The sequence below is a fragment of the Thermobifida fusca YX genome (assembly GCF_000012405.1).
Lineage (GTDB): Bacteria > Actinomycetota > Actinomycetes > Streptosporangiales > Streptosporangiaceae > Thermobifida > Thermobifida fusca.
Window position 1 is genome coordinate 1,494,491 of the sequence record NC_007333.1, and the last position, 115,343, is coordinate 1,609,833.

At 66.5% G+C, this 115,343-nt stretch carries 96 protein-coding genes, 1 pseudogene and 2 CRISPR repeat arrays (2 of these 99 running past the window's edge); of the genes and pseudogenes, 59 read left to right on the forward strand and 38 right to left on the reverse strand.

Annotation, left to right across the window (positions count from 1 at the left end; all coding sequences use genetic code 11):
• The 10 genes from TFU_RS06415 to TFU_RS06460 form a co-directional block, all read left to right on the forward strand.
• Positions 1-234, forward strand: partial view of an aldehyde dehydrogenase family protein gene (locus TFU_RS06415; protein WP_011291728.1) — the 3' portion only. 1,245 nt of this gene lie to the left of the window's left edge; 234 of the gene's 1,479 nt are visible here — the last part of the coding sequence; its start codon lies beyond the left edge, outside the window; its stop codon occupies positions 232-234.
• 47 nt (positions 235-281) lie between these two features.
• Positions 282-1,511 (forward strand): CaiB/BaiF CoA transferase family protein, encoded by a 1,230-nt coding sequence (locus tag TFU_RS06420; protein WP_011291729.1) that lies wholly within the window; start codon positions 282-284, stop codon positions 1,509-1,511.
• A gap of 121 nt (positions 1,512-1,632) precedes the next feature.
• On the forward strand, positions 1,633-2,394 hold the full coding sequence (locus TFU_RS06425; RefSeq protein ID WP_011291730.1) for a FadR/GntR family transcriptional regulator: 762 nt from the start codon (positions 1,633-1,635) through the stop codon (positions 2,392-2,394).
• Between the two features lie 485 nt (positions 2,395-2,879).
• The gene (locus TFU_RS06430; protein WP_011291731.1) at positions 2,880-4,058 is read left to right on the forward strand and encodes an ABC transporter substrate-binding protein; all 1,179 of its coding nucleotides are present in this window, start codon (positions 2,880-2,882) and stop codon (positions 4,056-4,058) included.
• 101 nt (positions 4,059-4,159) lie between these two features.
• Positions 4,160-5,047 carry a branched-chain amino acid ABC transporter permease gene (locus TFU_RS06435; RefSeq protein WP_011291732.1) on the forward strand — a complete coding sequence of 296 codons (888 nt, stop codon included), beginning with the start codon at positions 4,160-4,162 and terminating at the stop codon, positions 5,045-5,047.
• The gene (locus TFU_RS06440) at positions 5,044-5,988 is read left to right on the forward strand and encodes a branched-chain amino acid ABC transporter permease (protein WP_011291733.1); all 945 of its coding nucleotides are present in this window, start codon (positions 5,044-5,046) and stop codon (positions 5,986-5,988) included. The genes TFU_RS06435 and TFU_RS06440 overlap by 4 nt, the downstream gene beginning before the upstream one ends.
• Positions 5,985-6,761 (forward strand): ABC transporter ATP-binding protein, encoded by a 777-nt coding sequence (locus TFU_RS06445; protein ID WP_011291734.1) that lies wholly within the window; start codon positions 5,985-5,987, stop codon positions 6,759-6,761. Before TFU_RS06440 ends, TFU_RS06445 begins: the two co-directional genes overlap by 4 nt.
• Positions 6,754-7,470 (forward strand): ABC transporter ATP-binding protein, encoded by a 717-nt coding sequence (locus tag TFU_RS06450; RefSeq protein ID WP_011291735.1) that lies wholly within the window; start codon positions 6,754-6,756, stop codon positions 7,468-7,470. Before TFU_RS06445 ends, TFU_RS06450 begins: the two co-directional genes overlap by 8 nt.
• 87 nt (positions 7,471-7,557) lie before the next feature.
• Positions 7,558-9,060: an MFS transporter gene (locus tag TFU_RS06455; protein ID WP_011291736.1), complete on the forward strand. Its 1,503-nt coding sequence runs from the start codon at positions 7,558-7,560 to the stop codon at positions 9,058-9,060.
• Between the two features lie 32 nt (positions 9,061-9,092).
• On the forward strand, positions 9,093-9,590 hold the full coding sequence (locus tag TFU_RS06460) for a nuclear transport factor 2 family protein (RefSeq protein ID WP_011291737.1): 498 nt from the start codon (positions 9,093-9,095) through the stop codon (positions 9,588-9,590).
• Positions 9,591-9,849: 259 nt separating this feature from the next.
• On the opposite strand, the gene TFU_RS06465 is transcribed toward TFU_RS06460, so the two are convergent.
• Entirely contained in the window at positions 9,850-10,638 is a 789-nt protein-coding gene (locus tag TFU_RS06465) for an amidohydrolase family protein (protein WP_011291738.1), read from the reverse strand.
• Between the two features lie 7 nt (positions 10,639-10,645).
• Entirely contained in the window at positions 10,646-11,395 is a 750-nt protein-coding gene (locus TFU_RS06470; protein WP_011291739.1) for an SDR family NAD(P)-dependent oxidoreductase, read from the reverse strand.
• Positions 11,396-11,689: 294 nt separating this feature from the next.
• On the opposite strand from TFU_RS06470, the gene TFU_RS06475 reads away from it, so the two are divergent.
• Both TFU_RS06475 and TFU_RS06480 read left to right on the forward strand, forming a co-directional pair.
• Entirely contained in the window at positions 11,690-12,481 is a 792-nt protein-coding gene (locus tag TFU_RS06475) for an enoyl-CoA hydratase/isomerase family protein (protein WP_016188581.1), read from the forward strand.
• Positions 12,481-14,124 carry an ATP-dependent acyl-CoA ligase gene (locus TFU_RS06480; protein WP_011291741.1) on the forward strand — a complete coding sequence of 548 codons (1,644 nt, stop codon included), beginning with the start codon at positions 12,481-12,483 and terminating at the stop codon, positions 14,122-14,124. The genes TFU_RS06475 and TFU_RS06480 overlap by 1 nt, the downstream gene beginning before the upstream one ends.
• A 226-nt stretch (positions 14,125-14,350) precedes the next feature.
• On the opposite strand, the gene TFU_RS06485 is transcribed toward TFU_RS06480, so the two are convergent.
• Positions 14,351-15,367, reverse strand: a complete 1,017-nt coding sequence (locus tag TFU_RS06485) for an LLM class flavin-dependent oxidoreductase (protein WP_016188582.1) — start codon at positions 15,365-15,367, stop codon at positions 14,351-14,353.
• A gap of 161 nt (positions 15,368-15,528) precedes the next feature.
• Between TFU_RS06485 and TFU_RS06490 the strand changes: the two genes are divergently transcribed.
• The 5 genes from TFU_RS06490 (at position 15,529) to TFU_RS06510 (ending at position 22,769) form a co-directional block, all read left to right on the forward strand.
• A complete protein-coding gene (locus TFU_RS06490) occupies positions 15,529-17,607 on the forward strand; it encodes an acetate--CoA ligase family protein (protein WP_011291743.1) in 2,079 nt (692 codons plus the stop codon).
• Between the two features lie 123 nt (positions 17,608-17,730).
• A complete protein-coding gene (locus tag TFU_RS06495) occupies positions 17,731-19,746 on the forward strand; it encodes an FAD-dependent oxidoreductase (RefSeq protein ID WP_011291744.1) in 2,016 nt (671 codons plus the stop codon).
• A 259-nt stretch (positions 19,747-20,005) separates the two neighbouring features.
• On the forward strand, positions 20,006-21,067 hold the full coding sequence (locus tag TFU_RS06500) for an ABC transporter substrate-binding protein (protein ID WP_227480853.1): 1,062 nt from the start codon (positions 20,006-20,008) through the stop codon (positions 21,065-21,067).
• An 8-nt stretch (positions 21,068-21,075) separates the two neighbouring features.
• On the forward strand, positions 21,076-21,909 hold the full coding sequence (locus TFU_RS06505) for an ABC transporter ATP-binding protein (RefSeq protein ID WP_011291746.1): 834 nt from the start codon (positions 21,076-21,078) through the stop codon (positions 21,907-21,909).
• Complete coding sequence (locus tag TFU_RS06510; protein ID WP_011291747.1) at positions 21,909-22,769, forward strand: ABC transporter permease; 861 nt, start codon at positions 21,909-21,911, stop codon at positions 22,767-22,769. Before TFU_RS06505 ends, TFU_RS06510 begins: the two co-directional genes overlap by 1 nt.
• A gap of 128 nt (positions 22,770-22,897) precedes the next feature.
• Here the strand turns inward: TFU_RS06510 and TFU_RS06515 are convergent, their stop codons facing one another.
• The 5 genes from TFU_RS06515 to TFU_RS06535 all read right to left on the reverse strand — a co-directional run bounded on the left by TFU_RS06515 (position 22,898) and on the right by TFU_RS06535 (position 30,756).
• Positions 22,898-24,634, reverse strand: coding sequence for an ABC transporter permease (locus tag TFU_RS06515; protein WP_011291748.1), 1,737 nt, complete (start codon positions 24,632-24,634; stop codon positions 22,898-22,900).
• A complete protein-coding gene (locus TFU_RS06520) occupies positions 24,627-25,784 on the reverse strand; it encodes an ABC transporter ATP-binding protein (protein WP_011291749.1) in 1,158 nt (385 codons plus the stop codon). The genes TFU_RS06515 and TFU_RS06520 overlap by 8 nt, the downstream gene beginning before the upstream one ends.
• A gap of 23 nt (positions 25,785-25,807) precedes the next feature.
• Complete coding sequence (locus TFU_RS06525) at positions 25,808-26,821, reverse strand: ABC transporter substrate-binding protein (protein ID WP_011291750.1); 1,014 nt, start codon at positions 26,819-26,821, stop codon at positions 25,808-25,810.
• A gap of 576 nt (positions 26,822-27,397) precedes the next feature.
• Entirely contained in the window at positions 27,398-28,039 is a 642-nt protein-coding gene (locus TFU_RS06530; RefSeq protein WP_011291751.1) for a CBS domain-containing protein, read from the reverse strand.
• Between the two features lie 56 nt (positions 28,040-28,095).
• A complete protein-coding gene (locus tag TFU_RS06535; protein WP_011291752.1) occupies positions 28,096-30,756 on the reverse strand; it encodes a bifunctional GNAT family N-acetyltransferase/acetate--CoA ligase family protein in 2,661 nt (886 codons plus the stop codon).
• Positions 30,757-30,990: 234 nt separating this feature from the next.
• Between TFU_RS06535 and TFU_RS06540 the strand changes: the two genes are divergently transcribed.
• The 17 genes from TFU_RS06540 (at position 30,991) to TFU_RS16180 (ending at position 48,849) form a co-directional block, all read left to right on the forward strand.
• Positions 30,991-31,503 carry a MaoC family dehydratase gene (locus TFU_RS06540; protein WP_011291753.1) on the forward strand — a complete coding sequence of 171 codons (513 nt, stop codon included), beginning with the start codon at positions 30,991-30,993 and terminating at the stop codon, positions 31,501-31,503.
• Positions 31,500-32,327, forward strand: a complete 828-nt coding sequence (locus TFU_RS06545; protein WP_011291754.1) for an HpcH/HpaI aldolase/citrate lyase family protein — start codon at positions 31,500-31,502, stop codon at positions 32,325-32,327. The genes TFU_RS06540 and TFU_RS06545 overlap by 4 nt, the downstream gene beginning before the upstream one ends.
• Before the next feature lie 327 nt (positions 32,328-32,654).
• Complete coding sequence (gene folP, locus TFU_RS06550; RefSeq protein WP_011291755.1) at positions 32,655-33,515, forward strand: dihydropteroate synthase; 861 nt, start codon at positions 32,655-32,657, stop codon at positions 33,513-33,515.
• Positions 33,516-33,528: 13 nt separating this feature from the next.
• Entirely contained in the window at positions 33,529-34,170 is a 642-nt protein-coding gene (locus tag TFU_RS06555; RefSeq protein WP_011291756.1) for a hypothetical protein, read from the forward strand.
• A gap of 27 nt (positions 34,171-34,197) precedes the next feature.
• On the forward strand, positions 34,198-34,971 hold the full coding sequence (locus TFU_RS06560; protein ID WP_011291757.1) for a pyrimidine reductase family protein: 774 nt from the start codon (positions 34,198-34,200) through the stop codon (positions 34,969-34,971).
• Positions 34,972-35,101: 130 nt separating this feature from the next.
• Positions 35,102-36,230: direct repeats of the CRISPR family, unit length 28 nt; unit sequence GGTCCATCCCCACGTGCGTGGGGAGCAT.
• A gap of 774 nt (positions 36,231-37,004) precedes the next feature.
• Positions 37,005-37,487 (forward strand): hypothetical protein, encoded by a 483-nt coding sequence (locus TFU_RS16045; protein WP_155983533.1) that lies wholly within the window; start codon positions 37,005-37,007, stop codon positions 37,485-37,487.
• A 624-nt stretch (positions 37,488-38,111) separates the two neighbouring features.
• Entirely contained in the window at positions 38,112-38,444 is a 333-nt protein-coding gene (locus tag TFU_RS06575; RefSeq protein ID WP_155983534.1) for a hypothetical protein, read from the forward strand.
• A 50-nt stretch (positions 38,445-38,494) separates the two neighbouring features.
• Entirely contained in the window at positions 38,495-39,439 is a 945-nt protein-coding gene (locus TFU_RS06580) for a hypothetical protein (protein ID WP_041427936.1), read from the forward strand.
• A 22-nt stretch (positions 39,440-39,461) separates the two neighbouring features.
• Entirely contained in the window at positions 39,462-39,860 is a 399-nt protein-coding gene (gene tnpA / locus TFU_RS06585; protein WP_011291581.1) for an IS200/IS605-like element ISTfu1 family transposase, read from the forward strand.
• Entirely contained in the window at positions 39,861-41,054 is a 1,194-nt protein-coding gene (locus tag TFU_RS06590; protein WP_011291580.1) for an RNA-guided endonuclease InsQ/TnpB family protein, read from the forward strand.
• Between the two features lie 672 nt (positions 41,055-41,726).
• A CRISPR array of direct repeats spans positions 41,727-42,976; the repeat unit is 28 nt; unit sequence GGTCCATCCCCACGTGCGTGGGGAGCAT.
• Between the two features lie 836 nt (positions 42,977-43,812).
• Positions 43,813-44,391 carry an NADPH-dependent FMN reductase gene (locus TFU_RS06600; RefSeq protein ID WP_011291762.1) on the forward strand — a complete coding sequence of 193 codons (579 nt, stop codon included), beginning with the start codon at positions 43,813-43,815 and terminating at the stop codon, positions 44,389-44,391.
• A gap of 395 nt (positions 44,392-44,786) precedes the next feature.
• On the forward strand, positions 44,787-45,080 hold the full coding sequence (locus tag TFU_RS15780; protein WP_081430407.1) for a hypothetical protein: 294 nt from the start codon (positions 44,787-44,789) through the stop codon (positions 45,078-45,080).
• On the forward strand, positions 45,037-46,557 hold the full coding sequence (locus TFU_RS06605; protein ID WP_370492579.1) for a sensor histidine kinase: 1,521 nt from the start codon (positions 45,037-45,039) through the stop codon (positions 46,555-46,557). Before TFU_RS15780 ends, TFU_RS06605 begins: the two co-directional genes overlap by 44 nt.
• Positions 46,542-47,201: a response regulator transcription factor gene (locus TFU_RS06610; RefSeq protein ID WP_011291764.1), complete on the forward strand. Its 660-nt coding sequence runs from the start codon at positions 46,542-46,544 to the stop codon at positions 47,199-47,201. The genes TFU_RS06605 and TFU_RS06610 overlap by 16 nt, the downstream gene beginning before the upstream one ends.
• A 60-nt stretch (positions 47,202-47,261) precedes the next feature.
• Positions 47,262-47,855: a DUF4956 domain-containing protein gene (locus TFU_RS06615; protein WP_370492582.1), complete on the forward strand. Its 594-nt coding sequence runs from the start codon at positions 47,262-47,264 to the stop codon at positions 47,853-47,855.
• Entirely contained in the window at positions 47,852-48,607 is a 756-nt protein-coding gene (locus tag TFU_RS06620) for a polyphosphate polymerase domain-containing protein (protein ID WP_011291766.1), read from the forward strand. Before TFU_RS06615 ends, TFU_RS06620 begins: the two co-directional genes overlap by 4 nt.
• An 83-nt stretch (positions 48,608-48,690) precedes the next feature.
• Entirely contained in the window at positions 48,691-48,849 is a 159-nt protein-coding gene (locus tag TFU_RS16180) for a hypothetical protein (protein WP_169803302.1), read from the forward strand.
• Positions 48,850-48,852: 3 nt separating this feature from the next.
• Here TFU_RS16180 and TFU_RS06625 read toward each other — a convergent pair whose 3' ends face one another.
• The 3 genes from TFU_RS06625 to TFU_RS06635 all read right to left on the reverse strand — a co-directional run bounded on the left by TFU_RS06625 (position 48,853) and on the right by TFU_RS06635 (position 52,024).
• Positions 48,853-49,740 carry an alpha/beta fold hydrolase gene (locus tag TFU_RS06625; protein WP_011291767.1) on the reverse strand — a complete coding sequence of 296 codons (888 nt, stop codon included), beginning with the start codon at positions 49,738-49,740 and terminating at the stop codon, positions 48,853-48,855.
• A gap of 201 nt (positions 49,741-49,941) precedes the next feature.
• A complete protein-coding gene (locus tag TFU_RS06630; RefSeq protein ID WP_104612988.1) occupies positions 49,942-50,775 on the reverse strand; it encodes an RNA polymerase sigma factor SigF in 834 nt (277 codons plus the stop codon).
• Between the two features lie 370 nt (positions 50,776-51,145).
• Positions 51,146-52,024, reverse strand: coding sequence for a sulfotransferase (locus TFU_RS06635; RefSeq protein ID WP_011291769.1), 879 nt, complete (start codon positions 52,022-52,024; stop codon positions 51,146-51,148).
• A gap of 195 nt (positions 52,025-52,219) precedes the next feature.
• Here TFU_RS06635 and TFU_RS06640 point away from each other — a divergent pair, with 195 nt between their 5' ends.
• Entirely contained in the window at positions 52,220-52,990 is a 771-nt protein-coding gene (locus TFU_RS06640; protein ID WP_011291770.1) for an SIR2 family NAD-dependent protein deacylase, read from the forward strand.
• A gap of 297 nt (positions 52,991-53,287) precedes the next feature.
• Here the strand turns inward: TFU_RS06640 and TFU_RS06645 are convergent, their stop codons facing one another.
• Both TFU_RS06645 and TFU_RS06650 read right to left on the reverse strand, forming a co-directional pair.
• Entirely contained in the window at positions 53,288-56,221 is a 2,934-nt protein-coding gene (locus tag TFU_RS06645; RefSeq protein WP_278360479.1) for an AAA family ATPase, read from the reverse strand.
• Between the two features lie 192 nt (positions 56,222-56,413).
• Positions 56,414-59,596 (reverse strand): NACHT domain-containing protein, encoded by a 3,183-nt coding sequence (locus TFU_RS06650; RefSeq protein WP_011291773.1) that lies wholly within the window; start codon positions 59,594-59,596, stop codon positions 56,414-56,416.
• Between the two features lie 126 nt (positions 59,597-59,722).
• Here TFU_RS06650 and TFU_RS06655 point away from each other — a divergent pair, with 126 nt between their 5' ends.
• A complete protein-coding gene (locus TFU_RS06655) occupies positions 59,723-60,085 on the forward strand; it encodes a VOC family protein (RefSeq protein WP_011291774.1) in 363 nt (120 codons plus the stop codon).
• A gap of 222 nt (positions 60,086-60,307) precedes the next feature.
• Here the strand turns inward: TFU_RS06655 and TFU_RS06660 are convergent, their stop codons facing one another.
• Positions 60,308-60,982, reverse strand: coding sequence for a uracil-DNA glycosylase (locus TFU_RS06660; protein ID WP_038043641.1), 675 nt, complete (start codon positions 60,980-60,982; stop codon positions 60,308-60,310).
• A 62-nt stretch (positions 60,983-61,044) separates the two neighbouring features.
• Complete coding sequence (locus TFU_RS06665; RefSeq protein ID WP_011291776.1) at positions 61,045-62,631, reverse strand: serine/threonine-protein kinase; 1,587 nt, start codon at positions 62,629-62,631, stop codon at positions 61,045-61,047.
• Positions 62,632-62,936: 305 nt separating this feature from the next.
• Here TFU_RS06665 and TFU_RS06670 point away from each other — a divergent pair, with 305 nt between their 5' ends.
• A complete protein-coding gene (locus TFU_RS06670; RefSeq protein WP_011291777.1) occupies positions 62,937-64,061 on the forward strand; it encodes an MFS transporter in 1,125 nt (374 codons plus the stop codon).
• Here TFU_RS06670 and TFU_RS06675 read toward each other — a convergent pair.
• The 4 genes from TFU_RS06675 to TFU_RS06690 all read right to left on the reverse strand — a co-directional run bounded on the left by TFU_RS06675 (position 64,058) and on the right by TFU_RS06690 (position 68,494).
• The gene (locus TFU_RS06675) at positions 64,058-64,795 is read right to left on the reverse strand and encodes an MgtC/SapB family protein (RefSeq protein ID WP_011291778.1); all 738 of its coding nucleotides are present in this window, start codon (positions 64,793-64,795) and stop codon (positions 64,058-64,060) included. The two genes, TFU_RS06670 and TFU_RS06675, sit on opposite strands and share 4 nt — an antisense overlap.
• A 35-nt stretch (positions 64,796-64,830) precedes the next feature.
• Positions 64,831-66,642 carry a glycoside hydrolase family 15 protein gene (locus TFU_RS06680; RefSeq protein ID WP_016188599.1) on the reverse strand — a complete coding sequence of 604 codons (1,812 nt, stop codon included), beginning with the start codon at positions 66,640-66,642 and terminating at the stop codon, positions 64,831-64,833.
• 281 nt (positions 66,643-66,923) lie between these two features.
• Positions 66,924-67,598, reverse strand: a complete 675-nt coding sequence (locus TFU_RS06685; RefSeq protein WP_011291780.1) for a YczE/YyaS/YitT family protein — start codon at positions 67,596-67,598, stop codon at positions 66,924-66,926.
• Positions 67,599-67,657: 59 nt separating this feature from the next.
• Positions 67,658-68,494 (reverse strand): alpha/beta hydrolase, encoded by an 837-nt coding sequence (locus TFU_RS06690; RefSeq protein WP_011291781.1) that lies wholly within the window; start codon positions 68,492-68,494, stop codon positions 67,658-67,660.
• Between the two features lie 143 nt (positions 68,495-68,637).
• On the opposite strand from TFU_RS06690, the gene moaA reads away from it, so the two are divergent.
• On the forward strand, positions 68,638-69,627 hold the full coding sequence (gene moaA / locus TFU_RS06695; RefSeq protein WP_011291782.1) for a GTP 3',8-cyclase MoaA: 990 nt from the start codon (positions 68,638-68,640) through the stop codon (positions 69,625-69,627).
• Between the two features lie 137 nt (positions 69,628-69,764).
• Here the strand turns inward: moaA and TFU_RS06700 are convergent, their stop codons facing one another.
• Positions 69,765-71,405 (reverse strand): N-6 DNA methylase, encoded by a 1,641-nt coding sequence (locus TFU_RS06700; RefSeq protein WP_016188603.1) that lies wholly within the window; start codon positions 71,403-71,405, stop codon positions 69,765-69,767.
• Positions 71,406-71,709: 304 nt separating this feature from the next.
• Between TFU_RS06700 and TFU_RS16050 the strand changes: the two genes are divergently transcribed.
• On the forward strand, positions 71,710-72,375 hold the full coding sequence (locus TFU_RS16050; RefSeq protein WP_011291784.1) for a type ISP restriction/modification enzyme: 666 nt from the start codon (positions 71,710-71,712) through the stop codon (positions 72,373-72,375).
• A 5-nt stretch (positions 72,376-72,380) separates the two neighbouring features.
• Here the strand turns inward: TFU_RS16050 and TFU_RS15790 are convergent, their stop codons facing one another.
• Together TFU_RS15790 and TFU_RS06705 are read right to left on the reverse strand one after the other, a co-directional pair.
• Positions 72,381-72,614, reverse strand: a complete 234-nt coding sequence (locus TFU_RS15790; protein ID WP_016188605.1) for a DUF397 domain-containing protein — start codon at positions 72,612-72,614, stop codon at positions 72,381-72,383.
• Entirely contained in the window at positions 72,615-73,469 is an 855-nt protein-coding gene (locus TFU_RS06705) for a helix-turn-helix domain-containing protein (protein ID WP_016188606.1), read from the reverse strand.
• 628 nt (positions 73,470-74,097) lie between these two features.
• On the opposite strand from TFU_RS06705, the gene TFU_RS06710 reads away from it, so the two are divergent.
• The 5 genes from TFU_RS06710 to TFU_RS06730 all read left to right on the forward strand — a co-directional run bounded on the left by TFU_RS06710 (position 74,098) and on the right by TFU_RS06730 (position 81,461).
• Positions 74,098-74,535: an ATP-binding protein gene (locus tag TFU_RS06710; protein ID WP_011291786.1), complete on the forward strand. Its 438-nt coding sequence runs from the start codon at positions 74,098-74,100 to the stop codon at positions 74,533-74,535.
• A 316-nt stretch (positions 74,536-74,851) separates the two neighbouring features.
• Complete coding sequence (locus tag TFU_RS06715) at positions 74,852-76,267, forward strand: sulfatase family protein (RefSeq protein ID WP_011291787.1); 1,416 nt, start codon at positions 74,852-74,854, stop codon at positions 76,265-76,267.
• On the forward strand, positions 76,267-77,103 hold the full coding sequence (locus tag TFU_RS06720) for a bile acid:sodium symporter family protein (protein WP_011291788.1): 837 nt from the start codon (positions 76,267-76,269) through the stop codon (positions 77,101-77,103). The genes TFU_RS06715 and TFU_RS06720 overlap by 1 nt, the downstream gene beginning before the upstream one ends.
• 2,004 nt (positions 77,104-79,107) lie before the next feature.
• Positions 79,108-79,464: an NUDIX domain-containing protein gene (locus TFU_RS06725; RefSeq protein ID WP_011291789.1), complete on the forward strand. Its 357-nt coding sequence runs from the start codon at positions 79,108-79,110 to the stop codon at positions 79,462-79,464.
• A gap of 809 nt (positions 79,465-80,273) precedes the next feature.
• Positions 80,274-81,461 (forward strand): RtcB family protein, encoded by a 1,188-nt coding sequence (locus TFU_RS06730; protein WP_011291791.1) that lies wholly within the window; start codon positions 80,274-80,276, stop codon positions 81,459-81,461.
• 86 nt (positions 81,462-81,547) lie between these two features.
• On the opposite strand, the gene TFU_RS06735 is transcribed toward TFU_RS06730, so the two are convergent.
• The 4 genes from TFU_RS06735 to TFU_RS06750 all read right to left on the reverse strand — a co-directional run bounded on the left by TFU_RS06735 (position 81,548) and on the right by TFU_RS06750 (position 85,352).
• The gene (locus tag TFU_RS06735; protein ID WP_011291792.1) at positions 81,548-82,087 is read right to left on the reverse strand and encodes a hypothetical protein; all 540 of its coding nucleotides are present in this window, start codon (positions 82,085-82,087) and stop codon (positions 81,548-81,550) included.
• Positions 82,088-82,290: 203 nt separating this feature from the next.
• The gene (locus tag TFU_RS06740; RefSeq protein WP_016188610.1) at positions 82,291-82,533 is read right to left on the reverse strand and encodes a hypothetical protein; all 243 of its coding nucleotides are present in this window, start codon (positions 82,531-82,533) and stop codon (positions 82,291-82,293) included.
• 187 nt (positions 82,534-82,720) lie between these two features.
• Complete coding sequence (locus tag TFU_RS06745; protein ID WP_011291794.1) at positions 82,721-83,941, reverse strand: helix-turn-helix domain-containing protein; 1,221 nt, start codon at positions 83,939-83,941, stop codon at positions 82,721-82,723.
• 1,024 nt (positions 83,942-84,965) lie between these two features.
• A complete protein-coding gene (locus TFU_RS06750) occupies positions 84,966-85,352 on the reverse strand; it encodes a hypothetical protein (RefSeq protein WP_011291796.1) in 387 nt (128 codons plus the stop codon).
• An 81-nt stretch (positions 85,353-85,433) separates the two neighbouring features.
• Between TFU_RS06750 and TFU_RS15800 the strand changes: the two are divergent.
• The 3 genes and pseudogenes from TFU_RS15800 to TFU_RS06765 form a co-directional block, all read left to right on the forward strand.
• Positions 85,434-85,544: pseudogene (locus tag TFU_RS15800) on the forward strand (RtcB family protein); the annotation flags it as partial.
• A gap of 293 nt (positions 85,545-85,837) precedes the next feature.
• Positions 85,838-86,437 carry a hypothetical protein gene (locus tag TFU_RS06760; protein ID WP_011291797.1) on the forward strand — a complete coding sequence of 200 codons (600 nt, stop codon included), beginning with the start codon at positions 85,838-85,840 and terminating at the stop codon, positions 86,435-86,437.
• A gap of 32 nt (positions 86,438-86,469) precedes the next feature.
• Complete coding sequence (locus tag TFU_RS06765) at positions 86,470-86,883, forward strand: hypothetical protein (RefSeq protein WP_011291798.1); 414 nt, start codon at positions 86,470-86,472, stop codon at positions 86,881-86,883.
• Between the two features lie 41 nt (positions 86,884-86,924).
• On the opposite strand, the gene TFU_RS06770 is transcribed toward TFU_RS06765, so the two are convergent.
• A complete protein-coding gene (locus tag TFU_RS06770) occupies positions 86,925-87,422 on the reverse strand; it encodes a GNAT family N-acetyltransferase (RefSeq protein ID WP_011291799.1) in 498 nt (165 codons plus the stop codon).
• A 52-nt stretch (positions 87,423-87,474) separates the two neighbouring features.
• Here TFU_RS06770 and TFU_RS06775 point away from each other — a divergent pair, with 52 nt between their 5' ends.
• Positions 87,475-88,032, forward strand: coding sequence for a molybdenum cofactor guanylyltransferase (locus TFU_RS06775; RefSeq protein WP_011291800.1), 558 nt, complete (start codon positions 87,475-87,477; stop codon positions 88,030-88,032).
• 416 nt (positions 88,033-88,448) lie between these two features.
• Here TFU_RS06775 and TFU_RS06780 read toward each other — a convergent pair whose 3' ends face one another.
• The 6 genes from TFU_RS06780 to TFU_RS06805 form a co-directional block, all read right to left on the reverse strand.
• The gene (locus TFU_RS06780; protein ID WP_016188614.1) at positions 88,449-89,852 is read right to left on the reverse strand and encodes a metallopeptidase TldD-related protein; all 1,404 of its coding nucleotides are present in this window, start codon (positions 89,850-89,852) and stop codon (positions 88,449-88,451) included.
• Between the two features lie 32 nt (positions 89,853-89,884).
• Entirely contained in the window at positions 89,885-91,426 is a 1,542-nt protein-coding gene (locus TFU_RS06785) for a TldD/PmbA family protein (protein WP_011291802.1), read from the reverse strand.
• The gene (locus TFU_RS06790; protein WP_011291803.1) at positions 91,423-92,178 is read right to left on the reverse strand and encodes a hypothetical protein; all 756 of its coding nucleotides are present in this window, start codon (positions 92,176-92,178) and stop codon (positions 91,423-91,425) included. The genes TFU_RS06785 and TFU_RS06790 overlap by 4 nt, the downstream gene beginning before the upstream one ends.
• Positions 92,175-92,873, reverse strand: coding sequence for a hypothetical protein (locus tag TFU_RS06795; RefSeq protein ID WP_011291804.1), 699 nt, complete (start codon positions 92,871-92,873; stop codon positions 92,175-92,177). Before TFU_RS06795 ends, TFU_RS06790 begins: the two co-directional genes overlap by 4 nt.
• A 159-nt stretch (positions 92,874-93,032) precedes the next feature.
• Positions 93,033-94,391: an NADP-specific glutamate dehydrogenase gene (gene gdhA, locus TFU_RS06800; RefSeq protein WP_011291805.1), complete on the reverse strand. Its 1,359-nt coding sequence runs from the start codon at positions 94,389-94,391 to the stop codon at positions 93,033-93,035.
• A gap of 182 nt (positions 94,392-94,573) precedes the next feature.
• Positions 94,574-95,998 carry an LCP family protein gene (locus tag TFU_RS06805; RefSeq protein WP_152436240.1) on the reverse strand — a complete coding sequence of 475 codons (1,425 nt, stop codon included), beginning with the start codon at positions 95,996-95,998 and terminating at the stop codon, positions 94,574-94,576.
• Between the two features lie 406 nt (positions 95,999-96,404).
• Here TFU_RS06805 and TFU_RS06810 point away from each other — a divergent pair, with 406 nt between their 5' ends.
• On the forward strand, positions 96,405-97,328 hold the full coding sequence (locus tag TFU_RS06810; protein WP_016188618.1) for an Lrp/AsnC family transcriptional regulator: 924 nt from the start codon (positions 96,405-96,407) through the stop codon (positions 97,326-97,328).
• A 397-nt stretch (positions 97,329-97,725) separates the two neighbouring features.
• On the opposite strand, the gene TFU_RS06815 is transcribed toward TFU_RS06810, so the two are convergent.
• Positions 97,726-98,421, reverse strand: a complete 696-nt coding sequence (locus TFU_RS06815; protein WP_011291808.1) for a FadR/GntR family transcriptional regulator — start codon at positions 98,419-98,421, stop codon at positions 97,726-97,728.
• 129 nt (positions 98,422-98,550) lie between these two features.
• Here TFU_RS06815 and TFU_RS06820 point away from each other — a divergent pair, with 129 nt between their 5' ends.
• Positions 98,551-99,765: a CynX/NimT family MFS transporter gene (locus TFU_RS06820; RefSeq protein ID WP_011291809.1), complete on the forward strand. Its 1,215-nt coding sequence runs from the start codon at positions 98,551-98,553 to the stop codon at positions 99,763-99,765.
• 19 nt (positions 99,766-99,784) lie between these two features.
• Here TFU_RS06820 and TFU_RS06825 read toward each other — a convergent pair whose 3' ends face one another.
• Together TFU_RS06825 and aceA are read right to left on the reverse strand one after the other, a co-directional pair.
• Positions 99,785-100,603 carry a CPBP family intramembrane glutamic endopeptidase gene (locus TFU_RS06825; protein ID WP_049754932.1) on the reverse strand — a complete coding sequence of 273 codons (819 nt, stop codon included), beginning with the start codon at positions 100,601-100,603 and terminating at the stop codon, positions 99,785-99,787.
• A gap of 582 nt (positions 100,604-101,185) precedes the next feature.
• Positions 101,186-102,475 carry an isocitrate lyase gene (gene aceA / locus TFU_RS06830; protein ID WP_011291811.1) on the reverse strand — a complete coding sequence of 430 codons (1,290 nt, stop codon included), beginning with the start codon at positions 102,473-102,475 and terminating at the stop codon, positions 101,186-101,188.
• A gap of 216 nt (positions 102,476-102,691) precedes the next feature.
• Between aceA and TFU_RS06835 the strand changes: the two genes are divergently transcribed.
• Both TFU_RS06835 and TFU_RS06840 read left to right on the forward strand, forming a co-directional pair.
• On the forward strand, positions 102,692-104,128 hold the full coding sequence (locus tag TFU_RS06835; RefSeq protein ID WP_016188622.1) for a helix-turn-helix transcriptional regulator: 1,437 nt from the start codon (positions 102,692-102,694) through the stop codon (positions 104,126-104,128).
• Positions 104,129-104,262: 134 nt separating this feature from the next.
• Positions 104,263-105,492 (forward strand): acyl-CoA dehydrogenase family protein, encoded by a 1,230-nt coding sequence (locus TFU_RS06840; RefSeq protein WP_011291813.1) that lies wholly within the window; start codon positions 104,263-104,265, stop codon positions 105,490-105,492.
• Positions 105,493-106,128: 636 nt separating this feature from the next.
• Here TFU_RS06840 and TFU_RS06845 read toward each other — a convergent pair.
• On the reverse strand, positions 106,129-106,704 hold the full coding sequence (locus tag TFU_RS06845; protein ID WP_011291814.1) for a hypothetical protein: 576 nt from the start codon (positions 106,702-106,704) through the stop codon (positions 106,129-106,131).
• Between the two features lie 585 nt (positions 106,705-107,289).
• Between TFU_RS06845 and TFU_RS06850 the strand changes: the two genes are divergently transcribed.
• The 7 genes from TFU_RS06850 to thyX all read left to right on the forward strand — a co-directional run bounded on the left by TFU_RS06850 (position 107,290) and on the right by thyX (position 114,805).
• Positions 107,290-108,006, forward strand: a complete 717-nt coding sequence (locus TFU_RS06850) for a hypothetical protein (RefSeq protein ID WP_011291815.1) — start codon at positions 107,290-107,292, stop codon at positions 108,004-108,006.
• 90 nt (positions 108,007-108,096) lie between these two features.
• Positions 108,097-109,224, forward strand: coding sequence for an acyltransferase (locus tag TFU_RS06855; protein WP_011291816.1), 1,128 nt, complete (start codon positions 108,097-108,099; stop codon positions 109,222-109,224).
• 4 nt (positions 109,225-109,228) lie between these two features.
• Positions 109,229-109,867, forward strand: a complete 639-nt coding sequence (locus TFU_RS06860) for a TetR family transcriptional regulator (protein ID WP_011291817.1) — start codon at positions 109,229-109,231, stop codon at positions 109,865-109,867.
• Between the two features lie 52 nt (positions 109,868-109,919).
• Positions 109,920-110,318: a MerR family transcriptional regulator gene (locus TFU_RS06865; protein ID WP_011291818.1), complete on the forward strand. Its 399-nt coding sequence runs from the start codon at positions 109,920-109,922 to the stop codon at positions 110,316-110,318.
• A complete protein-coding gene (locus tag TFU_RS06870; RefSeq protein WP_011291819.1) occupies positions 110,318-111,301 on the forward strand; it encodes an aldo/keto reductase in 984 nt (327 codons plus the stop codon). The genes TFU_RS06865 and TFU_RS06870 overlap by 1 nt, the downstream gene beginning before the upstream one ends.
• Positions 111,302-111,625: 324 nt before the next feature.
• A complete protein-coding gene (locus TFU_RS06875) occupies positions 111,626-113,806 on the forward strand; it encodes an anthranilate synthase component I (RefSeq protein WP_011291820.1) in 2,181 nt (726 codons plus the stop codon).
• Positions 113,807-114,007: 201 nt separating this feature from the next.
• Positions 114,008-114,805 carry an FAD-dependent thymidylate synthase gene (gene thyX / locus TFU_RS06880; protein WP_038043668.1) on the forward strand — a complete coding sequence of 266 codons (798 nt, stop codon included), beginning with the start codon at positions 114,008-114,010 and terminating at the stop codon, positions 114,803-114,805.
• A gap of 10 nt (positions 114,806-114,815) precedes the next feature.
• On the opposite strand, the gene TFU_RS06885 is transcribed toward thyX, so the two are convergent.
• On the reverse strand, positions 114,816-115,343 hold the 3' portion of the coding sequence (locus tag TFU_RS06885) for a hypothetical protein (RefSeq protein ID WP_011291822.1). Its footprint extends 282 nt past the window's final position; 528 of the gene's 810 nt are visible here — the last part of the coding sequence; its start codon lies off the right edge, out of view; its stop codon occupies positions 114,816-114,818.

Here is a 115,343-nt window from a genome sequence, read left to right on the forward strand (position 1 = left end):
CTGGCCAACGACACCGCCTACGGCCTGGCTGCCAACGTGTGGGCGCCCACCCTGGAGGAGGGCCGCCGCGTGGCCGAGCAGTTGCGGGCCGGCACCGTGTGGATCAACGGCGGCGGTGCAATGCGTCCCGACGCACCCTTCGGCGGCTCGGGCCGTTCCGGTATCGGCAGGGAGCTCGGTGAGTGGGGCATCCAGGAGTTCCTGGAGCCGCGCCACATCCAGTGGGCTCTGTGATACCCGTTCCAACCCCCTTCGGTACGGCTCTTCGAAAGTAGGCGAACATGACGGAGAACAGGGCCGGAGCAAACGGTCCCCTCGCCGGGGTGCGGGTGCTCGAACTCGGGTCGATGTACGCTGCGCCCACGGCGGGGCGGATGTTGCGGGACTTCGGAGCCCAGGTCATCAAAGTCGAGGATCCGAAGACCGGGGACTATGCCCGGCAGTGGGTGCCGCAGAAGGATGGCCTGTCGCTGGGGTTCTCCCGGCTCAACTCCGGTAAGCGCTCGATCGGCGTCGACCTGCGCAAGCCAGAGGGCCAGCAGCTCGTCCGGCGGCTGGCGGCCCACGTGGACGTGGTCGTCGAGTCGTTCCGGCCGGGACGACTGGAGGAGTGGGGGCTGGACTATGCGGCGCTGAGCGCCGACAATCCCGGCCTGGTGCTGACCCGGGTCTCCGGTTTCGGGCAGACCGGCCCCTACCGGGAACGGCCCGGGTTCGGCACCGTGGCCGAGACCGCCTGCGGGTTCGCCCACATCAACGGGTGGCCCGACACCCCGCCGACCGCGCCGCCCTTCGGGTTCGCCGACTCGATTGCCGGTATTTCCGCGGCCATGGGGACAGCCATGGCGCTGTTCCGCCGGGAGCGGACCGGCAAGGGAGACGTGGTGGACGTGGCCCTGTACGAGCCGTTGATGTTCATCATCGGCGACATGGTGCTACGGTACACGGCGCTGGGTGAGGTGCAGGGCCGGATCGGCAACGACACCGGTGCGGCCTCGCCCCGGGGCATCTACCGGGCGGCCGACGGCAAGTACCTGGCGATTGCCGCGTCGAGCCAGACGATCGCGGCCCGGCTGTTCGCAGCGATGGGGCAGCCCGACCTGATCAAGGACCCGCGGTTCGCGACCAACGCGGCCCGGCTCGCCAACAACGAGCTGGTGCAGAAGCAGGTCTCCGACTGGGTCGGCTCCCTGCCGCGCGACCAGGTGCTGGCCATCCTGGAGGAGCACGAGGTGGTCAGCTCCCCGGTCAACGACGCCAGCGACATCGTGGTCGATCCGCACTTCTTGGAGCGCACGCTTGTGCAGATCACCGGCAACGAGAAGCTGAAGTCGGTGCTGATGCCGGGCCCGGTGCTGCACATGTCCAGCTACGCAGGTCCCGAATACCACGGAGTGCCCGAGATCGGCGAGCACACGCACACGGTGCTGGCCGAAGAGTTCGAATTCTCCGAAGCAGAGCTCGCGGAACTCGCTGATCAAGGTGTGATCAGCGCTCCCGCGAAGCAGTGAGCTGAGGAACCGCGATCCACTCCTCCGCCGGGCTCGCGAAACGGTCGCATTCGGGATTTGGGGTCTGTGCTTTTCCCGGAGATAAACCGTCGTGAAATCGGCGGGGGAGTGGAATAGCGGTATGCTGCCGAACATTATGAGTGGATTTGGGCCATCCGGCGTCACATGGGAACGGCGTAGCGAGAAGGTCTCCGAGATCGTCGCGCGGGAGATCGTGCGCGACATCGCTAAGAGACGCCCCGCTCCGAATTCCGTTTTGGAATCCGAAAGCGCCATGATCAAGCGCTACCAGGTAGCGCGCGGTTCTCTCCGTGAGGCGCTACGCATCCTCGAAGTGCACGGGCTGATCCGGATGAAACCGGGGCCTGGCGGAGGTCCGGTGCTGTCCGAGGTGAGCAGCCGCGACTTCGGTCGGATGGCGACTCTGTTCTTCCAGGTACTCGACATTCGGTTCTGCGAACTTGTTGAGGCCCGGCTCATGCTGGAGCCGTTTATGGCCCGTCTGGCAGCCGAGCGGCACGACCCGAAGGACCACGAGGAACTGCGGGCTATCGTGCAGCAGGGGTTTGCCGCAAAGACCACGGATGCGTGGTTGCAGGCCACCGACGCGTTTCACACCAAAGTCCTGTCGATGTCCGGCAACGGCTTGCTCACGCTCATTGCGTGCGCGTTGAAGGACATTTTCACGGAACGCGCTTCGACTATCTATGTGGCTAATGAGGGCGATCACATCAGGGAGACCCACTCGGAGATCGCAGAAGCGGTCATCGGGGGCGATGCGGAGACCGCGGAGCGCTTGATGCGGGAGCATCTCCAGGAATACGCGGATTTGGTTGCGGAACGCGAACCGACCTTGATGAACGAGGTCGTCGACTGGCGTTGAGCAAGAATCAACCCCGGGAAACCTGCCGGGGCGACAACCGCTGAATTCGGGGACAATCCGCGTCCGGAATCGTTGCTCAGCGCGACGGCTGGACGAGGGCTGGTGACCACAACACCCCGGTCACGGTCGGCTGCAGTGGGCGCGTCGGCCGTGACCGGGGTGTTGTCGTTGGAAGCTCGTGCTCGCGAGGCCTGCGGAATGTGACCTCTGGCACTCACCTGCCTCCTATTGATATTAATAGTTATAATCTCGTGAATCTTTGGTGGTGGACTGTTCTCGAAACCCTACAGAACGTCATAACTGCAGGTTGCAATGGGTGGAGAGAGAGCCTTGTGGCGGGTGGGGCCAGGCTGATGGACCTTGCAGGTTGTGGCCAACGGCTCTAGAGGAGTCCGGACGGACTAGACAGTTGTGACCTGGACCTCTAACGTGACAACCATCACGATAATCATCATGATTACGTGGTCAGCGTGATTGGAGCGTCCATGAACATGCGCAAGAGCTGGTCCCGCACCCTGCTCGCCGCCACCGGAGCCACAGCGCTGCTCGCCGCGGCCGCCTGCGGCACCAACGAGGCGGGAGAAAGCAGCTCCACGGGAGAGGGGCTGCCGGACACCATCAAGATCATGTCCATCAAGGAGATGACCGGCCCCGTCTCCTTCGCAGGTGAGAACAGCACCAAGGGCATCGACCTGGCGGTCGAACAGATCAACGAACAAGGCTTCCTGGGCGACACCAAGCTGGAGATCGACCTCAAGGACGCCTCGGACAGCACCCAGGAGGCTGCCAGCCTCGCCACCCAGGCCGTCTCGGACAAGTCCTACTCCGCGATCCTCGGCCCCGGCCTGAGCAGCCAGGCTTCCGCGATCTCCCCGATCGCAGAAAAAGGCGAGATCCCGGTCATCTACTACCAGGCGGGAAGCGACGGTGTCCTCGTAGGCGACTACACCTACCGCGTGACCGCTCCGGCCGCCTCCTACTACCACATCATCGGCGACTACCTGGCCGAGAAGAAGGTGAAGACCGCCGCCGTCCTCTACACCAGCGGCAACCCCACCCTCACCGAGCTCGGTGAGAAGGCGGTTCCCGGGGTGATCGAGGAGAACGGTGTCACCATCAAGCGCTCCGACACGGTGAGCAACGACACCCAGGACTTCACCGCCGTCACCTCCGAGATCATCAAGGCCGACCCCGACGCTGTCTTCCTCCTGCTGCTCGGCCCGCAGAACCCCCGTGCGGTGAGCCAGCTCAAGCAGAAGGGCTACGACGGCGAGATCATCGGCATGACCACCATGGGCGCCGGCAACCTGGAGACCGCCGGTGAGGACGCCGCAGGCGTGGTGTGGCCCAGCAACTTCAGCGCCCGCAGCGAAGTCCCCTCTACCCAGGAATTCGTCAAGGCCTACGAAGAGAAGTACGGCGAGCTGCCCAACAACTACGCCGCCGAAGGCTACGACGCCGTGTGGCTGCTGGCCCGCGGCATCAAGGAAGCCAACAGCGCCGACCGAGTCGCTATCCGGGAAGGCATCGCCAAGGTTGCCGCTGAAGGCTTCGACGGCGCACAAGGCCCCCTCAGCTTCGAGAACAACGACGTCCGTGTCGAGGGCGTGATCGCCAGCTGGAACGGCTCCGAGGAAGTCGTCGTCACGCTGGGTGATGACTGATCCGGTCCGCGGCTACTGGTGCCTAACCAACCATCCGGAAACACGATGAACAGGCATGACACACGAGTGTGGCAGGAGACGATCGAGAGGAGGGGTCCGCTGTGGAAATCCTGATTAACGCGGTCACCCTCGGATCGCTGTACCTGCTGTTCGCGCTCGGCATGAGCGTGGCGTGGGGAACGATCGGCATCCTCAACTTCGCCCACGGCAGCACCTTCATGTTCTCGGCGATGGTCGCCTACTACACGGTGCAGATGGTGGCCCTGCCGATGTGGGCCATGATCCTGCTCGGGGCCGCAGTGGGCATGGTGCTGTCCGTCCTGACCCAGGCGCTGATCTTCAACTTCATCCTGCGCCGCAACCCCGACCTGCTCAAAGCGGAGATGCAGATCGTGGTGGGCGGTATCGGTGCCGCCAGCGTCCTGCTGGCGATCGCCCAGCACTACACGAAGAGCGTGCCGTTCGGTTTCTCCGCCAGCACGTTCAAGACCACCACCTACCAGCTCGGCGCCATACACATCTCCAATGTGCAACTGGTCATCCTGGTGGCAGCCTTCGGCCTGGCCGGCCTGGCTGCATGGTGGTTGAAGTCCGCCCGGGCCGGGCTGGCGCTGCGAGCAATCGGGGTCAACCCCGAGGTCGCCAGCCTCATGGGGGTGGACCGTGGCCGGATGGCGTTGGGCACCATGGCCGCGGCCGGCGCACTAGCCGGAACCGCGGGCATCCTGCTCACCTACTACCTGGGCTCCATTGCCGCGGAAACCGGCGACAGCTTCCTGATCAGCGCGTTCGCCGCGATCATCCTGGGCGGTATCGGATCGGTCATCGGCGTGGTCGTCGGGTCGATGATCCTGGCGCTCGCCGAGACGCTCGTGGTGACCCAGCTGTCAGGTACCTGGGCCAGCGCGGTGGCTTTCGGGCTCATCTTCGTGGTGCTGCTCTTCCTGCCCCGCGGCATCTTCGGCCGTAAGGAGGTACGGCGGACATGATCGGCTGGTACGAGGCCAACATCGTCCTCATCGAGGCCACCTTCCTCAACTTCCTGCTGGCGCTGAGCATCCAGGTGCCGCTGCGGGTGGGTGTCTTCTCCTTCGCCGGGGTCGGAAGCTACGGGCTCGGCGCCTACACCGCGGCCATCCTCACCATCCGCTACGACGTGCCGGCGTTCGTCGCCATCGGTGCGGCTGTCGTCTTCGCAGCCGTGGTCGGCTACCTGTTCTCCCTGATCGTCGCCCGGCTCAACGGCCTGTACCTGGCCATGGCCACGATCGCGTTCGTGTTGATCATCTCGGTGCTGGCCACCAACGGCGGCGAGCTGACCGGTGGGGCGAACGGGCTGTACGGGGCGCTGAGCGACCTGACCACCGGCGGTGTGGTCGCGGTGTGCGTCGTGGTGGCGTTCCTGCTGGCACTGACCGAACGCGGCCCGCTGCGCCGCCGGATCGAAGCGGTCCGCGAAGACCCGGAACTGTCGATGTCCATGGGGATCGGCGTCGTCACGGTCCGCCAGCTCGCCTTCACCGTCAGCGGTGCGCTCGGCGCCTGCGCCGGAGCGATGAACGCCCTGCTGCGCACCACGGTCTCCCCGGAGGAGATCAACTTCCACCTGATCGTGCTCGCCCTGACGATGGTCATCATCGGCGGGTCGCGCTCCTGGATGGGTGCGTTCATCGGTGCCGTCATCTTCACCTGGCTGCCGAGCATGCTGGCCACCACGGGCCGCTGGCAGGACGTGGTGTACGGCCTGATCATCATCCTCGCGGCGATCTTCATGCCCACCGGGCTGCTCGGGCTGGTGCAGAGCCTGTACCAGAAGCTCCGCGGCCGGTCGCAGACCGCGGCCCCCGCAGAGCCGCCCGCCGAGGAGGCGGTGGAGGAACGCGCGATGCTCCAAGCCCTCAGCGGCGAGTCCAAGGAGGGGGTGCGATGACCACCACCGAGACCGCGGCACCCTACGTCCTCGAAGCCGAGGATGTGGCGGTGCACTACGGCGGGATCAAAGCCGTGGACGGTTTCGGGCTGCGGCTGCCACCCGGAAAGATCTACGGCATCCTGGGCCCCAACGGGTCCGGGAAGAGCACCTTCCTCGCCGCGGTAACGCGGCTGGTGCCGCTGACCCGGGGACGCCTGCTGCTCGACGGCAAGGAGTACCACAGCGAGCCGCCGATGAAGCTGGCCCGCAAAGGCCTGGCCCGCACCTTCCAGACCGTGCGGCTGCTGCCCGAGCTGACCGTCTTGCAGAACGTCCAGCTCGGCGCGGACATCAACGACCCGCGGGGACGGCTGCGGTCCTGGCTGGGACGCGACCGGCCCTCGGAAGCGGTGGAAGAAGCGATCGAGCGGACCGGTCTGGGCGACGTCCGGAACGCCTGGCCGACCGAGCTGTCCTACGGCATGGCCCGGCGGGTAGAGATCGCCCGCGCGCTGGCGGCCCGGCCCCGCCTGCTCTTACTGGACGAGCCCACCGCGGGCATGAACCACTCCGAGCGGCAGGAAGTCTCGGAGCTGATGCAGAAACTGCGGGACGAGGGACTGGCCCAACTGATCGTCGAACACGACGTCCAGATGATGGTCGACACCTGCGACCACCTCGTGGCGATGAACTTCGGCTCCCTGGTGGCGGAAGGCTCGCCGCAGGAGGTCGTCTCCCACCCCGCGGTGCAGGAAGCCTACTTGGGAAAGCGGTGGCGGTCCCATGCTTGAGATCCGCGATCTGCACGTCAGCTACGGAAAGATCGAGGCGGTGCGCGGGGTCAGCGCATCCGCGTCCCCCGGCAGGATCACCCTGGTCCTGGGCGCCAACGGCGCGGGGAAGACCACGACGCTGCGGGCGGCCATGGGGCTCCTTCCCGTCCGCTCCGGTGAGGTGCTGCTGGACGGCAAGCCGATCACCGGCCGGCCCACCCACCGCATCGTCCGCGACGGTCTCGTCCTCGTTCCTGAAGGACGGCAGGTCTTCGCGCCGTTGACCGTGGAGGAGAACCTCATCCTCGGCGGCTACACGGTGTCCAAAGAGAAGGCGGCCGAGACCATGGAACAGGTCTACGAGATGTTCCCCATCCTCAAGGAGCGGCGGAACGGCCCGGCCGGCCTGCTCAGCGGTGGGGAGCAGCAGATGCTCGCCTTCGGGAGGGCGCTCATGTCCTCTCCGCGGGCGATGATGCTCGACGAACCCTCCATGGGGTTGGCGCCCACGATGGTCGAGTCGGTGCTGAGCAGTGTTCGCAGCATCGCCGACTCCGGGATCGCGCTGCTCATGGTGGAGCAGAACGCTGAGATGGGACTGGAGATCGCCGACGACGTCGTGGTCGTGGCGCGCGGCGAGGTCGTCTTCAGCGGCCCCGCCGAACAGGCCCGCCAGAACTCTTCGGTGGTCCGCGCTTTCCTCGGGGAGGCAGCGCTCAGTTCCTGACCGTAGGCGTCGGGGCCGTGCAGTGCACGGCCCCGACGTGTGTCACGAGACGTTCCAGCCACCCAGCGACGACGGAGGCGGTAAAGCGTGGCAGCAACCCCGGCCGCAGTCCCCCACATCTCCCCACTCCGGGTCATCGTGCCGCTCGTGTTGGGCGGCCTGACCTATGCCATGTCGCAGAACGCGATCGTCCCGGTCCTCGCGGAGATCCAGCGCGCCACCGGTTCCACGGCAAGCGAAGCGGCATGGGTGGTCACCGGTTTCTTCATCTCGTCCGCGGTGCTCACCGTGATCGCCGGACGGCTGGGGGACCTGTTCGGCCGCAAGCCGGTGCTGCTCATCTCCCTCGGCCTGTTCGCGCTCGGCGGGCTGATCGCCGCGGCAGGCGGAACCCTGGGCGCAGTCGTGGCCGGGCGGGTGATCATGGGCGTGGCCGGCGGGGTCTTCCCCTTGGCGTTTGCGCTGCTCGGGCAGCTGCTGCCCCGGGACCGGGCCGCGTTCGGCATGGGCCTGGTCAGCTCCATGCTCGGCCTGGGCGGTGCCCTGGGGCTGCCCGTGGGCGGCCTGGTCGCCGAATACTTCGGCTACCAGGGGCTCTTCTGGGGTTCGGCGGCTATGGCCGCCGGCTCCGTGGTCGCGATCGCGCTGCTGGTCCCGGAACCGCGTCGCCGCGGTCGCGGCCGGGTCGACTGGATCGGCGCGACCCTGCTGACATTCTCACTGACGACCGGCCTGCTCGCGGTGAGCCGGGGCGCAGAGTGGGGTTGGTCGTCCACACCGGTGCTGGCCCTGGCGGCCGTGGGGGTCATCGGACTGGTCGTCTTGCTAGGGGTGGAGCGGAGGATCCCCGATCCGCTGATCGACCTGCGGTTGATGCGGCAGCGCAACGTCTGGCTGGCCCACGTGATCGGCTTCCTGACCACCTGCGGGCAGATCACCACGTTCCTGCTGGTGCCGCAGATGGTGCAGGCGCCCGCTGAGGGAGGAACCGGGCTGGGCGTGGGGGTGACCCAGGCGGGCCTGTACCTCCTGCCGTTCTCGATGACCACCCTGGTCGGGGGTGCGCTGACCGGGAAGGCCGTGGCCCGGTTCGGGATCCGGCCCTTGATGGCACTGGGCGCGGCCTCCGCTGTCACCGGTCTGTCGATCCTGGCGTTCCTCCCCGTGCAGCCCGCCACGGTCTTGCTCGGCGCGGGGATCACCGGGATCGGCGGCGGGACGATCTACAGCGCGTTGCCGGTGCTCATCGCGGAAGCCGTGCCGGAACGGGAGACCGGCACGGTCAACGGGATCAACACCATCATCCGCACGATTGCCATGGCGATCCTGTCGCAGGTGACCACGGTGGTGCTGGTGGTGGGGACCCCGCCGGGCCAGGACTATCCGCTGCGGGCGGCGTTCACCGTCGACTTCAGTATGAGCGCGCTGCTCAACCTGCTGGCGCTGCTCCTGGTGCCGTGCATCGTGGTGGCCGGGGCCCGCCGCGGCCGGGGAGGCGGTAAGGCGGATGCGCACCCGAAGGCTGCCGCGGTCAGGCGGGAGGAACCGGCCGCGGAGGAGAGCGAACAGCGGAGCTGGCCACCCTCCTGACAGAAAACATCGGATGATAGGGAGACTGAGGGATGGTTGAGGACGTTGCGCGGCGGCTGCGCCGCCTAGAAGACCGGGCCGCGATCCACGACCTGGTGGCGCGCTACGCCCTGGCCGTCGACGACCACGACTATGCCGCCCTGCAGGGCATGTACGCCGCGGATGCGGTCTTCCGCCACGCGGGGGCGGTCCTGCGCGGCCGGGAGGCGATCGTCGCATTCCTGCAGGAGCGGGCGCACCTCAACGGCAAGACCGTGCACACGCCGCACACCGTCGTCATCGACTGGGTTGACGACGATACGGCGCGGGGCACCGTCACCGGGCACGCCGAGATCGAACGCGGCGGGGAGTTCCTCGTCGCCGCGTTCCGCTACGACGACACCTACGTCCGCGGCGAGGGAGCCTGGAAGTTCCAGGAGCGCACCACGAAGTTCCGCTACGTCGCCCCGGTGGACGCCCTGAAGGAGCTCTTCCGCAGCCCACTGACCGTGCGCTGGCCGGGAGCCGATCCGGTCCCAGGCGAGTGGTAGGCCCAGCAAAGGAGGTGCCGGGGCGGCCGCGGAAGCAGCCGCCCCGGATCCGTCCCGTCGCAAGGTGAGGTCCGGTACGGGCGGGACACCTCTGGAGCCGGTGCCGGGTCCCTCCCCTGACGCCGACACCGGCCCCGGGTCCCGCTCCGCGCCTCCGCACCAGGGGAAAAGCAGGGGCACGGAGCGGGAGCTTCAAGGGAAGGTGGTGCGGTGCCGTGTCCCTCACCGCACCACGCCAGTGTGCCGGATTTTCCCCAGATTAGCTTTCCATGCCGAGAATGCGGGCGAGGTTGCCGCCGAGGATCGCGGCTTCGTCGTCCGGGTGGAGTTCGAGGCGCCGGATCGCTTCGATCTCGTCGGCGGGGTCGACCATCGGCCAGTCGGAGCCGAAGATGATCCGGTCAGGACCGTGCCGGTGCACGATCGCGCGGAGCCGTTCCGTGGGGATCTCGGCCAGGCCGGGCGGCCAGGAGGTCTCCAACACGATCGGCAGCCCGACCACGTACTTCTCTGCCTCGTCCAACCGCCGGAAGCCGCCGAAGTGGCAGGCCATGAACCGCAGCTTGGGGAAGTTCCGGGCGATGTCGACGATCATCTGCGGCGTGGAGTTCTCGTTGGCGCTGCCCTGACCGCCGAAGCCCACGTGGGTGATGACCGCGATGTCTGATCCGAAGGCGTCGAACAGGGCCCACAGCCGCCGGTCGTCCAGGCGGAACCGCTGGAACAGCGGGTGGAGTTTGACGCCCTTGATGCCGTGGCGCTGGAGGATCTCCATGTTCTCCTCGACCGACAGGTCGAGGTGGATGGTGCCGAACGGGGTGAGCCAGTCGCTGCGCTGCGAGGAGATGAACTCGTTGGCGCGCTCCACGTGGCGGGCGTGGTCGGCGATACCGAAGGCGACGCAGTGGTCGATCCCGGCAGCGTCCATGGAACGCTTCAGCCCGGCCACGGTGCCGTCGAATTTCGCTTCCATGCCCGGAACGCGTCCGGCCAGGGCTTTGGCCGCGATCTTCTCCGGCCAGACGTGGGTGTGTGCGTCGATGATCATGATGGCCTCACAGTTTCCCGGACTCGCCGCCGTCGATGACGAAGATGGAGCCGGTGATGAAGTCGGAACCGGGGGCGGCCAGCAGGCAGGCCAGCGGGACGAGCTCGGAGACGTCTCCCATGCGCTTGGCGGGGATGCGGCGCACCCGGCGGTGGAGCAGGTCGGGCGACTCCAGGACCGCGCTTTGCGCGTCAGTGGCGAAAGCGCCGGGGGCGATGCAGTTGACCTGGATGTTGTGGCGGGCCCACTCGGCAGCCAGGGCTTCGGTGAACCGCGCTACGGCGCCCTTGGAGGCGGAGTAGCCGACCAGTCCGGGCTTGCCGCGGATACCGGTGGTCGAAGCGATGTTGATGATCTTGCCGCTGCGCTGCGGGATGAAGTAGCGGCCGGCGGCTTGGGCCAGGGTCATCGGGGCGATGACGTTCACCTCGAAGGTGGTGCGCCACTGCTCGATGGGCTCGGTGGCGAAGTCGGCTGCCGGGGCCACGCCGGCGTTGTTGACGAGGATGTCGATCCGTCCGTGCCGTTCGACGACGAGGTCGACGAGGCTGTTGAGCGACTCCGCGTCGCGCAGGTCGACGGTGGCGGTGGAGATGCGCTCCGGGTTCGTGGCCTCGAGTTCGCGCAACTGGTCGGTGGAGCGGGCTGCTCCGACGACGAGCGCGCCGCGTTCAGCGTAGCCGCGGGCGATCGCGGCCCCGATTCCCCGGCTCGCACCGGTGACGAGGGCGACCTTGCCGTTGAGTTCTCCCGCCATCAGATCCACCCCCTCACGGAACGCGGCATGGGGGATACGGGGTAGGGGCGGATCAGGGGTCGGTCCAACACCGGTGACTCTCCTACTCGTGATTGACTGCTGCGGGATCTCTGCTGTTGGCTAAGTGGGCGTCTCACCGCCCAGGAGCCGCATCGGACCTCTACCTCCGGCAGCCACAATTAATTATTATAATGATTATGACGCCATGGCGCTAGGGCGGTGCGGTTAACACAGTGGTGTGACCGCTCGAATATTAATCATGAATATGATTATATGGTAAGTATGGGAGGTGCCATGGCAGAGGAAGCCGTGCTCGTCGAACGACGAGGACAGGTCGCCTGGATTCGACTCAACCGCCCCGAACGGCTCAACGCCTTCGACGGACCAATGGCGCGGGCTGCGGTCAAGGCGATCGAAGACTGCAGCGTCGACAGCGGAGTCATCGTCATCACCGGCCAGGGACGAGGATTCTGCGCTGGTGGATACCTGGCCACCATGGACAACCCCGACCCGCGGGAAGTGCGCGCCATGTACGAGGGCTCCCTCGCCCTGCTGGACGCGATCCGCACCTCGCCGCGCCCGGTCATCGCCGCCGTCAACGGCCCGGCAGCCGGCGGCGGCAACGAACTGGTCATCGCCTGCGACCTGGCCATCGCCTCGACGAAGGCCACGTTCGGGCAGACCGGCCCCCGGGTCGGCAGCGCCCCCGTCCTCGGCGGCACCAACATCATGCCGATCCAGATCGGCGAGAAACGCGCCAAAGAGCTGTCCTTCCTCTGCCGCCGCTACACCGCCGCCCAGGCGCTGGAGATGGGACTGGTCAACGCGGTCGTTGAACCTGAGGAACTGGAGTCCACCGTCGAGGAGTGGGCAGCGGAACTCCTCGCGCTCAGCCCTCGCTACCTGGAGATCGCCAAGATCAGCTCCAACCTGTGGTGGAACAGCGCCCGTGACTCCTTCCGCTCCGGCATCGGCATGCTCGCCCAAGCCATCGCCAGCCACGACATGCTCGAAGGGGCCCGGGCCTTCGCTGAGAAGAGGCCTCCCCGGTTCGCCCCTCTCTTCACCAGCCCCGAGGAGAACTGATGCGCACCTATAAGGATCTCCGTCCTGCCTTCCCGAACCGTGAGGACTGGGCCCTGCCCACGGTGCTGCGCCACCGCGCCGCCCAGGCCCCCGACGCGATCTACCTCGACACTCCGGAAGAGGGCCGGCGCTGGACGTACGCTGAGACGCTCGCCACCGCCGAAAAGGTCGGCCGTTCACTGCTCGCGCACGGCGAGCCGGGAGACCGGGTGCTCATCATGGCCCGCAACTCCTCGGCGTTCATCTTCACCTGGCTCGGCAGCGCCATGGCGGGCATGGTCGAAGCCCCCATCAACACCGCCTACAAGGGCGACTTCCTCACCCACCAGGTGCGTGTCGCACGTCCCCGCTGGGCCGTGATCGACGCCGAGCTCGCCGACCGCTTCACCGACGTCGCCGACGAGATCGAGGACATCGAACGCTTCTGGGTGATCGACAACGGCGACGTCGACCAGGCGATCGACAAGCTGCGCAAGGCCGGATGGCAGGCGGAACGGTGGGAGGACCTGACCGTCGACCGTGACGGAGAACTGCCCGAGGTCTCCCCGCGCTCCCTGGCCTCCATCTTCTTCACCTCCGGCACCACCGGGCCGTCCAAGGGCGTGGCGATGCCGCACGCGCAGATGTTCTTCTTCGCCGCGGAGACCGCCTGCCTGACCCGGCTCACCGACAAGGACGCGGCCATGGCGGTCACCCCGCTGTTCCACGGCAACGCCCAGTTCATGTCGGCCTACCCCGCACTGATCAGCGGCGCCCGCTTCGTGCTGCGCAGCCGGTTCAGCGCCAGCCGGTGGATCGATCAGATCCGGGAGTCGCAGGTCACGGTCACCAACTTCATCGGCGTGATGATGGACTTCGTCTACAAGCAGCCGCGCCGACCCGATGACGCCGACAACCCGCTGCGCTGCATCTTCGCGGCTCCCACGGCTTCCTCCATCCTCGAAGACTTCAAGAAGCGCTTCGGTATCGAGGCGTTCGTCGAGGTCTTCGGCCTGACCGAGACGTCCGCGCCGATCCTGTCGCCCTACGGGGAGGACCGGCCTGCGGGTGCGGCCGGACTCGTGGCCGACGACTGGTTCGACGTGCGCCTGGTCGACCCGGAGACCGACGAGGAAGTCCCTGTCGGCGAGGTCGGCGAACTGGTGGTGCGGCCCAAGGTCCCGTGGATCACCAGCCTGGGCTACTACGGCATGCCGGAGAAGACCGCCGAGGCCTGGCGCAACCTGTGGTTCCACACCGGGGACGCGCTGCGCCGCGACGAAGAGGGCTGGTTCTACTTCGTCGACCGCTACAAGGACGCGCTGCGCCGCCGCGGCGAGAACATCAGCTCTTATGAGGTGGAGCAGGCGATCCTCGGCTACAAGTCGGTCGTGGAGTGCGCGGTCGTCGCCGTGCCCGCCGACGTGGACGCGGGCGAGGACGAAGTGATGGCGTGCGTCGTGGTGCGCGAGCCCACCACCCCCGAGGAGCTGTGGGAGTGGTGCGACTCCCGTCTGCCCGCCTTCGCTGTCCCGCGCTACCTGCGCTTCGTGGAGGCGCTGCCCAAGACGCCCTCGGAGAAGGTGCAGAAGGCGGTGCTGCGGGAGCAGGGGGTCACCACGGACACCCACGACCGGGAGAAGTACCGGCAGCAGCAGAAGTAAGCCACGCGTGACCGGTCGTCGGCGAGCCGACCGGTCCGCCTCCCCCGGGTGCGGCGTCCGGGGCCGCTGAGCGGATGCCGCACCCGGCGCCGGGGCCACAGGCGGGGCCCCGGCCCGCACAAAGAGGAAGGCCCGTCCCTTGGGTGGTGGGACGGGCCTTCGCGTGTGCGGAGGGGACGGCGCAGCCCTGCCAGGCAGGGCCAGCCGTACGGGTGCGGAGAACCGATCAGCGGAAGGCGGGCAGCACCTCGTTCTTGAACAGTTCCAAGGTGCGCAAGACCTGCTCTTGGGGGGTGTCGTACCACTGCGCCCGCAAGACGATGTAGGTCAGCCCCTGCTCTTCCAACTGCTTGAGCGCCTGCACCGCGCCTTCCGGGTTGGTGAACAGGTAGGAGGCGTCGGCGACCTCGACCGCGGCCTGCTCCGTGGTCAGGTGGCGGTAGTTCTCGCCTTTCTCCGGCGCGTTGAACTCCGCGTACTTGCGGGTGAGCGCACCCCGGTAGCGCAGGCCGAGTTCACGGGCGCGCTCCGGGTCGGGGTCGAGCAGGAGCTCCCGCCGGACCACCAGTTCCGAAGGCCCGCGGCCCAGCCGCTCCCGTTCTTCCTTGTAGTGGCCGAGCACGACCTTCAGCTTCTCCGGGCTGGCGTGGGGCGGGACGATCCAGGCGTCGCCGAGCCGGGCGGCGCGCTGCGCCCCCTTCTTGTGCGGGCCGGCCCCGATCCAGATCTGCGGGCCGCCCTCCTGGACCGGCTTGAGGCTGATGTGCTGGTCCTTGACGCTGTAGTGCTGGCCTTCGAAGGTGACTCGTTCCCCCGACCACAGTTGGCGGATCAGGGTGACGCTCTCTTCGAAGCGGGTGACCCGCTCCTCCAGCGGGATGCCGAAGGAGGCGAATTCGTTCTCCCGGTAGCCCATGCCGAAGCCGGCGATGACCCGCCCACCGGTGATGTGGTCGAGGGTGGCGAAGTCTTCAGCGACTTGGACCGGGTGGTGCAGGGGCAGGATGAACATGTTGGTGCCCAGCGTCATGTCGCCTGCCTCCTGGGCCAGCGCGGACAGGATCGGCACCGGCTGGAGGGTGGGCATGTTGCCTAGGTAGTGCTGCAGCACCCAGATCGACGAGATTCCCGCGTCCCGGGCGGCCCGGACCTGCTCCCGCATAGCGGCGATGCGGTCGGCAGGGACCACGTCCGGGGGGAAGTCGTTCATGATGGCGAGACCGAACTTCAGTGGCACAAGCACACCCCACTCATTCGATGTTATTGATGATAATCAAAAATCAAATTAGCCTATAGGCCCCATGGCGGCAAGGGGGGTCGCCAGGGTTGAGGGCAAGTCCTTAACTATGCTAATGATTGTTTTGATAAATGCGGTACGGTTCACAACTTCCAGGACGGCACAGCATGGCTCTCGATCTCAAACCGCTGATCAACCCGGATTCGGTGGCCATCATCGGCGCTTCACCCAACGAAGCCGGCCACGCTGGCCGCTGCCTGGCTAACCTCGAGCGGACCGGCTACCCCGGACGGATCTACCCGGTCAACCCCAAGTACGACCGCATCGGCGCGCATACCTGCTACCCCTCCGCGCGCGACCTCCCCGAACAGGTGGATGCGGCCTACCTGCTCGTTCCGGCCCGGGCCGTGGAAAGCGCGCTTGAGGACTGCCTGGAGCGCGGGATCCGCACGGTCACCATCTGCTCGGCGGGCTACGCCGAACTCGGCGCGGAAGGCGCCGAACGCCAGCGGCGCCTGGTCGAACGGGCCCGGGAACGCGGCGTCCGCATCCTCGGCCCCAACTGCATCGGCGTGCTCAACCCCGTCGACACCTACGTGGGCTGCCCCACCTTCAACATCACCTACTCCTACACGCCAGGCTCGATCGCCCTGCTCAGCCAGAGCGGCGGAATGGCCGCCGCCCTGTTCAACCGGGCCCAAGGGCGCACCATCGGCATCCGGACCATGGTCAGCCTCGGCAACGAGGCCGACATCCAGATGGGCGAGCTGCTCGACGCCTTCGTCGCCGACCCGCAGACCCGGGTGATCGCCATCTACATCGAACAGTTGCGCGACGCCGAACGGTTCGCAGCTGCGGCGGAACGCGCCCGCGCTGCCGGCAAGCCGATCGTGCTGCTCAAAGTCGGCGGTTCGGAAGCTGGACGGCGCACCGTCCTGGGACACACCGGCGCAATGGCCGGGGAGCAGGCCGTGTTCTCCAGCATGATGCGCCACCTGGGCGTGGTGGAGGTCCACAGCATCGATGACCTGCTCAACACCGCCTACGCGCTCAGCAGCCTCCCGCTGCCCGCGGGGCCGCGCCTCGGTGCGCTCAGCCCCTCCGGCGGCGAGTGCGGCTACATCGCCGACCGTGCCAGCGCGCACGGCCTGGAGATCCCCCTGCCCACCCAGCAGACCCTCGACGAACTGAGCGAGAAGCTGAAGCTGGCGCGTCCCGGCAACCCGCTCGACACCACCGGCCAGGTCATCGGTGACGGTGCACTGCTCAGCGAACTCATGCAGATCTTCACCGCCGACCCGAACCTGGACATGATCACCCTGAGCATCCCCACTTGGGGGCCCTACGACTCCAACGCGCTGCTCCCGCGGATCATCGACGCTGTCAAAGCCTGCGACAAGCCCGCCGTGCTCTCCGCGTGGACCGCGCGCAACCTCACCGAACGGGCTGAAGAACTGCTCCGCGAGTCCGGGATCTGCTGGTTCGCCAGCTCGGACGAGGCCATCGCCGCGCTGGCCAACCTGCGGCGCTACGCCGAACTCGCCCAGGCCCCGTCGGCCACGCCTCCGGAACCGGTTTCCCTGCCCCGGCCCGAGGTCACGGAACTCAACGAATACGCCGCCAAGCGGCTGCTCGCGGAAGGCGGGGTGCCGGTCGTCGCCGAAACCCTCGCCCCCGATACGGAAGCGGCCCTGCGCGCCGCCCGCGACATCGACGGGCCGCTCGTCGTGAAACTCGTCGCCTCCGGCGTGACCCACAAGTCCGAGCTGGGACTGGTCCGCCTGCTCGACCGGGCAGACGAGGCCGAGGCCGCACTCGCCGACCTGGCCCGCGTCGCAGAGAAGGAGAACCTCACCGTCGAAGGCTACCTGGTGGCCGAGCGGCTCTCCGGAACCGAGATCATCCTCGGCGCGGTTCGCGACGAGACCTTCGGCCCGGTCCTCATGGTCGGGGCGGGCGGCATCCTCGCCGAACACTTCGCCGACCGGGTCTTCCTGCCCTGCCCTGCCGCACCGGAGCACGTGCGCGCCGCGCTCAAACAACTCGCCGTCTACCCGGTGCTCGACGGAGCCCGCGGACGCCACCACGACGTGGACGCGCTGGTCGATGTCGCAGTCGCGCTCTCCAGAGTCTTCGCGGGCAGCCCGTGGATGACCGAAATCGACCTCAACCCGGTCATCGTCGGCCTCAAAGGCCAGGGTGCGACCGCAGTGGACGCCGTGATCGGAATCGCCCCCCAAGCCTGAAACGCGCCGGAAGAGCCGAGGAGGTCGACCGCACCCAGGACCGCCGAGGCTGGTCTGCCCCTCCGGAGCAGCACCCAGGGACGTCCGCGCAGACCACACCGCAACCACGAGTGAGGAAGCACGATGCGGAGCACACCCAACCAGCAAGAGAACAGCGTGCCGACCGGAGACGGCACCCGATTCCCCCACCTGTTCAGCCCGTTCCAGATCGGTCCGATGCGGCTGCGCAACCGCGTGATGGCTCCCCCGCACTCCTCGGCGATCGGCAACCTGTGGGGCACCGACGAAAAGGAGGTTGAGCGCACCTTCGCCTACTGGCGGTCCCGAGTCAGTGGAGACGGCCCCGCCTGGGTCGGGGGAGTGACCGGGCGGGTCCGCAACATCCTCATCCCCGGGTTCGAACCGCACGGCTACGGCGCGGAGACCACCGGCTACTTCCGCCAGCCGTTCTACGTGGAGCGCATTGGGCGGTTCGTGGAGGAGATGCACGCGCTGGGAGCAGTGGTCACCACCCAGTTGACCCTGCTCGGCGGGGTGCCGCACGCCCCGTCCCCGCGGCGCAGCTCCACGCTGTACAACCACCGGCCGCACGTCCTCAGCACCCATGAGATCGCCGAGTTCGTCGAAGAGTACCGGTTCTCCGCCAGCCAGGCCCGCAAGGCCGGGCTGGACGGGATCGAACTCCATCTCAACCACGACGACCTGCTGGAATGGTTCCTCTCCCCGCTGACCAACCAGCGCACCGACGCCTACGGCGGTTCGCTGGAGAACCGGGCGCGGTTCGCGGTCGAGGTCCTCACCGCGGTGCGGGAGGAGATCGGCTCCGACATGGCGCTGGGGGTGCGCTTCAACCTCCGCGAAGAAGAACCGGGCGGCTACACCCTCGCTGACGGTATCGAGATCGCCCAGTACCTCGAGTCCACCGGGCTCTTGGACTTCCTCCACGCGGTCATCGGCAGCCCGTGGGGCGACCCCAGCTACATCCAGCCCTACTTCTACCAGCCGGCCCAGTGGGCCGACCTCGCCGGGCAGCTCCGCCGCTCGGTGTCCCTGCCGGTCATCTACACCGGCAGGATCAACAGTGTCGAGGTCGCGGAGAAGGTCCTCGCGGACGGGAACGCCGACGTCGTGGGCATGGCCCGGGCGTTCATCGCCGACGGCGACATCCTGCGCAAGGCGCGGGAAGGACGCCTCGCCGACATCCGGCCGTGCGTGGGCGGAAACGAGTGCATCACCCGCCGCTACGTGGACAAGCTGCCGTTCGGCTGCGCGGTGAACCCCCACACCAGCAATGAGATCGACGGCCCGTGGAAGCAGGCGGCCAACCCCCGCCGCATCCTGGTGGTGGGCGGCGGCCCCGCGGGCATGGAGCTGGCGGCCCTCACCGCGGAGAGCGGCCACACCGTGGAGCTGTGGGAGGCCACCGACAAGCTGGGCGGCCAGTTGCGGACCATTCTCAACGCGCCGTTCCAGGAGCAGATGGCCCGCTACCTGGAGTGGCAGGAGCGCCGCCTGGAGAAGGCTGGGGTGACGGTCCGCCGCAACACGCGCGCCACCGCCGACACGGTGGCCGAGGCCGGTTTCGACGTGGTCGCGGTCGCCACGGGCGCCCGGCCGCGCCGTCCCGCGGAGATCGAAGGGGTCGACCAGGACTACTTCGTCTACGACATCCGCGACGTGCTCCTCGGCAATGTGGCGGTCGGCCAGGAAGTCCTCGTGGTGGCCCAGGACGACCACCTGCCGCCGCTGATCGTCGCCGACTACCTCAGTGACCGCGGGCACGACGTGACGATCGTCTACCCCACGGCCGGTCCGGCTCCGATGCTGGGCCGCTACATCCTCGGCGGCATGCTGGCGCGGCTGACTTCGCGCGGCGTGCAGTTCCGCTTCATGGAGGACGTGATCGGGATCGAGGAGGAGCGGATCCGGATCCGCCACACCTACTCCCACCAGGAGAGCGAGCTGGGCGCTTTCGACTCGGTGGTCCTCGCCTGCGGCGGCGACGCCGACTCAAGCCTGTACGAGGAGCTGCGCGGCCGTGTGCCAGAGCTGCACATCCTCGGTGACGCGTTCGCTCCTACCCGGCTGGTGGCCGTGACCCGTCAGGCCTACGCGCTCGCGAAAGAGCTGCAGAAGTAGTCCTGGCGGACTGGTTCCGGCGGGCTTCCCGCACCGTGGCGCTCCGGTGTGGGAGGCCCGCTGTCGTATGTGCGGGCGTCCCACAAAGATCCCATCTCTTGACATTGGTTATAACTATCTGAATCATGATCTTGTACCCGTGTGGCGTATTTCACTTACTGATGGATCAGTAAGGAAGGGTGTGCCGTACCCCCGAGAACCTGTCCTGCCGGCACCGCACCGACAGGACAGAATCCCCCAACTAGTGAGGACAGCAATCATGGGTAGTGCCCGCAGGAGTGGAGCGTTCCGCGCTTTGGCTCTCGCTGCAGCCCTGACGTTCACTCTCAGCGCGTGCGGCCCGTCGGAGTCAGACGGCCCCGCACAGAACGAGGACGGACTCACCACGGTGCGGGTGGGCCTGGCCGAGCCCACGTTCAACACCGCCCTCATCAACCTCGTGATCGACGAGGACATCGACGCCAACCACGGCCTTGACATGCAGCCCACGAGAAGCGGCGCAGGAAGCACCAACCAGATCGCGGCCCTGCGCGCCGGGGAATACGACTTCGCCGGAGTGGGCACCGCCACCGCCGCGGACGCCGTCGCCGAAGGCGCCGGACTGGTCATCGTCGCCGGAACCGGCGGACTCATCAACAACATCGTCCTCAACGCCGACGTCGCCAAAGGACTCGACGTCGCCCCCGACGACCCGGTAGAGGAGCGGATCAAGGCCTTGCGCGGCCTGACGATCGCCACCAGCCCACCAGGGTCCTCCAGCAACCTCACCCTGCGCCACCTGGTGCAGCAGCACGGCCTCGACCCGGACAAGGACCTCAACATCGTCCCGGTCACCGACACCTCTTCCATCGTCGCTGGCATCCGCCAAGGCAAGTTCGACGGCAGCTTCTTCGGTGTCGGTGTCGCCGACGCCAACATCGCCGACGGCTCCGGAACCCTGTGGATCTCCCTGCCGCGCGGCGACATCGAAGAGTTCAACGAGCTGATCGGCGTCTGCATCGTCAGCACGAGAGAGTTCGTGGACAACAACCCCGAAATCGTCGAAGCTTTCCACGCTGCCCTCGCCGAAGCCCAAGAGTTCGTCGCCTCCGACCCGGAAGCGGCCGGAAAGGCGCTCCACGAGAACTCTTTTGCGAACCTCGACGCCGACGTCTTCGCCACCGCCTGGGAGCAGGCGCAGACCGGCTACCCCGAAGGCGTGCTGTTCACCCGCGAGAACTGGGAGACCTACCTCGAACTCTTCGGGGACGCCTCCGACAAGGACCTGGAGAGCATCGTGTACGAGGACTTCGTCGCCGAACCCGCCCGTGGTGAGTCCTAAGGCAGGCCATGACCATCTCCACTAAGGAAACCGCCACCTCCCCCCAGGCCACCGAACCCCGCCGGGTCGTCTTCGAAACCCGAGGCATGGCCGTCGGATTCGGAGACCGCCCCGACGTCCTCGCCGACGTGGACCTAAAAGTCCACGCGGGGGAGTTCGTGGCCCTGCTCGGACCCAGCGGCTGCGGCAAGTCCACCATCCTCAACCTGGCGGCGGGCCTCCTGCGCCCCCGCCGGGGCGAGGTGCTCTTCGACGGCCGCCCCATCACCGGGGTGAACACCTCCGTCGGCTACATGACGCAGGACGACACCCTGCTGCCGTGGCGCACCGTGGCCGCCAACGTCGCCCTCCCGCTGCGCATGCGCAAAGTCCCCAAGCAGCGCATCCAGCAGGAAGTCTCCCGCTACCTCGCCTTCCTGGACTTGCAGCACGCGGCCGGACTGTACCCGGCCCAGCTCAGCGGCGGGATGCGGCGCAGGGCCCTACTCGCCCGCAGCATGATCTACGACCCGGAGCTGCTGCTCATGGACGAGCCGTTCGCCGCACTGGACGCGCAGATGCGCCAGCAGCTCCACGCCGACCTGCGGCGCGCAGTCCACAGCACCCAGCAGACGGTCCTCTTCGTCACCCACGACCTGACCGAGGCCGCCGTCCTCGCTGACCGGGTCCTCGTCATCGGCGGCGGGCCGCCCGGGGGAGTGGTCGCGGAATTCACCATCCCCTTCGGAGCGGAACGCGACCCCGCGACGCTGCCCTACGAAGACGGGTTCGCCCGCATCCAGCAGGAACTCCAAGAGGCGCTGACCCGGGCGCGGGTGCCGAAACAGAAGGAAGAGGAGTGATGTCGGTGAGCACCACGGTCACCGAGCCGGACAAGACCACCACCGACTCGGCCGCACCCGCGACCGCGCCGCAGCCGCGCCGCAGCCGGGCGCGGTGGCGGCCCCGGCTCCACCACTTCGTGCAGCTCTGCGTGATCGTCGTGCTGCTGGCGTCCTGGGAGCTCAGCGCTGGACGGCTGATCGACGACCTGCTCACCAGCCGCCCCTCCGAGGTCTTCCCGACCTTCTGGTCGTGGGTGGTCTCCGGCGAGCTCCTCTACCACGCCTCCAGCACTTTCAAGGACGCGTTCCTCGGCCTGCTGGCCGGCGGGGGACTAGGGCTGGTCGTGGGGTGCGTACTCGGCCAGTCGCAGTGGCTGGCCCGGGTGTGCGAACCGTTCATCACCGCGTTCTACACCATGCCCAAGCACGCGCTGATCCCCCTGTTCATCATGTGGGTGGGAATCGGCTCGGAGCTGCGCGTGCTCACCGCCGCGGCCATCGTGTTCTTCCTGGTCTTCTACAACACCTTCTTCGGTATCCGTGACGTCAGCAAGAATCTGGTGGACTCAGTGCGGGTGATGGGAGGAACCGCGTTCGACGTCCTCTTCCGGGTCATGCTGCCGTCCGCACTGATCTGGGTGTTTGCCGCACTGAAACTCGCGGTCCCCCAGGCGATCGTCGGCGTCGTGGTCGCCGAGATGCTGGCGGGCGACCGCGGCCTCGGCTTCCTGGTGGCGATGCACGCGGGCACGTTCAACAGCGACGGCACCTTCGCCGCGATCTTCGCGCTGCTCATCGTCGGCTTCCTCGTCGACCGGCTGATGAACCTCGTGACGCGCCGGGCCCTGCTGTGGAAGAACAACGACACCACGGCCTAAGCGCCGCGGGCAGGGACCGCAGCGTCCCCGCCCGCAGCTCCGCGGCCGGGGCACGCCCCGGCCCGGGGGACACGAAAACGGCCCTCCCGCAGCGTCACGGGAGGGCCGCCACACCGACCGGCACCCGGCTAGGGCGCGTTGCCGCTGTTGGGGCGGCCGCCCAGGGCCAGCACCGTCAGCACCACGGTCGTGGACACCGCGGTGATCACCACCGACAGCGCTGCCAGCAGCGGGAACGTTCCGGAGGTCCACAGGTCCAAAATGGCCTGGCCCACCACCGGAGACCCCGGACCGGCCAGCATCGCCGAGGCGTTGATCTCACCCGCCGACAGGATGAACAGCAGCGACCACCCCGCCACCAGGCTGGGCGCCATCAGCGGCAGGATCACCCGGAGGAAAACCCGCCAGTCGCGGGCACCGGACACTTCCGCGGCCTCGCGCATCTCCGGACCGATCTGCTGGATCGCGGAGTTGGCGTAGAACGACGCCTGCGGCAGGAAGATCACCACATAGGTGGTGACCAGGAGCAGCAGAGTGCCGTTCCAACGGAAGGGGGGACCAGCGAAGGCCACCAGGAAGGCGATACCCACCACGATGTGCGAGATCGCCGCCGGAACCTTGATCACGCCGTCGACGACACGCCCCAGGAAGGAGCGGCGCCGGTAGGACAGGTACGCCAGCAGCGCCGACAGCAGCGTGGTGATGGTCGCGGTCATCAACGCCAACAGCAGGCTGTTGGTGATTCCCCGGCGCACCGACAGGCGGTTCCACAAGTCGACGTAGTTGTCCCCGGTCAACGCGCCGAAGTCGACCTGCGGGGTCCAAAAGCCCTGGAAGGACACGAGCAGCAGCGCCAGGAACGGCAACACCGAGGTGGCGCCCAGGTAGCCGAGCACGAACAGCCGCGCCGGAAGCTTCCACCGGCCCATGGTGACCAGGGCTGCGCGCGCTCCACGCCCCCCGATCCGGGCGAACCGCCCCTTGGCCACGATCCGGCGCTCCACGAGCCAGGAGACAACCACGATGGTGATGAGCACCAGGCTCATGCTCAGCGCCGTGATGAGGTCCGGCGGGTACTTCCGGGTCACCGCGTGCACGATGGACACCGGCAGCACCTCGATCTGCGCGGAGGTACCGATCACCACGGGCACGGAGAACAGCGCGAAACCGATGGTGATGAGCTGCAGCACCGCTGCGCCCAGCGCGGGCTTGAGGTTAGGGAGGGTCACCCGGAAGAGGGTCTGCACCGGCCCGCACCCGGAGACCTGGGCCGCCTCCTCCAAAGCCGGGTCCAAGGACTGCAGCCCGCTGGAGATCGCCAGGTAGGCGTAGGGGGTCAGGTAGAGCGCGTACACGAAGACCAGCCCGGGCCAGGTGAAGATGTCCAGCGGACCGGTCTGCAGGTGGACGCCGACGAGCGCCAGCAGCTTCCGCAGCCAGTAGTTGAGGAAACCAGCCTCGGGCGTGGCCAGGAAAACCCAGCCGATCGACCCCGCGATGGCGGGCACGAACAGCGGCATCAGCGGCAGGGCCTCAGCAGCCCACCCCATGCGGGCGTCGGTGCGGACATTGATCCACGCCAGCACCGCGCCGATGAGGAAGGCCAGGGCGCCGCCCGCAGCCACGGCCACTACCGCGTTACGCAAGACCTCCAGGGTGCGGGAGCTGGTGAGCACCTCGACCACGGCGGGCAGCTCCATGCCCAGCTCACCGATGAAGGCGCGGCCCACCGGGTAGACGATGAAGGCGACCACCACCGCCGCGGCCACCCAGCTCACCAGGGTGAAGCTGGAGAAGCGGGTGGCCCGCTGCGGCCGCGCGGCACCGAGGGGAACGGTTTCGGGCCGTTGCAACGTACTAGTCATGATCGAGCACCACAACGCATGCGGCAGGGTCGACGCCGACCCACACCTTCCGACCTGGGGCGAGCTCCGGGTTGTCGTCTGCCCACACCCGGACACTGGTCTCGCCGAGCTGCACCACGTACTCGGTGTAGGAGCCCGCGAAAACCGCGTTGGTGATCTCACCCGACCAGACGTTCTCCCCGGACCGCTCCGCGGTGTCAATCCACCAGCGGTGGGCGCGGCTCGCCACGAACCGGGGAGTGTCGGCGGGGCCGTCCGGTCCGGGGTCCGCGATCCGTATCGGACCGATCGGGGTTCCCACCTGGTGGGCTTCGCTGCCGGTCGAGGTCACCGGGATCAGGTTGGCGGTCCCGATGAACTCGGCCACATAGCGGTTGCGGGGCCGCTCGTAGATGTCGCGGGCCGACCCGGTCTGCATGACTTTCCCGGCACGCATGACCGTGATCTGGTCGGCCAGCTCCATCGCCTCGGCCTGGTCGTGGGTGACATAGACCGCGGTGAACCCGAGGTCCTGCTGCATGGCCCGCAGTTCGCGGCGGAGGATCTCGCGGACCTTGGCGTCGATGTTGGACAGCGGCTCGTCGAACAGCACCACGTCGGTGCCGGCGACGATCGCGCGGGCCAGGGCGACCCGCTGCTGCTGGCCACCGCTCAACTGTCCGATCGCCCGGCTCCCGTGCGAGGACAGGCCCATGATTTTGAGGACCTCGTCGACCCGGGCACGGATCTGCTCCTTGGGGAGCCGGTTTTTGCGGGGACCGGTGGTGAGCGGGAAAGCCACGTTGTCGGCCACGGTCATGTTGGGCCACAACGCGTAGTTCTGGAACACCATGCCCACCGGGCGGTCCTGCGGTTCGACGGTGCGGATACCGGGACCGAAGACCGGCTGACCGTCGATGGTGATGCTGCCCTCGTCGGGGTGCTCCAGCCCGGCCAGACAGCGCAGCAGGGTGGTCTTCCCGCAGCCGCTGGGGCCGAGGAGGACGCAGAAGTCGCCCTTGGGCATGTGCAGGGTGATATCGTCCACGGCCGCCACGATCGTTCCGTCCGGGGCACGGAAACGCTTGCGGAGGCCGACAATGTCCACGCCGGTGCGCGGCTGCCCTTCAGCAGAGCTCTGCGCCGAGGTGGCGTGCGTGGTCACGGTCATCGGAACGTTCTCCTAGGCCGAGGTCAGAAGCCGAGCAGCGCGTTGAGCTGTTCTTGTTCCTCACGGGCAGTGGCAAGGTCCGGAGCGACGTAGCCCTCAGGCTTGGGCAGGGTGCCTGCCAGGTCACCCAGCGGGGAGATACCGAAGCCTTCGTTGAGGGCGATCTGGCCCTTCTCGGACATCAGGAAGTCAGCGAACAGCAGCGCAGCATTCGGGTGCGGGGAGCCTTCAGACACGGCGGTGTACTGCTCGACTCCCGTGGTGGGGGAGAGGTAGACCAGCTCCACGGGGGCACCGGATTCCTTCAGCGGGTTCACCACCGAGGGGAGGCTGGGGAAGGTGGCGATGGACTCGCCTGCGGCCACCTGCTGGGTGCCGGGGATGGCGCTGTCCACCTTCTTGATGTCGTTGTCGGCCAGGCCTTCCAGGAACTCTTCGCCGTACTCCTCCTTGAGGATGCTCAGGAAGGCGGCCCAGGAGAGGAACGACATGGGGTCGGCCATGTCGATCTCGCCCTTCAGCTTGGGGTCGAGGAGGTCTTCCCAGTCTTGTGGTGCCTCAGACAGCTTGTCGGTGTTGTAGGCCACGCCGATGGGCTGGGAGTTGACCAGGAAGTAGGTGTCCTTGTGCAGGGCCTCTTCCGGCCACTCGTCCAGGTTCTCCAGCTGGTCGGCCGGGAGGGTGCGGAGCCATCCCTTCTCGATGTACTCGTCCAGCACGTGGGCTTCGGGGATGGTGACCAGGTCGCCCACGGCCTGTCCGGCGTCGCGCTCGGTGGAGTAGCGCTGCGCCACGACGGGGGAGCCCATCCGGACGACTTCGACGGCGATGCCGTACTCCTGCTCGAAGGCGTTGGCGACGGCCTGCACCGGCTCGTCAGGGATGGAGACGTACCAGGTGACGATGCCTTCCTTCTGGGCCGCTTCCACGAGGTCTCCGCCTTCGCTGTCAGCGGAGGAGCCGCCGCCGCAGGCGGTGGCGAACAGGGTGAGCGCAAGTGCGGCCGAGCCGATTGCCGACCAGCGGAACGTACTCATGGATCCCCCCACAACACAATGAACAGACTCATTATGAGGTTTATTATTGTTATCATGATTTGAGGAGATGTCACCGGGGTCTCAATGGGGTGTGAGAGTCCCTGGGGGGTCTTGGGGGATATGTCACACTATGTGGTGCTTTGCCCGAATAGTACGTGATGTCTGTTACGGCACAACTTCGGGTGGGGATAGTTGACCTGCGCCAACACCACAACAGACAGCAGAGCGGGCGGCCGCGGTTTGTGGGATTTCTTACGTTCCACGCTCCCCGCCCCGCTGAACCGCCCACACTCAGGACACGACCACGCCCCGCCACGGAGCACGGCAACACCTCCGACCACCCCGCTGCCCCGCCGGTACAGCCCACCCGTCAGCAAAGCGCCGGCACCCCGCGCGGAACACCCCGGAACAACGGGCCGTCACACCCACCAACGCCCGCCGCGGCCCCCAACCCAGCGGAAATGACGCAGCCCAAGCCGCCGGCGCCTCACAACCGCGACACCGGCACCCAACAACAGACCGGACGCTGCCACACCGTGCCGGGCCCGCCCGCACCCCCAGGCAGACCCGCCACGATCACCGTGCCCGCTGCAACGGCACTAAGTCGTCAGTGTCATAAGCGAGCCGGTCATGCACCCGCACCACACCCTCCACCCGACGCACCGCGCGGATCAGCCGCGGAATAAGCGAACGCACCGGCACCGTGCCGTCCAACGTGACCACACCGCGCTCCACCGACACGGCCACCCCCGGCAGGTCGAACTCCCCGCGCACAACCTCCCGCTCCACCGTCTCCCGCAGCTCACCGTCAGAGACGAAATAGACACGCAGCAGGTCAGAACGGCTGACAATACCCAGCAGCTTCCCGTCCTCAGTCACCACCGGCAGCCGTTTAATCCGGTGACGGCGCATCCGCTCGGCAGCCTCCCGCGGCGACGCACCCTCCGTGATCGTGATCGCGGGCGTGCTCATCAAATCCCGCGCAACCGGCTCCTCGGGCATGTCACCCGCGAACACCGCCTCATCCAAGTTCGGCGCGGCAAGCCAGGCCAGCAGGTCACTCTCGGAGACCACCCCCACCACCCGCTGGTCGGCGTCCAGCACCGGAAGCGCGCTCACCCCGTTCATCCGCAACGACACAGCGAGCCGCTTAAACCCCGCCTCCTCGAACGCGGCCACAACATGCGTGGTCATCAGGTCGCCGACAGTGCTGGCCATGGTCACCCCTTCACGGTCCGCCCGCCGTCACACCCCCTCCCCAGGCTGCGCCCCGGTCACAGCGGCCGCAGCGACCGCAGATAGGGGTCGCTGGAGGGAGGAACCGTCACCCGGATGCGGGCGTCCACACACATCGCACTCGACGGAGTCGCCAAAACCGGGTTCATGTCCAACTCCGAGACCTGCGGCAGATCCACGGCCAACTGGGACAACCGCAGCGCCATATCCCGCAGCGCATCCAGATCCACCGCCTTCTCCTCATCGCCCTCGCCGAGCGTGCGCAGCGCAGGCACCGACCGCACCAACTCCGCAGCGTCCACGTCAGTCAACGGGGCCAGCCGCGCCGCCCGCGTACGCAGCGCCTCGGTATACGTGCCGCCCAACCCGCACACCAGAACCGGACCGAACACAGGCTGCTGAGCCAGCCCAAGCAGCACCTCGAACCCGCGCGGCGCCATCGCCTGCACCAAGACACCACGAAGCCGGGACCCGAACCGGGAGATCAGTTCCGCGTGCGCGTTCCGCACCTGCTCCGCACCCGACAAGTCGAGACGCAGCGCACCCGCCCGCTTCTTGTGCACCACCCCGGCCACGTCCGCTTTCAACGCCACCGGGCTGTTCAACTCCCGCCAGGCCCGCACCGACTCCTCCGGGGTGTGGGTCCACTGCCACGGCGCGACCGTGACCCCGTAGCAGCCCAGCACCTCCATCGTCTGATCCAACGGCAGCCAACCGCCCTCCGGATGCCGTTTCAGGAATTCCTGCACGATATCCCGGGCCCGCTCCACCGCGACCGCCCGCAGCGACGGCACCGAACCAGCCGGACGAGCCAACCACCGGGCCCGCCGCCACGCATGCCCCAGCGCAGCAGCAGCCGCCCGAGGATCGTTGTACGAAGGCACCGAGTGCCCTCCCGCGGACAAGAGCGTCACAGCTTCCGCCTGGTGGGGCGCGACCGCGGCCACCGGAACCCCTCCGGCCATGGTCGCCACCACCGGCAGCGGATCAGCCAGCGCAGTCCGCACCATGATCGCGATGATCGCGTCCACCTCCGCAGCAGCAAGCCGCTCCAAACAGGCCCGCAACTGGTCACTGCTGGCCGCAGGCGTGGTATCGATCGGGTTCGCGCACGCCGCCCCCGCAGGCAGCAGCTCCTCGAGCTCGCGGCGAACCTCCTCGCTCAGCTCGTGAACCTCCAACCCCACATCCGCGCACGCATCCGCCGCCAGCACCCCCGTGCCTCCCGCGTTGGTCACGATCGCAACCCGCGGCCCAGACGGCAACGGCTGGTGGGCCAAGAACGCGGCAGTACCCACCAGCTCGTCAAGACTCCGCGCAGCCACCACCCCCGCCTGCTCGAACAACGACTCCGTCGTCAACGCGGGAGTCAGCGACGCCCCCGTGTGCGAGGCCGCGGCCCGCTGCCCAGCCGTGGAACGCCCCGCCACCACAGTTAGGATCGGTTTGCGCCGCCCCAACCGCCGAGCAATCCGAGAGAACTTACGCGGATTCCCGAACGACTCCACGTGCATGATCGCCATCGCGGTGTCCGGGTCGTCCTCCCACCACTGCAGCAAGTCGTTACTGCTGACATCCAACTTGTTGCCGGTAGACACGAACGAGGAAATGCCGACATCCAACCGGGACAAGTGCTCCAGCAGCGTGATACCGATCCCCCCGGACTGCACGACCAGACCGGCCTGCCCCGGACGCGGAGCCTCCGCAGCAAACGTCGCCTGCAACCGGACACCGTCGCTCAGCGACGCCACCCCGAAACAGTTCGGCCCCACCAGCCGCATCCCGTGCCAACGGCACACGGCAAGCAGCTCCTGACTGGTCTCCGTGTCCAAATCCGCGGTGATGACGACGAGCGCGCCCACCCCCTGCTCCCCACAAGCACGGGCCACATCCAGCACCGCGTCCGGCGGCACCGACACCACCGCCAGATCCGGGACCTCCGGCAGGTCAGCCACGGACGGAACCGCAGACACGTCCGCCACAGCCGCGGCATGGGGATGCACCGCATACAAGCGTCCCGTGAACCCGCTAGCGCGGATATTGCGGAGAATCGCGTTACCTACCGAAACCTGACGCCGAGTACCGCCGATCACCACCACCGAGGCGGGACGCAGCAGCCGCTGCAGGCTCTGCTGGCCCGCAACCGCTTCCCGCATGCCCACCGCATCCAAGTAGCGGTCATCCGGGGTAAGCGGAATCGTCACCTCCACCATGCCCCGGTCGACACGCTGCTGCGGGCGCAGACCAATATCAGAAAACACCCGCAGCATCGCGTGATTGTCGGGCAGCACATCCGCATAGAAAGTGGTGACGCCGTTCCTGCGGGCCCGGGACGCCAAATGCTCCAACAACAGAGTGCCGACCCCTTTGCCCTGGAACTGGTCGGCCACGGCAAGCGCCACCTCAGCCACATCCGACCGGCCGATCGTGTCATAGCTGGCCGCGCCGATCACCTCGTCGTCGAGAACCGCAAGCAGCGCCTGATGGCCGCGACTAGGGGCCGCGCAGATACGACGCGACAACTCGCTGATCGTGGCAGTACCCGAGCTGAAGAACCGCATCCGACGGCTTTCCGGAGACATCGCCTCGTGCATCGCCCGGACCTGCGGCTCGTCTTCCGCGTAGGCGGGACGCACCAGCACAATCGTGCCGTCGGTGAGCAAGGCGTGGGCTGCGTCGGCTCCGACGTCGATGGTCATGCGGTCACCTTTCCTCACGGAGTGGCGCAGTGCGCCCCGGACGTACCGGGACGTTCCTCGTCCCTCTCCTGCCCGGCGCACTACCCCCGAATCCCGGTCCAAAGCACCCCGCTCAGGGCCCTTGGTCCCGCAACTCCCCGCAACGCGACCGTTTCCCCCACAAGCCAGCGGCGATAGGGTAGGGCCGTCCCAGGGAAGGGAGCCACAAGCGACCGCCGGGATGAGGAGGAGCCGATGACAGCGGAACCAGGCGACGCCACCGCACACCGCGAAGCCCGCATCGAACAACGAGGCCTGTACTACGAAGAACTGCAGACCGGGGTGGTCTACGTCCACCGTCCCGGACGCACCATCACCGACGCTGACAACGTCCTGTTCAGCACCCTGACCATGAACCCGCAGAGCCTCCACTTGGACGCTCACTTCAGCGCGGCCACCGAGTTCGGCAAACCCCTCGTCAACAGCCTGTTCACCCTCTCCACCCTGGTCGGATTGAGCGTCAACCAGCTCACCCAGGCCACCACGGTCGCCAACCTCGGCTTCGGCGAAGTGTCCTTCCCCCACCCCGTGTTCGTCGGCGACACCCTGTACGCCGAAACCCGCGTCCTCGACAAACGCCTGTCCCAGTCCCGGCCCAACAACGGCGTCGTCCGCTTCGAACACCGCGCCCACAACCAGGACGGAACCCTCGTAGCCCGCGTGGAACGCACCGCGCTCATGCTGCGCCTCCCCGAGGAGCAGCGATGAACAACACCCTCGCAGACCTGCCCGGCCCGGCACTCCTGTTCTGCCCGGCAGACCGGCCCGACCGCTACGCTAAAGCCGTGGCACGCGCCGACGCGGCCATCCTGGACCTCGAAGACAGCGTCGCCCCCGAACACAAAGACCGAGCCCGGGACCTCGTCACCGCCGCACTCGCCGACCTCGACCCGGACCGGGTGATCGTACGCGTCAACGCGCCAGGAACCCCGTGGTGGGAAGCGGACGTCGCCGCAGTACGCGCCGCCGGAGCCCGCCTAGTGATGCTGCCGAAAGCGGAACGCCCCGAAGACCTCGAGGCACTCGCCCCCGCCCGCGTCATCGCCCTCTGCGAAACCGCCGCCGGAATCCTCGCCGCACCACGCCTCGCCGCCTCCCCCTCCTGCGCCGCGCTGACCTGGGGCGCAGAAGACCTCATCGCGGACCTAGGCGGAACCACGAGCCGCCGCTCCGACGGCACCTACCACGATGTGGCCCGGCACGCCCGCTCCCACGTGCTCCTCGCCGCCGCTGCAGCACACCGCCCCGCCATCGAAACCGTCTACCTCGACCTGGACGACGTCGCCGGACTCACCAAATCGTCCGCCGAAGCCGCCCAAGCAGGGTTCTCCGCCCGCCTGTGCATCCACCCCGTCCAAGTCGACCCCGTCCGCGCCGCATTCGCCCCCGACCCGACCTCCGTGGCGTGGGCACGCGGTGTGGTGGCAGCCGCCCAACAAGCCCCCTCAGGAGTGTTCCGCTACCAGGGCAGAATGATCGACGAGCCGCTGCTGCGCCAGGCCCGCGCCATCCTGCGCCGCGCCCGCACCTAGCCGCCGCACACCAGGCAGGCGCACCGGAACCCCGCGCTGCTGCGGCATCCGCACACCCCGCTGGGTAGCATGGCGGCCAGCCCTCGTTAGTACCCGCGGCGGGGGAAGGACACAACTGAAAGGACGACGCGTGGTGGGGTGGGACCGCGGAAACCGCGAAGCAACACATGCCGCTGCCCCACCCTGGAACGCGGCGCGCATCCCCCGGCCACACACCGCTCCCACAGGACACCGCACCCTGGCAGCCGCGACCACCCCGCGCGCCAGCCGTCCCAGGAGCGCAACCGTCGGCACAAGTGCCGGACGCTGAGAGAGGGGTTAGGGCCGATGCTGAGACTGGGCAGTCGCACGTTCACCGACGACCAGATGCTCGTCATGGCGATCGTCAACCGCACCCCCGACTCCTTCTACGACCGGGGCGCCACCTGGGAAGAGGAACGCGCCCTCGACCGGGTCCACCAGGTCGTCGCAGAAGGAGCCGACATTGTCGACATCGGGGGCGTCAAAGCCGCACCCGGCGAAGAGATCCCCGTCGCCGAAGAGATCCGGCGAGTCGCAGGATTCGTAGCGAAAGTCCGCGACGCCTACCCCGACATCGTCATCAGCGTCGACACGTGGCGCGCCGAAGTAGGCCGCGAAGTCTGCCAGGCCGGAGCCGACCTGCTCAACGACGCGTGGGGCGGCTACGACCCGGCCCTAGCGGAAGTCGCCGCCGAATTCGACGTGGGCCTCGTCTGCACCCACACAGGCGGGGTGCGTCCCCGCACCCGGCCGCACCGCGTCCACTACGACGACGTCGTCCAGTCCGCGATCCGCGACACCGTGGCACTCGCGGAACGCGCCGTGGCACTCGGCGTCGACCGCTCCCGCATCCTCATCGACCCCGCCCACGACTTCGGGAAAACCACCCGCCACTCGCTGGAAGTCACCCGCCGGCTCAACGAGATGACCGCGACCGGATGGCCGGTGCTGGTGTCCCTGTCGAACAAAGACTTCGTCGGGGAAACCCTCGACCTGCCCGTCGAGGAGCGCCTGGTAGGCACGCTGGCAGCAACCGCCGTGTGCGCCTGGCACGGTGCCCGCGTCTACCGGGTCCACCAGGTGGTCGAGACCCGCCAGGTGCTGGACATGGTCAGCAGTATCAAAGGACTCCGCGCCCCCTCCCGGGCTGTGCGCGGACTTGCGTAGGGAAGACGATCAGGTGATCACAGCCGCAGCGGTCTGTCCGCATCCTCCGTTGCTTCTGCGTGAACTCACCGGGCAGCACGACGCAGCCGCTGAACTGCGCGCAGCGTGCCGCACCGCGGTCGACCGGGTCCTGCACGGCGCCGAACACGTCGCCCTCATCGGCGGGGCACCCGCCGTCCCTGGCACGACCCGCCCCGACCTGGCGGGCGGACTGCCGTGGAGCCTGCGCGTAGGCCTCCGCCTCCTAGACGACGCCCAGTGGACCGGGCCAGTAGAACTGCACCCGGTCGCGGACACCACCCCCACCGAGGAATGCCTGCGCCGCGGCCAAGACCTCGCAGCCTCCTCCCGACCCACAGCCCTGCTCGTGCTAGGGGACGGCAGCGCACGGCGCAGCCCCAAAGCCCCCGGCCACTTTGACGAGCGCGCCCACCCGTTCGACGCCGGCCTCGTCACGGCCCTCCGCAGCGGTGACGCCCAGCAACTGGCTGCACTCGACGCTGACCTGGCCCGCGACCTCCTCGCGGAAGGCCGGGCCGCCTGGCAGGTGCTTGCCGGGGCCGCCGCCGCACAGCACACCCCACCGCGCGTTGAGGTGCACTACGCCGACGACCCGTACGGGGTGATGTACGTGGTCGCTGAATGGCGCTGGTAACACCGAGAACAAGAGAGGCAAGCCGTCGTGCGCATCCTGCTGAACGAGGTGGACCCTGCCGTCGCCCAGCCCGGCCAGGACCTCACCGAGGCGGAACTCGCCGCCCTGTACGCGTACCCGGAGGAGACCGTGGCAGAGCGGCCGTGGGTGCGCGCCAACTTCGTAACCACCCTGGACGGCGCGGTCACCGGGGACGACGGCCGCTCCGGGTCGATCAACACCGGCGCGGACCGGATCCTCTTCTCCCTCATCCGCGCCCTGTCCGATGTGATCGTCGCCGGCGCAGGAACCGTGCGCACCGAAGAGTACCAGCGGGCCCGGACCGCGGCGCGGTGGCGTGCCGTACGCCGCGCCGGGCAACGCCCCCACCCGGTGATCGCGGTGGTCAGCCGTTCTGCGAACCTCCCGCCGTCGCTCCTCGAACACCAGGAGGACGCCGGCGAAGTCATGCTGCTCACCTGCCGTGCCGCGGACTCCGCTGCCCTGGACGAGGTCCGCCAGGCGCTGGGCGACGACCGGGTCCTCGTGCTCGGAGAGGACCGCGTCGACCTCCGTGCCGCACTGGACGCGCTCGCCCAGCAGGGCCTGCGCCGGGTCTTGTGCGAAGGCGGACCGCACCTGATGCACGACCTGGTCGACGCCGACCTGGTGGACGAGCTGTGCCTGACGCTCGCACCCCGCATCGTGGCTGGCGACCGGCTGAGACTACTTGCCGGTAAGCCGCTCGAACGGACGTTTGTTCCCAGACTGCTGGTGGAATCGGACGGCACGCTCGCCGGACGCTGGCTCCGCGGAGTGTAGGCGCCCGCCTCGCCCGCGAAAACCAGCTGCCCAGGAAACGACCAGCGCTAAAGCCGTCCGCAGAGAAAACATCCGTCTTCAAACCCCAGGCATTACCTCCCACCTTCGCTCACACAGAACGAAACAAATCGGCCTAGCCCCACGTGTGCGGGGAGCATGGATGGACCCGTTCGAGAAAAGAAACGCCCCGCGGTCCATCCCCACGTGCGTGGGGAGCATTCTTTGGCAGCCATGCTCGGCCGCCACCGAAACGGTCCATCCCCACGTGCGTGGGGAGCATCCAATTGAGCTGCCGGTCGGTGGGGATTTCTCCGGTCCATCCCCACGTGCGTGGGGAGCATGGTGGGGGTCCAGGACCTCCAGATCACGCCGTACGGTCCATCCCCACGTGCGTGGGGAGCATTCCCTAGCCCTGGAACTAGGGAGAACTACCCAAGGTCCATCCCCACGTGCGTGGGGAGCATTAGGTGTAGAGGGCTGCAGGGACCTGCAGGGACGGTCCATCCCCACGTGCGTGGGGAGCATGCCAACCACGGCGAGACAGAACCTCGTGGAAACAGGTCCATCCCCACGTGCGTGGGGAGCATCCCGTGCTCTCATCGAAAGGGTTGCCGGAACCCGGTCCATCCCCACGTGCGTGGGGAGCATGCGGATGCTGAGCAGCTGCCCGGGGTGATCGACGGTCCATCCCCACGTGCGTGGGGAGCATGTGGCCGGCGCAGAGGTCAGCGAGGTCGGGCCGGGTCCATCCCCACGTGCGTGGGGAGCATAGGGTCGTGGGACGAACGGGACCGCACAGCGCCGGTCCATCCCCACGTGCGTGGGGAGCATGACTTGGATAGGGGCGACAAACTCGACCTCGCCGGTCCATCCCCACGTGCGTGGGGAGCATGACGACCAGAAGGCCTACCCTCCACGGCAGCCACGGTCCATCCCCACGTGCGTGGGGAGCATCCGGCGCGGGGCTGGGCGGACATCGGCTACAGCGGTCCATCCCCACGTGCGTGGGGAGCATTCGACGTCAATAAGACCAGCCCGCGACAGTTCCGGTCCATCCCCACGTGCGTGGGGAGCATACAGCGGCCAGCAGGCCTGCCCAGTAGAGAGCCGGTCCATCCCCACGTGCGTGGGGAGCATGCCTTCCCAGGCGGCCCAGGAGATGCGGCCGGAGGTCCATCCCCACGTGCGTGGGGAGCATCTCACCGAGAACGCTTCGGTGAACCGCGTACGGGGTCCATCCCCACGTGCGTGGGGAGCATTTGCTGCGAGGAACGCCCTGAGCACGCTGCTCCTTAGTGATAGCTAATCCGAACTACCAGCCAGCGTCCCGCCACGCTTTCTAATACCAGGGGGTAGGGCGGAGCGGGCTCTTCGTGTGTGCCTTCCTGGGTGGTGGTTCGCAAGGTACCCACCACCATGTAGTGAGCCCGTGTGGGGGTGGGGGAGGGGGCATAGGGCTCGACGAAGGCGTGAGGGGCCACTACTTGCACGACTTCGTCAGCGTTTTGGGCACGCTGCCATTCAGCGGCGGGCAGACGGTTTCCAAAAGCCCCCTGCTCAAGGAGTGCCGGGGTGGTATAGGGCTGCACCCGTGCTCGACGACTGTCCAAAGTGTCTACAGCGGCGTCGTATGACAGCCAGGCCACATAGAAGGCTTCGGCCACGCTGGCTGGGTCGCTGAACTCGACATCCGGCACCTGCACCCGGGATGCCTCATTTGACGGGGAGGCAAACAGTTCTGATGGCTCATGAGGCATCGACGTTGAAGGGGATGTCGATGCAGGTGGGGGAGAATCTGGGGCGCATCCCAGAAGGGCGATCCCCAAGATCAGGATTGCGACAGGGCTTCCCCGTCGTCTTACTAGTCCCATGAATCACCAGGCACTACGTTTTCTTGATCAATGATCCGTAGACTACCCCTTGCAACACATATGGCCTGTTTCTAAACCACAAGACACACGCCCAAAAACAATAGCGAGAACGGTGATAGCGTGGCTATAACGCCCCTGACGTGGCAAAACTGCCGATACGGTGTGGCTGTCGCCGGGGCTCATGGTGGGGCTGGCACCTCCACCATTCACACCTTTTTGCCTTCTCCTGCCTATGATCTGGGCTGCTTAAAGCAGCCTGACGGGGTGTGGCAGAAGGTGGAGACCTATGGTCGCCCGCTGATCGTGGTGGCCCGGGCTACAGTTCCCGGCGTGCAATGGGCAGCAGAGGCCATCCGGGAACTGGCTGCCCAGCACTACAAACCGGCCTGTCTGGTACTGGTCTCAGACGGGTGGAAAGAGCCGCGAGAAGCCACCCTTCGGGTGCATCTGCTAGAGCCCAGAGTTGGCGCCGTGGTGCGGATGCCTTTCCTTCGCGAGCTTCGCGTGGTGCATCCCAATCACGACCTTCGCCTGCCGAGGAAAGCCCAAAACGCCCTGGCCAGTATCGTGCAGGCCGCAGAAAAAGCAGCGTCACAATGCACTCCCCTGACAAGCATGAGGTCACCCAACTATGAGATGGCCTGAAGAGAGCACGCATCAGGCAATGCAGGCACCCAACCCCCCGCCGTCCTTACCCAGCGAGCTGATGGAGGTGGCCGGGACACTCGTCTCGTGGGGAAAAGGCCTGCTTTTGGTCCTGGGCACCATAGGACTTCTGTGGTGTGCTGGACAGATGGTCATCGGGCGAACTGAGCGCCACCGGATGGCGGTGGAGGGGGCCAAAGGTTTGCCCTGGGTGATTTTGGGCCTGTCCCTGGCTGCCGTCGGCATCCCGATTCTGGATACGATTCTCTGATGACCCAAAAACGAATGTTTTTCGCGGCCGGAACCGTTGCGGTCCTGGCCGCGGCTGGTATTGGCTACCTCGCCGGAAGTACCACTTCACCCTCTGAACAGTCGGCTCCGCCTGCTGCAGTGTCACCTTCGGCTGAGCCGACCTCCGGCACCACAGACCAAAGCGCCTACCAGGCAGTATTTGATCGTGATGACCTGACCTGGAAGCTACACAGCGGTAGTGTGGAGATCCCCTTTTCGCGAGCCCACGGACCGAGGGTAACCGAGGGAGGCTGGTCACGAGGATTCGCGCGCACCCCCCAAGGGGCAGTACTGGCTGCGATCCACATCATTTTTCAGACGAACGGCGGCGGTGTGCCACGTGCAGCCCAGGAGGCAGCCCTTGCTGAGCAAGTGGTGGGCGCTGAAGCCGACCACTACATAGAACGGTCCCTGGCGTCTGCTGGCCCGGCGGAAGGCGTAGGGCGGATCGTCCTCGAGGGATATCGGATCGTCTCCTACACCGAGCACGCCGCCAAGGTGGAGTTCACCACGGCTGCCGTCAAGGAGCAGGTGGAGAGGGCTGGCACCACCGTTGATGTGGTCTGGCAGGACGGAGACTGGCGCATGGTGGCCCCTTCCCTCGAGACTCTTGAGGGGTTTCGGGTGCTGGATTCTTTGGACGGCTTTATTGAATTTCCTCGGTAGCACCTATGCCTGCTCTGCCTTTACAGCCAGATATCAGCGAATGTGCAGACTTGGGGACGCTGTATACCAACCCCATTGATTGCTCCAGAGCCGTTTTGGATAGGGCAGGGGAGCGGGTTCGTGAAGAGATCCGCGAAGAGATCAGCCAGGCTGCCTCAAGCGCAGCGTCCAACGCGCTCACCGAGCTTGCCCAAGCTGTCAACGAAGGCGTCCACCAGCTGCTGAAGATCATGGTGGCGTGGATCACCGATGTTGAGGCGGTGGACCTGACGTCGGGATCTGCGGCTACCACGATTGACCAGATGGGCTATTTGCTGTCCCCGGTCGTGCTGCTGGTAGGCGTTGTGGGGCTTTTGGTGGCGGCAGGCCGAATGGTGCTGACCCGCAAGGCCAATCCCCTCATCCCGCTAGGCGGGGGCGTGCTCGTCGTCATCATCGTGCAGGCCCTCGGTGTGGGAGTGGCCAACCTTTTGCTGAGAGCGGGCGATGCCTGGTCGGTGTGGGTGCTGAACTCCACGATGACCGAGCAGCTCGAAGACCGTTTGATTCTGGTAATGACCTTCGGTCAATACGACGGTTCTGGCCCGGTCAGCGAGGATGGGGCCACCCAAGCGGGCCTGACAGTCTCAGCGCTCCTGGTGATTCTACTAGGGATCATCGTGCTCATCGTCACGGTGATCCAAATGATTCTGATGATCTTCCGCGAGGCGGTGATCATCATCCTGGCTGCCCTGCTGCCGTTGGCGGCTGTGGGCATGATGATGCGGGCCACCCAAAGCTGGCTGCCGCGTGTGAGCAGTTGGATGCTGGCTCTGATTTTCTATAAGCCAGCTGTGGCAATGGTGTATGCCACGACCTTTGTCTTCATTGGCGGCGATGAGCAGCCAACCATCCGCACCTTCATAGCCGGGCTGATGATCGAAATTCTTGGGCGCAGACCCCCGGCTTCAGCCGTGGGGTTAGCCCATCCCTCTCGATCCTCAGACATTAGATAGATCCAAGCTGTATACTGTTCGGGTGGCTGTAACACTGCGGTCGAACAGCAATGTCGTCTTCCAGTGCGCGTACCACGTCGTGTGGTGCCCAAAGTACCGGCGGCGCGTGCTGGGCGGCCGGATCGAAGAACGCCTGAAGGACCTCATTCGCGAGGTCGTAGACGAGAAAGGGGCATGGCTGGTGGAGATGGAGGTCATGCCCGACCACGTCCACCTCCTGGTTGAAGTCGATCCGCAGTACGGCATCCACCGTCTGGTGAAGGCCATCAAGGGCCGCTCGTCCCGCGTGCTGCGGGAGGAGTTCCCGCACCTGAAGTCCCGGCTGCCGACGTTGTGGACGAACTCCTACTTCGTAGCCACGGTCGGCGGCGCGCCACTGGCGGTGGTGAAGCGGTACGTCGAGCAGCAGAAGGGACGCTGAATGCTGACCGGACGCCGCTACCTGCTGGCTTTCACCCCCGAGCAGGAGGAGTTCGCCGAGAAGATCGGTGACGCCTGCCGGGTTGTGTGGAACACCGCGCTGGAGCAGCGCCGACAGTACCGGCGGCGCGGCGCGTTCATCGGTTACGTAGAGCAGGCGCGGCAGATGGCCGAGGCCAAGAAGGACTTCCCGTGGCTGGCCGAGGCCCCGTCGCACACGCTTCAGCAAACGCTCCGCGACCTTGAGCGGGCATGCAAGACGCACGGCACGTTCAAGGTCCGCTGGCGCTCCAAGCGGAAAAACGCGCCGACGTTCCGCTTCCCCGATCCCAAGCAGATCACCGTGGAGCGAATCTCCCGTCGCTGGGGCCGGGTCAAGCTGCCCAAGCTGGGCTGGACCCGCTTCCGGTGGACACGCCCGCTCGGCGGGCAACTTCGCAATGCCACCGTGCTCAAGGACGGTGGGCGCTGGTACATCTCCTTCTGCGTCGAAGACGGGCTGATGGAGTCCGCACCGAATGGCAAACCCCCGGTGGGGGTGGATCGTGGTGTCACTGTCGCAGTCGCCACCTCGTCCGGGTGGATGCGTGACCGCGAGTTCGTCACCCCAGGGGAAGCGGTACGGCTCAAGCGTCTTCAGCAGCAGCTCGCCCGGCAACGGAAGGGCTCCAACCGGCGCGCGGCCACCCGGGCGAAGCTGACCAAGCTGAACGCCCGCATCCGCGCCCGGCGTACCGACTTCCTGGCGTGGACCGCCAACCGCCTCACCTGTGACCACGGACTGGTCGTTGTGGAGGACCTCAACATCCGAAACATGACCGCCTCTGCCAAAGGCACGCTTGCCGAGCCGGGGAGGAACGTCGCCGCCAAGGCTGGGCTGAACCGGGCGATCCTGGCCAAGGGATGGGGCGGACTACTGACCGCCTTGGAGCACAAGGCTCGTTACCACGGCTCCCGTATTCTGCGGGTGCCACCTGCGTTCACATCGCAGACCTGCCATGCCTGCGGGCACTGCGCGCCGGACAACCGTGAAAGCCAAGCGGAGTTCCGGTGCCGCGCCTGCGGCCACCAGGCCAACGCCGACGTGAACGCCGCGAAGAACATCCTCGCCGCCGGGCTGGCGGTGACAGGGCGTGGAGACCTCGCCGTTGGGCGGTCTGTGAAGCGCCAACCACCCAAGGTAGAGGCAGCGTGAACGCGCCTCAGCCACGGGAATCCCCCGCCTTCAGGCGTGGGGAGGAAGTCAAGCTGCTACTCAGCCTGGTGGCAATGCAAACCCTGCTCAGCCTGTTTAACTGGGCGACTGGCGCGGTGGCTTCCCCAGGGGGGTTCTCCGGTGTGCTTGCAGGCATTGCCTCGGGTGCCACCGGCGCAGCTGTGGGGCTGGGCGCTCAACTACGCCACCAGGTGTCATCTACTAGCGAGCGGCTGGGTTCTCCTGGTACGCCTGGCACGGCAGGAACAGGCAGCGGCGAAAAGGCTGGTGCAACCGCTCCCACGGGAGCCAAAGAAGACACCGCCCACAAGCCCAAGCTTTCCCCTTCCGCTGAAGAGTCCCCCACGGCCTTGTCTCCCACAGGGGCAAGTGGGGCCTCCTCCCCCACTGCAGACACCGCTGCTCCTCCAGGATCTCCGGGAGGTGCGACAGGAGGCGTACCGGAGACAGCAAGTCGTGCCCCAGCAACCGGTTCCCCCTCCCCCGCACCCGCACCTGCTGGGGCTGCTGCTACGGCCGCGGCCGCCACAGCAGGACCGCCAGGAGTGGTCGCTGCGGGCGCAGCGAAGGGAGCCGAGACCGCCGCTCAAGCGGCTGATTCAGCAACCCGCGCAGTCACTGATGCAGGCGGACTTCCCAATCCCCCCTCAGCGGTCCATCCCCACGTGCGTGGGGAGCATTCCACCGGCACGACGAGGTCTGCCAAATCGCCCGGTCCATCCCCACGTGCGTGGGGAGCATGACTCGCTGTCCGAGACCGCCGTACTCGACGTCGGTCCATCCCCACGTGCGTGGGGAGCATACCTGATCCAACAGGCCGGTTTCTGGCCTGTTCGGTCCATCCCCACGTGCGTGGGGAGCATGCTCGAGGAGGCGACACATGAGCGCTGACCTGCGGTCCATCCCCACGTGCGTGGGGAGCATGTGCGGTGCCGTGCGCGGTTCTCTCGGTAATGCGGTCCATCCCCACGTGCGTGGGGAGCATAAACACCCCTAGAGCGCCCTGAGGGGCGCGCTGGGTCCATCCCCACGTGCGTGGGGAGCATGACGACGAGGACGGGCAGGTCGGAGAACTCGGCGGTCCATCCCCACGTGCGTGGGGAGCATGCCGCAGCAGATAGGACCTCGTTCTCGTCCTCCGGTCCATCCCCACGTGCGTGGGGAGCATGATAGACCACGGTTCAGCGTCCCCGGCAACAAAGGTCCATCCCCACGTGCGTGGGGAGCATCGCGTCGAAAACCTGGTCGTCGCTCCGGACCCAGGTCCATCCCCACGTGCGTGGGGAGCATCAGGCGCGGCCGGTGGTCGTCCCGGCGCTCGGCGGTCCATCCCCACGTGCGTGGGGAGCATGTAGGTAGTGATAACAACCCGGATCATCGGCGCGGTCCATCCCCACGTGCGTGGGGAGCATTCGGGACGGGACTCAGTCATTGGTGTCGGTGTCCGGTCCATCCCCACGTGCGTGGGGAGCATCGCCGACGAGGAAGCCGACGAGACAGAGGCAGCGGTCCATCCCCACGTGCGTGGGGAGCATATGTAACGATCACCGGCGCGACGAACCGAGCGCGGTCCATCCCCACGTGCGTGGGGAGCATGATGATCAGGATGGGGAGGCCCTGCTCATCTCCGGTCCATCCCCACGTGCGTGGGGAGCATAATTCCGACGTCTATTCGTGATGTATGTGCCGTGGTCCATCCCCACGTGCGTGGGGAGCATGTCCGGCAGCGCGAATCGCGCGTCCGCCTCGTCGGTCCATCCCCACGTGCGTGGGGAGCATGCCACCGGGTTGGGGTTACGCGGCGTGGTGTTCGGTCCATCCCCACGTGCGTGGGGAGCATACATGTGGCGCGTCGACGACGACGACGAATGGTGGTCCATCCCCACGTGCGTGGGGAGCATAGAAGCTGACCTGCAATTTTGCGAGGCGTTATCTCCTCGTTATCTGGATTGTGGGCGGCTTCGCTGCACACAACACTCTAGACCGTTTTCCCGAGCATCGTCCCCTCAATGGTGACATGAGGGCCGCCTGAATAACCGGGCCACACCACATGACTCCGCGGCCCCACCGTCAACCCGAACCCCGACACTTCTGGACAGCCATGCTGGACCCACCAGGCATGAGCCTGTTCGAACTTCTTCCACAGCCCGCAAGGACTTCCCCGCGCGATCCGCTCCAAGCAGACGCGTGTCCATGAGGGGGAGGGCCGACAGCCACACTGCCATACCACTCGCAGTAATCCGCGGTACGTACCGCCAGTGCGGATTGACGGCGCCGACGACTGTCTTCCTTGCCATGGGGCAGGTACGAGCGTCGTCAGCGAACTCGAAGAGAGCCGTCGGCCACGTCATGTGGGGGGGATATAGGCAATGGCTCCTTGAGGTGAAGTCATTTCTTGTTTTGGGGAAACATTCCTGTCGAATTTAAAACTGACAACAGTAGCGGCGTGTGTTGTTGCTGGTACGTGCCTAGTGGCAACGGTCGAAGCCCGGCGTAAAGAACAAATATTTGTTGACGCTGCCCGCCGAGTCTTACTCCATGGATTTCTGGGACGGGAGCGCGTCAGTTGCAGTATCAATGGGCTTTCGGTCTGTCGCTTTTTGTGCGGGGCGTGTCGACCAACGTCTTTGAACAAAGATTTGTTTTACGGGGGTAGGGAGTGGAAAGCACCGAACACCTCTGCCGAGGCACTCAGCGGGGAAGCGAGCCGGAACCCCGAGACACCTGAGGAGACAGCGTGACTGCACACGGCACACCAGACCACCAACCACTGCGCATCGTCACCGTCGTCGGCAGCCCCAGGGCTGGTTCCCGCACTCGCCTCGCCGCGGAAAGCCTTGCCAACGCGCTTGCTACCACCCTTGCAGAGAGCGGAACACCTGCGGAGACCGCGCCAACCATCGACCTGGCGGAATTGGCGTCAGGCCTCCTGGTTCCCTGGTCGCTGTCCGCGGAGGCTGCTGAAGCGGTGGCGACCGTGCAATCGTCCACCATCCTCCTGCTCGCCACCCCCACCTTCAAGGGGAGCATCACGGGCATCCTCAAACTCCTGCTCGACACCATCCCCTCCGGTGGCTTGGAGGGAGTGGTGGCGATTCCGGTGGCCATCGCGGGCGCACCCGCCCACCGCCACTTGGCAGAGATCGCCCTCCGCCCGATCCTCGCTGAACTCGGCGCTGCGACCCCAGTGCCGTCCTTCCTGCTCCTCGAGGAAGAACTAGGCGACGTGCAGTCCGCGGCGGACGACTACGCGACCGCCCACGCGCCAGTGGCCGCTGCGGTCGCACAGGCGCTGGCTGTGCGCCGAAAAGAGTGACCGCAGCCGCACGACACCACCCCGTAGCGGTGCGGTCCCAGCGTCCTCACGCAACAGACCACCAGCATCCCTGTTCCCTGTGCCCGCTGTGACGCCGACAGCGGGCACACCATTGTCCTCGGGAAAACCAGGCGTTCCCGCACTCCAACACAGTCCGCACCTAGGCATGCCGCTCCCGCTTCGCCTTCGAACCGCCATCCAACATCGTCTGCGCATGGCATCCCCGCGCTGACGGTTTTGTGCTGCCGCCAATCCCGGCGTGTCGGAAGCCACCGTGTCACAATCGGCCACAACCCGGGGAAAGACCCCTAAGGCCCGTCCTCACCTGCGAGGATGAAAAAAGCCTCATCTCTGTTTCATGGTGGTTCAAGGCATGCGCACCACGATAGGCAGACATGAAAGCCATATACCGAGGTGTCCTCCTCGCGTGTTTTTCCTTCATCGTGGTGTGGGCTGTGATTGCGGCCTTGCTGTGGCTGAGATCCAGTGCCGAACCACCGCCGCAACCACCCGGCCAGGTTGTCGTGGGCGAATCCGCGCCCTCCCGCAGTGTCTCGCCCGCCCCGGAACCGTCGCCGCCACAGTCAGTGGAAGCAACCAAGGACGACGTGGTAGCACCTCCCCCCGCCGTCACCGATGACGACGATGACGACGATGATGATGACGACGGCGACGACGATGACGACTGAACCCGCCCAGCCGCGCCGCCCATTCCGCATCCCCGCCCGGGTGCGGATCATGGCGTGGGTCGTCCTCCTGATGGCCGCGGTGCTGGTCTTGGTGAACTTCATCGTCTGGCAAACCCTGGAAACCGAGGTCAGCGAACGGGTTGACCGGGCACTCGACCAGGAGATCGCCGAGTTCGAAGAGTTCGCTGCCGCAGGCGTGGACCCCCGCACCGGCGCAAGCTTTACTGACCTCGACACCCTGTTCCGCGCCCACTTGAGCCGCCAATACCCCGACCGGCACGAGATCATCTTCGGCTACGTCGACGACGTCCCCGATGCCACCGTGCCTACCGGTCGTGTCCGTCAAGGACAAGAGCCCCTCTTCGACGTCTCCGCGGACCCGGCTGCTTTGGCCGACATCCTCACCGCACCCACGGGGCGCGGCACCGTGGACACCCCTGAAGGTGCGCTGCGCTGGGCCAAAATCCGCGTCAGCCCGCCCGAGGGGGTGGACGCACCCGAAGGATGGTTTGTCACCGGCTACTTCGTCGACGCCGACCGGGAAGAGGTCCACCGGTTCCTGCGTCTCCTCCTGCTGGTCAGTGCAGCCGGGCTTGTTGCTGCGGGCAGCGCCGCCTGGTGGGTTGCTGGACGCATCCTCGCCCCGGTGCGTCTCATCCGCCAAACCGCCGCGCAGATCACTGAAGAAGACCTCACCCGCCGGATCGACGTCACCGGCAACGACGACATCACCGCGCTCGCTGAACAGTTCAACGCCATGCTCGACCGGCTAGAGGAAGCGTTCTCCACCCAGCGGCGCTTCGTGGACGACGCCAGCCACGAACTCCGCACCCCTATCACCATCGTGCGCGGCCACCTGGAACTGATGGGGGACGATCCGGACGAGCGCCGCGAAGTCGTGCGGCTGGTCACCGACGAACTGGACCGCATGGCCCGCATCGTGGAAGACCTCCTCGTGCTTGCTCAAGCGCAACGCCCCGACTTCCTCCGCGTGGAAGACGTTTCTCTCGCCGAGTTGACCAGTGACATCGACGCTAAAGTGCGTGCCCTGGGCGACCGGGACTGGCGGCTCGACGAGATCGGGGAAGGCATCATCCGTGTCGACCCGCAGCGCATCACCCAAGCCATGGTGCAGCTCGCCAGTAATGCGGTCCGCCACAGCAGCTCGGGGGACACGATCGTCCTCGGCTCTTCCCTGACCGACGACGGCGGCCGCCGGACCGTCCGCCTGTGGGTTCGCGACTTCGGCCCCGGTATCGCCCCCGAAGACCAGGAGCGCATCTTCGAACGGTTCGCCCGCGCCGGCAGTCCGCGCGCTCACCGTCCCGGCGCCGGGTTGGGGCTCGCTATCGTCCGCGCGATCGCGGAAGCCCACCGCGGCACAGTCCACCTGGACTCGGCGCTGGGACGCGGCTCGACGTTCACCCTCATCCTCCCCGTGGATGAAAGGAGCACGGGCATATGGCACGCATCCTGATCGTCGAAGATGAAGACCGCATCGCCTCGTTCGTCCGCAAAGGGTTGAACGCGAACGGGTTCACCAGCACCGTGGTGGACCGCGCGGGCGCCGCCATCGACTATGCGCTCACCGGCAATTTCGACCTCATGGTTCTTGACCTGGGCCTGCCGGACGCTGACGGGTTCACGGTGCTGCGCCGGCTGCGTGAGGAAGGCAGCCGGCTGCCGATCATCATCCTCACTGCTCGCGACAGTGTGCGGGACACGGTGACCGGTCTGGAAACCGGTGCCGACGACTACATGACTAAACCGTTCCGCTTCGAAGAACTCCTTGCCCGTATCCGGTTGCGTATGCGGAGCGCGCACAACGCGGAAACAACCGTGCTCCACGCCGGTGACCTCGCCCTTGATCTGCGCACCCGCCGCGCCTCCACCCCTGAGGCCACTGTCGACTTGACGGCCCGCGAGTTCGCCCTGTTGGAACTGTTCCTCCGCCACCCAGGCCAGGTGCTGTCCCGCCAGCAGATTCTCTCCCACGTGTGGGGCTACGACTACGACCCCGGCTCCAACGTGGTCGACGTGTTCATCCGCGCGTTGCGGAAGAAGATCGGCGCCCACCGGATCGAAACCCTCCGCGGCATGGGATACCGGCTTGGCGGTTGATGAAAAACTCCTCATCAACCGCTCATGATCAATTCACGGCGGGTGCTCAGCATCGGAGCCATGAACATCTGGTTTGCGCTCGCTGTCGACTTGGTGGCCGTCGTCTTGCTCAGCTATGGCCTCTACTTTCGCCGTCACGGACGCCGGGATCTGCTGTTCGCTTTCATCGCCCTCAATGTGGGAGTGTTTGCGGCGATGGCGGCGATGATGACCGTCGGAGTGGGCCTTGCGGTGGGCTTTGGACTGTTCGGGGTGCTGTCGATCATCCGGTTGCGGTCGGACGCGGTCACCCAGACCGAGGTTGCCTACTACTTCACCGCGCTTGCGTTGGGACTGGTCGGCGCGCTGGGCCGGGAAATCCCCGTGATGGCAGTGAGCCTCACTGTTGTCCTGTTGGTCGCGGTGTTTGTTGCCGACCATCCGCGGATGCTGGCCCGCACCCGCAGGCAGACGGTCACTTTGGACGTGGTGCACCGCAACCCGGAGATGCTCCGCGCCGACTTGGAGCACCGCCTCGGCGGGAAAGTGAGCGCACTCACCGTCCTGGAAGTGGACTATGTCCGCGACCTCATGGTGGTGGACGTGCGGTTCCACGCCACCGGCTCCGAAGCGAAGCGGGAAACGTCCCGTCTGGTGGAAGAGGTGGCGCGGTGACGGCGGTGGCTGACGCGGCCGCGCTGCGTCCGCTGTCTCTTGCCGAGGTCAACGCTTTGGCGTCGCTGACTTTGCGCTCCTGCCGTAAATACGTGGTCCCTGCCCGGTTGCTGCCGGTTCTCGTCGGCCACCTGGCGCACGACTTCGGGGTGCTGTGCGAGGAGGGGCGTACCGCGTTCCGCTACTCTTCCACCTATTTCGACACGCCTGACCTGGTGACGTTCCGCCAGCACCGGCAGCAGCGGCGCCGCCGGTTCAAGATCCGCACCCGCAGCTACCTGGACTCGGGGCTGACCATGCTGGAAGTCAAGCTGAAAGGCGCCCGGGGGGTGACGGACAAGCGGCGCACCCCGCACGACGGGCGTCCGGACGAGTTGACGCCTGCCGCCGCCCGTTTTCTGGGCGAGGTGCTGTACGACTACGGGGCCGCAGTCCCGCGGCCCCTCACCGCTGTGGCGGTCACCGACTACCAGCGCACCACCCTGGTGGCGTTGTCCGGGACGGAACGCATTACCTGCGACACGGGGCTTGTGTGTTGGCATGCCGGGCAGGAGGTGCGGATGCGGGACGACGTGGTCTTGCTGGAGGTGAAGACCCGCCGTGGGATCACCGCGACAGAACGGCTGCTGCACTGCCACGGGGTGCGCGCGGTGAGTTTCAGCAAGTATGCGGCGGCTATAGCCGTGGTCAACCCGGTGATGGGTGCCAACCGGTGGAGCCGGGTGCTGCGCTCGTGCTTTTCCGGTTATTAGCCTTCCGCCGGGGCGCCGCGGCAGAGGGCGGGGAAAGGCCGGGGTTAGCGGGAATCTGGGCGGGCCGCATTTAGGATGGCCTCATGGGAGCACTCGGAATTCCGGAACTCGCTGTCCTCGTCCTGATCATGGCGGTGCCGGCCGCTATTTTCCTGGCTGGTGTCGTGTTCACGGTCCGTATTGCCCGCCATGGCGCCCCGGCGGTTCTTGCCCGGGCCCGGCGCCGCCGCGACATCCGCTGACCTCTATCCGGTTGCGGGTTCAGCGTCGAACGCGGTGACGAGCTGCCGGATCGCGTCGACCAGTTCCAGCGGGCGGTCGAACATCAGGTGGTGGTAGCCGCCGGGGATTTCGAGGTAGGAGGAGGAAGGGCGCTGCGGGCCGCCTTTCACGAAAGCCGCCAGCCGTTCCCGGTCCTCTGCGGACACCACGCCGTGTTCGGCGATGATCACCCCGAACGGGCAGCGCACCCGGTCCATGCCCGCCCCCAGGTCCGCGGGGCGGTCCGCCTGCCCGTCCGCGAAGATCCGCGGGTCGAACTTGAACGTCCACCCGTCTCCCGTGTCGGTGACACTGTGTTCGCCGACGTGGCGGACGAGACGCGGTTCGGCTGTCGGCTGTTCGGGAAGCGGCCGGAACCGGGCTACGGCCTCCTCCCGGGTGGCGTAGCGGCGGTGCCGCCCGTAGGTGCGGTGGGCGCTGCCGCCCCGGTGGTGGAGCGGTGCGTCGACCGCGATCGCTCCTGCCAGGTCAGCGTCTGGCTGCTGGGCGGCGAACATGGTCACCATGCCGCCCATGGAATGGCCGATGAGCACGGGCCGGGTAGTGGACGCTACCGCGTGGGCCACGGCGAGCGCTTCGTGTGCCCATAACGCGAAACGGTATTCGTCGCGGCGGCCGCTGTCGCCGTGGCCGGACAAGTCCACGGCGACCACCCGGTGGGTGTCGGCAAGCAGTGGGGCGGTGAAACTCCACCACCATGCGTGTGCGGCGCCGCCGTGCAGGAAAACCAGCGGCTGCCGGTCCGGGTCGCCCCACGACAGCCAGGAAATGTCACAGCCCGCTACCCGAGTGCTTCCCTTGTCGGGTTGCCTTGTGAGCGCCTCGGCCACCGGTCCCGGAAGCTCCGACATTGCCACCCCTGTTGCGGTCCATCCGTGTAGGCCCGCTGTCTGGATCTCCCACGCCACGGGAATCCGAACAGCGTTCGGATGAAACGATAGCCATTGGCGTTTCCGGGACGCACAGCGCCTCGGCAGATGACAGGGGCGGCCCTGCCGCGGGGACATCCGCACCCGGATGTCCCACGGCGCAGACCAGGCGGCCGCAGCAGCTTAGGAGAGGAGCTCGCGGCGCAGCTGCCGCAGGGTCTGCGACAGCAGGCGGGACACGTGCATCTGGGACAGGCCCACGTCAGCAGCGATCTCGCTCTGTGTCTTATTGCCGAAGAACCGCAGCAGGATCACGCGGCGTTCCCGCTCCGGCAGTCGGTCCAACGCGTCTTTCAGCGACGTCTTGTCGACCACGGTCTCCAAGTCGCCGTCGGCCACCCCCAGCGTGTCGCCGAGCGCGGACTCGTCCTCGGTGTCACCGAACGGCGTATCCAAGGAGAGCGCACTGTAGGCCGAGGACGCGTCGATCAGTTCGATCGCGGACTCGAGGTCCATTTCCAAAGCGTCCGCGATCTCCCGGGTGGTGGGAGTGCGTCCGTGTTTCTGGGTGAACTCGGCGATCACCCGGTTGAGTTCGCTGCGCCGCTCCTGGTGTACGCGCGGCACGCGCACCGCCCACGTCGTGTCCCGGAAGTGCCGTTTCAACTCGCCGGTGACCATGGGCAGCAGGTAGGCGACAAACGGTTTGCCATAGGACGGGTCGAAGCCCTTGATGGCTTTCATCAGGCCGAGCATGCCGACCTGGTAGAGGTCGTCCATGGGTTCGCCACGGTTGCGGTAGCGGCGCGCCTCACGGCGGACGAGCGGCATGTACAGCCGTACCAGTTCGTCACGGATCCGCGCACTGGTCTCCTCATCGTCCTGATGGTCGGCCAGTGCGGCCAACAGCCGCTCCGCCTGTCCAGTGGGGCGGGACTGGGGCGCAGGGGGTCGAACCACCCCACCGCGCCGGTGGGCGGGGCTACGGCGGCGTGCCGTTGTGCTGTTGGTGGTCATGTCGACCTCCTCATCGCGGGCTTGGTTCAGCAGGACCGCTCCGACGGCGGCCCCGGTGAGAGGGCCGGTGCCGCTGTCCTCCCGATGAGGCACAGCCTCGGCGGAGCGGACAAGACCGCCTTATCCGTACCTGTCACTCGCCATGCCCCCAGCATCAGGTCACAAACACATCACAAGGACAAGTCTGGTGAAGTGGGAGATATCGCCCGTAACGGAAGGCGGAATCCCGGTGTCTGCGCTGCTCACCACGGCACTCCACCCCGCTTGAGGCGTGCCGTGACAACCGTCACCCCACGGCCAAGCCCACGGCGAGCACCGGTGCGCAGCGAAGAAAACACGATGCGGCCCGCCCGCCGACGGCCGCCGCAGGTCACAGGTAGCCGAGCCGACTCAACTCGGGGCGGGCCGTCGCCACCACGTCGGCGCGCTGCTGGGAGTCCAACCGGGTCCGCCACGACCCGGTGCCGTCATCGTCCGTGCGTACCAGCGCCACGGCCGACACCCGCGCGTCCACAAACTCCGACAAGCGTTGGGCGACCTCGATCTCTTTGCCAGGAATCTCCTCGTAGCGCACGGTCATCAACCGGTCCGTGGACAGTTCCGCGCGCAGCCGAGCCGACAACCGCACCGCGCTGCGCCACCGCAGCGCACACTTGGCCGCCAACGACAGGTTCGGATACTCCTCCCGCTCCTCCTCCGTCTCCACCCCGAAAAACGGGTGGGGGAACTCCTCGTCCACGTTGGCGATTCCGGGACGAAGCCACGCAAGCTGACTCTCATCGTCCAACATGTCCGCGACCACGTCCCGCCCGTCCCGGATCACCTGGATGAACACGGCATCGCTGAACGCCCGCGCCAGTGCGGTGGCGCTGTACAGCAGGTCCGGGCCCGCATCCCCGTAACGGTGGGCTTCCGCGGCATGCCGGCACGGCTCCACCGCCTCCCGCGGGGACACCGCCAACCCGCGGCAGCGGACACACGTGGCGGGGGTGAGAATCCACGACTCCGCCAACGCGTCCCGCAGCAAGACAGCGGTCCCCGACTCTCGGGTATGCACCATCGACGGCTGCCGCGCCACGGCATGCACCGCCTCCATCACCGTGGGATGGCCCCCGCCCACGTAAAACCCGGGAACACTGCGCAACGCGCGGGCAATGAGATCCACCCCGGAGTGGGGTGCGCCCAACACGAAGACGGGACGCTGAATCTTCGTCCCGTTGACCATGAGAATGTGCGGCGGCTGTTTCATATGGGGCCTGATTTTGTCATGTTTGGGATGTTTGGCGGAGCGGTGTCCCCAAGCAGCCCACTGTGGCACGAGCACGGCCTGGCCGCGACTAGGGTGGGATCGGCATACCCGCACCAGACCATCACCGGGCCTCGGTTTGACCCCCAGCCGAGGCCACCGAACCGCGCGGTCCCACTCGACACGAAGGGGAAAGCCGTGGCTGCCACCGTGAACATCAGCGACGTCGGACAATGGTTCGCCGAAAGCGAGCGGACGACGGTGCTCACCGGGGCCGGGATCTCCACTGCCTCAGGCATCCCCGACTTCCGGGGACCTCAAGGCCTGTGGACCCGCAACCCGGGGGCCGCCGCCATGTTCGACATCGACATCTACCGCTCCGACGTCAACGTGCGGCGCGAAGTATGGCGGATGCGCCGCGACAGTCCCGCACTCACCGCGGAACCCAACGACGCCCACCGGGCCCTCGTCGACCTGGACCGGACCGGGCGGCTGCTCGCCGTCATCACCCAGAACATCGACGGCCTGCACCAGAAAGCCGGGCTAGCCCCCGAACGCGTCCTCGAAGTGCATGGCACCATCCACGAAGTGGAATGCCTGTCGTGCGGCCGGCGCGTCCCCACCCCCGACGTGCTCGCCCGCCTCGACGAAGAATCCGACCCCCGCTGCCTCGCCTGCGGCGGCATCCAGAAAGCCGCCACGATCTCCTTCGGGCAGCGTCTCGACCCGGACGTGTTGGACGCCGCCATCACCGCTGCTAAAGACTGCGACCTGTTCCTCACCGTCGGCACCTCGCTCACCGTCCACCCGGTGGCGGGCCTGTGCGACATCGCCCGCGAACACGGCGCCCGACTCGTGATCATCAACGCCGAACCCACCCCCTACGACGAGGTGGCCGACGCTGTCCTCCGCGACCCCGTGGAAACCGTCCTCCCGGAGCTCGTCCAGCGAGCAGTATCCACCGCCTGACCTCGCCCCGGGCATGGTGACGGCCCCGGGAAGCGGCTTCCCGGAGCCGTCACCACGCCCGCGACCTACAGGTCGACGTCGAAGAGGATCTCCAAGGTTTCCTCAACGATCTCCTCGGTGTCGCCTTCGACCACGGCTTCAGCGAGCTCGAACACGTCCTCGGGGTCCACGGCATCCTCTTTCTCGGCGATCCCACACAGTGACGTATCAGAAATAGCAGCGGCCGCTCCCACGCCACTACCGTCCGGAAGAACTATTTCCCCACGCTCACCGACCGTGACCGGGATGGGACTCGGGTCACCAGCGGCCCGCCAGCACGTCACGGATCGCCGTCACATGCTCGTTGTGCTCCTCCGCCAACCGGCGCACCGACGCCCGCGCACTCCGTGCCACCCCCACCGGGCGTACATACCGGGCCACGAGCGGCACCAGACGCGCTCCCAACCGGTGGGTGTGCCCCCGCAACTGCCGTAGCAGGAACACGATGAACCGCAGCCGGTTATCAGAATCCAGCATGGCCGCCAAAGAGAACGCCCGATCGTAGTAGGACACCAAGTCCTCGTCCGACGTCTCCGCCGCGGTGAACGCCAACGCCAGCACCGCGTACGCGTCCGACACCTCCCCGGCAGCACGGGCCGTCACATCCCCGCCGAACAAACGGATCAGCGGGGACAAGGCGTGCAGCAACTGCTGGGTGCCGCTGTCCGCCAGCAGCGCCGCATCCCGCGCCACCTCACCCAGATAGGTCTGCGCCCCCGGATCCGGGTCAAGCGGCAGCCCTTCACAGGGGTAGACGACCAGCCCGCCACGGCTGTCCTCGTGCACGCGCAGCGACTCCGCCAGACTGGCCCACTGCTCCGGCGGCAACTGGGACCGCCACAGGTGCGCCAGCGACCGCCACCGCCGCACCGCGCCCGCCCCGAACAGCTCCCGCAGCGGCACCGCCCCGCCGTGCACCCCCATGAGCACCAGCAGCAGGTTCGCGGTGTAGATCGCGTCCCGGCATGCCGCCCCCAACTCAACAGGACGGTAGCCGGCGTAGTGCGCCTCCCGCCGGTGCCGTCCCGCCTCCCGCAACAGCTCAGCCAAGACCAGCCGCAGCTCGTCACGGACATGCGGGGCCAGCAACCGCAACCGGTCCGCAAGGAACCGGAGCACCTCCCCGGACACGGACAGCGGCGTAAATGACAGCAGGGCGTACAGGAACGAGTCGTCCACCGGCGCGGGACGGATCGACCGCAACTCCCGCATCCGCGCCTCAGCCAGCTCCGCCAGCTCTTCAGCGACGAGCCGCGCCACCAGGTAGTCGCCGAGCACCGGGTCGGTGAACGCCAACCCGGTCGGCGCCCCCTCCGCCGGAGGAGTCTCCCCTACACACGGCAACCGCAGCGGATCCAACGGCCGCGCATAGTGGGGCGGCCACCGCACCAGCGCGTCCCGGTCCGCGGCCACCGTCGCCCCGTCCACCACCTCACCGCCCCGGTGGAACAGCGACAATGCGAGCAACGACGCGGTGAGCAGTGCCTGTTCGATCCGCCCCGACCGGACTTCCGGGTCGCTTTCCGCTTCCGCGGGCCGCTCGGTCGCCACCGGATCCGCCCGGTCCGTGGAGTCGGCGAGCATACGCAGCCACCGCTCATACAACGCGGTTTCGCGCAGCGGCGCATTCACCCGGCGCAACGCGTTACCCACCCCGTCGTAGAGGGCCAACATCAGCAGGAACAGGGGACGCCGCGCCAACGGGAAGTGCGCCTCCACCGTCTCCCAGTCCAAAGACGCCACCCCGTGGTGGTGGAAGTAGCTGGAGTTCACCCGATTCCAGATCGACAACCAGGTGGCGAGCTGCGCGTCAGTGAAATCCTCCAACCGCAGCACCACGCTCCCCAACGGGAACCGCATCCGTGCCGCCGTCGAGTCACGGCAGGTCACCACCACCGCCACCGGGTCCGGGCCCGCGGCACGCTCCCGCTGGAACCGCGTCACACCGGCCAACAGGTCGCTGCGGGACGCCAACGACCGGGTGGTGACCTCCTCCAACCCGTCGAGGATCAGCACCGGCAGCGCATCACAGTTGCCGCCCCCGGCCGCCGCCAACGCTTCAGCGAACCGGTCCGCCAGCACCCGGTCGTACCCGTCGGCGGGCAGGTTGCGGCCGCTGACCCGCACCGCCGTGAAATCGCTGTCGGGCAGCCGCGCCGCCAGCACCGACGCCAACGCGGACTTCCCGGACCCCGGCGGCCCCACCACGATGAGCGGATGGGTGAGAGCCCGGGGGGACGTGACATACCCGAGCAGGAATTCCGCGAGATCGTCGCGGACTTCGGTGTGCTCCTCCCACCACGCCGCATCGTGGGGACGCGCGTGCGCGGTGATCTCAGTGACCCGGAAACACGGGTTGATGTAGGAGATGGACAGCGGGGGGATATGGGTGCCGCCCGTGTGCCGGACCGGCGGCACGTTGAGCCGCTCCTCGTGGGCGCGGGCCAGTGCGCCCCGCACCGCGCTCGGCACCCGCCCCGTGCTGATCGACTGCAACCGGTGCTGCAACCGGGACAGCCCCATAGGCACGTCCGTCACCGATGTGCGAGCCCGGACCATCGACAAGCTCGCCCACGCCCCGAACTCGGGGAAGCTCGCAGCGAGCTTGTCCCGCAGTTCTTCATAGCGGCGCACACACCGGTCTGCGAGCGAAGCACCGAGCCGTTCCGTAATCGCTCTGCGCTGCGACTCGTCGAGCTCCTCCCACAGCGGCATGCCGCGCAGCACCGACGGCAACTGTTTGCAGCGGCGCAGGTAGAAGCGGCGCACCCGGGCCCGCCCGTCGGCGGTGCTGCGCTGCGGGCGGGGGAGCGGCGGCGCGGACGCCACCAGCAGCGCCACGAACTCGCCGAGCCGTTTGCGGTCCGCTACGCCTGCGGCAGCGTCGTCCAGCCCGTTGTCCAACCGGAACGGGAGTTCTGTGTCGTCGAGGGATTCGAAGAACGCGGTGACGACGATAGCGCTGTGCGCGGCGGCAATGTAGCGGGTGCGCTCCACCCGGGTGAGCAGGTGGGCTTCCCGGTCCAAGCGGTTGAGTGCCTGGTGGGTGAACCCTACGAGTTCGGTGCGCGCGGCGAGAAGGTCAGTGGCTTCGTCAGCAACAAGTTGGTCGATCAACTCGACCACGTCCGGATCGTCGGCACCCAAAAGCCGGATCGCATCGCAGTATCGGACGGGTTCGCGCAATGCCACCACCGAAGTTCGCCAAAGTGCCCGGCACCGCAGAACGGCTGCCGGCAGCAGGCTACCGAGTCCCGGCAACCATCATGGCCCTCCATAGGGGCCGCCCGGGGCTTTTTAGGATTTTTCGTGATAACGGAACGGGTACGAGACGGTGAAGAGCTATTGCGAGCGTCGTTGCAATAGCGTTTTCGGATATCGCTACTAGCTAGTAGCAAGGTCTAAGACCCGGTCGATGACCGAAGGGTCGTTCAGATGAGGGCGGAGCGTCTCCAATACCGGCTCGAGGAGTTTCCGTTTGGGCATGACCTTTTCAACGCGGTGCAAGTGGGCCTCGATGATCACACGCAAGTTTTGGTAAACCTCCCGAAACACGGGATCTGTGGTCGCATCCTGTATGGCAGCGAGTTCTTCCCCAGCCTGGCGTAGGGCTGCCCATTCGTGGCGGCCTAGTACAAATCCCCTGCTGAGGGACCACTCCAAGATCCGCTGGTAGCGGAAGAGTCGGCTTGCAGCGGTCTCCGGGACCCCACAAGGGCCCAGCCGGAGTTCGAGGATGTCGCTGCTCGGCATCCACGAGACCGGAATAGGAAGGTGAGCGTCTTCAGCTTCTTCCTCGTCAGGATCCGAGTAGACAGCTTCCTCCATAGCCCAGGTTCCTATGGTGGATCCCCCATGCTCCAAATAGGGGCCCACCATGAGCACCAGGCGTGCCGACCACCCCTGCATGAGGAGGCTTACAGAGCGCAGCATGCGCGAAGTCTCATTGGGGTAGGGCACCGTGAGCCGGTACGGGTTAGTGATCTCCAACCGTCCGCTGGCGTTGACCCGCAGCTCGAAGCCCACGCATTCGCCGACATTCACGGGTGTCCGCTGTTCTCGGCAGAGCAAGGCACGCGGCGTCTCGTCCTCACCCCAGTGCCCCAGGTGACGCATCCGTACCGTGTCCAACAAGCCGTACCAGTCATCACCGGGCAGGGACCGCCACGTTCCGACCAGTTCTCGCCAGGGCAGCCAGGGAGGCCCGGAGTCAGGAAACAGTTCGGACAGGTCAATCTCGTCGGCGATGAGCACAAGCAGAGTGACGAGGTTAGCGGTGTAGGCAGCAAGACGGTGCGTGATGGTCGCCTTAAAGGGCTGGTAATCCCGCTTCGGGAAGGGACGCGGATAAGGAGCCTCCCGGAACATGTCCACCAACAGGGAGCGGTATGCGGCGCGTTCCCGGGCATCGGCGGCTTTCACAGCGAGCAGTTCCGCGGCAGATTCAACGATGGCTGCGCGTCCCGCGAGTGCGGCAAACGAGGTGAAGGCGTAGAAGAGGAAGTCGCTGTTCTCCGGGAGCGGGGCGCGCCTACGCGCGTAGTAGGCGCGGTCCTCGACCAAGCGGGCGAGTTCATTGACGACGGCCCGCGCGACCAGGTGCTCCCCGAACGTGGCGTGGAGGAACTCGTAGACGCTGCGAGTATCTCCCTGTTGAATGGCGCGTGCTTCGTGTACGAAGAAGAACCGGCCCAGGACTTGATGAGACGTCGTGATATGACCGCTTAATCCAGTTTCTTCGGCATGGACCCCGGCTCCGGGAAACAGTGCTGCCAGGTCGGCTTCCAATTGCTCGGCACTCACCCACTGCTGGTGGCGAGCGAACATTGCGATGGCCACGACTTCGAGGCTGCGCAGTTCATCTTCGACAGCCTGAGCCAACTCCTCTCCGTACAGGTGAGGATGGTGTTTGCGGACCTCGCGTTCCGCAAATGAAGTCAGGAGCTTCTCATAGAGGCCTGCCCGACCTAGGTCGGCAGTCTCCCGCTGGAGTGCGTTCGCATCGGCGTCGAAGATCAGCAGCATGAAGAGCAGCAGCGGCTGCTCCGCAAGGTCTCGGTAGCGCAGCAGACTGTCGGCAGTGATCGGGTGCAAGCCCCGCTCGGCTAGCGCGGCAGTATTGGCCCGATTCCAGACGTCTGTCAGATGGGCGATCTGCGCGTCGGTGAACGGCTCCAGACGAATCACCGGTATCCCGAAGGGGAAGCGGGTGCGTTCAGCTACCACGGTTCGGCTAGTGACGATCACAGCAACGGGACGACCCAGGTCGGCTTGGTGCTCCTGGAAGCGTTGCACCTGTTCGAGGTAGTCGGACCGGTTGACCCCGGTGGCTTGGAGGAGTTCGTCGAAGCCGTCGAGGATCACCACGGGCAGCGCATCCTGGGCTTCGTCGGCCAGATCCCGCCATGAGGTGCGGGCGTGCAAGGTTGCGGAGATTCCCTCGTCGATCTGGGTGTGGATGGGAGCATCAGCGGGAACCGAGCGCAGTTCCACGCGCAACGGCAGGAAGTTCCCGAGCGGCAGCCGAGCAGCAAGCATCCGGGTGAGCTGTGACTTGCCTGCCCCGGGATGGCCGAGTAGAACGATCGGCCGCAGCAGGCATTCGCGCTGGGTGAGCAGCGACGCCAACAGGGGCTGCAAGTTGTCGTATCGGGTGGCTTCGTGCCACCACGCCTCAGACGAAGGGGTGGCGTTCTCGTCGGTGAATCGGAGAAGACCTCCCAGGTCCAGGTAGGCGTCGCGCACCGATGGCAGAACGACCCCATTGGGGGCTTCACTGGCGTCGAGTATTGGTTTGTCCAGTATCGCCTGGTAGAGGTTTTCCAGTTCGGTAAGTCGGCGTCGACTCCGGGATGTCGTCAGTTTCTGGAGTATTTGGGCTAGTTCATCCAGTCCGGTGCTGATTTCCGTAATCTGCTCCTGGGTTTTCTCATGAGCAGAAAAATTGGCCCACACCCCGAATTCCGGAACGTCCGCGGCGAGCTTTCGGTACAGCTCGATATGGCGGCGGCACGCTCGCGAAGGGAGTTCTTCCAGAGTCTCAGTGACGCGAGTGCGTTCAGCGTCGTCGAGACGATCCCACACCTCGAGTCCGCGGAGGAACAGAAGGAGGACGCCTGCGGCCTTACGGTAAGGCGTGGCCAGCTCAGGGCCGCCCGACGCTGGAGGCAGCGTCGGCGTGTCCTGCTCGATCCCGCGCAGCACATCGGAGAACAGGCGGTACTGCTCGTTCCGGGTGAAACGCAGGTCCCGCAGCGTGAACGGGCAATGGTGCTGCTCCAGGAGCTCCGCTAACGCGTTGAAGAACGCGGTGATCCGCAGGATCAGGTCAGCGGCGGCGACACGTTCGGTGCGGTCCCACCGGCTGACCCCGGTGAGTTTCTCCCGGATGCCGGTTATGGCGTTTTGGCCGTGTCGGATCAGGCGATCGTGCAACCCCAGCACGTCTGGGACACCCAGCGCGCTCAGGGTCCCTTTGGTGAGTGCTTCTCCTAATTCCCCGAGGGACGAGCCGTCTTCCCCGCCGAGGATCCGCAGGGCGTCGGTATAGGAGAGGGTTTTCTTCACTACGATGCTGCCTTCCGACGATGGCGTGGGAGGGGCTCTCTATTGTGGCGTTTCCGTGACGGTTGCCCAAATTCCATGATGGGCACAAGCTCATGCGGCTGCGTCCACTTTTGGAAGGAAATAGGAATGCGATCGGTGATCCGGGCAGTGACCTTCGACTGCGCTGATCCCTACGCGCTGGCCGAATTCTGGGCGGGAGCGCTGGGCGCCGTGATCGCTCCGGGGAGCAGGCCCGGTGATGCCCGGGTGTGCGTGGACACCCCCGACGGTCAGCCGAAGCTCACGTTTCAGCGGGTACCGGAGAGCAAAATGGTGAAAAACCGGCTCCACTTGGATTTGAGTCCGGTGGAAGACGACCGGGACAAGGAGATCAACCGGCTCATCCAATTGGGCGCCACTTTCGTGGTCGACACCCGCACACCCGACGGCGAGGGGACCGTGGTGCTCGCCGACCCTGAAGGCAACGAACTGTGCGTGACCTCCCCCTGACCGGGAACGGGACTCCGCACGTCCCGCACGCGGGGATTCCTGGCGAACCCTGCTGGCCAGGGGGAGGCTGCGGTCCACGGGGCCTGCTTCCGCACGGGCAGAACGTGCCGCCGCGGACCTTCTGCTGTTTCGGCTGGGGTGCGAGGGCAGATCGGGCGGTACCCTTCACTACCCCAGCCAGCAAGGCTTCCTCGCGCCTAGGGCCGCAGCCCTTGGACTCGGCTAGGGCAGCCGCCAGTCCATGGGTTCGGCGCCCTGCTGTTCCAGCAGGGCATTGGCGCGGCTGAACGGGCGGGAACCGAAGAAGCCGTGGTGCGCCGACATGGGGCTGGGGTGGGCGGACTCTACGCACGGCACGTCCGGCATGAGCGGGCGTAGGCTGCGCGCGTCCCGGCCCCACAGGATGGCCACGAGTGGTTTGCCGCGGGCAGCGAGGGCGCGGATCGCCTGGTCGGTGACGGCTTCCCAGCCTTTGCCGCGGTGCGATCCCGGTTTGCGCGGGGTCACGGTCAGCACCCTGTTGAGCAGCAGCACGCCGCGTTCCGCCCACGGGGTGAGGTCCCCGCTGGACGGCATCGGATACCCGAGGTCTTGGGTGTATTCGAGGAAAATGTTGCGCAGGCTGCCCGGCAGGCGGCGCACTTCGGGGGAGACGGAGAAGCTCAGCCCGACAGCGTGCCCCGGCGTGGGGTAGGGGTCCTGGCCGACAAGGAGCACCCGCACTTGGTCGAAAGGCTGCTGGAAGGCGCGCAGCACGTTCTCCCCAGCAGGCAGGTAGGTGCGGCCTTCGGCCACCTCCTGCCGCAGAAAGTCACCCATCTGCGCGATACGGTCGGCCACGGGCTCCAGTGCCTCGGCCCACCCGCTCTCCATGATTTCGTGCAACGGTCGTGGCATGGCGGAAACCATAGCGGCGGGCTAAGACAACAGCGGCGGTTTCGCGCCAAGTCGGACACTGGTCACAGTTCAGTGGTGGAGCGCAGCCAGCGGGTCAGCCGCTGCCGCAGCGGGTGGGGCGGTGGTCGGCCGTCCAGCCGCGTGCTCTCCCTGAACCGGTTGGGGTGGGGCGGCTCCGCGCCAGCCGTCTCTGATGCGAAAGCAGCGGCCGCATCCAGGTAGTGGTGGACGATCTGGAGCGCGGGAGTGTGGGCACCAAGCTGCTGCTCTAGTGCGGCGGCGAGATCCCGCAGCAGTTTTTCGGCGCCCGTGAAATCGCCTGCTTCGGCAAGGTCCACGGCGTAAAACAGCCGAGGGTGGAGAAGGCGGGCGGCCTGCGGCCCGTACTGGGCGGTCAGCGCGTCAACGAGTTCGCTGCGGAGGACCGCGGCTTCGGCCCGGCGCCCCGCCTGCTCGGTGGCGGCAGCGAGATGGTGCCGGGCAGCGTACGTTTCCGGGTGGGCATGGCCGTAGATCCGGTCCAGGTCAGCGACGAGAGTGTCGAAGAGGGCGGCGGCCCGCTCCGGGTCCCCGGCTCGGCTGGTGAGGGAAGCGTGGCGACGGCGGGCCTCCAACGTGGCGGGATGGTCAGCCCCGTAGATGGCGGCGAGCTCGCCGAGGAGGGCACCGATCCGCTGCGCTGCTGCAGCGGCCTGCCCCGCTGCAGCGAGACGTTCTGCTTCCACCCAGCTCTGCTCGAGCCGTCGCATCTGGGCCTCCCGCGACGCTGATTCGGTCGGGGAGGCCGCTGAGGCTGGGGGAGAGGTGCCAGACAGGGACAGCAGCCGGTCACGGACCCACAGGGCGTTGTCTGGCCGCTGGCCGGGGTCTTTTGCGAGCAGCATGAGCACGAGCTCCGCGAGTTCCGCTGGCACGTCGGGGCGCAGCTCAGCCGGGTTGGGCGGAGGTTCCGTCAAGTGCATGCGCAGCACCGGCATCGGTTCGGCGGCGTGGAACGGGGGCTGCCCGGTGAGCATGTGGAACAGCACCGCCCCGAAGGAGTACAGGTCGCTGAAGGCCCCCACGGGAAGCATTTGGATCTGCTCGGGCGACACGTACAAGGGGGTGCCGAACGGTTCCCCGGTGGGCGGCAGGGTGCGCTGGTGCAACGCGGCTTCGTGGAATCCCGCGATGCCGAAGTCCACGAGTTTGACGGTGCCTCCGTCAGGGGCGTCCGCGTCCACCACCATGAGGTTGCTGGGTTTGATGTCACGGTGGACCACGCCGACCGCGTGCGCGGCGGCCAGTCCCGCGCACACGTGGGCGCCCCACCGCACCGCTAATTCCACGGGGAGGCGTCCCCGTTCGCGCAGCAGGGCGCTCAACGAGCAGCCGGTGACGAGTTCCATGACCGTGTACACGGTGTCCCCGTCGGTGCCGTAGTCGTAGAGGATGACGATGTTGGGGTGTCCGGCGAGTCGTGCGGTCACTTGCGCTTCCCGGCGGAAGAGGGCGACGGCTTCGTCGTCTACGCTCGCCCCCGGGTGGATGAGTTTGATCGCCACTGTGCGGCCTAGCCGTTCGTCGTGGCCGCGCCAGACTTCTCCCATGCCTCCAGAGCCCAGTCGTTCGACGAGCCGGTAGCGGCCGTCTAGTACCTGCCCTGTCACGTCAGCCCTCCAGCGGGAGCCTGCGGGGTGTGCTCAACCTATTCAGTCAGATCCGACGGGCGGGCCGTGTGTTCGGTGCCGCACCCCGGTTACTGGGGAGTCGGTGTGCCGTCGTCGGGACATGCCAGGACTACTGTGACACTCGAGATAGGTTCAAAAGCGTCCGGAATTGGTAGCAAAACGCTCCTGCCTGGCTGCAGGGCGGAAGGGGAAGCTGAGGTGGCGTGGCGCCGTCTCCTGCCCACCAAACTGTGGATTAGAGTGGGCCCATGGCTTGGCAGTATTGACCCGCACCCGAAGCCCGGTTGACGTGGGGCGTCTACGCCTACGCGTTCTTCCAGGACTTGATTCCGCTCTACCCGGTGTATGCGCTGCTGTTCGCCGACACCGGGGCAACTGACGGGCAGATTTCCGCGCTGTTTGCGCTGTGGACGCTGGTGGCGTTCACGTTCGAGGTTCCGTCTGGGCTGCTCGCGGACCGGTGGGCGCGCCGCCCCCTGGTGGCTGCAGCACCGCTGCTCGCCGGTGCGGCGTTCGCGCTGTGGACCCTATTCCCTTCCTTTCCCGTGTTCGCCGCGGGTTTCGTGCTGTGGGGTGCGGGTGGCGCGTTAGGCTCCGGCGCGTTCCAGGCGCTCGTCTACGACACTCTCGCCGCCGCGGGCAGGACATCCGACTATCCGCGGCTGATCGGCCGCTCCCGAGCTTTGGCTACGGGGGCTGTGCTCGCCTCCGGCCTGCTCACTGGACCGCTGCTGCTCATCGGCGGCTATGCCGCAGTGGGGGCAGCGAGTGTCGCCGCGTGTGTGCTCGCCGCGCTTGCTGCAGGGCTCCTCCCTGAGACTCCCCGCCACCGTCCCGTCGCCGGCGAACAGCGGCAGCGGGGAGCCTGGAGTGGTGCGTGGACGCGCCTGCGCCACACCCCCGCCCTGGTAGGTGTGATGGGGGCGTTGGCAGCGCTCACCGTGGTGGACGCGTTGGACGAGTATCTTCCGCTGCTGGCCCGCGCCACCGGGGCCGCGGACTGGGCGGTGGCCCCACTGGTGGTGCTGGTGAGTGCGGGCACTGCCCTAGGCCAGTGGTGTGCGGGCCGCGGCACCCGGTGGACGGGTCCGATCCTGTGCGCGGGCGTGCTGCTGCTCGTGGCTGGAGCGCTCAGCGGCCACCCTGCAGGCATGGTAGGGGTCGCGGCCGGGTTCGGGGCGGGTGCATGGGCGGCCGTGGCCGTGGAAAACCGGATGCACGAGCAGGTCAGCAGCCGAGTACGTGCCACGGTCGCGTCCCTGGCGGAGGCGGGGCGGAGCGTGGTGGCGCTGCTGGTCTACGCCGCCTACGGCACCGGGGCGTTGTGGGCGGGGCCGGGACTGCTGTTCGCGCTGTTGGTCGTGCCCTGCCTGGCCGTGGGAGTGTGGTTGAGCGTGTGGAGGCTTTAGTCGGCCTCGTCCGGGCGGAGGACCCGTACCCGGTGCACCCCGTCGGTTTCCGACAGTCCCGTGGCCAGGTCTCTTGTGGGGGTTTTCCCCGCGAGGACCAAATCCACGTCGACGACGGCTCGCCCGTCACGGGTGATCTGCCGCTGGGTGGCCACATTGTGGACAGTGAACCCGTACTGGGTGGCCTGTGCCAGGATCGAGCGCAGAATGCCGCGCCCGTCGTCGTAGGTGACCCGGAACAGGGACATGGCGGGCTGGGAACGGGTGAGCAGCCGCAGCAGCGGGGGATAGCCGAGTACGACGATGAAATAGGCGACGGTCACCCACAGGCCGAGCAGCCACAGTCCGGCACCGCACGCCATACCGACCGCGCACGACACCCACACGGCCGCAGCGGTGGTGAGCCCGCGCACCATGTCGCGGCGCACGAAGATCAGCCCGGCGCCGATGAAGCCGATACCGGACACGATCTGCCCGGCGACCCGGGAGGGGTCCAGCATGATCAGCCCGTCGACGATCACGTCGCCGAACCCGTACTTACCGACGAGCATGAACAGCGCGGACCCTAGCCCGACGAGCGTGTTGGTACGCAAGCCGGCGTTCTTGTTACGCCATTCCCGTTCTAAACCGATCAGGGAGCAGAGCACAAGCGCGCTGAGCAGCGCGACCCCTTGCGGCCAGCTTTGTACCGCGAAATCTGTGAGATTGGTGGCCATGGCCGTGATCACTCCCATGGCCACCCCTACTAACCCATTGTGGCGGAATTTAATCAGTCAGTTTCGCTGCGCCGGTATCCGTCGTGGTGGGACAGGTTGAGTGCCGTGGTCACCAGCGGGAAGTGGCTGAACGCTTGTGGGAAGTTACCGACCTGGCGGCCCAGCCGCGGATCGTATTCTTCCGCGAGCAGTCCCACGTCGTTGCGGAGCGACAGTAGCCGTTCGAACAGTTCCCGCGCTTCCTTTTCCCGGCCAATGGACAGCAGCGCGTTCGCCATCCAGAAACTGCACGCGAGAAAGGCACCTTCGTCACCCGGCAACTGGTCGGCACCGTCTTCGATGCCGGTGCGGTAACGCAGCACGAAACCGTCGACCATGAGCTCTTCGCGGATCGCCTCGATAGTGCCGATGACCCGCGGGTCGTCGTAGGGCAGGAAGCCCACTTCAGGGATGAGCAGCAGTGCGGCGTCCAGCTCCCGGCTGCCGTAGTACTGGGTGAAGGTGTTGCGTTCCGCGTCGTAGCCGTATTCGCACACCTCGGCGTGGATGGTGTCCCGCAGCGCCTTCCATCGCTCCAGCGGGCCTTCCATGCCGTACTCTTCGATCATGCGCACAGCCCGGTCGGCCGCCACCCACGCCATGACCTTGGAGTGCACAAAGTGCTGGCGCGGCCCGCGCACCTCCCACAGGCCTTCATCGGGCTCCGACCAACACCATTCCAAGTAGTTGACGAGGGAACGCTGCAGGCCCCACACGTGCTCTCCCGCGGCCATGCCCGCCTTTTGCGCCAGGTAGAGCACTTCCATGACTTCGCCGTAGACATCCAGTTGGTACTGGTTCACGGCGGCGTTGCCGATCCGCACCGGCCGAGAGTTCTCGTAGCCGGGCAGCCAGTCGGCTTCCCATTCGGCGAGTCGCCGTTCGCCGCGCACCCCGTACATGATCTGGATGTGCTGGGGTTCGCCGGCCACGGCCCGCACCAGCCACTCCCGCCAGGCGTGCGCCTCGTCGGTGTAGCCGCTGCGGATGAGCGCCTCCAGGGTAATGGTGGCGTCCCGCAGCCAGCAGTAGCGGTAGTCCCAGTTACGGACCCCGCCGATGTCTTCAGGCAGCGACGTGGTGGGCGCCGCCACGATACCGCCGGTGGGCCGGTAGGTGAGCGCCTTGAGGGTGATGAGGGAGCGCACCACGGCTTCCCGGTAGCGGCCCTGGTAGGTGCACTTGGACACCCAGTCGCGCCAGAAACGCTCGGTTTGGGCGAGGGCTTTCTCCGCGTCGAGGTGGTCGGATTCCTCGACGTGGGAGGGATGCCAGGCCATGACGAAGGGGATGCGTTGGCCTGCCGTGACCGTGAAGACGGCGTCGTGCATGAAGTTGTGGCCTTCGAGCGGTACGGGGCCGCTCAGCCACACCGAGTCGGGCCCGGCGACAGCTACCACCTCGCTGTCGACGCGGTGGATCCACGGCACCACGTTGCCGTAGTCGAAGCGCAGGCGGATAGCGGTCTTCATCTGCACGGTGCCGCTGACGCCTTCGACGATCCGCACCAGGTGGGGGTGGCCACCGCGTGGGGGCATGAAGTCAATGAGGCGCACGGTACCGGTTGGGGTATCCCACTCGTTTTCCAGGATCAGAGTGTCCTGGCGGTAGCGGCGGCGAGTAGACCTGGGGTCAACCCCGACAGGACGGATCCACCAGTGGCCGTTCTGTTCGTCTCCCAGCAAAGCGGCGAAACATGCGGGGGAGTCGAAGTGTGGAAGGCACATCCAGTCGATTGACCCGTCCCGCCCGACCAGGGCAGCGGTCTGCATGTCGCCGATCATTGCGTAGTCCTCGATCAGTGCGGACACGCCGATCACCCCCATCAAACATTCGTGGATGGCCCCGTATGGACGGGTCACTGAAAAACGGGGACGCGGTAGCGGAGGATCTCCGTGTTGCGCTCCCGGACTCCGTTGCAGGCAACGTTAGTCCTGCCGGAGAGCGTCTGCTGCCACCTAGACCGATGTATAGGTCACGTTCCCGACACAACGCCCCGGAAGGGGGAGATTTCGGTGGAAAGAAGGGTATGAAAGAATCTCATTGCGTAGTTCGCGTGTAATGTCCTGTTCGCTGATAGTGAAGGTTCCGGGGAACCGCCTCCACGCTATCCCGCCACACGCCGATCCACGTGGAATGGCGGCAAGAAGAGTTGCGTGAGTGGCCCGATTGCCAGCGCGAACACCAGGGTGCCCACCCCCACCGTGCCGCCCAGGACGAACCCGGCCGCCACCACCGACACCTCGATCAAGGTGCGGGCCACCGAGATCGACATGCCGCGCTCCGCCAGCCCGGTCATCAGACCATCCCGCGGCCCCGGGCCGAGCCCGGCACCGATGTACATGCCGCCGCCCGCCGCCACAGCCACAATCCCCACGACGAGCAGCACAACCTGCCCCACGAGCCCGTCCGGGGCAGGTAGCCACAGCAGCGAGACGTCCAACGCCACCCCGATCCCCGTCGCGTTGAGCAGAGTGCCCAACCCGGCGCGCTGCCGCAGCGGAATCCACAGCAGGATCACGATGACGCCGGTGATGATCACCCACGTGCCGATCGACCAGCCGGTCCGCAGGTGCAGGCCTTGGTGCAGCACATCCCACGGGGCGGCACCCAGCCCGGACGCCACCTGGGCGGCCAGGCCGAGCCCGAACAGGTACAAGCCGACACACAGTTGGACGAGGCGCCGCAGCCTCGGCTGCGGCAGCAGGGGAGTGATGAGGGTCCGGTGGACTAGCGACCGCCAAAAAGCGGGGGACTCACCGGGGGTTATCGGTCGCGTCATGGGGACGATCCTGGCGTGTCCGCTTCCGGCAACGCCAACCGGGGTAGGGAAATACCAGCTCACCCGCTGTCGCGCGCCTGCGCGGCGATCCGCGCCGCGAACCGCGCCACTTCCCCGAGCACCTCGTCGCGGTTGGTCTCGTTGAACACCTCGTGCCGCGCCCCCGGGAAGATCCGCGCCGTCGTGTCCGGCCCCGCCAGGGTGAGAATCCCCCGCACCGTGCCCTCCAACGGCACCAGAGCGTCGTCAGAGCCGTGCAGCCACAACAGGGGTGCCTCCACCTTCCCCGCCGCCGTAGCGCGCGCCAATTCCACGCGGAAGGCCTCCAGAGTGGGCCGCTTGAACGGGCCGTGCCACACGAGCTCGTCGGCGGCATAGGCCGCGCCCACCTCGGGGTCACGCGACAGGGTCGCCGGGTCGATCGGCACCTCGGGAATCTCGTCGTGGGCCAGCAGCTCGTCGACGACCGCCCACTCGCCGAGCACCGGCCCGCTCAGCACCAGCCCGGACACCTCCTCTGGATGGGTCTGCACGTAGCGGGCCGCGATCAGCCCGCCCATGGAATGCCCGACGACCACCAGCGGCAGCGCCCGGTAGGCGGTGCGCGCCTGGGTGACCACCCGGTGCACGTCCTCCACAATCCCCGCGAAGTCGTCGATGAGCACCCGTTCCCCCGAGGAGGTGCCGTGCCCGCGGTGGTCCACCCCGTAGCAGACCGCGCCATGCTCGCACAGCCAGCGCGCCACATGCTCGTAGCGCCCGATGTGCTCGCCGTAGCCGTGCACCAGCACCACCAAGAAGGCGGGGTCGCCGGCAGCCGGGGCCCACGCCCGCACGTGCAGGCGCTCTGCGCCCTTGGGCCCGCCGGGCAGGTTCCAGTCGCGCACGCTGATCACGCCACGCCCCTTCCTGTTGTCCGTGCCTTGTCGCCCACCGACGATAACGGGGCATTCCACCCCAACCACCGCCCACGTGTGCGCCGCCAGCGGGCTGTCTAAGGTAGAGGGGCCCAGCCGCCGCTTCCGAGGAGGTGACCCCGGTGCTGTCCGACTCCTACGGTAGGGTCGCCACCGACCTGCGCGTCTCCCTCACCGACCGGTGCAATCTGCGATGCACCTACTGCATGCCACCGGAAGGACTGGACTGGCTGCCCACACCGGAGCTGCTCACCGACGACGAAGTGATCCGCCTCATCCGGATCGGGGTCACCCAGCTGGGGATACGCGAAGTGCGGTTCACCGGTGGGGAGCCGCTGCTGCGCCGCGGCCTGCCGAGCATTGTTGCCGCCACAGCTGCCCTGGACCCTCGTCCCCGGATCGCACTCACCACAAACGGGATCGGACTCAACCGGATCGCCCCCACCTTGGCCGAGGCGGGCTTGGACCGGGTCAACGTCTCCTTGGACACGGTGGACGCCGACACCTTCGAAAAACTCACCCGCCGCCGACGGCTGGACGACGTGCTCGCCGGGCTCGCCGCGGCCGCACACGCCGGACTCACCCCGGTCAAAGTCAACGCGGTCCTCATGCGCGACATCAACGACCACGAAGCACCCGACCTGCTCGCCTATTGTCTGGAGCACGGCTACCAGTTGCGGTTCATCGAACAGATGCCGCTCGACGCCCAGCACCGCTGGCAGCGCGCCACCATGGTCACCGCCGACGAGATCCTGGACCGGCTCAGCCAGGCCTACACCCTCACCCCGGCAGACACCGCCCAGCGCGGCAGCGCCCCCGCGGAACTCTTCTGGGTGGACGGAGGTCCAGCCACCGTCGGCGTGATCGCTTCGGTGACCCGCCCGTTTTGCGGGGCGTGTAACCGGGTGCGGCTCACCGCGGACGGCCAGGTACGTAACTGCCTATTTGCCCGCAAAGAGTCCGACCTGCGCGGCCCGCTGCGCGCGGGCGCGAGCGACGCCGAACTCGCCGAGCGGTGGCGGGCGGCCGTGGCCACGAAACTACCCGGCCACGGCATCAACGATCCCAGTTTCCTGCAGCCGAGCCGCCCCATGTCCGCGATCGGCGGCTGACCACTCCGCGCAGACACCGGCGCACCCCGGCCGGGGTGCCCACGCAACAGAAAAGCGCCCCCGCGGCCTTCCCAGCCGAGAAGACCGCGGAGAGCGCTTACCCAATGGGCCGTGTCCACCCGCACAGGGCGGGGCGACTACTCCCGCTCCGGATCAGTGGGTACCAGGGCCCCGTTCGTGAGGCCTTCACGTGCCAGCCGCACCGTCTGCGACACCAGTTCCGCCGCGCGTTTCGCCTGCCGTTCGAACTCGTCCAACGTGCGGAACACTTCCCCGTAGCGGCGCTGCTCCGCCACATCCATCTGCGGCATGCGCGCCGACCGGGCATCAGTGCGGAACACGCCGCTGGCGCTCGTCGACCGGCGCACGTTCGCCGCGCTCCGCAGGAACCCGTTGAGGAAGTCGGTGTCCAACTGGTCGCTGGTGGACCGCAGCTTGTCCCCGGCCACTTCGACCAGGCCGTTGTCGATGAGCTCACCGACCCGCAGCTGGGCACCGCCCAGATCCCGGTCCCCTTCCGCCAACGCGGGCAGGGTCTGCGCCAACGCGTCGAGAACCTCGCGCAGCTCGTCGCAGACTGCCTGGTATTCCGCAAAGTGGTCGGGAACCGGTTGGACGATGTGGTGCGCCGGCGTCAAGTCGACCAGGTCGTCCAACAGGTCGATCAAGGGCACCGTGGCCTGCTGGTGCTCTGCAGGCTCCAACGGCCCTTCCAGGTCGGCATCCGACATGTCGACCATGCGCACCTCGGTGGCGGCATCCGACTCCGAAGTGGGGCGCCGCAACACCCACAAGTGCACCGGCTGGGAGTGCGCGGACGCCAACCCGGCGGGAAGCGCGATCACGTCCGTGAGCAGGCCGCGCCGCACCATCTCGGAACGGATCCGACGACCCGTGCGGCGGTAGGCGGCCGACGTGGACATGACGACAATGGCCCGCCCGCCGGGTGCGGTGTGCGCGTAGGCGTGCTGCAGCCAGGCCAGTTCAGCCTCGGCCCGCGGCGGCAGCCCCAGCTCCCACCGCGTGTCCAGCAGCAGCTCTTCACGCCCCCAATCCGCGTTGGAGGTCGGCGGGTCGCAGACGACAAGCTCCACCCGGTGGTCCGGCCAGGCATCGGCACGCAGCGAGTCACCGACCCGCACTTCGGCGGTCGTGGAGTACTCCAGCTCGGCGCGGAGTTGAGCGAGCCGAGCCGCATGCGGGTCGATGTCCTGTCCGGTGCGCTGCGCGTCGGGCGCGCCCACAGCCAGCAGCAGCGACCCCAGTCCGCACGCCGGGTCGAACACGCTGGTCGCGTCCTTCCCCGCCACCTGGGTGATGGCCCGCACCAGGCGGGACGTGGAGGAGGTGTCGGTATCGCCGCGCTGCGGAGAGTTGCGCAGCCGGTCCACCAGGGCGGTGAGCACTTCGGTGGTCGAGGTTTCCTTGGCGAGTTCCCGGGCGATCTGCAGGGCAGCAGAGTCGCGTTCTGCGTCGTCGCGCAGCGCTTCGACAATGTCGCAGATCCCCCGGGCCATCGAGTCCGGGTATTCGGCACGCAGCGCATGCCACAGCCGGACCTCCCCGGATTCCTCGTACCCCTTGTTCTGGCGGTCCAGCCAGGCGCGCACCTGCGACAGTGCGAACAGCGGGCTGGACTTGGTACCCGCGACCGGAGCGGGGAAGTCGTCGTGGCGGCGCCGCCAGTTCGACACGGCAGCCCTGGTCACCCTGGCGAGCCGGGCAATGTCCGCCGCGGTGACCAACTGTTCGTCAGCAGAGTGCGCGGTCCTGTCCATGCCACCACAGTACACGTATGTGTGCTGCGTTAACATCCATATGTTTGATGTGGGTTGCGGGTTTTGATTCTAATGTTTTGATTAATTTTATTTTTGTTCTATTGGGATGAATGAATCATTAATTGCAATCTTTATTTTGTTGGTTGCAGTTTCGAATTGTTGAATTGGTGTTTCCTGGAGAAGATGTCAATCTTGTCTGATTCCCATGTTGTTCCTGATCTTCTTGCTGTCGGTGCGAAGAGTCTCGGTCTGTACTTTGCTCGATACACCTATCGAGATCTAAGCGTTGACAGTGGTTTAAACTTTGGGGAATGAAAGATGTGAGCGAGTAGATAACATTACCAATGCTGCTCTAATAGGGCATCGAGCTGTTTATAATAATCCTAACACAGTCAAAGACGAAATTTTCTACTATATTTATAGTATTCTTCGCTCTCCTGAATATAGGAATCTTTTTGCGTCTGATTTGAAAAAGTCTCTTCCTTGCATTCCTAAAGTCCAAAACTTTTACGGATTTGTTGAGGCTGGACGTAAATCAACCGATTTGCATCTAAATCATAAAAAAGTTGAGCCTTATGGTGGTATTCTTGAGGAAGTAAAACCGAGATCTTTGGAAATTCCTCTAAGAGAACTGTACCGAGTTGCCAAGATGGAATTTCCCCGAGTAAAGGGAAAGGTGGGCCGCTCTACAATTATCTACAACACTTGGATTACGCTTCCCAATATCCCGGAAGAAGCCTATCGCTACCAGCTCGGTGCACGATCCGCAATTGAATGGATTATTGACCGCTGCCAATTTAAGACTGACAAGGCATCAGGAATCGTCAACGATCCCAACGACTGGGCTGACAATCCTCGTTACATAATCGACCTCCTCAAACGTATCGTCACGGACGGTCATGGCCCCAGAGATATAGCCGTACCACAGCAAGCATTAGGAAGGAAAATTGCTGTGAAGGAAGCTCTGTGAGGGTGTCAGAAACCGCGTTCCTTCACCGCGTCGAGGAACGCCTGCCACTCGGAGTGAGGAAACACCAGTGAGCCGAGTTCCCGATGCTTACTGTCACGGATCGCCGCCCCAGCCGCCGAGCTAGCACTGTGTGAGAGCTTGCGGGAGGGGATGGTGGGAAGGTGAGCAACTTCGACACAGGCAGCTTCACCTTGGGAATAGCTGGATTTAAACCAATCGCTCTCAGGAACAGGATGCATTTACCCTTCTCCTCTCCGATGATCACGTGCAATGCGTTCCAGCAGGGTACGAGTCGGCCGTCCTTCATCCAGACAAGCTGCGCGGAGCCGGTTGAAGATCATCCCGTACTCAGCGAGATCTTCTGAGTCTGTGAAGAACATGCCTGAGTTCTGACCTTCGATGTATACGGTGGTGATCCCATGTTGAGCAATACTCATGATTACAAACCCAGCTAGGCGCATCGCTACGTGTGCGCCTGCAGTGAAAGGCAACACCTGCAAGGTGATACCCGGTTCCTGAGACAACTCGATCAGTCGGTCAATCTGATCTGCCATCACCTGAGACGTTCCCACCTGTTGCCGAAGAGCTCCTTCGGCGATGATCAACCAAAGATCGGGACGCTCCGGCTTTGAGAGAACACGCTGACGCTCCATTCGGGCCTGGACCTCGCGGTCCACATCACTGCTGGGATGGAGTGTCGCTTCAATCACCGCGCGAGCATACGCCTCAGTTTGGGCAATTCCAGGAACGATCTGGGATTGGTAGTACTCGATCGAGGTCGCCTGAGACTCGATATTCGCGTATGTCCGGTAGCTACGCTCTAGGCCGTAGGGCTGCCATCGGTCTGGTTGCCGCGCTTCCTTTCGCAAGGAGAGCAGGCGTTCTAGTTGGTCTTCGGCCCCGTAGATCTGGAGAAGGCGCTCTAACGCGGCTGGGCCTGGGACAGCACCGCGATCTCCCGGCGTCTCCCATCTCGCCAGGCTGCCACCAGTGGTTCTGGCTGCCTTCACGACTTCGCTGAACTTGCGATCGCCGCGCAATCGCCTCAGTTCCTGCGCGAGCTGCCACTGGGCGAGTGTCGGATTGCGGTCCATCCCTGAATCCTGCCTGTTCTTCGCATGTGGGTACAACTTGGACAACTCTCAAATGAGACTTGTATTTGTAACTCTCATTCACTTTACTGTAGGTGAAAAAATGATCTCGAGAGGGGATCTCACTCTCGAGCTGCGGGAGAAAGCTCATGGCTGGAGAGCAGCAACTACTTGCAGGAACGGCGGCTTCTTGCTGTAGATCAGGCAGATCTGTATCAGGACAGCGGGAGGAAGAGCAGCGGATTGCTCGAGACAGGAACGGAGTCTAGAGACGTCGGTAATCGCGTGCTCGGATACACACGAGATTTGATCTTCCTGTCCTGATTTCCAGGTCTTCTGGGTTCCCGCGTGGCAACGGGTTCAACGTCACCAACACCAGAAACACCGCGAGAAACCGCTTCGACCTCTCCGCCACGCCGTCCTTGCCGTTCTCTACCTCTGAGCGGGACTGTGCAGCACCGCCTCACCGAGCAGGCATCGGACACGCCGCACCCGTGTCCGTGGCCGCTATGAACGATCCGCGAATCCGAACAGCGACCCGTCTTCGTGCATGGCTAGGGCTCCGGCGGGTGTTGGCCCCACCCCCGGAGCGTGGCCAGCAACCAACCGCTCTCAGACAGGAGTTGCCGACATGTCCATGATGCCGCATCATCCACCATCCGCGCCTTCCGTGAAGGGGGTTTGGCCGTGCCGGATCTACCCCGGCGACCTCTCCCACACTTCCCGGGTGCGCGCTGAGATCCGCGCTGACCTGGCCGCACTCCCGCACCTGCCCGCCGGCCTCGTTGACGCGGTGGAGCTGTGCGCCAGCGAAGCCTTCGCCAACGCTGTCGAACACACCCGCTCCGGTCAGGAAGGCGGCCGGGTCGTGCGCTCCCTCACCCGGCCCGCCCACAACCGGCTGCGTTTAGCCGTCGTCGACGACGGCACCACCGACACCACGCCCCGCATCCCCTGCGAGCGCACCGCGGCCGAATGGGTCGAAGCCGAAACCGGACGCGGCCTCCTCCTCATCGCGGCCCTCGCTACGGGGAATCCCTGCACCGGAAATAAGCGAGCAGGCCAGTAACCTCGCAGAACGGTTACACCGCAAACGCGACAACGATGGAGGACACCAGCGGCTCGTGGGTTGCTTATGGTCCGCAAACAGGGCTCCCCGAAGAACAGTGTCCACCATCGCACCAGAACCCCCGAGAGAAACCAACGCCGCGAAACCAGCACCCATCCCAGGTGGCAACGAGCGGATGATGGCGGCGAAACCGTCCGCGGAGCCCGCGAGCCCACTCCATCAGCAGCCCCGCTGAGTCTGCACGGTGGCGGCGCATACCACTTCCCAACCGGGGTAGCCGGGGCGGCACCGACAGTTGGGAATGAAGGGAGTCACCGTGCCTGGAAACAGGGAACGCGCGTTCGAAAGCACTCGCCAGGGACGGCCCGACCAACCCCCCAACATCCTGTTCATCCTCGCCGACGACCTCGGCTGGGCCGACCTGGGCTGCTACGGTTCCACCACTATCCGCACTCCCAACCTCGACCAGCTGGCCGCCCAAGGCATCCGGTTCACCCACGGCTATGCGGGATCACCTTGGTGCTCCTCCACCAGGATCAGTCTGTACACGGGGCGCTACCCGGGACGCTTGCAAGCCGGCCTCGAAGAACCGCTCGTCACCCGTTCCCCGGAAAACGGCATCCCGGAAGGCCACCCCACCCTTTCCTCACTTCTCGTTGAGGCCGGGTACGCCACCGCCATGTTCGGTAAATGGCACTGCGGCTGGCTGCCGTGGTACAGCCCGTTGCGGATCGGCTTCGAAACCTTCTTCGGGAACTTCGACGGGGCCCTCGACTACTTCGAACACGTCGACACTCTTGGCAAAGCCGACCTGTACGAAGGGGAGACCCCGGTTGAGGAAGTCGGCTACTACACGGAGATCATCTCCGAGCGGGCCGCTGAATACATCACCGCGCACCGCAACCGGCCGTTCTACGTGCAACTCAACTACACCGCGCCCCACTGGCCGTGGGAAGGACCCGACGACCACGAAGTCGGACAAGAAATCCGCCGCCGCTACCAGCAGAGATGGGAGCACTCCCCGCTGATGCACCTGGACGGCGGTTCGATCGCTAAATACGGCGAACTTGTGGAAGCCATGGACGCGGGCATCGGACAGGTCCTGGCCGCTCTCGACAGGGCCGGGGCCGCCGACAACACTATCGTCGTTTTCTCCTCCGACAACGGTGGGGAACGCTGGTCGAAAAACTGGCCGTTCGTGGGGGAGAAAGGCGACCTCACCGAAGGCGGCATCCGTGTCCCGCTCATCGTGGCCTGGCCGGAAGCGATAGCCGGAAACCAGGTGAGCGACCATCCCGTCATCACCATGGACTGGACAGCGACCCTGCTCGCCGCCGCGGGAACCGAACCGCACCCCGACTGGCCGCTCGACGGTGTGGACCTGCTGCCGTGGCTGGTCGACGGCGCCGACTTTCCCGCCCACGACCTGTTCTGGCGCACCTCCAACCAGGGGGCGCTGCGGCGAGGCCGGTTCAAATACCTGCGTGACCGGCGGGACCGCGCCGTGCTCGGCAACTGGCCGCGCCACTACGGCGACTACCACCTGCTCTACGACGTGACCGTGGACGGCCGGGAACGAGCTGATATTGCCGGACAGCATCCCGAAGTGCTCGCCGAACTGCGGGAAGCCTGGGAGCGGATCGACGCGGAACTGCTGCCCTTCCCGACCACCCACGTGGGCCTGCCGCGGCCCCGCACCGAAGGAGCCCCGGCCGTGAGCGAGCCGGACTGATGCGTCTTCTCCCCGTCCTCATCGACGCGGCAGTCGTGGTGTTCTCCGTGTCCTCCATGCTGTCCGTGGGATTGGGGAACCCCGCAAGAGAGCTTGTACAGCGGCTGCGCGCCACCTCCCGCGTGGTGCGGGCCGTGGCCGCCAACTTCGTGCTGGTGCCGCTGCTCGCCGTCGCCGTGACCCGGCTGATGCCGCTCGCCCCGCCGCTAGCAACCGGGCTGCTGCTCGTCGCCACCGCGGCCGGGGCGCCGTTCCTCATCAAACTCACCGAAGTCGCGGAAGGGGAGATGGGCTCCAGCACCGCACTGCTCGTGGTGCTGCTGCCGGTCACCGTCCTCACCATGCCGATCGTGGTGCCGCTGCTCGTGTCGGGAACCACGGTTTCTGCGGGAGCGATCGCGGTCCCGCTGCTGGTGACCATGCTGCTGCCGCTCGCGGTGGGAATGGTGTTGCGGGAGTGGCGTCCGACATGGGAGCAGATGCTGCGGCCCGTGTTGACGAAAACGTCGACGGTCGCCCTGCTGCTGCTCGTGGCGGCCACAGTCCTAGCGAACTCCACAGCCATCACCGACTTGGTGGTGCAGGGGGCGCTGCTGCCCGCGCTGCTGGTTATCGGGGGCGCGTTCGGGATCGGCTACCTGCTCGGCGGCTCGGATGCCCGGTTCCGGGAGGTGCTCGGACTGGGAACTTCGCAGCGGAACATTGCGGCGGCCACCGTAGTGGCCACCCAGAGCTTCGCCGACCCCCGCATCGTGGTGATGGTGGTCGTCACCTCGCTTGTAGGGTTCGCGGTGCTCTTCCCGGTCGCGGCACTGTTCCGCAAGCGGAGGTCGTGAACAGCCTAAAACGGAATACCGGCCGGGAGGCGGTGGAAAACCAGGGCAGGGGAGGCAAGGTTTCCGACGCTTCTCCCGTCTTAGGAAAGAGACGATTTTGTGGACCTGCCAGGAATGCTGTTGAATGCCAGATTCTCTGAATAAGGTCAGACCTGCAGCATGTCTGTGTTTTGAGGCGAAAGCTCAACACCAGGGGTTTATTCCGCTGTGTCGGGGTGCGGTTACGGAAAGTTGTCGCCGGTGTGAAACGGTGAGTATGAGACATTTTCTCGTTTTTCGAGAAAATCCTGATGCGAAGCGATGTGAGAAGGGGAAACCCCTGCGGTCCCTCCTGATGGAGAGGGGTGGTGCGTTGGTGGCATGCCTGGACAGGCTGTGCCGGACTCGTGGCCGAGCCCGTTTCGGGAGGGCTGGGAGCCGTCGTCGGGAAGAGGGGCAGGAACGCGGGATTCCTGGAGTTGACCTGTAGTTATCCAGTTCTGCAGCGCTTGGATGTGGTCTTTGAGGCTGCCTTGAGTATCCAGCGCGCATGCGTAGTCGGCGCGTTCCCCGACCCCGTTCCGGGGTGCTGCCGCCGTGCTCTGGCTGCACTGCCGACGTGAGGGAAAAGCGGGCTGACTCCGTTCCCGTTGGAGGAGTTTTCGGAAATAGGAGCAGGGGGAGCGCTGCCGCGCGCACGGCGACTGGATATCCCGTTCGTTAGAGCACTACCGGAGTATCGTATTTCAGTAAACGAGGCGGAGGGAATAATGCGTGATTTTTGAAGTCCGATTCACAGCGAATAGGAGAGAGTTTGGTCCTGAGTAAGGAGATGAGGGTATGTCTGGTCGTGTGCTCCTTTTCCGGAGCGTGATGAGTGTGTTTTTGTCCAGTGCCGCCGCCGTGGAATCCGGGGTTTGATCCGTTGCGGTACTCCCGTGTTCTGACTCCTGGCGGTGAGCGCTGCGGAGGGTGCGTCCAGTAAGACGGACCGCAACACGCTTACTCTGCTGGGGGCGAGGGGAGCGCGTCCCGTGCCCTGGGCGGGCCAGCGGGTTCCGTCAGCGGGAGAGGTCGGGGGAGTCGTGCCGGCCGGGGTAACCCCGCAGTCTCCGGTGCAGCGCTGCACCGCGCCATTGCCCATTCGCGGAAAGTCGCGGGCGCGAACCCGAGAACTCCACGGCCTCCCCAGCGCGTCGCGCAGCCCAAAAGAGAAAAGCTCTGGGGGTATATACCCCCCAGAGCTTTGTCAGCGATTGTCCGCCCTCAACACCAACACTTGAGATCGCTGACGGGATCTATTGTGCCGCACTATCTGCGCTGCTTGCACACTTTGGGCGTGGTTGTTGATTTTTTTAGCGATGAAGGATGTCACAGAGCGCTAGGCAGTGCCGCGGTGGGAAAATCGCGTCTCCGACGAAAAGAAAACGTGTCTTGCATCTCGTGAAAGAGAGATGCGAAAGAAGTCACCGAGACACTCAAACTTTTTGTGAGTGAAGTGTGGCAGTGTGTCACACGAGGGGAGTGGGTGTCGAAGGCACGGGTACTCCACGGGGCCCACAAGCGAAGCGACTGCTCTGCTTGTCCAGGCTGTCACGCGATCGGGAAGCGGTGAGCGACCCGACCCACCACCCCAGCGCAGGCAAGACGGCCGGCCGGGTACGGCACCTGCCAAGGTGTACCGCCTCAGTACGCCCCAAGCACAGTCTTGGCGTCGACAGCAGACTCTCCAGCCTGCGGCCATGCGGCCGCTGAGGCCTCCCCACTGGTCGACAACAAGCGCAAAACCCATATTAAGGTCTTTTGATGTCCTTAATGGTCCATAACCGCAGTACAGATGGGAAAATGCGGTTTCTGGCCTCTGAGGCACCCGTGAAGCGCTGTCGTCCCACCGACACAACCCCTCACTGCCCTCGAAACCAGCCATGCCGGAGCGTTACCGCAGCATCGTCGACGTCCACGTGATCCTGCCGCGCAGGGAAAAATCCTGCTCATCGAAGGCAGAACACCGGATACTGCGACGGGATGCTGCGCCTTCCTTCAGGCCACCTGGAAGAAGGAGAACCCCTCCACCAGGGCGCGGCCCGCGAACTTCGAGAAGAAGTCGGCATCACCGTCGACCCCGACACGCCCCGCCTCGCCACCATCGTCCACCACTATCGACGTCCCGGACGAGCGCGACTCGGCGCGTTCTTCGTTGCCACCCACTGGGAAGGCGAACCGGTCAACGCCGAACCGCACAAGTGCGGCCCACTCGTGTGGGCCGATCCGCACCACCTGCCCGAGAACACCATTGACTATCCAGCCCAAGGGATCCGCGCCTGGCTGGAAGGCCACGGATACGTTCCCCACAACTGGGAGCGATCACCCACCGCACGTTGATCGACATCGGGTGGCGGTTCGTAGCGACGGTGACACGCCATCCAGGTCGCAGCCCTCCCTGCCCGTCGAGGCGGTCAGGTTGAGAGAGTCAGAGTCACAGTCCCGACAGCACTTGGTCGTGTAACGCTCGGTGTTGCCGTGTGTGGCCCGGCAGGGGAACTCTCGCTGATCCGCTGCCGCACGTGCAGGGGAGAAATAAGGATCGTCCCCACCGGGAAGCAGGCGTCGTTGGCCTCCACAGAGCCGCTCCGCAGTGCCACGCCTGCCGCTGAGGAAGCGCACGTGCGTAAGCAGACGCAACCAAGGTGGAGGGGAGCTCGCAGTCCTCGCCACGCTCCATACGCTCGTCATGCGGCGGACAGCGTCGCCGTCCAGAATGAGGGAAACCACGAACCAAGCAGAGCCTCAAACAGACAAGCCAGCCGGGCGGGCTCCCGCAGTCCGCAGTGGGGGAGAGGGCAGGTCTGCTGGAGGCGCGGAAGCCCCAAGAGAAGGGAAGATTCGCGGCTTTCGCGGCGTTGATCATTAACCCCGACGGCGGACGTCCGCCGCGACGACCAGGCCGTGCCCCGCGGCGTGCCCGTGCGGGGCAGCCAGGCACCGGCCCCATCAGCACCCCGTCCACACCCTTGGCACCTGGGAGCGTGCCGTGCCCTGGGCACCGCCCGCGGGTGCGCCTCGGCAGACCACGGGTAGGGGCGGGGAAAACCATTTGCTCTGCAAAGGCGGATCTGGCGTCATAGTGGGGCGTCTGCCCACGCTGCAGCAGTCGGCATGCTCCCGTGTCGTCACCCATGAGGAGGTAGCCCATGGCTTACACCGAGGTTTCCGGAAATCGGGTTCCGATCCGCATGTGGACCGACCCGAACACGGTCGAACCGCAAGCCATGGCCCAGCTGTACAACGTCACCAAGCTGCCGTGGATCCACGGCTTGGCGGTCATGCCGGACGTGCACTACGGGAAAGGCGCGACCGTGGGGTCGGTCATCGCGATGCGGGACGCGGTCTCCCCGGCCGCGGTCGGGGTCGACATCGGCTGCGGCATGACCGCGGTACGCACCTCGCTGCGCGCCGAGGATCTCCCCGACGACCTGCGGAAGCTGCGTAGCGGCCTGGAAGAAGCAGTGCCTGTGGGCCACGCCTCGCACCGCACCCCGGTGGATCCGCGCCGCCTGCCCGAGGTGCGCAGCCGCGACTGGGACGAGTTCTGGGACCGTTTTGACACCCTCACCGACCGCGTGCAGAGACTGCGGGAGCGGGCCCTGCACCAGCTCGGCACCCTCGGCGGCGGCAACCACTTCCTCGAAGTGTGCCTTGATGAGAACGACGCGGTGTGGGTGGTGCTGCACTCCGGGTCCCGCAACATCGGCAACGAGCTTGCCCGCTACCACATTGAAGAAGCCCAGAAGCTGCCGCACAACCAGGACCTGCCCGACCGGGACCTTGCGGTGTTCCTCACCGGCACCCCCGAAATGGAGTCCTACCGCAACGACCTGTTCTGGGCGCAGGAGTATGCGCGGCGCAACCGGGACGTGATGATGGGCTTGGCGTGCGCGGTGATGCGGAAACAGTTCCCGGGGGTGCAGTTCCCCGAGTGGATCTCCTGCCACCACAACTATGTGGCTGAAGAAACCTACGACGGCGTGGACCTGCTGGTCACCCGCAAGGGCGCGATCCGCGCCGGCCGCGGCGACCTGGGGATCATCCCCGGGTCGATGGCGACAGGAAGCTACATTGTGCGCGGCCTCGGCAACCCGGCGTCGTTCAACTCGGCGGCCCACGGCGCGGGACGCAAGATGAGCCGCAGCCAGGCCCGCAAGAGGTTCACCCAGGCGGATCTGATCAAACAGACCGAGGGGGTGGAGTGCCGCAAGGACACAGGGGTGATCGATGAGATCCCCGCGGCGTACAAGGACATCAACGAGGTGATCGCCGCCCAGACTGATCTTGTGGAAGTGGTGACGCACCTGCGGCAAGTGGTGTGCGTCAAGGGGTGACCCGCCCCGCCCGCGGCGCCGGCGCCCGCCGGCGTCACGGGCCCCGGCACAGCAGGACCGCGGTGGCGGCCGTGGCCGCTGGCACCCTACCCTCCCTCCTGGGTGGGCCCTTTCCGGGTGGCTTCCTTGGTCAACAAGCGGAGGAGCTGCTTGTTGCTCTTCCACGACTTCAGGCGGTCGGGATCGCGGGCGAGGGCTGCCGCTTCGATGAACGCCTGGCCGATTCGGTAGAGAAGGTCAACCCCGGTCTTGCCGAGCTCCCTTTCCCGGACGACCAGGACACTCTCCCCGAGGTAGAGGTGCACGCTGTCGTCACCGGTGACCTCGATGTGCACCGCCCCCGGAACCACCAGGGTGCGCAGGACAGCGGACCGCAGATCGATCAATGCCGAGGGAACCGGTACCGGCTCCCCACCGGCAGGAAAGTAGTGCTGCTGAAGTGCGAGGATATCCTTCCGGCGATACCGGACCGCACCGTCAGAAGTGAGGACTTGTTCGAGCGTTCCGCTCTTCACCCACTCCTGCATGGTTTCTTCGGGGATGTCGTAGTACGCGAGCAGCTCCAAGGCTTCGTCCGTGGTGATCAGGTCAGCGCGGTTCTCGTCTTCCCAGGGGATGTCTTCCATGATTCCTTGTCGTCAATCGGGTAGAGGCGTCCTGCTGTCAAAGGTCCACCGGCCGTGGACGAGCTGATACAACCCGGCAGCTCCTCCCGGTCTTCGCTCCCGGAACAGGATGCGGGTAACCCCCTGGCGAACGTAGGCTTCAATCGGCGTGGCAGGGACACAAGCGCCGTCGAGGGGACCTCCGTACAAAGCTACGAAGCGCATCAACCCGAACCCTCCCCGGCGCTCGGGTGCAAGACATCACCCCAAGAACCAAGCAGGCTTTCCGGGACCTCGGAGGACGCAAACACGCCCTTCTCGATCCCCTCGCGGATCAACTTGGCGAGGTCCTCGGTGAGCCTCTCCTCCAAGCTCAAGCGTCCGTCGGCGACAGCCTCCAAGACGCTCAGATCAGCATCGCGGAGAACGATCCGTTGACCACGCCGGAAGGTCCACGCTTCGAACACCCCCGACTCTGGAATCCATCGGCACTTCCACCCAGGAGTGCGGCGGCAGAAAGCACGAGCCGCCCGGTCCGGGTCGGAACGCACTACTGCTCCTAAACCAATAATGGCCATGCCAAGACCGTATGGCTGAACCAGGCGGCTCAAGGGACAGTCGGTACCCCTACCTCAAGGGGTACAGTTTGGACTCCTACCGGGCTACGACCCCCAGCTTCTGGGCCAGACTGTCCACGTCCTCGCGCAACATCGACGGAGGGTTCGACACCATGTCCGACACGGCCCTCCGCGAGAAGATGTTGAACCTAATCGTCTCCGGGCTCTCTCGATGAGCCTTGTTCAGCAGGTGAACCACGGCAGCCTGTTCGCCGCGCTGCCAGTGCCCACGCGCCGTCTCGATGATGTGGAACGCCCGCCGGGTCGCCGACGGGATCAGCCCCAGGTCGACCTTCGCGGCGGCCTCCACCGCCTTCCCGCCCTGCATGAGGTCGTCATGCATCGTCACCGCATAGCCCTCGACAATGCCCATACCGAAGATCAGGTACGGGTGCGCATACGACCGCCCCAGCTTCTGGGCCGCTTCATACGCGATGTCCCAGTAGCGCCACGCATCGCCAGCGCGTCCAACCTTCGCGTAGGACAGGGCGACCGCCAGGTGCAGCAGTCCCCACCGCGCCAGTTCGTCGGAGTCCTTCTCGGGGTCCAGCAGGCGTGCGGCCTGCATGGCCAGCTCAACCCGAGCCTCGTGCCTCTCCCCAGCGTCACGGAAGACGTGGTTCATGTACCACGCCGCCGACGCGATCGCTCTCGGGTTGTCGGCCTCCAACGCGGCCTCCATGCCACGGTCACCCGTCAGCAGCACTAGGTCCGGGGCAGGCTGGAAGCTGAGAAACAACTGCGCAAGGTGGTACGCCTCGGCCAGCGACGCCAGCACCGAACGCCGCTCCTTGCCCTCATGCACGCGAGCGGCGTATCGCAGGTCTGCCAGCAGCGGCGGCAGGAGCGCAGCGATACGGGTCCGGTGGTTGGCGCGGCTGCCATGCCACACCATCCAGGCGTGCCGCACCCGCTCGGCAAGCTCTGCCGCAGTAGCAGGCTCCTCATCCCGCCCGATCGGATAGGAGGTGAGCGCCTCCCGTATCTCCAGAAGGGCGGGATGCGCCTCCTTCACATAGGGGGCGACGATGATCGGGTGCTTTCCGCCGACCAGCTCCGCAAGGTCGCACCCAAGTGCCGCAGCCAACTGGGTGAGCATGTCGAGGCGCGGCATCTGAAGACGCCCCTTTTCGATGCTCTTAACCCACTCAGCAGAGCGACCCACGAGTCCGCCAAGGGTGGCACGGGTCATGCCGTTCCGTTCTCGAATAGCCTGGACACGCTTTCCGAATGACGCCTCTTGGTACCCTTCGGACATAGAGGTCCTGCCTTTCCTGAAAAGTGTGGCAACTTCCCAGGATAGGGACAGGGTCTCGTCGTCGGGCCTGTTAGGCCGCGAAGGGCTGTCCAGCCATGGGCACGGTGAAGCCCTCCCACTAGGTGTTTGTGGGAGGGCTTCACCGTTTCCGACTCAACGCCCGAACCCGGCTTCCACACTAGATCCACCAGCCACCCATACCCCCTAAAACCCAGGTCAGGCGAGATCGAGGAGCTAGAGGGCCAGCCCACCTCTAGCGTCCACCCAGGGCTCGGTCTAGGGCCTGCTCAAAGCCGGCGCGGTGGTACCCCCTGCCGGTTGCGACCCCGCCCCGTCTCGTCCGCGCACCACGTCTGCCGAGGACCGATCCCATAGGGGCAGCATCTTCGCGAGAGCGCTGTCGCTCTCCGGTACGGGGACCGGTTCCGCTGCCGCAGTTCCTCGGCCCACAGCCGATCCTCCCCACCGAACGCACCAATGAAGTGCTCCAGTAGAACCGCCTCCTCGGCGGCAGCGCCCGCCAAGACCGGAGCTGCCAGCCGGTACTTGGCAGGGGCGACACTGCCACCTAGGCGAGCGGCGGCAGGGCATGCGCCACCGCGTTCTCAGTCGGCATGCCACGCCTGCCAGGAAGCAGTGAGAACGGCTCGCCACTAGCAGGCGGCGGCGAGCCTCGATGGCGGTGCCAGTGGCAGCCACGGCAGCCAGCATGCCAACTGGCACGACCACGCCCACCTCCAGGACGTCGACCATGCCACCGGCTGCCACAACCCCGGCAGCCACCCATGCCGTGCGACGGCGGCGGTACCGCACGCTCTCCACGAACACAGGCCCGGTCGCGATGACACGCCGGTAATCGTCGGCACGCCCCTCCGCCAAACCATGCCTGCCAAACGCACGTGCCAACCGGCACGGTTGCCAGCGCCTAACAGAGGGCGGGGGTGGCATGCCACCGGCTGCCGTGCCGTGCCGTGCCGTTCCTCGGGTGGCATGCCACCGGGGGCGGCCTGGACCGGGAACCGGATCACTCGGCCACGCAGCGTCTGCCGGAGATAGCCGCAAACCGGCGGGTTCCCCTGGAGAGACGACGGAGGGACATCCACGCTCCGATCGCATATACGGCATAGGCTTCCACACCGATCGGGAGCGTGATGGCGGTGTTGATCACCAGCTCGTCCCAGATACCGGGCAGGGGAGCTACCTCGCCGAAACCGGTCATGCGTCCCAACTCGACCCAGCCAGACCAGGTGGCTACTGCGGCGGGGCAGCGATGAGGAGCAGGGGCCAGCGCGTCATGGTGGACTTCGTCTGGTTCTGGCGCTCGTCGACGGGGGTCGATTTCGACCGGTAGACGCCCGAGGGGGTAGTTGGTGGGCTGCCCGGTGAGGGCAGGCGAGGTGGTGTCGGTCATTGAGGGGCTCCTGTGCAGGTCATCCGTGGGGCGGTCGTGGGTGGCTGCCCTCAGGGCTTAGTAGGTGCCCGTCGGTATTTCCTTGATGAGATCCCCGCGGCGTACAAGGACATCAACGAGGTGATCGCCGCCCAGACTGATCTTGTGGAAGTGGTGACGCACCTGCGGCAAGTGGTGTGCGTCAAGGGATAACCGGCTCTCCCTTTCCGCCAGGAAAGGGAGAGCTTTTTCCTTGTGGGCCGACGGGGCAGCGACTGGGGGTGAGCCCGCCACCACCTGATGCGGATGCGGGCCGCTGCGGAACACATTTCCGTGCGGTTTTTGTGGGTATCTTTCCGTGTTCCTCCCGCTCCGTTCTGGTGGCAATTCTCGTTACCGCAGGTCTTTCGGGTTTTTATGGGCTTGGATCGGGCAGACGCAGAGCGTGAAGACCTACCGTCGGGCACCTGCCCGCCAAGGAACCACCCCAGTCGAGAGGCACCACGATGGATACCGACGACATCATTGGTCTCGCAGTGTTCCTCGGCCTGGTGCTGATCGCCGCCGCCGCGATCGCTGTCTTCCGGGAAACCCGTCGCGGCGGACCGCGGCACCGGCAGCCCCGCACTGACACCGCCCACGTGCCCCGCCAGCGGGAACAGCCCGAGCACCAGGACTCAGGGCACCGACCACCCGCCCCCAGCCTGCGCACCCTCACCGAGAGCGAACGCGCCTACTACGAGAACGAGTGGGCGCGCGCCCAGGAGCGTTTCGTCGACGACCCGGCCGCCGCCGTCGCCACCGCCGACCGGCTCCTCGCCCAGGCGATGGCCGACCGCGGCTATCCCGTGGACCAGCCTGTCGCACCCGCGGCCACCGTCGACGAATACCAGCGCGTGCACCAGGCCGCGGAACGCGGCCGGACCGGAGCAGCAACCACCGAAGAACTCGGTGACGCGATGGCCCGCTACCGCGAACTCTTCGCTGAAGTGCTGGGACACGTCTCCCCGGGTGAACGGGTCTTTGGGAAGCACGCTGCCCCGGAGTATGCCGACGCCGTCGCACACCCTGCCACCGCCAACACCGGCCGCCACCGCCGCCGGTAGCGGCCGCGACACCACTAAGGGAGACGACCACCGTGGAGCACCACAGCGACGAATCCCGCAACGTCTACGCTGCTGCTCACACCCCGGAACCGCGCCACGGGGAAGAACAGCCCTATGCCCCGGAAGGCACCGATACCACTCAAGCGTTCTCCGGACCCTTGCCCCGCAGCGAGCCGGAGGCGTTCACTGACGTGCAGCGATTCCACGACCGCTGGAACCGGATCCAAAAGAGTTTCGTCGACGATCCGCGGGCCAGTGTCGCTGCCGCGGACAGTCTCGTCGGAGAAGCAATCGAACAGTTCACCGCCCGCCTCAACGAGCGCCGCCGCCGTATCGAATCAAGCTGGCAGCGGCGCAGCGAAGGCGGAAGCGACACTGAACGGCTGCGTGTGGCACTGCGGGAATACCGCACCCTGCTCGACCAGCTCACCATGGTGCCCTACTAGACCGGGCAGTGGTCCGTCGCGCCCCGCCGCAGACGAGCCGTTCACTCCTGCCCGCGGGCAGACAGCCGCAGCCCGTAGGCGAGCAGCGGCACCCCCGGCTGGGGACTCCAGTCCCGTTCCGGTAGCCGGACAAACCCTTCGGAGGCGTACAACCGCTGCGCAGCCACCATGATCGGCTGCGTGGACAGTACAAGGTGGGCCACGCCCGCGTTCCGGGCCCGCTCGATCACGGAGCGCAGCAGCAGCCGGCCGATGCCGCGCCGCTGCGCGTGCGGGGCCACGGCGAGGGCACGCACCTCGGCTTCGTCCGGCGAGAGTGTGATCTCGCTGTCCTCTTGGAACGGCCGCAGCGTGACCGTGCCGAGCAGCTCGTCGCCGTCCACCGCGACCAGCACGTCACCGATCCCGCTCGTGCCCAGCGCGCGCAGCACGGGCAGGTACGGCGAGTCGGGATCCAGTAGCCCTTGGTCGAGATAGGTGCGCACCCGCAGTTCGCCGACGTGAGGCATTTCCTCGGGGTAGACGGTACGAACCAGCATGACTCCATGGAACCGTATCTGTGGGGCTCGCTGGTACAGGTAAGGAGCAGACGTGGACGGTTGGGACGCGGTGATTCTCGCTGGCGGGGCGGCGCGGCGCATGGGCGGTGTCGACAAGCCCGGGCTGCGGGTCGGCGGGCGCACCATGCTGGAAAGGGTCGTGGACGCGGTCCAGGAGGCGGCCACGGTCGTCGTGGTGGGACCGCCGCGCCCCCACCCTCCGGCTCGCTATGTCCGCGAAGATCCCCCCGGTTCGGGCCCGCTGTCGGCGTTGCGCACCGGGCTCGCGGAAGTCGTCTCCCCCTGGTTTGTGCTGCTCGCCGCGGACATGCCGTTCCTGGACAGTACGGCGGTAGCGACGCTGCGCACGGCTGCCGCACCCGCTGCCGGGGCCGTGCTCGTCGACGAGGAAGGGCAGTCCCAGTGGCTGGCAAGCGTGTGGCGCACCGCAGCGGTGCGTGCCGCGCTCACTGACTATGCGGGGCGTTCCCTCCGCGGCCTGTTCGCTCCCCTCACCCCGGTGCGGGTGCCGCTCGGGTGGGCGGCCCGCGACTGTGACACCCCGGAAGACCTTGCCCGCGCCCGCCGCGACTGGCAGCAGCAGAACTGATCCGAATCTGATTCTGCGTATTCTGGCTGCGGAAAGGACTTTCTACCCGGCCGTAACGGAGAAAGCACAGGAAGTCAATCAGAAAAGAAATGACGCCGGGTGGCTACGGGGGCAAACCACCCGGCGTCGCAAACGGTGTTTCGACGGGGGCTCGAAACACCGATCCGTGCGCTTCAACGGGGGACTGAAGCGCCAAACCCCAATCTACACCGGTACTCCCTGAATTAAGTCAAGAATTTATTACGACGGGATCTCGGGAGAGTTCCATGGTTTCCCTACTTTCCTCCCGAGCCCGGTATTCCACGGGCAGCACCGCACCGAATTGTTTGGCAATCCAACTAAAACGGTTTCAAAGAAGACGAGCGGCGGCGCGGAAAACCCGGGCCGCGCCGCCGCTCACCCCACGCTCCCAGACGTCACGACGCCTGGCTCACCGACGACATGTTGAAATCCGGAACCCGCATTGGCGGCATCGCCGTGAGCGGGAAGTATTCACCGAACTCGCGGGAGAACGTCGGCGTCGTCTTCCCCACCTCCGTCACCCGCTCCAACAAGCTCACTGGAGACTCGTTGAACCGGAAGTTGTTCACCGCGCCCCGCACTTCACCATCCTCCACGAGGTAAACCCCGTCCCGGGTCAGCCCGGTGAGCAGCATGGTGCGCGGATCCACCATCCTGATGTACCACAGGCAGGTCAACAGCAGGCCCCGCTCGGTCGAGGCCACCATGTCGTCCAACGACGCGGTCGCACCCGGCAGTTCGAGAATCAGATTGTCGGCCTCCGGCGTCAACGGCAGCGCCGTCATCATCGCCGAATCGTAGGTTTGGACCAGGCGCGCCAACTCCCCGTCGCTGATCCACTCCGTCGCACCCACCGGACGCCCGTTGTCGAACGCGCTGATCCGCCGCCCCGGAGCGTCCGCCAGCACGAACGGCGCACACTCCAACCCGGGCTCGGCCGGATTCGACCGCAGCCGCACCGGCAGCGGAGACAACCGTTCCCCCACCCGGGTCCCGCCCTGCGGCGACGAGAACGCGGTCCGCCCCTCAAACGCGTCCCGCGCCCCCAACTCCCAGTACAAGTCGGTCATCAAATCAGCGACCGCCGACGGAGGCAGCAGCGTCTCATACCGTCCCGGAGGAAGCTCCACCGTGGTGCGGCCCCACGAGATCCGCCGCTCCAACTCGGCTTCCAACGCCGCCACATCCACATCCGTGAAATCACGGGTCGCCTGCCCCACCCACGTGGAATGGTGCGGCTCCTCCGACTTGGCGTTGAGGTCCAGCGTCCCCGACGGCTGGTCGTGGCGGAGCCGCAGCCCCGTCGACGTGCCCAAAAACGTGGCGGACATCGTGTGCTGCGCATAGCCGTACAACCGCACACCCGCCTGCGCCGACCGTTCGAACGCCTTTCCCAGCGCTGGAGCGAACTCGGAGAACACGCCGATGTCTGTGACCGGAACCGGCGCATCCCACTCGCTGCCGGAAGCCTCCGCGCTCGCAGGATCCACCAGCGAATACGCTTCCTTGACCGGCGCCGACCCGCGCGCCGCCTCCTCCGAGGCGCGCACCAGGTCCTCCAACTGGTCGTCCCGCAGCCCGCTCTGCGACACCGAGCCGACCCGGACCCCCGCCGCATCCTTCACCAGCGAAATCACCGTGGCCGACCGGCCCCGAGTCACCCCGTTCGTGGTGAGCGAATTCCCTGCCCAGCGCAGGTTCGCCGTGCTCGCCTCGGTCACCAGCACCATGCACTCGTCAGCACGCGACAACTCCAACGCGCGCTCGGTCATCGCCTGCGCGGACAGCGACTGGCTCACGGTTGATCCCTTCGGTTGAGAGTGCACGCTGTTCACGCCCGGGCCTCCTGAGCGGTGTTGAGCACCCGCACCCCCTCAAACAGGGCGCTGGGGCAGCCGTGACTGACCGGAGCAACCTGGCCAGGCTGGCCCTTACCGCAGTTGAACGCCCCACCCAGCACATACGTGTCGGGGCCGCCCAGCATGCGCAGCGAATTCCAAAACTCGGTGGTGGTCGCCTGGTAGGCCACATCCCGAACCTGGTGGGTGATCCGCCCGTCCCGGATCCGGTAGAACCGCTGCCCGGTGAACTGGAAGTTGTACCGCTGCATGTCGATCGACCAGCTCCGGTCACCCACGATGTAGATGCCGTCATCCACCTGGCGGATCAGCTCCCGCGTGTCCGGGCCGCGCGGATCCGGCTGCAGCGACACGTTCGCCATCCGCTGGATCGGCATCGTCGCCGGCGAATCCGCGAACGCGCACCCGTTGGACCGCTCATAGCCCATCAACTGGGAGATCCTCCGGTCCCGCTGGAACCCGGTGAGCACCCCCTCCGTGATCAACGGGAACGACGACGTCGCCACACCTTCGTCGTCGTAGCCGATCGTGGCCAGCCCGTGCTCGGCGGTGCGGTCCCCGGTGACGTTCATGATCTCCGAACCGTAGCGCAGCACCCCGATCTGATCCGGGGTGGCGAACGACGTGCCCGCATACGCGGCCTCATAGCCGAGCGCACGGTCCAGCTCGGTGGCATGCCCGATCGACTCGTGGATCGTCAGCCACAGGTTCGACGGGTCGATCACCAGGTCGTAGACGCCCGGCTCCACACTGGGCGCTTCGACCTTCTCCGCGAGCAGCTGCGGCAGTTCCGCAAGCTCCGCCTCCACCGTCGGCAGGTACTCCAAGCCCTTGCCCACCGGCGGGGAGATGGTCCGCATACTCTCCAACCGGCCCTGCGCGGTCGACATGACCTCCACCACGGGATGCACCCGCACCCGCTGCTGGGTGGTCACCGTCCCGGCAGTGTCCGCATAAAACTTCTGCTCCTTCGCCACGAGCAGGGTCGCGTCCGCGTGGTCCACGCGGGCATCCGCCAACAGCCGCCGACTCCAGTCGGTGAGCTGCTCAACCGTCTCCTGCAGTGGCACCGACCACGGGTCGACCTCATAGGACGACACCCACACCGCATCCGAATAGGTGGGCTCGGGAGCCAACTCCACCCGGTCGCTGTTCAGCACCGACGTGAGTTTCGCAACCTCGACCGCCTGCGCTGCGGTAGCGGCCGCAGCCTCCGGCGTCAGAGTCGTCTCTGCAGCAAACCCCCACGCCCCGTTGTGGACCACGCGGACCGCGAAACCGAGGACGTCGGTCTCCTGGGCGGTTTCCACCACCCCGTCGGACACCACCAGGTGACGGCCGCGGATCCGCTCCAAACGGAAGTCGGCATGGTCAGCGCCGAGGTCGCGGGCGCGCTGCAGCGCCGCGTCGGCGAGAGAACGCAGCGGAAGAGAGAGGAATTCGGAATCAATTTCGCGCACGGTGGAAACGTAACGCGTTCCGCCGTTCCTGTCAGGTGAAGGGAGGTGATTCATTGGCCGCGCCGTACATCCACGTGGACATGGTCCCGGTGTTGCAGGATGTCGTTACTCGTATCAGACGACACGTAGGGACGCCACCCTGCCAGCGCGAACTGGGCGCTCCAGATCTGGTCGTCGAAGATCACCACCGAGACTTCCAACCGTTGCGCGTGCGCCACCAGCCACTGTGCCAGCAGCCAGCCGGCGTGCCGCTGCTCTTCGCTCACCGGGCGGAAGAACACGTCGATCGCCTCCCCCCGGTAGTGGGTCGAGTCCGCGCCGTGCCCGTCACGGACCCCGCCGGGCTCAAAACCGCCAAGACTCAACTCGCCGTGCACGTCCGTCATCTCGGCGAGCAGCGTCTCAGCGCGCGGCGTCAACCCGGACGAGCCCATCTCTTCGGCTGCAAGCTCCGTGGTGGAACCGGAAAAACAGGTGAGCACCGGCCCTGGGCCGTCCGCTGGACCGGTGAGGAGCGCATCCACCAGCTGCGGGTCCACTTCCACGTCTGCGGGAGGCTCTTCACCGCGGGCCTGCAACGCGGCCGCCGTGGTCGCAGCCATCGCCTGCTGCCGCTCCACCCCCACCTGCTCCCCGGCGACCTCCACCACACACTCGGACCCCCACAGCGCGGTAAGCCCTGTTCCGACAGCCCGCCCCAGCAGTCCTGCCGTCGCGACCGCGCACACCACCACGACGGCCACGATCGCCGCGGCCACAATCCACCACCAGCGCGTCCTCCTGCGGCGGCGCGGGGGCGCGCTCACCACGCCCCCCACAGCACGAAAACCCCGCCCGCCAACAGCGTGACCCCCCACACCCGGTCCATCGTCACCCAGCGCAGCCGCATCGCGTACACACCGAAAAACTCGTAGACGAGAAGCGCAGCCAGCCCGGTAGCGGCCAGCATCGCTAGCGTGTGCACTCCCGTCGCCGCCAATCCCAGCAGCGTCGCATCCCACAAGTCAACGTGGCCCGTGCTCGCCGCCGCCCCCGCATCCGCTGTCTCCACCACCGCTGTGCCGTGGTGGCCGTGGCCAGCGTGCACGTGGCTGTGCTCCACCTGCCCCGCCAAAACCGGCAACAGCATCAGTCCTGAGCCGTGCGCGCACGCCATCACAAACGACGCGACCGCCAACTGCCACGACGACAGGTTCGCAGGATGCTGGTGACCCCGGTGCAGCGGGCCCAGCAGAAACCACACGCCCGCCACCACCAGAATGGCCGCCCCAGCCACAGAGAACACGGTGGACGTCGTCATCGCCCCCGTCACCGTGACCGCGACCGCCACCAGCGCCACTGATGCGGCATGCCCCAACGCCAGCAGCGGCAGCGCGCTCACCACCGCGGAGCGGCGACGCTCCTGCAACCCGCGGGAAACCGCCAACAACCAGCCCATCCCAGGATGAAACCCGTGGAAAATGCCCAACACAATCAGCACCCACAGTTGATTGGCGGTCATGAGCCACGACTCCGTCCCGCATACCCGTCGCCCCCCGCATCATCACACGGGACCGCGGCCGTGGCAACGGTCCGCAAAGAAGACCGTGCACAGCGCAACGCGGGGTGCGCACCATGGTGCGCACCCCGCGTCCCACAACCTGCGGCGACTCTGGAGGCGTCAGATCAGGCCCTGAGCGAGCATCGCCTCAGCGACGATCTCGAAAGCAGCGATGTTGGCACCTGCCACATAGTCGCCGGGCCGCCCATAGCGTTCCGCCGTCTCATAGCAGGTGTCGTGGATGTGGCGCATGATTTCCGCGAGCCGCTTCTCGGTGTACTCGAACGACCACGAGTCGCGGGACGCGTTCTGCTGCATCTCCAACGCGCTCGTCGCCACCCCGCCCGCGTTCGCGGCCTTGCCCGGCGCGAACGCTACGCCCGCCTCCGCGAACACCCGGATCCCCTCCGGGGTCGTGGGCATGTTCGCGCCCTCCGCCACCGCGCCCACCCCGTTGCGCACCAGGGTGATAGCGTCGCGGCCGGTCAGCTCGTTCTGCGTCGCGCACGGCAGCGCGATGTCGCAGGGCACCTCCCACACGCTGGACGACGACGAGTCGATGTAGCGGACGTGGGAGCCGCGCCGCTTGGCGTAGTCGGACACCCGGCCGCGTTCGACCTCCTTGACCTGCTTGAGCAGCTCCAGGTCGATCCCCTTCTCGTCCACCACGTAGCCGTTGGAGTCCGAGCAGGTCACCACATGCGCGCCGAGCTGCTGGGCCTTCTCGATCGCGTAGATCGCCACATTGCCCGAACCCGACACCGAGACCCGCTTGCCTTCCAGCGAGTCGCCGCGGGCTCGCAGCATCTCCGCAGTGAAGAGCACACAGCCGTACCCGGTGGCCTCACGACGCACCTGGGAACCGCCCCAACTGAGGCCCTTACCGGTGAACACGCCCGACTCGTAGCGGTTGGTGATCCGCTTGTACTGGCCGAACAGGTAGCCGATCTCACGCTGGCCCACGCCGATGTCACCGGCAGGCACGTCCGTGTGCTCACCCAGGTGCCGGTACAGCTCCGTCATGAACGACTGGCAGAACCGCATGATCTCGGCGTCGGAACGGCCCTTCGGGTCGAAGTCGCTGCCGCCTTTCGCACCGCCGATCGGCAATCCGGTCAGCGAGTTCTTGAAGATCTGCTCGAACCCGAGGAACTTGATGATGCTCAGGTTCACCGACGGGTGGAACCGCAGCCCGCCCTTGTAAGGTCCCAAAGAGCTGCTGAACTCCACCCGGAAACCCCGGTTGACGTGGATCTCACCGGAGTCGTCCATCCAGGGCACCCGGAAGATCAGCTGGCGCTCCGGCTCACAGAGCCGCTCGATGATCTTGGCGTGGCTGATGTCAGGGTTCTTGGCCACCACGGGGCCGAGGCACTCCAGGACTTCGCGAACAGCCTGGTGGAACTCGACCTCCCCCGGGTTACGCCGCAGGATTTCCTCGTAGATCGGGGACAGTTTCTCATCGAGATTCGCCGACATGGTCGCCTCCGGTTCGGGGCGCACCTCGCAGGCACACCCCGGCTCGGGGCGTGCCGGGAGGAAGCACCGGTTGTGGCCGTATGGGGTTGCATCACGGGCGCCCCGTTGAGCCCGTACCCCGTTCGCTGATCATAGACGCCGTGGCTACCGCCATGGTCCGGCAGGGCCGGTCGTCATGCATCTTAAGGGCACAATTCGTCGAGCGCGGTCGCCTCCTCTCCCACCTGCCGGCCCGGGGAATGCGGGGTGGGTTCCGGCTGCTCAGCGGGTGTTTCACCGGTATCTGCCGCAGAAGACTCCGGGGAAAGCCCCACATCCGGGGCAGCATCCTCGCCGGAGGCAGCAGGCAGCGGTGTGTCGTATACCGCATGGTGCACCAGGGCGCGAATGTGCTCCCAGTCCGGGTAGGCGGTGTTCACCTGCGGCGGGGAAAGCTGCAGGGTCTCCATGTCCGCCTTGGCGACCTTTTCCGCCAACTCCACGAAGTGGGGGAGCTTCGGCTGGGGGATGTCGGTCCGCAGCGTGCTTTTCGCCGCCGAGGCCAGCGACCGGAAACTCGTGAGGATCGTCGCCGGATCAGCCTGTTCCGCCACGTACTTGATCAGACAGCCCTGGCGGCCCATGCGCGAATAGTCGTCGCTGTTGACCCGTGTCCGGCCGTACCACAGCGCTTTACGGCCATCAAGGAGCTGCCAGCCCGCGTCAATGTACTCGCCGCGCTGCCCGTAGGGGAGCGGCTCCTCCAAATAGACCCGGATGCCGCCGATCGCGTCGATGATGTCCTCAAACCCCTGCATGTCGACCAGCGCGTAGTAGTCGATGTCCAAGCTGATTGCGAAACCGATCACTTTTTTGAGCGTGTCCGCTCCCGGGTCGGTGGCATACGGGTTGATCGCCAGCGCGGGCTCGTCGACCACCGTCTGGTAGACCTCGTTGAGCAGGTTGTCGAACCCGTACGGCGCAGGGTAGCGCTCTGCCAGCGCCGTCCCCTCCGGGAACGGCACGTTCTCCAGGTTGCGGGGCAGCCCGATGAGCACGACGTCACCGGTCTCCACGTCGATGCTGGCCACGATCATGGTGTCGGTGCGCATCCCGTACCGGTTCTTGCCCGCGTCACCGCCCAACAGCAGCACGTTGACCCGGTCCTGGCCGTTCCACGGGTCTGCGTCGTCGTGCGGCTCACTCCCCGCCGACTCGAACAGTGTCGTGGACACGTCATAGGCGGTGTAGGAGACGTAGCCGACTGCGGCCGCAGGTGAAGCCACTGCCACGCACAGCACGGTGACCACCGCGCCCGCGACGAGCCGGCGGCCGAACGTGCGGGACTCGGGCCGCGTGATCACGTAGGAGTGGACCACCACGGTCATCCACAGCACCGCCACCACGAACGCGGTCACACCCATCAGCAGCAGCCAATGGTTCTGCGTGGCCAATGTGGCGCTCAGCACGAGGTTGCCGCTCACCACCAGGCCACCACCGACCAGGGCCGCGATGAACAGCAGATAGCAGGTGAGAATGACGGCCCCGGCCCAGCGCCGTCCCATGCGTACATGGGCTATTCCAGGAAGCACTGCGGACGCCGCAGTCCACAGCAGCGCTTGCGTCATGCTCATTGGGCGACCGGGGGCGGGGGTCGACCGCCGTCTTCTGCCCATGGGGTCCGTTCCCTTTCTGCTGTCTTCCTAGGCGCCCGGGCGGTGGCGGGGTCGGGAGACCGCGGCCATGGTCTCCCACAACCGCAGGGGCGCGCTGTCGTGCCCACACCAGTGTCGCGCTTCACAGGAGTCGCTAAGACCGTACTCCCGTGAAGGGAGTGTCCACCGGCGGAGTGATTTGTCCTGATATCTGGATGCTATGTCTGTTTCCTGGGGATTATCTGGCCGAAGTCAGCCCCATTTTCTTCCGCGATCGGTAGTTAACAGCCTCAGTAGCTGCCATGATCAGGCCGCAGGAGGGGGCGACGCCCGGGGGGACAGGGGCGTCGTCAAAGAGCAACGAAAGGCACTACTTATCGTGCTCGATGCGGTCGACGCAGCGCTGGTACGAGCGCTGCAGGGGGACGGAAGAGCAACGTACCAGGCACTAGCAGACCAGGTGGGACTGTCACGCACGGCAGTCCGCGCCCGCGTCAAGCACCTCATCTCCACCGGAGCCATCCGGATTGTCGGGGTGCTGCACGCTGGCGTCATGGGAATGGAGGTGTTCGGACACATTTCACTTCGTGTTTGCGGACCAGTACGACCAGTCGTCGACGAACTCACCCGGCGCGAAGCCGTCGTCTTCGTCGCACAAACCGCGGGACGCTTTCCTGTCGTCGCCCACGTACGGGTCCGCGACGACGCCGCACTCTCCGCGGAACTCACCCACCTCCGCGCCATCCCCGGCGTCGTCGAAGCTGAAGTCTTCCGCGGCGACCAGATCACCAAAGACGAATACTCCAGCGTCCGGCCTCTGCGGAACATCTCCATCGACCCGCTGGACTGGCGGCTTGTCCGCTGCCTCCAAGCTAACGGACGAGCCTCCTACGCGGACCTCGCCCGCACCGTGGGCCTCTCCCAGGCAGCAGCGCGCGCCCGAGTCGTCCGGCTGCTCGACGCAGGTGTCATCCACGTCACCGCGCTCATTGAAGCTTCCGCTGTCGGCGTCACCGAACGGCTCGGCTTCGGTCTGCGGTGCCGCGGCGACGCATCCGCCCTCGCCGACAACCTCGCCTCCCTGCCCGGAATATCGTTCGCCGCCACAGGGTTCGGCAGCTACGACATCGTCGGCGGAGTCACCGCAACAGACCGGCGCACCATCGTCGACACTCTGGAAACGATCCGCCGCGCCCCCGAGGTCAGCTACACCGAAACCTGGGACTACCTTGCCGTCGCTAAAGAACGGCAGCGTATCGACGGCCACTCCTACACCACAATCCCGCACCCCCGCGGCGGGTGAACCGCGCCGTGCGGCGCCGCCACACCACGCCCAAGCCCAAAGCCCGCGCTCTGACCGTGGCGCCGCAGCTTACCCTGCCGCACCAGCCTCCAGCCGCCCCGCTCCGGCGCGGGCTCACCAGGCCGCGGCCCGGCTGGTGCACTCGGGGGAACACGATCCGACCCGGAAAAAGACACAAGGCGGCCCGCGGAACACCACCGCGCACCCCACCTGCGCGCCCGGAACCAGGGCACGCCCCCGCGGGAGGGCACGACAGTGCGGAGTGTTGCAGGCGACATCCCGGCCCCTGCGGGCCGCCGTCAACACTCGGTCGTCGCGAAACCGCCGCGAAAAGCCATAGCGGAAAAAGGGGGGAACAGGGGGAGGGAGATCACACAGCGCAGGCCACTGGCCGGGGCTACGACGACGCAGCAGCCTGGTTGACCAAGTCATCCAGGTAGCAGGCGGCCTCGCGGAGCGCACGCTCCGTGTCACCCGCCCGGATAGCCTCGGCCAGCCGCTGGTGGTCTGAGGCCGGCTCCTCCGTGGCCGTTTCCGGAGTCTCCTCGTACACCATGTGCGCGATGCTGTCGTAGACCGCCTGGGCGATGTCGTCGTACAGCTCGATGAGCAGCGAGTTGTGGGTCGCCGCCACCACCGCCTTGTGGAACGCGAAATCCGCTTCCACAAACGCCTGCATGTCACGGGCGTGCCAGGCGGACGTCCGTTCGCCGAGCGCACGGTCAATCGTGTCGAGGTCCTCCTCGGTGTGGCGGACTGCCGCCAGCCGGGCCGCCTCCAACTCCAAGGCCCAACGCACCTCGAAGTTCTCCCGCAACTCGGAACGCTTCAACCGGCGCCGCAGGGCGCCACCCAGTTCGCTCGACGAGCGAACAAAAGTGCCCGCCCCTTGGCGGATCTCCAACAGGCCGGTGTGGGCCAGCGCCCGCACCGCTTCACGTACCGTGTTACGACCGACCTCCAGCTGATCCGACAGTTCGGCCTCGGTAGGGATGCGGTCGCCGATTGACCACTCGCCCGAGTCGATCTGAGCTTTCAACTGGGTAATGACCTGGTCAACAAGTCCAGTGCGACGTGTTGAGGCGAGGGGCACGCTCTACCTCCTAGGGGATGTTCGTTACCGCCGGAGCTTAGACCAAGTCTCTCGCGAGAGAGTGGCTCTTGGCGACCGGTACGTTACCCTCGAGGGGATATCCGGTCATCCCACCAATCCAGGGAAGCTGTGGCACCACACCCGACGCCGACCCGCCGCGCCCGCTGGCACCTGGCCGCAGGAATCGTCCTCGCCGCCCTCAACCTGCGCACCGCCATCACCAGCATCGGCCCGCTGCTCACCGAAATCACCACCGACCTGCACCTGACCCCGGTCACCACCGGGCTGCTCACCACCCTGCCCGTCCTCTGCTTCGCCGGCTTCGGCGCCCTCACCCCCGCCCTGCAGCGCCGCTGGGGCGACCACCACGTCCTCCTCGCCGCCCTCGCCGCACTCACCCTCGGCCTCGCCAGCCGCGCCCTCGTCACCGACCCGTGGCTGTTCCTCGCCCTCAGCACCCTCGCCCTCGCCGGCGGCGCCGTCGGCAACGTCCTCCTCCCCACCCTCGTCAAACAGCACTTCCCCCACCGCGTAGGCCTGCTCACCGCCGCCTACACCACCGCTATGGCCCTCGGCACCACCCTCGCCGCTGCCGCCACCGTCCCCCTCGCCACCGCCTTCCACGGCAACTGGCGGCCCGCACTCGCCAGCTACGCCCTGCTCGGCCTAGTCGCCACCATCCCCTGGGCACTGGCCTTGCGTAACGAACCCCGACGCCACCCCGGCGACCAGCCGATCAGCATCCGCACTGTCCTCACCACTGCCCTCGGCTGGCAAAGCACCCTGTTCTTCGCGACCCAGTCCGCCATCGCCTACATCATGTTCGGCTGGTTCGCCCACTTCCTCCGCGACCACGGCATGCCCGCCCCGCACGCCGGACTCGTCCTCTCCTACCTGACCGCGCTCGCGATCCCCACCTCACTCGCCGTCCCCGCCGTCGTCGCCCGCATGCGCAACCCCGTCCTCCTCATCGCCCTCTTCGTCACCTGCTACCTGGTCGGCTTTGCCGGACTCCTCACCGCTCCCGTCACCGGCGCCTGGCTGTGGGCCACCCTCATCGGCATCGGCATGTCCTCCTTCCCCCTCGCCCTCACCTTCTTCGGGCTCCGCGCCCGCAGCCCTCACGGCACCGCAGCCCTCTCCGCCGCCACCCAAGGCGTCGGCTACCTGCTCGCCGGAACCGGGCCGTTCCTCTTCGGCCTCCTCCGCGACCTCAGCGGAGACTGGCGGCTGTCCATTGGCCTGCTCGTCGCCCTCACCTTCGCCCACGGCGGCTGCGGCATCCTGCTCAGCCGGCCCCGCCACATCGAAGACGCCGTCGTGCCCAGCCCAGTCGCCCCCTGACCGGCCTCCCCCGGCCGGCTCACGCCCCCGGCAGCCAGCCCACCCGGCCGATGACATACACCGACCCCACAAACGCCACAATGTCGATCACCGAATGTGCCACCACCAGCGGCATCACCCGCCCGTACCGGCGGTAGAACCAGCAGAACACCACCCCCATCACCAGGTTGCCGACAAACATGCCCACCCCCTGGTAGAGGTGGTAGAGCGCACGCAGCCCCGACGACGCCGCCACCGCCCGCACCGGCGACCAGCCCAACTGCTCCAACCGCAGCAGCAGATAGCCGACCACCACAACCTCTTCCAGCACGCCGTTCTTCACCGCTTGCAACACCAGGACCGCGTGCTGCCACCAATGCCCGTGCAACGCACTCGGCGCGATAGGACGATTGATCCCCCACTGCACCGACACCAGGTAGACCACCAGACCGCCCAAGCCGATCCCCGCGGCCAGCAGCACCCCCCACCCCGCGTCGAAACCGGGACGGCGCAGATCAAAACCGATCGTCCGCGCAGAATCCCCCGACCGGTGCAGCAGGTAGACCACCAACGCCACCGGAGCGAACGCGAACAGCAGCCGGTAGGCCTGCCACGACAAGTCCAGCCACGGACGCTCCGCATCCGCCGCTGACGTCACCAGGCTCGCCGTCTGCTCCGACAGCGCTTCAGGCGCAGTCAGCGCACCCACAAAAGAAATCGTCGCGGCCACAGCCGACGCACCCAACGACAGCGCTAACACACACCAGACCTCCACCCCGAGCATCCGGCGGGTCAGCACACCAGGAGAAGTCCGACCAGCAGCACCACTGCCAGCCGGGTCCAGCGTCGGTTCGGCCATGGTCGAAATTCTGCCAGTGTCCCGACACCACCCGCCCACCGGCAGAAAAAGGAGGCCGGTCTCGCGGGTGACACGGGAACCGCGAGACCGGCGGGTGGACGTCCGTCCCACCCGCGCCCCAGCCACGAAAGCGGGGGCGGGACGGACGCCGGGGAAGACCGGGATGTCAGTGAGCCGCTGACCACCGGTCTTCATCCAGGGGGATGCCCCGGGGAGGAGGCCGGTCTCGCGGGTGACACGGGAACCGCGAGACCGGCGGGTGGACGTCCGTCCCACCCGCGCCCCAGCCACGAAAGCGGGGGCGGGACGGACGCCGGGGAAGACCGGGATGTCAGTGAGCCGCTGACCACCGGTCTTCTGCCGGGCCGGTCTCGCGGGTGACACGGAAGCCGCGAGACCGGCGGGTGGACGTCCGTCCCACCCGCGCCCCAGCCACGAAAGCGGGGGCGGGACGGACGCCGGGGAAGACCGGGATGTCAGTGAGCCGCTGACCACCGGTCTTCTGCGGGGGAGAAAGGTCGAGGGGGATGCATCGGGTGGGGGAGGAGGCCACCCGATGCACCCAGAGGGGGATAGGGGGTGTTAGTTGAACTGCTCCTCTTCGGTGGATCCGGTCAGAGCCGTCGTGGAAGCGTCCGGCGAGATCGTGGTGCTGATCAGGTCGAAGTAGCCGGTGCCGACCTCGCGCTGGTGCCGGGTCGCGGTGTAGCCGTCGGCCTCGGCAGCGAACTCCGCCTCCTGCAGCTCCACGTAGGCGCTCATGCCCCGAGCCGCGTACCCCTTGGCCAGGTTGAACATCGAGTAGTTGAGCGAGTGGAAGCCCGCCAGGGTGATGAACTGGAACTTGTAGCCCATGTGGCCCAGCTCGCGCTGGAACTTGGCGATGGTCGCGTCGTCGAGGTGACGCTTCCAGTTGAACGACGGCGAGCAGTTGTAGGCCAGCAACTGGTCGGGGTACTTGTCCTTGATCGCTTCGGCGAACTGGCGAGCCACCTCCAGGTCCGGCGTGGAGGTCTCCATCCACAGCAGGTCGGCGTAGGGAGCGTACGCCAGGCCGCGGGCGATGCACGCTTCCAGGCCGTTGCGGACCCGGTAGAAGCCCTCCGGAGTGCGTTCGCCGGTGATGAAAGGCCGGTCGCGCTCGTCGATGTCGCTCGTGATCAGGGTGGCAGCCTGCGCGTCGGTCCGCGCAATGATCAGCGAAGGCACCCCGGCCACGTCGGCAGCCAGCCGCGCCGCGTTGAGGGTCTTGATGTGCTGGCCGGTCGGGATGAGGACCTTGCCGCCCAGGTGGCCGCACTTCTTCTCGGAGGCGAGCTGGTCTTCCCAGTGCACGCCAGCCGCACCCGCGGCGATCATGGCCTTCATCAGCTCGTAGGCGTTGAGGACACCGCCGAATCCGGCCTCCGCGTCGGCGACGATCGGCGCCAGCCAGTACGGGGCGTCCTCGTCACCCTCCGACCAGGAGATCTGGTCTGCGCGCAGCAGCGCGTTGTTGATCCGCCGCACCACCTGCGGAACCGAGTTGGCCGGGTAGAGGCTCTGGTCGGGGTAGGTGTGCCCGGACAGGTTGGCGTCGGCTGCGACCTGCCATCCGGAGAGGTAGATGGCCTTCAGGCCGGCGCGGACCTGCTGGACAGCCTGGTTACCGGTGAGCGCACCGAGGGCGTTGATGTAGTCCTCAGTGTGGAGCAGCTCCCACAGGCGTTCTGCTCCCAAACGGGCCAGCGTGTGCTCCTCGGTGACCGAGCCGCGCAGCCGGATCACATCCTCAGCGGAGTACGTCCGCTTGACGCCCTTCCAGCGCGGGTTGGTCTCCCACTCCTTTTGGAGAGCCGCGCTGGCTTCCTGCTGACGACCGGTGATGCTCATGGTCTTCCCGCCTTAACGAGTCTGATCCCCTGGTAAGTCCACCGGCTGGAGAGCCCCCGCACCAGGTCAAACGTGCGGTGTGCGGTTCGTTCCCCGCCGGTGATCACCATTCTTTGCAAACTTCCACGGTTTTTCGAGCGGGATTCGGGTGAAGATTTGCGATTTTTTCTCTAGCATGAACGCATGCCGTACTTTGGGACTGAAGAAATGCCGACTTTGCCAAGTGACCTAGATCTCGTCACCTTTGGCCAGCGGCTGCGCCACCTCCGCCGCGCCCGCAACATGACCCTCGCTGAACTGGGAGAACGCGTAGGACGCGCCCCGTCCCAGCTCTCCCTGCTGGAAAACGGCAAGCGGGAACCCAAGCTCTCCCTGCTCACCGCGCTCGCCAAAGCCCTCGACGTCTCTGTGGAGGAGCTCCTCTCCCGCCAGCCCCCCAGCCGCCGCGCCCAACTAGAGATCGCCCTCGAAGAAGCCCAGCGGGACCCCCTCTACCAGTCCCTCAACCTGCCCCACCTCAAAGTCGGCAAGCGCGTCCCCAACGACGTCCTCGAACACATCGTCACCCTCTACGAGGAACTCAAGCGGCGCGCCGCCAAACCCACCACCACGAACGAGGAAGCCCGCCGCGCCAACGCGGAACTCCGCCGCCTCATGAGCGAGCGCGACAACTACTTCCCCGAGATCGAAAAAGCCGCGCGGGAAACCCTCGAAGCCGTCGGCTACCAAGGCGGGGCACTCTCCCAGGGCATGATCCTCGCCATCGTCGCCCACCACGGATTCACCCTGCGCTACGTCCCCGACCTGCCCCGCTCGGTGCGCTCAGTCACCGACACCCGCAACCGCCGCATCTACCTCAAGCGGGAATCGCTGGGCATGCACACGCCGCGCACCATCCTGCTGCAGACCCTCGGCCACTTCGTCCTCGGCCACACCCCGCCCCGCGACTTCGCCGACTTCCTCCGCCAACGCGTGGAAGCGAACTACTTCGCCGCCGCGGTCCTCATCCCCGAATTCACGGCCGTCCCGTTCCTCACCGAGGCCAAACGGCAACGCGACCTGTCCGTCGAAGACCTCCGCGACGTCTACGCCGTCTCCTACGAGATGGCCGCCCACCGGTTCACCAATCTGGCCACCCGCCACCTCGACCTCGTCTGCCACTTCATCCGCAACGACGAGACCGGCATCATCTACAAGGCCTACCAAAACGACGGGCTGATCTTCCCCACCGACGACACCGGGGCCATCGAAGGCCAGCGCCTGTGCCGCTACTGGGCGGGCCGCCAAGTCTTCGCCTCCCCCGACCGCTATTCGATCTACTACCAGTACACCGACAAACCCAACGGCACCCACTGGTGTGTGGCCCATGTCGACCCCAGCCGGGAACGCAACTTCGCCATCACCCTGGGCGTGCCCTACAAGGAATCGCGGTGGTTCCGCGGCCGGGAGACCACCAACCGCACCAAATCCGAGTGCCCGGTCGGGGAATGCTGCGTGCGGCCCCCCTCGGAGCTCGCCTCCCGTTGGGAAGGCAACGTCTGGCCGTCGGCCCGCGCCCACTCCCACGTCCTGGCCGCCCTGCCCACCGGCCAATTCCCCGGCGTCGACGAGACCGACGTCTACACCTTCCTCGAAAAATACGAGACCGCATAAGGCCACAACCCGGCCGGATACAGCAGCCAGGGGTGGTTCCGGGACCCGCCGGAACCACCCCTGTTTCATGACCCCGCTAACATGTTACCGTTGGTAACACCTATCGTCTACCACCCCACACGAAGGACACCGTCATGACCGACGAGACGCCCGCATCCTTCAGCCTCGAACTCAGCGAAGACCTCATCCACATCCGCGACTGGGTCCACGAATTCGCCCGCGACGTCATGCGCCCAGCCGCCGCCGAATGGGACGAACGCGAAGAAACCCCCTGGCCGATCCTCCAAGAAGCCGCCAAGATCGGCCTCTACTCCCTCGACTTCTTCGCCAACCAGATGTTCGACCCCAGCGGCATCGCCATCCCCGTCGTCTACGAAGAGCTGTACTGGGGCGACCCCGGCATCGCGCTCGCCCTCACCGGCACCACCCTCGCCGCCGTCGCCGTCAGCGCCAACGGCACCCAGGAGCAAATCCTGGAATGGACCCCCCAAATGTTCGGCACCCCCGACGACATCAAACTCGGCGCCTTCTGCGTCTCCGAACCCGACGCGGGAAGCGACGTCGGCGCCATCCGCACCCGCGCCGTCTACGACGAAGCCAAAGACGAATGGGTCCTCAACGGCACGAAGACCTGGATCACCAACGGCGGCATCGCCGACGTCCACGTCGTCGTCGCCTCCGTCGACCCGGAACTCGGCACCCGCGGCCAAGCCAGCTTCGTCATCCCGCCCGGCACTAAAGGCCTCTCCCAAGGCCAGAAGTTCAGCAAACACGGCATCCGCGCCTCCCACACCGCCGAGGTCATCCTCGACGACGTGCGCATCCCCGGCCGCTGCCTGCTCGGTGGCAAAGAGAAACTGGACCAGCGTCTTGCCCGTGCCCGCGAAGGCCGCCGCTCCAAGGGCCAAGCCGCCATGAAAACCTTCGAAGCCTCCCGCCCCGCCGTGGGAGCCATGGCCGTGGGCTGCGCACGCGCCGCCTACGAATACGCCCGCGACTACGTCCGCCAGCGCGAACAGTTCGGCCGTCCCATCGGCGACAACCAAGCCGTCGCCTTCACCCTCGCCGACATGGCGACCCGCATCGACGCCGCCCGCCTGCTGGTGTGGCGCGCCTCCTGGATGGCCCGGTACGGAAAAGAATTCGCCAACGCCGAAGGCTCCATGAGCAAGCTGTACGCCAGCGAAACCGCTACCTGGGTCACCCAGAACGCCATCCGACTGCTCGGCGGCAACGGCTATACCCGGGACTACCCGGTGGAACGCTGGCACCGCGACGCCACGATCTTCACCATCTTCGAAGGCGCCTCGGAGATCCAGCGTCTCATCATTGGTCGCGCCATCACCGGACTGCCGCTGCGCTAGCCGAGGCAAAGCAGCAGAGCCAGGGGAATCGGCGGGACGCGAGCAGAGAAGTGGACGGCAGCGGACAAGGAAGCCGAATACTTCTCCTCGTCCCGTCGGCTTCCTGACCCATGATGTCGCCGGTGCTGTGCCGCCTGTGGCGGATTTTCTCAGGGAACACCGCCACAGGCGGCTTTTTGCTGCATGAGGTGAGTGTGCTTTCCAACTCACGAAGAATAGAGACTGGCGCGGCTATCCGACTTCTGGTGCAGGTCGTCGACGGTGATTGATCTGAACAAGATCTTTGCGCAGCACAGGAAAAGAGCCCTTCGAAGAGAGGCTCTTGACTAGCCGATTTTTAGGAGCAAGTTTGCTGAGGGCTGCGAGAAAGATATCTACGACTGCGTTCCTCGTTGAATGCCGGGGAGGGAATCGTACTCACTGAGATGGTTGTCCTCGAGAGGAAACAATTCGGATAGACATGCGGCAGGCACTGTCCCGGACGAGGAGACCGAGGCAGAAAATGTGTCCGCAGCCTTGGGTAGTGAAGCAACCGCTGCATGAGCACAGGTGTGGTGAGGTATGCAGGGCTGAGGCCACCAGGCCCTTAGCAGAGCTGGCGTGCCAGGGCATCGACCGTGTCGCTTCCCCTCGGAATTAGGCGGCGAGGAAGTCGAGGACGAACCCGGTGAGGAAGAGCGGGACAGCGATGGCGCGGACAGTGCGGTCCAACCGGTCATGCTCCAAAACCCAGGCGGCGGCCTGGGCAGCCCGTCCAGTGATCGAAAGAAAGTCGAACAGAAACAACACCATTCCCGCAATACCCCACCAAGCGAAGAACAGCCACACAGGTTCCCCGTCGTAGAGCACGATGAGGAGAGCGGACGTCAAGCTTAATACCGAGGATGCGATGATCCCCACGTACAAGAGGCGCGTTGTTACGGGGAATTCTCTCCACATCTGGGAGCGGTGGCGACCTGTGTGCTTCACCCGGTCGGCGTAGGCACGAAGCCGCTCGGGGCCTATCGCGTCGAGCACAATGGTGACTCCCGCGAGGAACGTGAGCAGTTTTCCAGCACGGGAGAGCCACAGGATGGAGACGCCGTACAAGGTGTGGTCTGTGAGCTGGTTGCCCGACCACCAAAGGTTCCAAGCTTCGACGATGGTGAGGTCCACGGCAGTACGGTAGCCGCCGTATGGGGTATTGGTGGTGATTTGGTCAACTATGACCATGCTCAAGTAGCTGATAAGGATCTCGTTAGTTCTAGGTTGTCTGTGGCTGTAGAGGAATTTTTTGTGCTTTTGTTCTTTTGTTTGATTTTTGGGAAGTGAATGAAATCAGCATGCCGCGCTGGTAAACTCGCAGGTCATGTAGTGTGCTCCCCGCGCATGCGGGGATGGTCCCCCCGCACTACTCCCCGCAAACCAACGGCCTCCGTGCTCCCCGCGCATGCGGGGATGGTCCTTCAGTGGGGCGTTCCAGAACCCGCCTGGGGTCGTGCTTCCCGCGTATGCGGGGATGGTCCCTCGGTAGGGAGACCGGTGCAGCAGTTCCCTGTGCTCCCCGCGCAGGCGGGAGTGTGATTCGTCAACGGCCTCGTCCTCACCGAAAACCGACGTGCTTCCCGCGCATGCGGGGGTGTGATGCCAGCCTCCGGCAGCGAGAGCTGGCATCACCCTGATACAGGTTCCCTTCTCACAGGCGGCTCCGGCTTCTTTCGCCTGGTGTGAGAGTGTGGCTGTGTCCGATGAGCAGCTTCTGTCGGTGAGAAGGGAGGCAGGGGCGCCGCTTCCTATTGAGAGCGCGCCGCACACAGCATGGCCGAAGCCGCGAACGTCACCACTGATTTCACAATCGACGCCCGATTCAACGGGCCGCCCACCTCAGCTAACGGCGGCTACATCTCCGGTCGTCTCGCCCAGTACGTGGACGCTCCCGCCGTCCGTGTTCGCCTGCGGCAGCCGCCGCCGCTGCAAACCCCCATGACGGTGCGCCGCAGCCCTGATGGGGGAGTTCACCTCCTCCGCAGTGAACAGCTCGTGGCTGAAGCCATCCCCGCCGACGTGCCGCAACAGCACCTCGACCCAGTGCCGCCCGCTGTCGCGGAGCAGGCGAGCGCAGGCTACCGGGGATACCGCAACCACCCGTTTCCCACCTGTTTTGTGTGCGGGCCGGAGCGGAGCACCGGTGACGGGCTGCGCCTGTTCGCTGGGCCGCTCGGCGGTGACCCGGAAGCGGACACGGTGGCCTGTGCGTGGACGCCGCCCGCCGATCCCGCAGGGCTGCCACTGGTGTGGGCTGCGCTCGACTGTCCGGGAGGCTGGTCGGTTGACATTACCGGGCGTCCCATGCTGTTGGGACAGATGACCGCCGCCGTTTTCGCGGACCCCCGTCCCGGGGAGCGCCACGTTGTCCTCGGACGCCTGCTCGGCGTCGAAGGACGCAAAGTATTCACTGCCAGTGCCCTCTACGACGCGCAAGGAACCGAGCTGGCGCGTGCCGAAGCGGTGTGGATTCGTATTCCACAGCAGTGAAACGACAATTCCGTTTCCCTGGGACTTTGATGAGAATCTGATAACGGTACGATCTCGGAACGTTTGTTGTTGTCGATCACCGGGTGTGCCATGACCGTTCAGACTTCTCGTTCCCCTCAGCCTCCCGTCGTATCGCCACGTTCCGTCACTAAAGCGACACCTGTAGAAACCGTCTGGCTTGATGTGGCCCGGATCGCGGCCATCACCGCTGTGGTCGTGTTGCACGCCGTCGCCGTGGTGGTCACCCGCCGCTACTACAGCGACATCGGCACGGCCACCTGGTGGACCGCGAACGTGGTGGACTCGTTGATGCGCTGGTGTGTTCCCGTGTTCATCATGATCAGCGGGGCACTGCTGCTCGCGCCGCGCCGGGAAGGCTTGCGCTCCTTCTACCAGCGGCGGTTCAACCGGATCGGGATCCCCCTGGTCGTGTGGAGTGTCGTCTACCTGTCTATCGACCTGTTCGTGAAACAGGCGAGCGACTGGTCGGACGCGCTGAACCGGGTCTTGGCGGGCAAGCCCTCCGTGCACTTGTACTTCCTGTTCGTGCTGGCCGGGCTGTATGCGCTCACGCCTTTCCTGCGGGTGCTCACCGCCCATGCCCCGCGGCGCATGCTGTGGTGGGCAGCAGTGTTCCTGACCGCGGTCGGAGTGGCGGACCAGGCGATCTCCGACTTTGCGGGGATCGGTGAAGCCAACGCCGTCACCCGCTTCCTGCCTTTCCTCGGCTACTACCTGCTCGGTTACCTGCTGCGCGACTGCGAACTGGGCAAGCGGGGCATGTGGGTGGCCGGAATGGTGTTCGTCGCGGCTGTTGCTGCCACCACAGGCATTGTCGGGGCGACCGCGGTGGCCTACGGGGAGTGGAACACGCAGGCCGCCTACGCCTACGACTATCTTTCCCCGACTGTCCTGGCCATGTCGGTGGCGTTGTTCCTGCTGTTCAAACCGCTTGCTGGACGGTGGCGGCGGTTCACCGCCCCCGACCGGGACACGACGGCGGCCCGCCGTCGGCTGCGCACTCTCGCCGATCTGAGCTTCGGGGTGTTCCTCATCCACCTGGTGCTGCTGCGGGAGCTGCGGTCCCTCACCGGGATTCCCGAGCACCCGGTGGGCATGGTGGCGACCGTGCTCGCCCAGGCCGCTGCCGTGCTGGTGGTCAGTTTTGTCCTCACCGCCGTGCTCCGCAGGATTCCCGGGCTGCGCGCTACCGTGTGAGGCTGTGAACCCTGATCCACTGCCCCCGGTGACTGCGCGGGGTGGACGCGCCTCCCGCGGCCGCGACCCCCGTCGGCGTCGCGCGATCCTGGATGCTGCTGACGCTGTCATCCAACGTGAAGGTCCTGATGCCCCCATGGCCGCGATCGCGGCTGAGGCGGGAATCAGCAAACCCATCCTGTACCGCCACTTCGGCGATAAGAGCGGCCTCTACCGTGCCCTCGCGGAGCGGCACGTCGACCCGCTCATGGAGCGGGTGCGGGAAAAACTGCGGGAGCCCGCCGAACTGCGTCCGCGGGTGCGTGCCACCGTCGGCACCTACCTGCAGATGATCAGCGAGAACCTCAACCTCTACCGTTTCCTCATGCACCGGGCTACCGCGGAGGATCCGCGTACCCGCGGCGATGTGAGTCTCATGGTGCGCCGGTTCGGCAAGGAGTTCGCGGACACCCTGGTCGCTGAACAGTACATCAGTGATCCGGTGCGCGCCGTGATCGTGGCGCACGCGGTGATCGGCATGGTGCAGGCGACAGGGGAGTGGTGGCTCGACCACCCGGAGATCCCCTACGAGGACGTGATCGAAAGCCTCACGGACGCGGTGGTGGGCGCGGTGACCAGCGAATGTGCTGCGCCCGCCTCATGAATCTCGGCCGGGACTTGACCTGGAGTGCACTCCACCCTTCAGGCTGTGACCCATGACCGACTACTACACCCCCGGAGAGGTGGCCCGTCGGCATGGGCTGAGCCTGGACACTCTGCGGTATTACGAGCGTGAAGGTCTGCTCGCCCAAGTGGAGCGCTCCCCTGCCGGGCATCGCCGGTATCGGGCAAGTGATGTCGAAATGCTCGACCTGGTGCGTTGCCTGCGGGACACCGACATGCCGATCGCCCGGTTGCGTGAGTTCGCGGAGCTTGTCCGCGCGGGCGACCACACGATCCCCCAGCGTATCGAGGTGCTCGTGGAACACGATGCGCAGTTGACTGCGCGTATCGCTGAGCTGCGCCGCCGTCAGGAAGCGATCCGGCACAAGATCGACTACTACCGGGGTGTGCTTGCGGAGAACCGTTCGGACACGGAAGAAGAGGGGCGTTGATGCGTTACACCACCATCGGCAGTGGGGAGCGGGCACGGCAGGTCAGTGTGATCTGCCTGGGAGCGATGAAGTTCGGCAGCCAGGTCGGTGACGCGGAGTCGTTCGCGATCTTGGACCGTTTCGTGGAGCGGGGCGGCACCTTCATCGACACGGCGAACAACTACCAGTTCTGGGTGGAGGGGTTCACGGGGGACGAAAGCGAAACCCTGCTGGGCCGGTGGCGGGCCGCGCGCGGGATCACCGACGAAGTGCTCATCGCCACCAAGTTCGGCGCCCGCCCGCGCACGCCGGGCGGAGGGTTGGCTGACGCGGAAGGCTTGTCCGCGAAAGCGGTGCGTGCCGCGGTAGCGGGGAGCCAGCAGCGGCTCGGCATGGACCGGCTGGACCTGGTCTACCCGCACAGGGAAGACCGTTCAGTGCCCTTGGAGGAAACCTTGGGCGTGCTGGCCGAGCTTGTCGAGGAAGGCCAGGTGGGGCTGGTGGGGGCGAGCAACCACCGGGCGTGGCGGCTGGAGCGGGCCCGGAGGCTCAGCGATGACCAGGGCTGGCCCCGCTACGAGGTTGCCCAGTTGCGGTACAGCTACCTGCAGCCCCGCTTCGATATTCCGCTTCCGGAAGCCGGGCACATGCATGCCACCGTCGACCACTTGGACTACGTCGCCCAAGAGAACCGGGACGGTCGGCCGCTCGCCCTGGTCACCTACACGCCGCTGCTGTATGGGGCGTATGTGCGTGCTGACCGGACGCTGTCCTACCCGTATGAGCATCCGGGCACTGCGGCGCGGCTGAAGGTGCTGCGGGAGGTGGCGGCGGAGTGCGATGCGACCCCCAACCAGGTGGTTCTGGCCTGGTTGATGGGCGGGGACCCGGCGATCATCCCGCTGGTGGGGGTCAGCAGCGTGGCGCAGCTTGATGAAGCTTTGGACGCGGTTGACGTGGAGTTGACCGCTGAGCAGCGGTCCCGGCTCGACCACGCGGGGTGAGCTGCGGGGAGTTCTGTACTGCGGTGCGGGAGACGTCGTCCCCGGGGCCGGGCGGGTGTGTCGACTGGGCCCGGGGACGGGTGCACGGTGCAGACGAAAAAGGGAAAATCACACCGCTCCGTGGGCTCCCATGAACCGTGTGTTACACGCTACACTTCTGCGCATGCGACCGGCACTGACTTTCCAGCAGTGGTGGCGCCGCTGGTAGGCGGCGCTTCTGGTTCGCATTCCTGAGACCTGGCGACCGCCCGGACCGGCGGTCGTTTCTGTTGTCCGCGGTTCGGGCGCTGACAGCAACCAGACCAGCCCGAAAAGGACCAGCCCGTGGACGACAACTCCTACACCACCAGTGGTGGTATCACCGTGCACCGCACGGCAGTGCCGTGCGATCCCCGTGCGCTCGCCGATCTGACGGTCAACGTGGAACAGCGCCGAGGCGGCGTGCTCTCCTCCGGGATGGAGTATCCCGGCCGCTACAGCCGTTGGCATTTGGGATACGTGGACCCGTGCCTGGAAGTTGTCGCGCGCGGCCGCACGATCGGGGCGACGGCCCTCAACGACCGCGGCCGTGTCCTGCTGCCCGCGGTAGCCCGGGCGCTCACCGCGCACGGCGCGGTGGTGGAGCACACCGACGACACGGTCGCTGTCACGGTCCCTGAACCGGATCCCACCGAGTTCTTCACTGAGGAAGAGCGCAGCCGCCGGCTCAGTGTTTTTTCTGCGCTCCGCGCCCTCGTGGGCGTGTTCTTCCACGCGGAAGAACCCCACCTGGGGTTGTACGGGGCGTTCGGCTACGATCTGGCGTTCCAGTTCGAACCGATCGAGCAGGTGCTGCCGCGCGACCCGGAGGACCGGGACCTGGTGTTGCACCTGCCCGACGAGATCATCGTCCACGACCGGAAACGGGAGATCTGCCAGCGCTACTCCTACGACTTCACGCTGCCGGAGGAGTTGCGCGGCCCGGCAGGGGCGACCACGCGGGGCCTGCCACGCCACACCGAGCCCACACCCCCGGTGACCCCGGCTGCCGAGGTGCCGCCGCAGCCGGAACCCGGGTCGTATGCGCGGATCGTGGCTGAGGCCAAGGAGCGGTTCCGCCGCGGCGACTTGTTCGAAGTGGTGCCCAGCCACCGCTTGTACGCGCCGTGTGCGTCGCCTGCGCGGTTCTACGAGCGGCTGCGGGAACGCAACCCTGCCCCGTACGAGTTCTTCCTCAACCTGGGGGAGGGCGAGTACCTGGTCGGCGCGTCCCCGGAAATGTTTGTGCGGGTCACGGGCCGTCCCGGAGAGGGGCAGCGGGTGGAGACCTGCCCGATCTCCGGCACGATCAAGCGTGGCGCGGACGCGGTCGGCGACGCGGAGAACATCAAGGAGCTGCTGTCGTCCGCGAAGGAAGAGTCGGAGCTGACCATGTGCACCGACGTGGACCGCAACGACAAGTCCCGGGTGTGCGTGCCAGGCAGTGTGCGGGTGATCGGCCGCCGGCAGATCGAAATGTACAGTCGGCTCATCCACACGGTCGACCACATTGAGGGGATTCTGCGCCCCGAGTTGGACGCTATTGACGCGTTCCTCACCCACATGTGGGCGGTGACCGTGACGGGGGCGCCGAAGACGTGGGCGATGCGGTTCATCGAACAGCATGAGAGTTCGCCGCGCCGCTGGTATGGGGGCGCGGTCGGTGTCATCAATTTTGATGGTTCGATGAACACCGGGTTGACGTTGCGGACCGCGCACATCCGGGACGGGGTGGCGACGGTGCGGGCGGGCGCCACACTGCTGTACGACTCTGATCCGGAAGCTGAAGAGCGGGAGACTTTCCTCAAAGCCCGTGCCCTGTTGGAGACCCTCACCGACGAGGGTGAGGAAACCTCCAAGGCTGCGCCTGCGGTGGAGCAGGTGGGGGCGGGGATGCGGGTGCTGCTCGTCGACCACGAAGACTCGTTCGTCAACACGCTCGCGGACTACGTCCGGCGGCACGGCGCCGAGGTCACCACGGTGCGCTACGGGTTCGACCCGGCCCTGCTCGACCAGATGCGTCCCGACCTGGTGGTGCTCTCCCCGGGGCCGGGGCTGCCCGCCGATTTCGCGATGAGCGCGCTGTTGAAGGAGTTGGACGCGCGCGGCCTGCCTGTGTTCGGGGTGTGCCTGGGGCTGCAGGCGATGGTGGAGTACGCGGGCGGGGAGCTGCTCACTTTGGACACGCCGGTGCACGGTAAACCCGGCCGGGTTCGGGTCACCGGGGGCGCGCTGCTGGCTGGGCTGGGAGAGGACGGGGAGTTCACCGCGGCCCGCTACCACTCCGTGTACGCGACCCCGGACCGGGTGAAAGGGTTCGAGGTGACGGCGGTGACGGAGGACGACGGTTTCCCCGTGGTCATGGCGATCGAGAATGCTGAGGCGCGGCGGTGGGCGGTCCAGTTCCACCCCGAGTCGATCCTCACCGGCCGGGTGGGGGAGCAGATCGTGGCGAACGTGCTGCGCTTGGCCAGGGAGAGCAGCTGACCTCGGGGGTACGCCCGGTTGTGCCCGGTCCGCTGCGTTGCGGGGGCGCGTCGTTGCGTAGCGGACCGTCCGGTTTCGGCCATTCAGCGGCCTGAGTGGGCGGAGATCCCTGCTGGCTGCTACGTTCTTCTGCGGCCCCGGGACGGGTTCGGAGTGTGCCGGGGCCGCAGACACGACACGAGCTGGGGGATGCAACCGGTGGTGAAGCACGTCGAGCCCGAGGTCCACCTGATCGCGCGGCCGCAGTTGGACTACGACGAAATCGCGCGCTACCTCGCCGACGTGGGCGGGAGCAGTTGGCTGGAGCGGCTGGATCGGGGGGAGCTCGACGAGGTTCTCAACGATCCGCAAAACCTTGCGGAGTTCGCTGGTCGGTTGTGCTACCGCTCGTGGGAGCCGGGGCTCAACCCCAACGTGACCCGGGTGCGCACCGACCAGACCGCGTATTTGACGAACATTCTGGCGAGCATGCACGGGTCCGTGTTGGAGCACGTGAGTTTCAGCTTCGTGTTGCACAACGTGTCCCGGGTGGCCACTCACGAGCTGGTCCGGCACCGGCCTGGCGTGGCGATCTCGCAAGAGTCGCTCCGGTTTGTCCGGTTGACGGACCTGCCGTTCTGGTTCCCCGAGTGGGCGCAGGAAGACCCCGAGCTGATGAAGCGCGCCACTGACCTGCTGGAACGCATGGAAGAGTTCCAGCGGTGGATGGCCGACCACTTCGGGTTGGACGAGGAGGGCGTGCCGTTCGCGGTGAAGAAGCACCGTACCTCTTTCATGCGGCGGTTCGCACCGGAGGGGGTGGCGACCGGACTGGTGTGGACGGCGAACGTGCGTACCCTCCGCCACACGCTGGAAACGCGGACGGCTCCCGGCGCGGAAGAGGAGATCCGGCTGATCTTCCACAAGATCGGCGAGATCATGGTGCAGGAAGCGCCCGCCTTGTTCGGGGACTACACGGTCACGGACGGCGCCTGGGTGCCGAAGTGGCGCAAGGTCTGATCCCGCGGGCCTAGGAGGACAGTCCGGCGCGGGTTTCCGCAGCGGTGATGCCCTGCTGGCAGGCGCGGACGAGGGACCGGTGGGCGTGGAGGCGCGCCCACAGTCCCAGCGGCCGCAGCCGCGGGGCGGGGGCACCGGACGCCTCAGCGACGGTGAGCGTGGCTGCGTGGAGGGGGCCGCGACGGTACCAGTGCTCCCACTGGTCGAAGTCGGGGCTGTGCTGGTGGGCGAACACGCAGCCGTCCCCGTCAGCCGTGGTGAGCGGGGTGCCGTCGAGGCTGCGCAGCGGGATGCGGGCGCCGGGGGTGTGCGGCCAGGCAGGGGCGGTGACCACGTTCACCGCGGGCCCGTGCGGGCGGGCGGTGAGGAGGAGGGCGTGGTCGGCGCTGGTGCGTGGCGGCAGAGTCCACTCTTCGACGGTGTCGCGGAGGGTGACGATGATGCGCGGCAGCCACCACCAGTTTTCTCGGCGGGCCAGCAGGCCGCCGGCGCGCTGCCGGGTCGGCGGGTGTTTGCGGATCTCCTGGGCGAGCAGCGC

Coding starts and splice junctions, on each gene's coding strand:
- TFU_RS06525 (WP_011291750.1), bottom strand. CDS start 26,821: ATGAGTACGTTCCGCTGGTCGGCAATCGGCTCGGCCGCACTTGCGCTC.
- TFU_RS06680 (WP_016188599.1), bottom strand. CDS start 66,642: ATGGGGGTGATCGGCGTGTCCGCACTGATCGAGGACTACGCAATGATC.
- gdhA (WP_011291805.1), bottom strand. CDS start 94,391: ATGTCGGCGAATCTCGATGAGAAACTGTCCCCGATCTACGAGGAAATC.
- TFU_RS06675 (WP_011291778.1), bottom strand. CDS start 64,795: ATGGGAGTGATCACGGCCATGGCCACCAATCTCACAGATTTCGCGGTA.
- TFU_RS06865 (WP_011291818.1), top strand. CDS start 109,920: ATGACCGACTACTACACCCCCGGAGAGGTGGCCCGTCGGCATGGGCTG.
- TFU_RS15780 (WP_081430407.1), top strand. CDS start 44,787: ATGAAAGCCATATACCGAGGTGTCCTCCTCGCGTGTTTTTCCTTCATC.
- TFU_RS06720 (WP_011291788.1), top strand. CDS start 76,267: ATGCGTCTTCTCCCCGTCCTCATCGACGCGGCAGTCGTGGTGTTCTCC.
- TFU_RS06615 (WP_370492582.1), top strand. CDS start 47,262: ATGAACATCTGGTTTGCGCTCGCTGTCGACTTGGTGGCCGTCGTCTTG.
- TFU_RS06480 (WP_011291741.1), top strand. CDS start 12,481: ATGCGCACCTATAAGGATCTCCGTCCTGCCTTCCCGAACCGTGAGGAC.
- TFU_RS06545 (WP_011291754.1), top strand. CDS start 31,500: ATGAACAACACCCTCGCAGACCTGCCCGGCCCGGCACTCCTGTTCTGC.
- aceA (WP_011291811.1), bottom strand. CDS start 102,475: ATGAGCATCACCGGTCGTCAGCAGGAAGCCAGCGCGGCTCTCCAAAAG.
- TFU_RS06515 (WP_011291748.1), bottom strand. CDS start 24,634: ATGACTAGTACGTTGCAACGGCCCGAAACCGTTCCCCTCGGTGCCGCG.
- TFU_RS06745 (WP_011291794.1), bottom strand. CDS start 83,941: ATGTCCGAAGGGTACCAAGAGGCGTCATTCGGAAAGCGTGTCCAGGCT.
- TFU_RS06425 (WP_011291730.1), top strand. CDS start 1,633: ATGCTGCCGAACATTATGAGTGGATTTGGGCCATCCGGCGTCACATGG.
- TFU_RS06855 (WP_011291816.1), top strand. CDS start 108,097: ATGACCGTTCAGACTTCTCGTTCCCCTCAGCCTCCCGTCGTATCGCCA.
- TFU_RS06520 (WP_011291749.1), bottom strand. CDS start 25,784: ATGACCGTGACCACGCACGCCACCTCGGCGCAGAGCTCTGCTGAAGGG.
- TFU_RS06535 (WP_011291752.1), bottom strand. CDS start 30,756: ATGACCATCGACGTCGGAGCCGACGCAGCCCACGCCTTGCTCACCGAC.
- TFU_RS06605 (WP_370492579.1), top strand. CDS start 45,037: ATGACGACGATGATGATGACGACGGCGACGACGATGACGACTGAACCC.
- TFU_RS06770 (WP_011291799.1), bottom strand. CDS start 87,422: ATGCTGGTTCGTACCGTCTACCCCGAGGAAATGCCTCACGTCGGCGAA.
- TFU_RS06500 (WP_227480853.1), top strand. CDS start 20,006: ATGGGTAGTGCCCGCAGGAGTGGAGCGTTCCGCGCTTTGGCTCTCGCT.
- TFU_RS06460 (WP_011291737.1), top strand. CDS start 9,093: ATGGTTGAGGACGTTGCGCGGCGGCTGCGCCGCCTAGAAGACCGGGCC.
- TFU_RS06685 (WP_011291780.1), bottom strand. CDS start 67,598: ATGACGCGACCGATAACCCCCGGTGAGTCCCCCGCTTTTTGGCGGTCG.
- TFU_RS06710 (WP_011291786.1), top strand. CDS start 74,098: ATGTCCATGATGCCGCATCATCCACCATCCGCGCCTTCCGTGAAGGGG.
- TFU_RS06705 (WP_016188606.1), bottom strand. CDS start 73,469: ATGGACCGCAATCCGACACTCGCCCAGTGGCAGCTCGCGCAGGAACTG.
- TFU_RS06610 (WP_011291764.1), top strand. CDS start 46,542: ATGGCACGCATCCTGATCGTCGAAGATGAAGACCGCATCGCCTCGTTC.
- TFU_RS06590 (WP_011291580.1), top strand. CDS start 39,861: ATGCTGACCGGACGCCGCTACCTGCTGGCTTTCACCCCCGAGCAGGAG.
- folP (WP_011291755.1), top strand. CDS start 32,655: ATGCTGAGACTGGGCAGTCGCACGTTCACCGACGACCAGATGCTCGTC.
- TFU_RS06450 (WP_011291735.1), top strand. CDS start 6,754: ATGCTTGAGATCCGCGATCTGCACGTCAGCTACGGAAAGATCGAGGCG.
- TFU_RS06655 (WP_011291774.1), top strand. CDS start 59,723: ATGCGATCGGTGATCCGGGCAGTGACCTTCGACTGCGCTGATCCCTAC.
- TFU_RS06825 (WP_049754932.1), bottom strand. CDS start 100,603: ATGGCCGAACCGACGCTGGACCCGGCTGGCAGTGGTGCTGCTGGTCGG.
- TFU_RS06870 (WP_011291819.1), top strand. CDS start 110,318: ATGCGTTACACCACCATCGGCAGTGGGGAGCGGGCACGGCAGGTCAGT.
- TFU_RS06840 (WP_011291813.1), top strand. CDS start 104,263: ATGACCGACGAGACGCCCGCATCCTTCAGCCTCGAACTCAGCGAAGAC.
- TFU_RS06475 (WP_016188581.1), top strand. CDS start 11,690: ATGGCAGAGGAAGCCGTGCTCGTCGAACGACGAGGACAGGTCGCCTGG.
- TFU_RS06630 (WP_104612988.1), bottom strand. CDS start 50,775: ATGACCACCAACAGCACAACGGCACGCCGCCGTAGCCCCGCCCACCGG.
- TFU_RS06700 (WP_016188603.1), bottom strand. CDS start 71,405: ATGGACAGGACCGCGCACTCTGCTGACGAACAGTTGGTCACCGCGGCG.
- TFU_RS06490 (WP_011291743.1), top strand. CDS start 15,529: ATGGCTCTCGATCTCAAACCGCTGATCAACCCGGATTCGGTGGCCATC.
- TFU_RS06420 (WP_011291729.1), top strand. CDS start 282: ATGACGGAGAACAGGGCCGGAGCAAACGGTCCCCTCGCCGGGGTGCGG.
- TFU_RS06465 (WP_011291738.1), bottom strand. CDS start 10,638: ATGATCATCGACGCACACACCCACGTCTGGCCGGAGAAGATCGCGGCC.
- TFU_RS06760 (WP_011291797.1), top strand. CDS start 85,838: ATGGATACCGACGACATCATTGGTCTCGCAGTGTTCCTCGGCCTGGTG.
- TFU_RS06660 (WP_038043641.1), bottom strand. CDS start 60,982: ATGCCACGACCGTTGCACGAAATCATGGAGAGCGGGTGGGCCGAGGCA.
- TFU_RS06430 (WP_011291731.1), top strand. CDS start 2,880: ATGAACATGCGCAAGAGCTGGTCCCGCACCCTGCTCGCCGCCACCGGA.
- TFU_RS06540 (WP_011291753.1), top strand. CDS start 30,991: ATGACAGCGGAACCAGGCGACGCCACCGCACACCGCGAAGCCCGCATC.
- TFU_RS15790 (WP_016188605.1), bottom strand. CDS start 72,614: ATGCATCCTGTTCCTGAGAGCGATTGGTTTAAATCCAGCTATTCCCAA.
- TFU_RS06625 (WP_011291767.1), bottom strand. CDS start 49,740: ATGTCGGAGCTTCCGGGACCGGTGGCCGAGGCGCTCACAAGGCAACCC.
- TFU_RS06725 (WP_011291789.1), top strand. CDS start 79,108: ATGCTGCGCCTTCCTTCAGGCCACCTGGAAGAAGGAGAACCCCTCCAC.
- TFU_RS06785 (WP_011291802.1), bottom strand. CDS start 91,426: ATGAATCACCTCCCTTCACCTGACAGGAACGGCGGAACGCGTTACGTT.
- TFU_RS06440 (WP_011291733.1), top strand. CDS start 5,044: ATGATCGGCTGGTACGAGGCCAACATCGTCCTCATCGAGGCCACCTTC.
- TFU_RS06735 (WP_011291792.1), bottom strand. CDS start 82,087: ATGGAAGACATCCCCTGGGAAGACGAGAACCGCGCTGACCTGATCACC.
- TFU_RS06495 (WP_011291744.1), top strand. CDS start 17,731: ATGCGGAGCACACCCAACCAGCAAGAGAACAGCGTGCCGACCGGAGAC.
- TFU_RS06795 (WP_011291804.1), bottom strand. CDS start 92,873: ATGACCGCCAATCAACTGTGGGTGCTGATTGTGTTGGGCATTTTCCAC.
- TFU_RS06845 (WP_011291814.1), bottom strand. CDS start 106,704: ATGGTCATAGTTGACCAAATCACCACCAATACCCCATACGGCGGCTAC.
- TFU_RS06750 (WP_011291796.1), bottom strand. CDS start 85,352: ATGACCGACACCACCTCGCCTGCCCTCACCGGGCAGCCCACCAACTAC.
- TFU_RS06730 (WP_011291791.1), top strand. CDS start 80,274: ATGGCTTACACCGAGGTTTCCGGAAATCGGGTTCCGATCCGCATGTGG.
- TFU_RS06445 (WP_011291734.1), top strand. CDS start 5,985: ATGACCACCACCGAGACCGCGGCACCCTACGTCCTCGAAGCCGAGGAT.
- TFU_RS06505 (WP_011291746.1), top strand. CDS start 21,076: ATGACCATCTCCACTAAGGAAACCGCCACCTCCCCCCAGGCCACCGAA.
- TFU_RS06470 (WP_011291739.1), bottom strand. CDS start 11,395: ATGGCGGGAGAACTCAACGGCAAGGTCGCCCTCGTCACCGGTGCGAGC.
- TFU_RS16180 (WP_169803302.1), top strand. CDS start 48,691: ATGGGAGCACTCGGAATTCCGGAACTCGCTGTCCTCGTCCTGATCATG.
- TFU_RS06635 (WP_011291769.1), bottom strand. CDS start 52,024: ATGAAACAGCCGCCGCACATTCTCATGGTCAACGGGACGAAGATTCAG.
- TFU_RS06530 (WP_011291751.1), bottom strand. CDS start 28,039: ATGGCCAGCACTGTCGGCGACCTGATGACCACGCATGTTGTGGCCGCG.
- TFU_RS06850 (WP_011291815.1), top strand. CDS start 107,290: ATGGCCGAAGCCGCGAACGTCACCACTGATTTCACAATCGACGCCCGA.
- TFU_RS06510 (WP_011291747.1), top strand. CDS start 21,909: ATGTCGGTGAGCACCACGGTCACCGAGCCGGACAAGACCACCACCGAC.
- TFU_RS06805 (WP_152436240.1), bottom strand. CDS start 95,998: ATGACGCAAGCGCTGCTGTGGACTGCGGCGTCCGCAGTGCTTCCTGGA.